A 115343-nucleotide genomic window follows, 5' to 3' on the forward strand; every position below is an offset into this window, starting at 1 on the left:
TCCTGGTTCGAGCAGGGCTCGCCGTTTAGCGGCCAAGCCTTGCGCGAGCCAAAATTCGTGGCCGACGTGCTGGTGGCGGATTGATGACGGTTACAGGCACGGCCTCTCCCCCCGTCGTCCCTGCGAAAGCAGGGACCCATAACCACAGGGTGCAGTTTGGCGGAGTGTGGTCGTTCGGGAACGCCCTCGCGCACTATCGATACATCACGCGGTATGGGTCCCTGCTCCCGTGCGCAATTGCGCACTAGGCAGGGACGACAAGAGAGATCGCCTATGAAACTCCCTCGCCTCGCCACCTATTCCGTCAAGGGTGATGTCAGCTACGGTGCCGTCCTCGAGGGCGGCATCGTCGACCTCTCCGCGCGCTACGCAAAACACTATCCGACGCTGCGCGAGGTGATCGCGGCCGGCAAGCTCGTGAGCCTTGCCGAGGAAGCCGCCGGTCGCACGCCCGATCAACCGATCGCCGATATCACCTGGCTGCCGCCAGTGCCCGCGCCGGAGAAGATCATCTGCATCGGCGTCAACTATCCCGACCGTAACGCCGAATACAAGGACGGCCAGGACGCGCCGAAATATCCGAGCATGTTCATGCGCTCGCCCCGCTCCTTCGTCGGCCACGACACGCCGCTGGTGCGCCCGCGTGCGTCCGCACAGCTCGACTATGAGGGCGAGATCGTGCTGGTGATCGGCAAGCAAGGCCGCCACATCCCGGAAAGCAGCGCGCTCGATCACATCGCGGCGCTCACGCTGTGCAACGAAGGCTCGGTGCGCGACTGGCTGCGCCACGCCAAGTTCAACGTCACCCAGGGCAAGAACTTTGATTCCAGCGGCAGCCTCGGCCCATGGCTCGTGCCCTACGTCCAGGAATCTCAGATCGCCGATGTCAGGCTCACCACGCATGTCAACGGCGAGCTCAGGCAGGACGATCGCACCAGCCGGCTGATGTTCTCCTTCCGCTATCTCATCAACTATATCTCCACCTTCGCAACGCTCGTCCCCGGCGATATCATCGTCACGGGCACGCCGACCGGCGCCGGTGCCCGGTTCGATCCCCCGCGGTACCTGAAGCCCGGCGACGTCATCGAAGTCGCGGCCGAAGGCATCGGCAGCTTGCGCAACGGTGTCGTCGACGAAGCCTGAACAAGATTGGAATGATGCAATGACCACCCTCACCGGCGGCGAAGCGATCGTAAGCGGCCTGGTCGCCCATGGCGTCGACACCGTGTTCGGCCTGCCGGGCGCGCAGGTCTACGGCCTGTTCGACGCCTTCCATCAGGCCCAGCTCAAGGTGATCGGCGCGCGGCACGAGCAGGCCTGCGGCTACATGGCGTTCGGCTATGCGCGCTCCAGCGGCAAGCCCGGCGTGTTCAGCGTGGTGCCCGGCCCCGGCGTGCTCAATGCGAGTGCGGCGCTGCTCACCGCGTTCGGCTGCAACGAGCCGGTGCTGTGCGTCACCGGCCAGGTGCCGACGCAGTTTTTGGGCAAGGGCCGCGGCCATCTGCACGAGATGCCGGACCAGCTCGCGACCTTGCGCACCTATGTGAAATGGGCCGACCGGATCGAATATCCCGGCAATGCGCCGACGGTCGTCGCGCGCGCCTTCCAGGAGATGATGTCGGGACGGCGTGGCCCGGCCTCGGTCGAGATGCCCTGGGACGTCTTCACCCAGCGCGCGGACACCGCCGCTTCCCGGGTGCTGGAGCCGCTGCCCGCACCGCAGCCCGATCCGGATCTCGCCAAGCAGGCCGCCGCGTTGATCAAGGCCAGCAAGGCACCGATGATTTTTGTCGGCAGCGGCGCGATCGAGGCAGGCGAGGAGATCCTCGAGCTCGCCGAGATGATCGATGCGCCTGTGGTCGCCTTCCGCAGCGGCCGCGGCATCGTCTCCAATGCGCATGAGCTGGGCCTCACAATGGCCGCGGCCTACAAGCTGTGGCCGACAACCGATGTGATGATCGCAATCGGCACCCGCGCAGAGCTGCCGGCATCCGGCTTCCGCTGGCCCTATCAGCCGAAGGGGCTGAAATCGGTTCGGATCGACATCGACCCGACCGAGATGCGCCGGGTCGTCGTCGATGCCGCCATCGTCGCCGATGCCAAGGCCGGAACGGCCGATCTCGTCGCGGCCGTGAAGAAAGCCGGCTTTACGCGGACCCGTGGCCGGCGGGAGGACATCCGCGAGGCGACCGCGGCCGCGCAAGCCGAGATCCAGCGCATCCAGCCGCAGATGGCGTATCTCAACATCCTGCGCGAGGTGCTGCCGGCGAACGCGATCGTCACCGATGAACTGTCGCAGGTCGGCTTTGCCTCCTGGTACGGCTTTCCGATCTACCAGCCGCGCACCTTCATCACGTCAGGCTATCAGGGCACGCTCGGCTCGGGCTTCCCGACCGCGCTAGGTGCCAAGGTCGCCAACCCCGACAAGCCGGTGGTGGCGATCACCGGCGACGGCGGCTTCATGTTCGGCGTGCAGGAGCTTTCCACCGCCGTGCAGTTCAACATCGGCGTGGTGACGCTGGTGTTCAACAACAACGCCTATGGCAACGTCCGCCGCGACCAGCGCGAACGTTTCGAAGGCCGCGTAGTGGCGTCCGACCTCGTCAATCCGGATTTCGTCAAGCTCGCGGAGTCGTTCGGCGTTGCCGCTTCGCGCGTCACCGCGCCCGATCAGTTCAAGGCCGTGCTGGAAAAGGCGCTGGCGCACAGCGGGCCGTATCTGATCTCGGTCGAGGTGACGCGCGATTCGGAGGTCAGCCCCTGGGCGTTCATTCACCCGCCGAAGCCTTAGTCGGAGCATCGTCGTTCCAGGGTTCTTCCCTTCTCCCCTTGTGGGAGAAGGTGGATCGCTGACGCGAAGCGGCAGCGAGACGGATGAGGGGTCTGTCTTGGCGGATAAAGACCCCTCATCCGCCTTCCCTTCGGGAAGGCACCTTCTCCCACAAGGGGAGAAGGAAGGTCACCGCGTCCTGCGGAACGTCAGATTGATCCGCTTCCGCCCCAGCAGCGCATGCTCACCTTCCGCGAGCGGCGCGACGCCGTGATAGGCAAGCCGGCTAGGTCCGCCCCAGACCACGACATCGCCATGCACCAGGCGGAAGCGGCGCGGCTTGTCGGCGCGCGCCAGGCCGCCGAACAGGAAGGTCGCGGGCAATCCGAGCGAGACCGAGACGATCGGCGCCGAATAGTCCAGCTCGTCCTTGTCCTGATGCAGCGACAGCCGCGTGCCGGGCTCGTAGCGGTTAACGAGGCAGGCATCGGGCGCGAAGTTTTGGAAGCCGCCCTGCTCCGCGGCGTGGCGGGCGAGATCGCGGAGCACCGGCGGCATTTCGGGCCATGGCGCACCGGTGCGCGGATCGATGGGGTCGTAGCGATAGCCGGTGTGATCGGTGATCCAGCCACGCTCGCCGCAATTGGTCATCGCCACCGACATCAGATGACCACCGGGCGTGGTCATGCGACGGAACGGCGACTGCGCCACGATCGCGCGCACGGCGGCGATCAGCTCGGTCTCGATCGGCTTGACGAAGCCGCGCAGCAGCACGGCACCATCGGCGATCTCCTCGCGCGACGGCTGCGCCTCGGCAACGCTGTCGAACAGATCAGCCGTCAATCGCAGCACTCATTTGGCATCGTGGAAAATTACACCCAACGTGTGGCGCTGGCCGGACCTGATGCGGCTGACGCCATGGCGCAGATTAACGCGGTAAGTGCCGCGTGTCCCCTGCACCGGGCGGTGATGCACAGCGAAGGCGACGGCGTCGCCCCGCGCGAGTGGAACCACCTCGGCGCGGGACTGCATGCGCGGCCGTTGCTCGGTCAGCACGAATTCGCCGCCGGTGAAGTCGCGGCCCGGCTCGGAGAGCAGGATCGCGACCTGGAGCGGGAACACGTGCTCGCCATAGAGGTCCTGGTGCAGGCAATTGTAGTCGCCCGCCTCATATTGCAGCAGCAGCGGCGTCGGCCGCGCCTGCCCCGCCTCGTGGCAGCGTTTCAGGAACGCCGCATGCGCGGCGGGATAGCGAATGTCGATCCCCATCGCCTCGTTCCAGCGATTGGCGACGCCTTGCAGATGCGCGTAGAGCGCCGGGCGCAGCTGCGCGATCAGATCGGGCAGCGGATAGGAGAAATATTTGTACTCGCCGCGGCCGAAGCCGTGGCGGCCCATGACGATGCGACTGCGAAACTGCGTGTCGTCCGGGTAGAGCGCGGCAACGGCGCGGCACTGGTCCGGCGTCAACAGGCCCTTCAGGACGGCGCAGCCCTCGGAATCGAGTTCGGCCGTGATCTGCGGCCAGTCGAGGGCGTCGACGTGGGCGGTGAGGTCGGGAACGGAGGATTGGGCCGATTTTCGTGCGGTCATTGTCATAACAATCACCTTCGCAGTCCGACGTTCACCCCGCCACCCGATTTCCGACGACTGTCTCCCCGTCATTGCAAGGGAAGAGCGACAGCGGAAATCAAGCAGACCAGTTTCGTAGGGTGGGCAAAGGCGCCCTTGCGCCGTGCCCACGTCTTCGCAAGACGTGGGCACGCTTCCGCCGTCGCTCTTCGAGCTATGGCGGACAAGTCGCTTTGCCCACCCTACGGGACCATCGCTTGTGGAGCTAGCCTCTCACCGGCAACGTCGCCACGTCATAGCCATGCCTGATCGTCCGCTTCAGCACGGGGTCTTCCAGCTCGAAATCGAAGCGCTCCGCCGGGCGGATGCCGCCCTTGGCTGCAAACGTGCCGCCGAACATGGCGCAACCGTCGGGGAATTTTCCTCCTTCGAAGCCGCGCGCGATGAGATCCTTCACCGGCAGCATCGCGTCCAGCGTGCCCTCCTGGTAGAGCACTCGCTCGCCCTTGATCGTGGCGTAGGAGCGCAGGATCATCCTGTCCCAGTGGCCGATGACGTCTTCCAGCTCCCACAGCGTGGCGGCGATCGGTTTGTCGCACATCTGCTTGGACACGGTGACGTTGTAGGCCTCGACCTTGCGGTCGGTGTGGTCGGAGCCGCAGCCGACGAAGATGCGGCCCTGCCAGCCGATCAGCACGAACTCGACCTCGCCGGAGGAATCCCCGCCGGTGCATTCGATGCTGTCTTCCTGGGTCAGCCGCCGCGCCGAGGCACGGTAGTAGATCGGCGTCGAGGCCGGCGGGGCGATGCCCACCTCCTGCAGCTCGGCGATGTGCTTGTCGCGCGCAACGGGGTCGCGGCCGGTCCAGCCGGCGATGACCATCTGATCGATCGCGAGCGTCAGCGGCGTGGTGGTGTCCTGGGCATCGACGGTGAAAGTCAGGTCAAACACGAATGACGGCCTCCATGCCGGCAGCAAGTTCGAAAATACGATGGTCCGTTCCGCCCGCGCCCGCCAGCATCAGGCCGACCGGGACGTCGCCCTGGCGATGTGCCGGCAGCGAGATGGCGCAGCCGTCGATCATGTTGATCAGGCTGCAGTTGCGCAGTGCGCGGATGTTCTCGCGCGTGAATGCCTTGTCATCGGCAAGGTCGGCGATCTTCGGCGGCGTGTTGGGCGTGGTCGGCAGCACCAGCGCATCATAGGGCGCAATGCGCGCGTTGACGCGGGCGATCAGCGAGCGACGCTCGTTGAGGAGATCGATGTAATCGGCCGCGCTCTGCGCCTCGCCGCGCATGATGCGGACAGAGACACGGGGATCATAAACATCGCCCTTGGAGGTGATGAGATAGCGGTGCCAGGCGTAGCTCTCGGACGCGGCAAAGCCGCCCTTGGCGTTCATCGGGCCAATGTCATGAAACTCCGCCATCTCGATGCGCTCGATGATGGCGCCGTGATCGGAAAGCGTTTTCAGGGCGCGTTCGAACGTCTCGGCCACCTCAGCGTCGAGGTCGTCGAGCGCGATCGTGGTCGGCACCGCCAGTCGCATGCCCTGGATCGGACGCGGCTTCAGCGGGGCGATCGGCTCGTTCGCGAGCACGGCGTCGAGTATGGCACAGCAACTGACCGATCGTGCCAGAGGCCCGATGCTGTCGAGCGAGAACGACAGCGGCACGGAGCCATCGAGCGGCACGCGCCGCTGCGTCGGCTTGTAGCCGACGATGCCGTTGAAGGCGGCCGGAATCCGGCAGGAGCCGCCGGTGTCGGTGCCGAGCGCGCCGTGTGCCATGCCGTCGAGCACGGACACCGCCGCGCCCGCGGAGGAGCCGCCCGGCACGTGGCCTTCGGCCCTGTTCCAGGCCCCCTTCGGCGTGCCGTAATGCGGATTGATGCCGATGCCGGAATAGGCGAACTCGGTCATGTTGGTGCGCCCGATCACGACGAAGCCGGCCCTGCGCAGCCGCGCCACCGTCGCCGCATCCTGCTCGGCCGGCGGCGAATCGTCGAGCGCGCGCGACCCGGCGCGCGTCACCTGGCCCTTGATGTCGAACAGATCCTTGATCGAGATCGGGATGCCGGCATACCGCGATGGCGCCGCCTTGGCCTTGCGCAAGCCGTCCATCGCGTCGGCCGCGGCGAGCGCGGCGTCCTTGTCGACATGGAGGAAGGTGCGCTGGCCCTCCCCGGCGGGATCGGCGATCCTGGCGATGCAGGCTTCGACCAGCTTGCGGGCGGTGGTGCGGCCGCTTTCGAGGTCTTCGGCGAGCTTCGCCAGCGTCGGAAATTCGGGCATGTCTGTCTCACGGAATATTGTCGCGCGCAATCTATAGCGCTGCCTCAGTTCGACACAAGCATTGTGCGCATGATGGCATGCATGCGTATTGCTGGACCGTTGACGCCCCATGGTCGATTGTCGCATCAAGATCGAAATGGGCGGGCGTGAAGCCCACCCTATCAAGATTTGCTTTCTGGGAGGGCGTTCCGACATGGCCGAACCGCAACGGGCGCGACCGAAACCGACGCCGGAGACCCAGCATTTCTGGGACGGCACGAAGGCGGGCGAATTGCGCCTGCAGCGCTGCGACGCCTGCGCGCATGTCTACTTCCCGCCGCGCCCGTTCTGCCCATCCTGCGCCTCGCGCAAGGTCAGCATCTTCAAGGCGAGCGGCAAAGGCTTCCTCTACAGCTACGTGATCAACCACCGCCCAGCCGCGCCCGGCTTCACGCCGCCTTATGCGATCGCAGTGGTGGAGCTTGCCGAGGGACCGCGGATGATGAGCAACATCATCGACTGTCCGCAGACGCCCGAGGCGCTCGAGCTCGACATGAAGCTCGAGGTCGCCTTCCAGGCACTCGACGACAAGATCACCCTCCCCGTGTTTCGTCCGGCGAAGGGGTAGACCATGCGCAGAAACCAGGTTGCCATCGCCGGCGCGGCCGAGACCACCGAGCTCGGTGTCATCCCGAACGCCTCGCAGCTCCAGCTGCACGCGGATGCGGCGCTCAACGCCATCGCCGATGCCGGACTGAAGCTCTCCGACATCGACGGTTTTGCCACCGCGGTCGAGACGCCCCAGCAGGTCTGCCACTATCTCGGCATCAAGCCGACCTGGGTGGACGGCACCTCGGTCGGCGGCTGCTCCTTCATGCTGCACGTTCGGCATGCCGCGGCGGCGATTGAGGCGGGCCTGTGCAAGACCGTGCTGATCACGCACGCCGAGAGCGGCAAGTCGATGATCGGCAAGGCGCCGCGCTCAATCCCCGCCGACAGCCTGCAAGGCCAGTTCGAGGCGCCGTTCGGGGTCTACGGGCCGCCGAGCATGTTCCCGATCCCCGTGCTGCGTTTCATGAAGACCTACGGCATCACGCACGAGCAGCTCGCCGCCGTCGCGGTCGTGCAGCGGGAATGGGCGGCGAAGAATCCGCGCGCGATGATGAAGGATCCGATCACGGTCGCCGACGTGCTCAATTCGCGCATGATCGCCTATCCGTTCCGCCTGCTGCAATGCTGCCTCGTCACCGACGGCGGCGGCGGGCTGATCCTGACCTCGGCCGATCGCGCCAGGGATTTTCCGCGCAAGCCCGTCTACATCATGGGCACCGGCGAGAGCGTGGAGACGCCGATGGTCAGCCAGATGGAGACCTTCAACTCCTCGCGCGCGTTCAAGACCGCGGGGCCGCTGGCCTTCAGGGAAGCCGGCATTGCCCACAAGGACGTCGATCATCTCATGATCTACGATGCGTTCGCGCATCTGCCGCTGTTCGGCCTCGGCGATCTCGGCTTCATGCCGCACGAGGAGACCGGCAAGTTCATTGCCGACGGCAACACGCGTCCGGGCGGCAAGTTGCCGCTCAACACCAATGGCGGCGGATTGAGCTACATGCATTCGGGCATGTACGGCATGTACGCGCTGCAGGAGAGCGTGCGGCAGATGCGCGGCATCGCGCCGGCGCAGGTGCCGAATGCGAAGATTTCGGTGTGCCACGGCGTCGGCGGCATGTTCGCGGCAAGTGGCACGATCGTGTTTACGAACGAGAGGTAAGGCACCGTCATTCCGGGCGCGCGCAGCGCGACCCGGAATCTCGAGATTCCGGGTCTGGTGCTTCGCACCATCCCGGAATGACGGGCACAACAGGAGGCATCCCATGACTAAATCACTGCAGGACAAGGTCATCATCGTCACCGGCGCTGGCCGCGGCATCGGTCGCGAGATCGCGCTGCTTTGTGCGGCGGAAGGCGCCAAGGTCGTGGTCAACGATCCCGGTGGAGCCTCGGACGGCGCGGGTTCGAACGCGGCGCCCGCCGAGGAGGTGGTCGAGGAAATCAAGAAGCGCGGCGGCACCGCGGTTGCCAATTTCGAGTCGGTGGCTGAAGCGATCCCCGCCAGCAAGATCGTGAAGACCGCGACCGATCATTTCGGCCGGCTCGACGGCGTCGTCAACAATGCCGGCATCCTGCGTGACATGATCTTCCACAAGATGAGCGTGGAGGCGTTCGAGGCCGTCATCAAGGTGCATCTGATGGGCTCGTTCTACGTCAGCCACGCCGCCGCGCGAATCTTCCGCGAGCAGGAGTCGGGCTCCTTCGTGCACTTCACCTCGACCTCCGGCCTGATCGGTAATTTCGGCCAGGCCAACTACGCCGCCGCCAAGCTCGGCATCGTCGGCCTCTCCAAATCCATCGCACTCGACATGGGCCGTTTCAATGTCCGCTCCAACTGCGTCTCGCCGTTCGCCTGGACGCGCATGATCGGCACCATTCCGACCGAGACTGAAGCCGAGAAGGCGCGGGTCGAGAAGATCAAGCAGATGGGACCGGAAAAGATCGCCCCGCTCTGCGGCTATCTGATCTCCGATGCCGCCAAGGACGTCACCGGGCAGATCTTTGGCGTGCGCATGAACGAGATCTTCCTGTTCAGCCAGAACCGTCCGATCCGCTCGGTGCAGCGGAGCGAAGGCTGGACGCCGCAGTCGATCGCGGAACATGGCATGCCGGCGCTGAAGGGCTCGTTCTACGAGCTCGACCGCTCCGCCGACATTTTCACCTGGGATCCCGTCTAGCCGCATTTCCGGCATCCCTGCCCTGCGATCTCCGGTTGTCTCGGCCGGAGATCGCCCCGGTTTACGCCCGATTGCGGGCGAATGGTGGCCTCCCAACGCAACTTTGGGAGGAAACCATGACAAGAACACTGACCAACTCCGACGACACCTCTGTAACGGGCGGCCTCGGCCGCCGCACCCTGCTCAAAGGCACGGCGGCTCTCGCCGCATCCACTGTCCTCGCCTCGCGAGCCGACGCCCGCGACTTCGGCGCCAATGCCGAGCCGCAGCGCTATCCCGACCCCGACATCATCGCCATCGACCCCAAGCGCTTCAAGGCCAAGGTCGGCAACACCGCGATCAAGCGGCTCTACACCGGCTGCCTGTGGGCGGAAGGGCCGGCCTGGAATGCGCAGGGACAATATCTGGTCTGGAGCGACATCCCCGCCAACCGGCAGCTGCGCTACCTCGACGACGACGGCCATATCTCCGAGCAGTTCCACAAGCCGTCGAACGAGGCCAATGGCAATTCGTTCGACACCGAGGGACGCCAACTCAGCGCCGAGCGCACGCGCCTCGTCCGCTACGAGCACGACGGCTCCGTGACGGCGCTGGCCGAGCAGGCCGGCGGCAAGCCGCTCAACGGCCCGAACGACATGGTGGTGCATCCCAACGACAAGTCGATCTGGTTCACCGATCCCGGCTACGGCGCGATCAGCATCTACGAGGGCAAGCTGGCCAATACCGGCTCGCTGCAGCCGCACCAGAAGGAAGCCGTCTATCGCATAGACGCCCAGACTGGACAGGTGGCGAAGGTCGCGGACGAGCCGTTCAAGCCGAACGGCATCGCCTTCAGCCACGACTACAAGAAGCTCTATGTCTGCGACACCGGCATCACGCATTACCCTGAGGCCAAGAACGTGGTGTGGTCCTACGACATCGACGGCGCCAAACTGTCGAACCCGAAGAAGCTGATCGACATGACGCTCGACGGCAAGTCGGGCTTCCCCGACGGATTGCGGGTCGACACCGAGGGCAACATCTGGGTCGGCGCCGGCTGGGTCGGTCCCGGCTATGACGGCGTGCAGGTGTTCGCGCCGAACGACGGCGCGCGCATCGGACAGATCCTGCTGCCCGAGACCTGCGCCAATGTCTGCTTCGGCGGCAAGAAGCGCAACCGCCTGTTCATGACCGCGAGCCAGTCGCTGTACGCGGTCTATGTGGAGACGCAGGGCGCGCATTTCTGTTGAGATAGGCGAATGGTGGGTGGCGAATGGCGAATAGAATCCATTCGCTACTCCCTATTCGTCATTCGCATTTACCCCGTATTCCGCAGCCCCGCCGAAATCCCATTGATGGTCAGCTGAATCCCGCGCAGGACCTGCTCGTCCGGGTTCTGCGCGCGGTGCTCCTTCAACAGCTCGACCTGCACGTGGTTGAGCGGATCGAGATAGGGGAAGCGGTGGCGCACGGAGCGCTCCAGCAGCGGATTGCCCTGCAGCAAGCGGTCCTGCCCCATGATGTCGAGCAGCGTCTCGATGCAGGAATGCCATTCGCGGCGGATGCGGCCGAATATCTTCTCGCGCAGGGCTTCGTCCGGCACCAGCTCGGCATAGCGCGAGGCGATCGCGATCGAGCTTTTGGCGAGCACCATGTCCATGTTCGAGAGCAGCATGCGGAAGAACGGCCATTCCCTGTAGAGCTCCTTCAGGAACGGCATGCCCTGTTGCGGATGCTCCGCGATCCACTGCTCGACCGCGCTGCCAAAGCCGTACCAGCCCGGCAACATCAGGCGGCATTGCGCCCAGGAGAACACCCAGGGAATCGCGCGCAGGTCCTCGATCGCGCGCGTCTTCTTGCGCGAGGCCGGACGGCTGCCGATGTTGAGCGTCGCGATCTCGTTGATGACGGTCGAGGACCAGAAATAATCGACGAAGCCGTCGGTCTCGTAGACGAGGCCGCGATAGGCTTTGAAGGCGAGGTTCGACAATTCGTCCATCGCTGTCAGATATTCGCGGCGCGGCGCGCTCTGGCGCGGATTGAGCAGGCTCGCCTCAAGCGTTGCGGCGGCGAGAATCTCCAGATTGTTGCGGCCGACTTCGGCGTTGGAATATTTCGACGAGATGATCTCGCCCTGCTCGGTGATGCGGATCTGGCCGTTCACCGCGCCGCCGGGCTGCGCGATGATGGCGTCATAGCTGGGACCGCCGCCGCGGCCGACCGAGCCGCCGCGGCCGTGGAACAGGCGCAGCCGAACGTGATGCCGCTCGAACACGTCGACGAGACCGATCTCGGCCTTGTAGAGCTCCCAGCCCGAAGTGACGAAGCCGCCGTCCTTGTTGCTGTCGGAATAGCCGAGCATGACCTCCTGCACGCTGCCGCGGCTGTCGACGAGGCGGCGGTAATCGTGCAGCGACAGCATGCGATCCATGATGCCGCTGGAGGCCTGCAGATCCTCGATGGTCTCGAACAGCGGCACGATGTTGATGGCGCTGCGCCCGGAGGGATGGACGAGGCCGACCTCTTTTAGCAGCACCGCGACCTCGAGCATGTCGGACATGCCCTTGCACATCGAGATGATGCATTGGGGAATGGCGTCCGAACCGAACATCGCATGCGCTTCAGCGGCGGCATGGAAGACGTTGAGCTCGCCCATGGTCTCGTCGCTGTACTTGACGAAGGGCGAGACCAGCGCGCGCGTCGAGCGCAGCTCGTTGGTGAGCAGCGAGATGCGCGCCTCTTCGCCGAGCGCGAGATAGGACATGCCGGGATTGGCGGCGTCCATCAGCTCGGCGATGGTGCGTTCGTGTACCGCCGAGTTCTGGCGGATGTCGAGCCGCGCCAGGTGGAAGCCGAAGCAGTCCACCGCGCGCCGCAGCAGCCGCAGCCGGCCGCGGGCGATGACGCGGGCATTGTTGGAGATCAGCGAGCGGTGCAGCACGTCGAGATCGGCCTGCAGCTCCTTCACGCTCGCATATGGCGCACCCTTGCCGACCGGCCGGCGCGTGATCTCGACTGCGAGCTTTTCGGCCGTCGCGGTCAGGCGCGCGTAGATGCCGGAGACCGCCAGACGATAAGGCTCGCCACTCCGGTGCGGCGAGGTATCCGGCGAGCGCTCCGCCAGGTTGCGCAGCTCTTCCGAGACGTCGGCAAGATGCGCCGCGATCGACAATTCCGAGCCGAGCACGTGCAGCTCGTTCAGATAAAACTGCATCACCCGGCTCGACTGCAGACGCAGCGTGCCGCGCATCACGTCGGCAGTGACGAAGGGATTGCCGTCGCGGTCGCCGCCGATCCAGCTGCCCATCCGCAGGAACGAGGCGAGCTCGGAGGCGGCCTGCTCGCCGCCCTCCTCCAGCCGGTCCTCCAGCGCGTTGACCAGCCGCGGCACCTCGCGCAGGAAGGTGTAATCGTAGAATGACAGGCCGTTGGCGACCTCGTCGAGCACGTTGAGCTTGGTCCGGCGGAGCAGATTGGTCTGCCACAGCGTCAGCACCTCGCGGCGAAGCTGCTCGTCGCTGGCATCGGCCTCCTCCGCGGTCAGCGCGACGCGCTCGCGGCGGTCGAGCAGGCCTGCGACCTCCATCTCGCGGTCCATCGTGCTCTTGCGGCGCACCTCGGTCGGATGCGCGGTCAGGACCGGGCTCACCAGCGCGGACTTGAAGAAGCTGCGGAGTTGATCGGGCTTGATGCCGGCGTCCCGGGCATGGGCGAGCGTTTCCGCCAGCACGCCGGAGCCGCCGTTCTTCGCAGCGCTGCGGGCGCGCATCTGGCGGATGTTGTTCTGATCCTCGGCGATGTTGGCGAGGTGGGAGAAATAGCTGAAGGCGCGGACGATCCGCACCGTCTCGGAGGTCGACATGCTGTCGAGGATCTGCTCGAGCTCGCGGCGGGCGAGCCGGTCCTCGTCGCGGTGGAACCGGATCGAGGTCTGCCGGATGCGCTCGACCAGATCGAACACATCGGCGCCCTCCTGATCGCGCACGGTGTCGCCGAGGATGCGCCCGAGCAGGCGGATGTCGTCCCGCAGCCGCGCATCGGCCTCCAGCGCCTGGGCGTCCTCAGGGCGATTGGCGCGATGTTCAGCGCCGTCGGATGATATGGTCTGGAGGGACATGGCTCGCTCCTCTTCAAGAGCTCCCTTGAAGAGCTTCCTGGGCTCCTCGGCCCAGCGGAGTGTGCGATATTTTTCTACCGCAGTGCAAGACGAAGTTGGAGGCGGTGCAAACTGGCGGCCACGCTCGTGTCCCGGACGCGCCTGCAACGCTCAAGCGTTGCTGCGCAGAGCCGGGACCCCAAAAGCCACACCGTCCCTGCCGCCTTCTGGGCCCCGGCTCAGCAGCGCACCACGCCGCGAAGACGCGTCGCGCTCGCTGCGTCCGGGGCACGAGGCTTTCTCTTTGTACCGATAAGCACGCCTTCGCCTCCTCGCGGCGTATTCCGCCCGAGCTTTGCTGTCCGTTTCGCCCTCGTCGAGAACAAAGGGCGCAGGGAAGGCCGGGCGCCGGCTGGCACCCGAAGGTCCGCACGCGACAAGACGCACGCGGGGTGACCACAGGTGACGCCGGGACATCCCGGCCTTCCCTGCGCAATGGTTTTACGGCTTATGGCGCGCTCTCCCCGGGGAGCGTTGCACTATTGCCCCCGTCGTCTTGCAGATGATCGGTGCGCGCACCCGGTCGGGGCGCCTCACCACCGCAAGCCTTGACGCCAGACTGCGGGCGTCAGGACCACACGCTTTTGCCGTCCGCGGACGTCCCTCCCCGGACAGCCGGAAGCTCGCGCGTGCTCGCCCCCGACGCCGAAAAGAAACGCTGTGACCGCGCCGTGTCGTGCCGCGGATCGCAACGGCTCACGGGATTTGCCCGCCCTGCCATCACCTCACGCGCCGGCGCTGCCGCGTCCATCGCATCCCGGCCTACGTATCGTGACGATCGCGAAACGCCCCTTTGACGGGCCGGGATGGAATGCGGTTTAGCCGAAACAACGAATTCGGTCAATCAGAATATTTTGCAGCGCCAGCGCTTGACCTGCATGTGGCGTGTTTTGCCCGACGGGCACCCCGAGGAATATGATAAGGATAGTCAATTGAACGGCCGTCATGAACGTAAAGACGCAGATAACAACGACATGGCACGCCATTCACATTCACAATGTGCAGTTCGGCTAATGGCGGACTTCTTCTTGATTATCTTCGGTTGGAGCTGGCTAGCCCCCATTTTCGTGACAATTGTGGGTGGAGTATTTGCCCTGCGGGCGCAAGGCAGGCGATGGATCATCCACCTCTGCGTTTTCGGATGTTTGTTAGCGGCCTTGCCCACGTTCGTTAGTCTATGGGGCAGAATAGACCCGGACGCAGCGAGCGAGCCGACAAACACCTTCACGGCGCTGCTTTATTTCATTGTAATGGCGGGGTTTGGTCTTGCGTACTCAATCTTCGCCTTGGTACTTTTCTACACGCGAAGGCGTATTGCCTAAGCTTTGATGATCGGCTTCGCGTCTGCTAGCGCGTAGGACGGGTTGAGCCTTGCGAAACCCATCATGTTGCGTCGTCGGCGGAGCTCGATGGGTTTCGCTTACGCTCTGAACCAGGCCATGCCGAAGTATTCTCCCATCGATGCAGGCGTAACGTTTGACTGCGACGAGAGCGACCTTCTCTCCATCAGGTGGGAGGTAGAATGCCTGGTGGCGGACTTTCTGCTGCCTGCGACTGAAAAGCGAAGCCTTCGCGTTCGCTTCGATGGCGCGACCATCGTGCGTCTTTTGGACGAGATGCCGCTCAGTACTGAAGAACAGCCCACGAGAAACGAAGGTCTCGTTCCCCGACATTTCGCCTACCGCGTCGACGGTGCCGTGTTCGCCGATGCGCAGTCGGCGACATGGAAGAAGGTTCATCGTCCTGTGCAACATTACCAGTTTATCACCGGGTGGGGCTGCATGGACGTACTTTCCGGCGTTGAGCCGTCCTTCGAAATCGTCGAACTCGAAAAGTGACGTCGGCACCTAGGATGGGTTGAGCACTTGCGAAGGCCATCCTGCTTCGTCACAGGCGGAGTGATTGATGGGTTTCGCTGGCGCTCTCCCTATCCTACGGGCTGGGTCCGTCTGCATTGCGCAATGTGGCGACGATCCCCTCTTGATCACAAGAAACATTGTGCGGCCGAAAGGCCGCCCGTTGCCATCGACCGCCAGGAATTCCGGTCAGCAACTGCCTGGACGTCGAGCTGGGCCTGGATAGGGTTGTCAGCTCTGGCACCGTTATCGGAAAATGAAGACAACGGCCGCGCCATCCTGCGAACTCAATCTGTTCGCCGTCTCAATGGCCCTTGGTACAGCCGAATTTTGCAATCTTGGTACTGGTCTCATCACCAGGCGTGACGCATCTAACTGCTAGTACCACGAACGAAGCGATCCCGATCGGCAGTCTCAGTGGGAGCCCGTGTCAATGCAGACCGCGGACACTTCCACACTGTCTGGCAGTTTGTGGATAGCCGTCGCGGCTCACACTGACTGCAACCATTGGGTCAAGAGACAATGACTGAGGAGACAATCCAATGAAGGCGATCGTTGTAACGGAACAGGCCGCGGGAACGGCGGGGATGAAGCTGGTGGACCGGCCCGAGCCGCAGGCTGCGATAAACGACGTCGTGGTTCAGGTTCATGCGTCGGGATTTGTCCCGACTGAGCTGACGTGGCCTTCGACCTGGACTGATCGCCTCGATCGCGACCGAACACCATCGATCCCTGGACACGAGCTGGCCGGAGTGGTCACTGCTCTTGGCTATGGAACGACAGGGCTGGTGTTAGGACAGCGGGTGTTCGGCCTGGCGGACTGGTATCGCGACGGCACGCTGGCCGAGTATGTGGCGATCGAGGCGCGCAATCTTGCGCCGCTGCCGGGCGACGTCGAGTTCACAGTGGGGGCGAGCCTGCCGATCTCGGGGCTGACCGCATGGCAAGGGCTGTTCCAGCATGGCCGTCTCAAATCGGGGCAGAGCATCCTGGCACACGGCGCGGCCGGCGCAGTCGGGTCGATGGTGACGCAACTCGCACGAGAGGCCGGCGCCTACGTCATCGGCACCGGACGCGCCGCTGACCGTCAGACGGTGCTCGATTTGGGCGCAAACGAGTTCGTCGACCTCGACAAAGACTCGCTGCAAGACGTCGGCAAGGTCGATCTGGTGTTCGATGTCATCGGCGGTGACATACAGAAGCGGTCGGTAGAACGCATTCGAGCCGGAGGAACATTGGTGACCATCGTCGGGCCGGCCGAGGCGCGGCCCTCCGATGGATTGGCGGTCGACTTCGTCGTCGAGGCGGATCGCGCCCAACTCAGTGAGATCGTCCAGCGGGCGCGGGACGGACGACTGCGGACGAACATCGGCAAGGTCTCGACCTTCGACGATGCGGTCGCCGCCTTAAATCCGACCGGGCGACGCAAGGGAAATACGATCATTCGCGTTCGTCCCTGAGCGAGCATGCTCATTGATGTCCGCAGCGCGCAGGATGGGGTGCACTTGCGAAACCCATCCTACGCCTCAAGCCGGCACGATTACCTTGCCGATCGGCCACAGCGCGATGCCTGCGAGCTTGAGATGGGCCCAGGCGAAGGGGATGCCGATGATGGTGATCGCGAGCGCCAGTGCGGTCAATAAGTGGCCGAGCGCCAGCCACCAGCCGGCGAGCACGAACCAGATGATGTTGCCGATCACGCCGAGCGGGCCGGTGCCGATATCCTCGACACCGGTCACGTCGTAGCGGCTGACCGCCCGCGAGCCGAACGGCAACAGCGTGTAGACGGCGATGTTGAACGCTGCCCGCGCCCAGGGCAGGCCGATGATGGTGATCGCCATGATGACCGCGGCGATCACCCAGCCGAACGCCATCCAGGCGCCGCCGAAGAGGATCCAGAGGATGTTGAGCAGCATGGAAACGGGGGTCATGGGATGATCCGGAGGTGGATGATCCCGTGCATATAGGCATGAAATCTGTCTCTGCTAAGACGGCCCCGATGTCCCTCCCCTCCAAGCTCATAATCCGTGACGCCGGCTGCGTTCGGCGCGCAGCGATGTGCCGACAAACCCAACATCCTCGATCCCGCGCGAGATCTCCTTTGAGCAGAGCCAAAGCGTCAGCGCGGCGGCGCCGATCGCGGCCAGCCCCGAGATGACAACAGGACTAGGGCAGAATGTGGCGAGTAAGTTGTCGAGCGGGACAGACCCGGTGGGCCAGCGCGGGCTGCAAGACGATGCCAGGGCCCAACCGGACAGCATCACGGCGGCCGCGTTCACACCGGCCAAAATCGCCACGACGATCGCAAGGCCCTTCCTGACGGAGAGTGCGAGATCAATCGTCTTCACGACGGCGCAATACGCGACCACGGCGACGAGAGCCGGGACCCATCCAGAACCCCCGGCTGCGATCGCCTGGGCCTGACCGCTCCAGGCCCACAGCGCAACGACGCACCCGAGCAGTGTCAGATTGACCTTCACGGCTTCGGGAAATTTGCAGCGAAGCACCCACACATTCGCTTTCTCGATCAGGTCCAGCACTGCGCAGGCGATCAGCCCGGCCGCAAAACCACCGAGATGCACGCCCCAGTCGATCCGCGAATTGCCGAGCGCAAACGCGATGTTCAATCCGATATTGATCGCGAAGAAGTCGAACCTGAGGTCGAGCTTGCCGAGGATCCACAGGCAGAGCAGCGCTCCGAGGATGCCCGAGGTGGCGCCGGACGCGCCGACCGTCAAATACGGCGTCGAATGGATGCCATTGCCGATGACGGCGCCGAACACCATCGCGCACAGGTAGATGACAAGGAAATAGGCCGGCCCGACCCGCCGCTCGAGATGTGCGCCCCACAGCACCAGGCACAGCATGTTCATGGTGAGGTGGACGAAATTGACGTGCAGGAAGCCATAGGCGACGAGGCGCCAGTATTCGTGCCGCGCGATCGCGGTCGCATACATGCCGCCGTAGCGATACAGCAGCTCCGCCGGCGCCGCCGGACCGCCCGCCTGGATGAAACAGAACCCCGATGCGAGGACCGTCACCGTCATCAGCACGTAGACGGCGGCATGGGGGACTTCGAAGAAACCGGCACGGTATGAGGGCATGGATGATCGCAGGGGATTGGCGTGGGAACGCCAACCTAGCCGAGCCGCTCGATGATTGCTACTCCAACGCGTACCAGACGCCCCCGGCTACCGCCCCTCGAATTTCGGCTCGCGCTTCTCCATGAACGCCTTCATGCCCTCGGCCATGTCCTGGGTTTTGAACAGCGGCAGGAGCTGGAGATAGACGTGGTGGACGTGGCCGTGGAAATTCTCGTTCAGACCCATCCGCATCATGCGCTTGGAGGCCTGCACCGCCAGCGGCGCGTTGGCGGCGATCTCACGGGCGATGGCCGTGGCGCGGGTCATCAGCTCGGCATCCGGCACGACCTCATTCGCAAGGCCCCATTCCAGGCACTCGCGCGCGCTCAGCGTGCGACCGGTGAAGATCAGCTCGGCCGCCTTGGCCCAGCCGAGCATGCGCGGCAGCAGCCATGTGCCGCCGGATTCCGGCACCACGCCGCGCTTGACGAAGGCGGCCGCGAGCTTCGAGGACTCAGCCATGATGCGGATGTCGCACCCAAGCGCGGTATCCATGCCATAGCCGGCCGCGCCGCCGTTGACGGCGCAGATGGTCGGCTTGTCCATCGCCTGCAATACCGTCGGCGGCGTGTTGCGCAGGTTGATCGTGGTCGGCGAGGACGCCGCGCTGAGGCCGTTGCCGTCGCGCTCCTTGCGCAGATCAAGGCCGGCGCAGAACGCCTTGCCCTTGCCGGTGAGGATGACGACGCGGACATTCTTGTCCTCGTTGGCCTCGGTCAAAAGGCGCGCGAGGTCGTTCAGCATCGGACCGGAGATGGTGTTCATGCGCTCCGGCGCGTTCAGGGTGATGGTCGCGATGTGGTCGGCGACGGTGTAGAGGACTTCGTTGGCGGCGTCGGTCATGACAGATGTTTCCTTGTCCCTGATCTCGTAGGGTGGGCAAAGGCGCGTTTGCGCCGTGCCCACCAATCTTTCCGGATCACATTCAGAACGTGGGCACGCTTCCGCCTTCGCTCTTCGAGCTACGGCGGACCAGTCGCTTTGCCCACCCTACGGCACCGCCTCAGATCTTCCGCCCCGCCTGCTCCCAATAGGGATCGCGGAGGCGGCGCTTGAAGATCTTGCCGGAATCTTCGCGCGGCAGGCCGCTGCGGATCTCGATGTGTTTTGGAACTTTGTAATCGGCCAGATGCGCCTTCAGCGCGGCGCGGACGTCGGCGGCTGCGAGCGCGACGCCGGCTTGCGGCTCCACCACGGCCATCAGCGCCTCGCCGAATTCGGCGTCAGGGATGCCGAACACCGCGCAATCATGCACGCCGGGGACAGCGTGCAGCACCGATTCGATCTCGGCCGGGTAGATGTTGACGCCGCCCGAGATCACCATGTCGCGCTTGCGGTCGCAGATGAAGACGTAGCCGTCCTCGTCGATGTAACCGACGTCGCCTGAGGTGATGAAGCCGTCGCGGTCGATCTCCGAGCGCTTCTCCGGCTTGTTGTGGTAGGTGAAATCGGCAAGCGCGGCCATGCGGGAATAGATCTCGCCGATCTCGCCCACCCCGAGCACGCGGCCGTCCTCACCGAGGAAGCGCAGCTCCGCACCGGGCGAGATTTTGCCGACAGTGCCGGGCTTCTTCAGCGCGTCCTCGGAGGTCGCGAACGTCACCGCGCTGGACTCGGTCGAGCCGTAGAATTCGTAGATCACCGGCCCCCACCATTCGATCATGGCGCGCTTGACGTCGGCCGGGCACGGCGCGGCGGCGTGGATGACGTGGCGCAGCGAGGAGACGTCGTACTTCTTGCGCACCGCCTCCGGCAGCTTCATCAGGCGGATGAACATGGTCGGTACCATGAAGATGGTGTCGATTTTGTAGTGGTCAATCAGTTCAAGGAATTCTTCGGCCTCGAAGTGCGGCATCAGCACCAGCGCGCCGCCGAGCTTGCCGGCGCGGATGCCGAACGAGTTCGGCGCGGAATGATACAGCGGGCCCGGCAGGATCGCGCGGGCGCCGGGCTTGAGCCCATAAATCATCGCGCGCATGCGCTCGCCCGCCGCCTGCTGCTCCGGCGTCGGAGCGTTGCGGCGTACGCCCTTGGGGTGGCCTGTAGTTCCCGAGGTGTAGATCATGTTCATCGGCTGCGGCACAACGGGGCCGTCATAGGGCTGGAATTGCGCGAGCCAGGGTTCGAAATCGATCGCGAAGTCCGGCGTCTTCAGATGATCGGGATTGATCCTGTAGTTGGACAGGATCTCCGGCGGCGTCGGCACGCTGAGCACGGTGACGCCCTCAGGGATCGCATCGCGCAGGGCATGCAGCATGTCGGCGTGCCCGATCAGCACGGACGTGCCGGTGTCGTTCAGGATGTAGGTGATCTCTTCCGGCTTGAAGTGCCAGTTGATCGGAACGCCATAGGCCCCGAGGCGCATCGCGGCGTATGCGGCCTCCAGAAAGGCGATGTCGTTGCGCATCAGCATGCAGACGCAATCGCCTTGGCGGACGCCGATTCTGGCGAGGCCGGAGGCGATGCGGTCTGCGCGGGCTCCGACCTCAGTGTGGCTGCGGCGCCGGTCGCCGGAGACGATGCCGAGGAAGTCAGACGTTTCGCTCATTGTTGTTTTTCTTTTTGCTGGAGTTGCCCCTCATGGTGAGGAGGCGCGAAGCGCCGTCTCGAACCATGAGAGCCCGTGGCCCATCCCTCGAGACGCCGCTGCGCGGCTCCTCGGGATGAGGACCGAGCTAATCCGCATACTTCGCCGCGCGCTTCTCCAGATTGGAGCGCACCGCTTCGGTCTGGTTCGCGCTGCCGATCAGCTTCTGCTGCTCGACCGACTCCGCCAGCAGTGCCGGACCTGGATCGACCGAGAGATTGTTCAGCAGCCGCTTGGCCGCGCGGATCGCATCGGGGCTTTTTCCCGCGATCTCGCGCGCGACTTCGAGCGCCGCCGCGCGCGGGTCGTCGCAGATGCGCGTGGCGAGGCCGTATGTCATCGCCTCCTGCGCGGAGAAGATGCGGCCGGTATAAGTGAGGTCGCGCAGGATGTCGTCGCGCACGAGGCTCGCAAGGATCGGCGTGCCCGCCATGTCAGGCACAAGACCCCATTTGATCTCCATGATAGACATCCGCGCGTCCGCGGAGAGGAAGCGCATGTCGGCGCCGAGTGACAGCTGGAAGCCGCCGCCGAAGGCGACGCCGTGCACGGCCGCGATCACGGGAACCGGAAGCTGGCGCCAGCCCCACACCGCCTGCTGCGGAAAATTCGCCTGGCCGTGGGTCCGCTTGGTGAGATCGCGATTTTCGCCACCCGGAATTCCATTGCCGCCCTTCTCCTTCATGGCGGCAAAACGCCCCATGTCGAGACCGGCACAGAAGGCGCGGCCCTCGCCGGAAAGGACCACAGCGCGCACGCTCTTGTCCTTCGAAAGCCGGTCGGTTGCGGCGACAAGGGCCTCGAACATCGCCTGATCCAGCGCATTCATCTTGTCGGCGCGCACCAAGCGCACGTCGGCGACGCCTTCCGAGATCGAGATCGAGACGCGCTCTTCCATGGATCAATTCTCCCCTGGTTCTTGCCTGTTCTTGTTCAGTGCCGCTTTACAGGACGCCGGCGGCCGGATTTAGTCAATCGACCAATTAACTGACATTCCGTACGGGAGAAACAGCCATGTTCAAGGAAAATCTTCTGGCCGGACGGCGCATTCTCGTGACCGGCGGCGGTACTGGGCTCGGCAAATCGATGGCGGCCCGCTTCCTCCAGCTCGGCGCCGAGGTGCACATCTGCGGCCGGCGCAAGATCGTATGCGACGAGACCGCGACCGAGCTGATGGATCTGTATGGCGGCCGCGTCACCAGTCACGGCGTCGACATCCGCAACGCACTCGCGGTCGAGGAGATGGTGGAGACCATCTTCCGCGACGCGCCGCTGACCGACCTCATCAACAACGCCGCCGGCAATTTCATCTCGCGCAGCGAGGAGCTGTCGCCGCGCGGCTTCGACGCCGTCGCCAACATCGTCATGCACGGTACGTTCTACGTGACGCAGGCGATCGGCAAGCGCTGGATCGCGGCCAAGCAGCCCGGCAACGTGGTGTCGATTACCACGACCTGGGTGCGCAACGGCTCGCCCTACGTGGTGCCGTCGGCGATGAGCAAGTCGGCGATCCATGCCATGACGATGTCGCTCGCGGCCGAATGGGGCCGCTACGGCATCCGCCTCAACACCATCGCGCCCGGCGAGATCCCGACCGAGGGCATGAGCAAGCGCATCAAGCCGGGTGACGAGGCCGGCGCACGCACCAAGGCGATGAACCCGATGGGCCGCGTCGGCACCATGGAGGAACTGCAGAACGTCGCGGTGTTCCTGATCTCCGGCGGCTGCGACTGGATCAACGGCGAGACCATCGCCATGGATGGCGCGCAGGCGCTCGCCATGGGTGGCAATTTCTACCAGCTCCGCGACTGGAGCGACGACGACTGGAAAACCGCGCGGGAGAGCATCATGGCGCAGAACGAGAAGGACCGGGCGAAGCGGGGGTAGTTGTCTGGCGCGAATGCGGAGGCATGTAAGGGGCTGACGTCTTCGCCCCACCCTCACCTGTCGTCCCCGCGACCGCGGGGACCCATAACCACAGGGAGGAGTTGTGGCGCGAGACGGTAACTCCGAGTCTTCGCAAAACTTCTCCCTGTGGCTATGGATCCCGGATCTACGCGCGCTTGAGGCGCGCTTGTCCGGGACGACAGCCGGGCCCCATCTTGTCTTCACCCGCGGATGACGCCAAACTCCGCGGCATAAGAACAAGACTCCACGGGAGAAACATGTCCACACAACCATTGACAACTCTCGCCGACATGGTGCGCGAGCGCGCTAAAAGCCGCGGCAACGCCATCGCCTACGAGTTCGAGGGCCGCACCACCAGCTTTGCCGAATTCGACGCGAGGACCAACAAGGTCGCCAACGCGCTGATTGCGATGGGCGTCAACAAGGGCGACCGCATCGCCTATCTCGGCAAGAACAGCGACCTCTATTTCGAGCTGCTGATGGGCGCGATGAAGGCGGGCGTGGTGATGGCGCCGGTGAACTGGCGTCTCGCGGGGCCCGAGGTCGCCTTCATCGTGGACGATTGCAAGGCCGCGGTGCTGTTCGTCGGGCCGGAGTTCATCACGCAGGTCCGCCAGATCAGGGACCGGCTGCCGGGCGTGCGCACTGTCATCACCACCGAAGGCGGCGCGCCGGAATGGCAGGATTTTCCGGCCTGGCGCGATGCGCAGAGCGGCGACGATCCCGGGGTGCCGATCGCGACGCGCGACATCGCGATCCAGCTCTACACCTCGGGCACCACGGGCAAGCCGAAGGGCGCGATGCTGAGCCACGCCAACTTCCTCAACCTGGTGCAATCGGGCAATGCCGAGGACAAGCCGGAGTGGAACCGGTGGTCGACCGACGACGTCTCGCTGGTGGCGATGCCGGTCTTCCACATCGGCGGTTCCGGCTGGGGTGTGATGGGCCTATATCACGGCGCCCGCGGCGTGATCGCGCGCGAATTCGATCCGACCAAGATTCTGGATTTCTTCGAGCAGTCGGGCATCACAAAGCTGTTCATGGTGCCGGCGGCGATGCAATTCGTGGTGCGGCAGCCACGCGCCAGGACGGTCGATTTCTCGCGGCTGAAATACATGCTCTATGGCGCCTCGCCCATACCGGCGGCGCTGCTGAAGGAGTGCATCGGGGTTTTCAAATGCGGCTTCGTGCAGCTGTATGGGATGACCGAGACCACCGGCACCATCGTCGCGCTGCCGCCGGAGGATCACGTCGAAGGGCTGGAGCGGATGCGCTCGGCGGGCAAGACGCTGCCGGGTATCGAAATCGCAATCCTCGACCTCGACGGCAAGCCGTTGCCGCCACGAGAGGTCGGCGAGATCGCGACGCGCTCGGGCTCCAACATGGCGGGCTACTGGAATTTACCGGAGGCGACCGCCGCGACGCTTCGTTCCGACGGCTGGCTGCGCACCGGCGATGCCGGCTATATGGACGAGGACGGCTATCTCTACATCCACGACCGCATCAAGGACATGATCATCTCGGGCGGCGAGAACATCTACCCCGCCGAGGTCGAGAGCGCGCTGTGCGATCACCCGGATGTGGCCGAAGCCGCGGTGATCGGCGTGCCCGACGACAAATGGGGCGAGGCGGTGAAGGCCGTCGTGGTGATGAAGCCGGGCAAAGAGGCGAGCGTCACCGACATCATCAACTTCACCCGGACGCGCATCGCCGGCTACAAGACGCCGAAGAGCGTTGAGTTCCTGCCGGCCCTGCCGCGGAATCCGAGCGGCAAGATCCTGCGGCGGCAGTTGCGCGAGCCGTATTGGGCGGGGAAGGATCGACGGGTGAATTGATCCGCGGTGCCGTAGGGTGGGCAAAGGCGCAAAGCGCCGTGCCCACGATCTCGTTCCGTATTCAAGGTGTGGTGGGCACGCTTCCGCTTTGCCCACCCTACGATTGCAGTGCAAGCCTCAATGCTTCCCCGGCCCCATATAACCGAACAGGAATCCCGCCACCTTGCGCATCTGGATCTCTTCGCTGCCCTCCGTGATACGATACCTGCGGTGGTGGCGGTAGATGTGCTCGAACGGCTTGTGGCGTGAGTAGCCCATGCCGCCGTGGACCTGCATGGCGCGGTCGGCGGATTCGCAAGCGAGGCGGTTTGCCCAGTAGTTGCACATCGAGACGCGATCCGAGAGCGTGCGCTCGATCTGCTCCTCGGTGAGCTGGTCCATCTCCCAGGCGGTCTTGCGGATCAGAAGGCGCAGCATCTCGGCCTGCGTCGCAAGCTCGACCAGCGGGAACTGGATCGCCTGGTTCTCGGCGAGCGCCCGTCCGAACGGCTTGCGCTCGCGCGCGTATTTCACACTCTCGTTGATGCAATAGACCGCCGCGCCCAGCGAGCTCGCAGCTTGGCGGATACGGTTCTGATGCACGAAACACTGCGCCAGCGACAGGCCGCGGCCGACCTCGCCGAACAGCGCATCCTCAGGCACGAACACGTCGGTAAAGCTGACGCGGGGGTGGTCGGTCGGCATGTTGAAGGTCCACATATATTCCTCGACCTTGACGCCAGGGCTCTTGGCCGGCACCAGGAAGCAGGTGATGCCGCGGGCGTCGCCGTCATTGCCGCCAGTGCGCGCAAACAGCGCACAATGCGTCGCGACGTGCATGCCTGTGGTCCACATCTTCTCGCCGTTGATGATCCAGCCCTTGACGTTGTCGCGGGTGGCGGGCACCGCGCGCGTCTCCATGTGGGTGGCGTCGGAGCCGTGATGCGGCTCGGTCAGGCCGAACGTGATGCGGTACTTGCCCCTGATCGAGCCGTCGATCATCGCCTTCTGATCGTCGCGGCCATAGCGATCGAGCATGGTGACGACGGGGAAGTTGCCGACGATGGAATGCTCGTTCTGCAGATCGTTGTGCAGGCCGAGACCCTTTGCGGCAAAATGCTCGCGGATCACGGCCATCCAGAGATTGGAGCCATCCTTGCCGCCATATTGCCTCGGCACCGGAAAGCGCAGATGACCGGCCGCGTCGGCGAGATCTTTCGCCTTGCGCAGCAAAGCCTCCCATTCATGCCGCGGCAGGCCGCCATTCTCGAAATCGGTGCGCGCCCATTCGCGGCGATGATCGAAGAAGCGGATGTTGTCGTCGGCCTCTTCCAGCGGCTTGATCTCGTGTTCGATGAAACGATCGAGCTCTCCGAGATAGGCGACGAGATCGGCTGGCAATGAGAAATCCACAGGTTCTCTCCCGGATTGATTTTATCGTTTTGCGTTAAGGCGCTAGGCGCATTTCCGCTTCGTGCGATTAAGCTGAGAAGAGCGCGTGCAAGTCAAGCAAAGCGAGGCGTGTGACGCGCGCAAGGCGCACCAGCGCAATTCGATGGTGCCCCAGCGCCCACGCGCGGTAATATGCCGGCAATATTCCTTCGGAAGAAAATGCGGGAGCGCGCGATGGAGCTGAAATTCTCAAAGGTGGAACGCAAGGGGCCGATCACGATCGTCACGCTGTCGCGTCCCGAGGTCTACAACGCGCTGCACACCGATGCGCATTTCGAGCTGCAGAAGGTGTTCGACGATTTCTCCGCGGATGCCGAGCAGTGGGTCGCGATCGTCACCGGCGCCGGCGACAAGGCGTTCTGCGCCGGCAACGATCTGAAATGGCAGGCAGCGGGAGGAAAACGCGGCTGGGACAAGGGCGGCTTTGCCGGCCTCACCGCGCGCTTCGACTGCGACAAGCCGATCATCGCCGCGGTGAATGGCGTCGCGATGGGCGGCGGCTTCGAGATCGCGCTGGCGTGCGACCTCATCATCGCCTCGGAGAATGCGACCTTCGCCCTGCCCGAGCCGCGCGTCGGCCTTGCCGCGCTCGCCGGCGGCCTGCACCGGCTGCCGCGGCAGATCGGGCTGAAGCGCGCCATGGGCATGATCCTCACCGCACGCCATGTCAGCGCCAAGGAAGGTTTTGAGCTCGGCTTCGTCAACGAGGTGGTGCCGCAGGGCGAGGCGCTGTCGGGCGCGCTGCGCTGGGCGGACATGATCACCAAGAACTCGCCCATGTCGATCCGCGCCTCCAAGCAGGCGATCCAGAAGGGACTCGGCGTCTCGCTGGAGCAGGCGATCGAGGAGCAGCGGGAGTATCCGGCGGTGAAGGCGATGGTGGCCTCGCAGGATTACATCGAGGGCCCGAAGGCGTTTTCCGAGAAGCGGCCGCCGAAATGGGTGGGGAAGTAGGCGGTCTTTCCGCCGTCATTGCGAGCGCAGCAAAGCAATCCAGAAATGCATCCGCGGAAAGACTCTGGATTGCTTCGTCGCAAGAGCTCCTCGCAATGACGGGGAGAGTGGACGTAGCCCGGATGGAGCGAAGCGCAATCCGGGACCTCTGCATCGGTTCGCGCGATTTTCCCGGATTACGCTTCGCTCCATCCGGGCTACGAAGCTACGGACTCCGCCCCAGCTCCCGCTTGTACGACGCGTAGTTCGGCTGATCGACGGCGAGCTTGTCCATGGTGGTCGCCCACAGATGCTCGGCGAGGCCCGGCGTTGCGAGGCCAACCTCGCCGTTGGCGATGCGCTCGGCGAGCGTGTGGTTGAGTTCCGCCACCGATCCATCCGTGCCGAGCAGCGCGCGCAGGCGCTCGACCTCCGCAGCATCACTCCCCTCCTCCCGCGTCAATTGCCGCGTGACGAGATCGAGAATGTTGATGGCGACGCGCAGCTTGAAGGCCTGGTGGCCGGAGATCAGCGGGGTGATGTCGTTGCGCAAGAAATCGGCGACTGACTTGGTCAGCTCGATCGGGGTCGGTTCGTCCTGCATCGCTCAGCTCCCGCGCGGCGCCAGCAGCCGCAACAGATCGATCTCGGTCTCGCTCGCGCGGCGGCCGATCATGGCGCGTTCCATGGAATGGTCAGGCCCCTCGCGAAAGCGCTGCATCATGCCACCGCACATGATGCCCCAGCGCAGCGTGCCCATCACTTCCCAGAATTTGACGCGCACCGGATCGACCCGCCGGCCCGCAGCCTCATAGCCCGCGAACAGCTCCTCGCGCGAGCCAAAGCCGCCGACGGGCTTGTCGATCTCGCCGAAACGCCAGGAGTTGACGCAGACCCAGCCGAGATCCTCCATGGGATCGCCGAGATGGGCGAGCTCCCAGTCGAGCACCGCGCGCACGCCATCGCGGCCGATGATGAGATTGCCGTTGCGGAAATCGCCGTGCACCAGCGTCTCCTCGGCCGACGGCCCCGGATCGTTGTCGCGCAGCCAGCGCAGCGCCAGCTCGAACACCGGCTTGGGCCAGTTCAGGCTGCGATAATCGCGCTGGAACTCGGAAATCTCCTGGCTCGCCGACCTGCTGCGAAGCTCGGGCAGCTTGTCCTTTGGCAGCCTATGAAGGCCAGCAAGAATGCCGCCGATCTGCCGCGCGAGATGCGGCCGCGCGGCCGCATATTCGTCATCGCGAAGAATCTTGCGCGCGATGGTCTCGCCCTCGACCCTTTGCATGATGAAGCCGGTGCCAAGATCATCCTCCGGCACGAGCACATGCATCACGCGCGGCGACGGCACGCCGGCCTCATAAGCGAGCTGCATCAGCTGCGCTTCAGCCGCAAGACCCGCCGCGCGCGTCGGCGCTGCGCCATAACCCTTCGGCGAGCGGCGCAGGATCGCGCCGATCCCGCCATCGGGATGCGTGATGTCGAAGCGCCAGGTTTCCTGACTGGCGCCGCCCGACAATCTGGCCGCGCCGGTGATGCCGGTCGCGCCCTTGCACCAGCGCCGGACGCTGCGTGAAAGCTCGGCTTCGATCATTTGCCTTTGAACTGCGCGGGACGCTTCTCCAGGAACGCGCCGACGCCCTCGCGGAAATCCTGGGTGTCGCCGGCCCGAAGCTGGCACTGGAATTCGAGATTGAGCTGATCCTCGAAGGAGTTTTCGGGGCTGTCCCAATAGAGCTTGCGGATCAGCGACAGCGCTACCGTCGGGCCGCTGGCAAGATCGCGCGCGAGCTTCGTGGCCTCCTCCATCAGCACGCCGTCGTCATAGACGCGGTTGACGAGGCCCCATTCCAGCGCCTTCTCCGCCGGCAGCCGCTCGCCCATCAGAGACAATTCGATCGAGCGCGCCCGGCCGACGAGGCGCGGCAACAGCCAGGTCGAGCCGCAATCCGGTACGAGGCCGATGCGGCGGAAGGCCTGAAGGAAGTAGGAGGACCGCGCGCATAAAATCATGTCGCCGAGCAGCGCGAAGCTCATGCCGGCGCCTGCCGCCGGGCCGTTGACCGCGGTCACGATCGGGCAGTGCAGATTGCGGATGCGGCGCAGGAACGGATGAAAGCCGGTCTCCAGCGTCAGGCCGGCCTTGGTCTTCTTCGACTGGTTGTTGCGGCCTTGCAGATTGGCGCCGGTGCAGAACGCGCGGCCCGCGCCGGTCAGCACCACGCAGCGCACCTCGTCCTTCTTCTCCTCAATTGCATCGAGCGCCTCGGCGAGACCACCCAGCATGTCCACGGAGACCGCGTTCATCACCTCCTGATGGTCGAGCCTGAGGATCGCAACCGAGCCATCGAAATCGAGCGTGACGTGTTTGAACTGCATGGTTTCCTCGTCAGTTGCAGCCTGCGTCAGTTTCGCAGACCGGAATTACTTTTGCCGGGGCGCATATTTGATTTTTGGCGCGGTCTTGTCCATGGTGATCAGAGCATAGCAAGCAATCTTGCGCGCAGCGGCTGATGCGCCGCATACCCAAAAACAGGAAACGCGCCATGAACCTTTTCGACCTCTCCGGCCGCGTCGCCGTGATCACCGGCGGCAATGGCGGCATCGGCCTCGGCATCGCGCAGGCGCTCGCCAGCCAGGGCTGCAACGTCTCGATCTGGGGCCGCAATGCCGACAAGAACAAGGCTGCTGCCGCGAGCATGGCGGGGCTATCAGGCAAGGTCGATGCCCGCGTCTGCGACGTCACCGATCCGGATTCGGTCAATGCCGCGATGAAGGCGACGCTCGACATTTTCGGCCGGGTCGACGGCTGCTTCGCCAATGCCGGCATCGGCGGCGGTGGCCGGCGTTCCTTCATCGAGCGCACCGAGGAAGAATGGCGCACGATGTTTGCGACCAATCTCGACGGCGTGTTCCACGCGTTCCAGGCCGCGGCGAGACACATGACCGACCGCGCCAATGCCGGCGATCCCTTCGGCCGGCTGGTCGCGACCTCGAGCCTCGCCTCGATCTTCGGCACCGCGCGCAACGAGCATTATGCCGCAACCAAGGCCGCGATCAACGCGCTGGTGCGCGCGCTCGGCGTCGAGCTCGCCCGCCACGGCGTCACCGCCAACGCGATCCTGCCGGGCTGGATCAAGAGCGACATGACGTCCGGTCTCATGGCCAACGAAAAATTCGTCGCCAACGTCATGCCCCGCATTCCGGTGCGCCGCTTCGGCGAGGCATCCGATTTCGGCGGCATTGCGGTGTATCTGATGAGCAAGGCGTCGTCGTATCATACGGCCGACACGTTCGTGATCGACGGCGGCTATACCGCGTTTTGATTTTCGTAGCCCGGATGGAGCGCAGCGCAATCCGGGACAGCCAAAAGCAAGCAAGACCCGGATTTCGCTGCGCTCCATCCGGGCTACAACATTGAGGGAATGGGCAAATGTTCTCACACATCATGATCGGCACCAACGACCTCGACAAGGCCAAGTCGTTCTACGACGACCTGCTGAGCACGCTCGAAGTGCGGCCGGCCAGGGTCGACGGCCACCGCATCTTCTACATCACCAAGACCGGCGTGTTCTCGGTGTCGAAGCCGATCAACGGCGAGCCGGCGACTTGCGCGAATGGCGGCACGATCGGCTTTGCCTGCAATTCGCCTGAGCAGGTCGATGCGTGGCACGCGGCTGGCGTCGCAGCCGGCGCAAAATCGATTGAGGATCCGCCGGGCATCCGCCAGGGCCCGGGCGGCAAACTGTATCTCGCCTATTTGCGCGACCTCGACGGCAACAAGATCTGCGCGATGCATCGGATGCCGAGCTGACGTAACCGGCGCTGTCATTCCCCGCGAAAGCGGGGAATCCGGTACGCCGCGGCTTCTCGATTCAATCACTGCCGCCTCTGGGATACTGGATCGCCCGATCAAGTCGGGCGATGACGGCGGAGAGTGAGGCTCGCGCCTGCCGCCTCACTCCACCCCATTCAAACAACATTTTAAACGCCCTCGCGATATTCCATCGCGTGGCATGGCTGCGCGTGAAAAATGCGCGCTCGCACTTTGGCCGCGCTGCGACTATTCTTGCGCCCAGAACGATCTCAGCGTCCCCGGGAGGAACAATGACAAAACACACCTATATTCCCCGCACCACCAACTACACCCTCAATCCCGGCGACGAGCTCAACGACCTCCGGATGTCGGACCAGGTCCGGCCGCTCTACGATCACGTCAAGAAGTTCATCCGCGACACCGTCGAGCCGATGTCGATCGAGTTCGCCAAGGCCGGCGAAGGCAAGGCGGACCGCTGGAGCTTCACGCCGAAGCAGCTCGAGGTGCTGGAGAAGGCCAAGAACAAGGCCAAGCAGGAGGGCCTCTGGAACTTCTTCCTGCCCGACGACGAGACCGGCCAGGGCCTGAAGAATCTCGACTACGCCTATATCGCCTCCGAGCTCGGCAAGAGCCCGCTGGCGTCCGAGAGCATGAACTGCTCGGCGCCGGACACCGGCAACATGGAGGTGCTGGAGCGCGTCGGCACCAAGGAGCAGAAGGAGAAGTGGCTGAAGCCGCTGCTCAACGGCGAGATCCGCTCGGCCTATGTCATGACCGAGCCGAACGTCGCCTCCTCCGATGCCAAGAACATCTCGACGACGGCAAAGCTCGTCGGCGACGAATGGGTGATCAACGGCGAGAAGTACTACATCTCCGGCGTCGGCGATCCCCGCTGCAAGATCCTGATCGTGATGGTGAAGACCAATCCGGACGCGGCGCCGAGCAAGCAGCAGTCGCAGATCCTGGTGCCGCGCGACACGCCCGGCGTCGAGGTGCTCGGGCCCATGTATGTGTTCGGCCAGGACCACGCCCCGCGCGGCCACATGCACATGCGCTTCAACAATGTGCGGGTGCCGAAGGAGAACATGCTGCTCGGCGAAGGCCGCGGCTTCGAGATCTCGCAGCTCCGCCTCGGACCGGGCCGCATCCATCACTGCATGCGCACCATCGGCAAGGCCGAGAAGGCGCTCGATCTCATGGTGCAGCGTGGCCTCACCCGCGAAGCCTTCGGCAAGAAGATCGCCCATCTCGGCGGCAACATGCAGATCATCGCCCAGGCGCGCTGCGAGATCGAGGCGATGCGGCTGATGGTGCTGAAGGCTGCCAAGGCGATGGACGTGCTCGGCAACAAGGAGGCCCGCGTCTGGGTCTCCATGGTCAAGGCCATGGTGCCCGAGCGCGCCTGCAAGATCATCGACCAGGCGATCCAGATGCACGGCGCTACCGGCATCTCGCACTGGACCCCGCTCGCCGAGATGTATCAGGACGTGCGCCATCTGCGCTTTGCGGATGGCCCGGACGAGGTGCACTGGATGGTGGTCGGTCGGCATGAGCTGAGCATGGCTTAAAGGTCTCTCCTCTTCCCGCTCGGGAAGAGCCGTAGGGTGGGCAAAGGCGCGCACTTCGCGCGCCGTGCCCACCATTGTGGCCTACGCGTGAGGTGGTGGGCACGCTTTCGCTTTGCCCACCCTGCGAAGATCGTAGGGCGGATTAGCGAAGCGTAATCCGCCGTCTTTCTTGCGAGATGGCGGATTACGCCTTCGGCTAATCCGCCCTACGCGCCTGGATCAGCCTTCGTAGGGTGGCCAAAGGAGCGTCAGCGACGTGCCCACCATCCCTCCATGTTGCGCTGGAAACCGTGGGCGCGCTTCGCTTTGCCCACCCTACGAAGATCGTAGGGCGGATTAGCGAAGCGTAATCCGCCGTCTTTCTTGCGAGATGGCGGATTACGCCTTCGGCTAATCCGCCCTACGAGACCTACGTCGCCGCTTCGACCTTGTCCTGCGTCTTCGTCTCGAAATCGCTCGCATCGTGCCGCTCGTGCAGCTGGCTGGCGGGATCGCCGGAGACGCGGTTGACCATGCGCCCGCGTTTCACGGCGGGGCGCTGCGCGATCTGGTCGGTCCAGCGCTGCACGTTCTTGTAGTCCTGCACCGAGAGGAATTCGCCGGCGCCATAGACCAGCCCCTTGGCGAGCGCGCCGTACCAGGGCCACACCGCCATGTCGGCGATGGTATACTCCTTGCCGGCGAGATATTCGTTGTCGGCAAGGCGCCGGTCGAGCACGTCGAGCTGGCGCTTGGTCTCCATCGCGAAACGGTCGATGGCGTATTCGATCTTAAACGGCGCATAGGCGTAGAAATGGCCAAAGCCGCCGCCGAGATAGGGCGCGCTGCCCATCTGCCAGAACAGCCAGGACATCGCCTCGGTGCGGCTCTTGATGTCCTTCGGCAGGAAGGCGCCGAACTTCTCGGCGAGATAAAGCAGGATCGAGCCGGACTCGAACACCCGGATCGGCTCCGGTCCGGAGCGGTCCATCAGCGCGGGGATCTTGGAGTTCGGGTTGATGTCGACGAAGCCGCTGCCGAACTGGTCGCCGTTGCCTATTCTGATCAGCCAGGCGTCGTATTCGGCCCCCTTATGCCCGAGCGCCAGAAGCTCCTCCAGCATCACCGTGACCTTCACCCCGTTCGGCGTCGCCAGCGAATAGAGCTGGAAGGGATGCTTGCCAACCGGCAGCTCCTTGTCGTGGGTGGGACCGGCGATCGGGCGGTTGATGCTGGCGAACTGCCCGCCATTTTCCTTGTTCCAGGTCCAGACTTTGGGCGGCACGTAGGCGGGGGTATCGGTCATGCGAGGAGCTCCGGCGGAAAGATGCGCCTGCATTAATTAGCCCGCGAATGGCCGATGACAAGCCCTCCGAGTTGCATTGCCGGGCGGGGCATCTCACCGTTTCGTCATGGCAGGCTCCTCCCGTCATCCGGCCGCCCGCAGGGCGAGCTCGGAATGGCGGCGTCAACTGGGACGCAGCGGCCTTCGGGTAGAGCGCGACGCCTACACACAAGATGCCTCGCCGAATCCGGCCTGTCATCGCCAGTGACGATCGGCTAGCGTCACCTTGCTTCGCGCGCGAAAGCAACGAGAACGCGAAGACCGCCGGGAGAGAGAGCCATGAAATCGCCGATCTGCGACATGCTGGGCATCGAGTTCCCGCTGCTGGCCTTCAGCCATTGCCGCGACGTCGTCGCCGCCGTCAGCCGCGCCGGCGGCTTCGGTGTGCTTGGTGCCACCGTGCACACGCCCGATACGCTCGAACGCGAGCTGAAATGGATCGACGATCACGTCGACGGCAAGCCCTACGGCATCGACGTGCTGATCCCCGAAAACATCTCGACCTCGGGCGAAAAGGACGTCACCTGGAAGAGCCTGGAGGCGCGGGTGCCGCAGGAGCACCGCACCTACACGCGCGAGCTCCTGAAGAAATACGACATCGAGCTGACGACCACGGAGGTCGCAGCCGATCAGCCGCAGCCGTTCGACGGAAAGACGGCGCTGCAATTGCTCGAGGTGTCCTTCAATCATCCGATCCGCCTGATTGCCAATGCGCTGGGCGTGCCGCCGAAGGCGATGATCGAGATGGGCAAGAAACACGGCGTGCCGGTCGCAGCGCTGGTCGGCGCCAAGGAGCACGCGCTGCGACAGGTCGCGGCCGGCGTCGACATCCTCGTCGTGCAGGGCACCGAGGCTGGCGGGCATTGCGGCGAGGTCTCGACCATGGTGCTGGTGCCCGAGGTGATCAAGGCGATCAAGCCCATCCGCGACGTGCCGGTGCTGGCGGCCGGCGGCATCATGACGGGACGGCAGATGGCGGCGTGCATGGCGATGGGCGCGGCCGGCGCCTGGACCGGCTCGGTGTGGCTTGCGACGGTGGAAGCCGAGACCACGGAGATCTTTCGCGAGAAGATGATCGCGGCCTCTTCCCGTGATGCAGTCCGCTCGAAAGGCCGCACCGGCAAGCCGGCGCGGCAGCTCCGCTCGGTCTGGACCGATGCCTGGGACCGCGCGCCGGACAGCCCCGGCGCACTGCCGATGCCGCTGCAGAGCATCGTCAGCCGCGATGCCTTCAATTCGATCGACCGCGCGGCGGCGAGCGGCAACGCCAAGGCGCGCGATCTCGTCAGCTATTTCGTCGGCCAGGGTGTCGGGCTGGTCGACAGCGTGAAGTCGGCGGGCGCGGTGGTGCAGGAGTTCAAGGAGGATTTCGCCGAAGCCGTCGAGCACATGAATGCGCTGGTGGCGGAGTGATTGCCGGTGGCCGGCATCGCCGCCCGTGGCCCATCCTTCGAGGCTCGCCAAGCGCCGCAAGCGTCGCTCGGCTCGCACCTCCAGCGACAATGGCTTCGCCATTGCGCGGGGATGACGCCTCCTCCGTAGCCGTCACCCTGAGGTGGCCACTTCTTCAGCGGCCCTCGAAGGGCGACGGCGTGCCAAGAATCTGAAACGTGAAGCAAGAAGAAATGACCAATTCCCCTACCTCCGAAGACCGCATCCCCGTCATCGTCGGCATCGGCGAGATTGTCGATCGCCCGAAAGACATCACTGACGGCCTCGAGCCGCTCGACCTGCTGGAGCAGGCACTGCGGCGCGCGGAAACAGATGCCGGCGCAAAGTTGCTCGGCGAGGTGCAGTCGCTCGACGTCGTCAACTTCCTGAGCTGGCGCTACCGCGATCCGGAGCAGCTGTTGGCGCAGCGCCTCGGCATCACGCCTGCGCATTGCTATTACGGCCCGGTCGGCGGCGAGAGCCCGATCCGCTATATCCACGAAGCCGCCAAGCGCATCGCACGCGGCGAATGCAGCGTGGCGGCGGTGTGCGGCGCCGAAGCGCAATCGATCGCGACCAAGGCCGAGCGTGCCGGCGTCAAGCTGCCGTGGACACCATTTGCCCATGACGTCGAGGAACCCAAGCGCGGCGCGGCATTCCAGAAGCCGCTGGCGGTGAAGCTCGGCGTGTTTCGTCCCGTCACGGTCTATCCGTTCTACGAGGCCGCCTCCTCCGCGCGTTGGGGCCAGACGCCGCGCGAGGCGATGGCGGAATCAGGCACGCTGTGGTCGCGCTATTCGGAAGCCGCCGCGCAAAATCCCAATGCCTGGCTGAAGCGGCGTTATGCGCCCGAGGAGATCACGACGCCGACCGCGGACAACCGGCTGATCGCGTGGCCCTACAACAAGCTGATGGTCGCCAACCCCAGCGTCAACATGGGCGGTGCGCTGCTGCTCACCAGCCTCGCCAAGGCGCGTGCGCTCGGCATCGCGGAAGACAGGCTGGTCTATCCGCTCGGCGGCGCCTCGGCGGAGGAGCCACGCGACTATCTGTTGCGCGACCAGTTCTACGAGAGCCATCCGCAGAACGCGGTGCTGAAAGCGGTGATGGACCTTGCCGGCGGCAACGGCAAAAACTTCGATGCCATCGAGCTCTATAGCTGCTTCCCCTGCGTGCCCAAGATGGCGCGGCGAACGCTCGGCCTTGGCGCCGACGTGCAACCGACCGTGACCGGCGGCCTCACCTTCTTCGGCGCCCCGCTCAACACCTACATGACGCATGCGGCCTGCGCGATGGTGCGGCGTGTGCGCGAGGGCGCAAAACTTGGCCTGCTCTACGGCCAGGGCGGCTTCGTTACCAAGCATCACGCGCTGGTGGTGGCGAAGGCGGGGCCGCGCGAGGCGCTGGCGCAGGAGACGAGTGTGCAAGGCGAGGCTGACCGCAACAAACGCGCGGTGCCGGAGTTCGTGACGGAGGCCTCGGGCAAGGGCAAGGTCGAGAGCTTCACGGTGCTCTACGGCCGCGGCGGCGAGGTCGAGCATGGCGTGGTGATGCTGCGGACGGAAGATGACAGGCGCACGCTGGCGCGGATTCCGGCGGGCGATAGCGCGACATTGGGACACTTGCTCGACATGGATCGCACGCCGATTGGCTCGCTCGGCGAGATCGCAATGGCGGCGGATGGCGTGCCGGAGTGGAAGGTTTCGTAGGGTGGGCAAAGCGGAGCGTGCCCACCGTCTTCATGTGATCAGGAAAGATTGGTGGGCACGGCGTAAGAGCGCCTTTGCCCACCCTACGAGAGCTGCGTCCGGGACACGAGGTCGCCCTACCCCTTCGGCGCCTGCTTCTCCGACGCGGTCGTCGGCTTGCCCTTCGCACCCGCACCGACGACGCGGACCTGATCGCCGTCCGACAACCCGTCCGGCGGCGCGGTGATGACGCGGTCGTCCGCGGTGATTCCCGAGGCCAGCTCGATCTCGCGGCCGAGATCGCGGGCGATGGTCACGGGCTTGAACAGCACCTTGTCGTCCGCACCGACGGTGGCAACGCGCAGGCCACTGCTGTTGAAGATCAGCGCGCTGGCGGGGATGCTGAGCGGCGCGGTATCGCGCTGGAGGTTGAGCTTGACGCTGGCATAGCCGCCGGGCATCAGCTCGCCTGAGGAATTGTCGAGGCCGAGCTGCATGCGCGTGGTGCCGGAGGCGACGTCGACGGCCTGCGAGGACGCCTCCACCGTCGCCTGGAAAGTCCGGTTCGGATACTCGGGCAGCGTGATCGTCGCCTTGGCGCCGATCTTGATCGCCGGCACGTAATTCTGGGGCACGTTGACATAGACGCGCAGCTTGGTGATGTCGGAGATCACGAACATCGCCGGGCCCGAGCCGCCGCCGGCATTGATCAACGCGCCGACATCGGTGTCGCGCGCGGTGACGACGCCGTCGAACGGCGCGGTGATCTTCTTGTAGCCGGCCAGCGCTTCCAGCCGCTCGACATTGGCCTTGCCCGAATTGACGGCGGCATTCTTGTTGGAGAGATCGGCGGTGCGCTCGTCGATCTCCTGCGCCGAGACAAAGTTGGAGGCGACCAGCGTCTTGCGCCGATTCAGCGTGGCTTCCGACAGCCTGGCGCTGGCCTGCTGGCTGGCGAGGTCGGCTCTAGCCTGAAGCAGTTGCTGATCGAGGTCCGGCGCCTCGATCTCGGCGATCACCTGCCCGGCCTTGACGCGCGCGCCGATATCGGCGCTCCAGCTCTTCAGATAGCCCGACACGCGCGCGAAGATCGGCGCGCGATAATAGGCTTCCAGCCGGCCCGGCAGATCGATGGTGGCGTTGAGCGCCTTGGCGCTGGGCTGCGCCACCGCGACGCTGGGAACGGCCTGATCGTCGGTCCATTCCTTTAGCCTGGAGCCCTGCTCCTCGCGCGCGCGGATGCCGGTGCCGACGACGAGGCCGGCCGCGATCAGCGCCACCACGCCGAAGATGCCCAGTTTCCGGTGCGAAACCGGGGAGCGGGGTTCAGTGGGCGACATGCGGGGTCTCCAATGGGGCGGCGGCTTTGGCGCCTTGCTTTTTGTGGACCATACTGAACACCACGGGAACAAACATCAGCGTGGCGAAGGTTGCAAAGATCAGGCCGCCGATCACGGCGCGGCCGAGCGGCGCATTCTGCTCGCCGCCCTCGCCCAGACCCAGCGCCATCGGCGCCATGCCGATGATCATGGCAAGCGCGGTCATCAGCACGGGGCGGAACCGGACGAAGCCGGCTTCGAGCGCGGCGGCGACGGGATCGCCAAGCTCCTCGTAGCGCTCGCGTGCGAAGGAGATCACCAGCACGCTGTTGGCGGTGGCAACGCCCATGCACATGATGGCGCCGGTGAGCGCGGGGACCGACAGCGTGGTCCCGGTCGCGAACAGCATCCAGACGATGCCGGCGAGCGCGGCCGGCAGCGCCGTGATGATCACGAACGGATCGGACCAGGACTGGAAGTTCACCACGATCAGGAAATAGATCAGCACGACGGCGCCGAGCAGGCCGAACAACAAGCCGGTGAAGGCGCTGTTCATGGTCTGCACCTGTCCGAGCAGCACCACGGAGGAACCCTTCGGCACCTCCTTGGCGGTCTCGGCAATCACCTTGCGGATATCGGCGGAGACCGCGCCGAGATCGCGGCCCGAGGTCGTCGCAAAGATCTGCACCATCGACTGGATGTCGTATTGCGAGACAACCGCGCTCGAGCTCGAACGCTTGATGTCGGCGATGCCGCCGAGGATTGGTGACTGCGCATTGCCGGCCGCGGTGATCGGCAGCGTCTGCAGCGCGCTCAGCGAATCGATCTGGTACTGCGGCGTCTGCATCACGATCGAGTAGGACACGCCGTTCTCGGGGTTGAGATAGTAGGTCGGCGCCACCTGCGAGGAGCCCGCGAGATTGACCACGAGGCTGTTGGTGACGTCGCGCTCGGTCAGGCCGACATATTGCGCGCGGGTGCGGTCGACATCGATGTTGAAGGTCGGAGCGTTCGGCGATTGCTGGATGCGCGCATCTGCAACGCCCCGGATCCTGCGGACTTTTGCCAGCAGATTGTTGGCGTAAGCGAAATTGGCACTGAGATTGGCGCCGCGGATCTGGAGATCGATCGGCGCCGGCGCGCCGAAGTTCAGGATCTGGCTGACGATGTCTGCGGGGAGGAACGCGAAGCTGACGCCGGGGAATAGCCGCGGCAATTGCTCACGCAGCACGCGTACGTGTTCCTCGGTCGGCTTGTGGCCTTCCCTCAGCTTGATCTGGATGTCGCCGTCCTGCGGGCCGATCACGCCGGTGTTGTTGTAGGTCATGTTGATGCCGGAGATCGGCATGCCGATGTTGTCGGTCATGGTCTCGATCTCGCCGGGGATCAGCTTGCGGACCGCCTTCTGCACGTCGGCGAGCTGGTTGGCGGTCTCCTCGACGCGGGTGCCGACCTGGGTGCGGACATGCATCAGGATGTTGCCGGCGTCGACCGCGGGAAAGAAATTGCGGCCGAGGAACGGCACCAGCGCGAAGGAGGCGCCGACCACACAGAGGAAGCCGATCACGAACACCGCGCGGTGCGCCAGCGCCAGCCCGAGGAAGCCATGGTAGCCGCCGCGGATGCGCTCGAACCGTGCCTCGAAGCCACGCTGGAACCAGACGAGCGGATTGCGCGATTTCGGCGGCCCGCCTTCATGATGGACATGCGCCTGCAACAAATAGTTCGCCATGGTCGGCACCAGCGTGCGCGACAGGATGAACGACCAGATCATCGCGAACATCACGGCTTCCGCCATCGGCACGAACAGGAAGCGCGCGACGCCCGAGAGGAAGAACATCGGCACGAACACGATGCAGATGCAGAGCAGCGACACGAAGGCCGGCGTCACGATCTGGTTGGCGCCGTCGAGGATCGACTGCTCGACCGGCTTGCCCTGCTCCAGATGGTAATTGATGTTCTCGATCGTGACGGTGGCGTCGTCGACGAGGATGCCGACTGCGAGCGCAAGGCCGCCGAGTGTCATGATGTTGAGCGTCTCGCCGATCGCCGACAGCATGATGATGGCGCCCAGCACCGACAGCGGAATCGACACCGCGATGATGATGGTCGAGCGCCAGCTGCCGAGGAACAACAGGATCATGACGCTGGTGAGCAGCGCCGCGATCACGCCCTCGACCGCGACGCCTTGAATCGCGCCGCGCACGAACACCGACTGGTCGCCGATGAAGCCGATCTTGAGCGCGTCCGGGAGCTGGTCCTTGACCTCGATCACCTTCTGCTTGATGCCGGCGATGATATCGAGCGTCGAGGTCGCGCCCGCCTTCAGCACCATCATCAGCACCGAGCGGTTGCCGTCGACATGGACGATGTTGGTCTGGGGCGGATTGCCGTCGCGCACGGTGGCGACGTCGCGCACATAGACCATGGCGCCGTTCACCGTCTTGATCGGAAGGTTGCCGAGCTCGTCGATCCTGAGCGGCGAGTTGTTGAGCTGGATGTTGTACTCGAACTGGCCGATCTTCTGGGTGCCGACCGGCGTGATCAGGTTCTGCGCGGCGAGCGCATTGGCGACGTCCTGGCCGGACAGGCCGCGGGCCTGCAGCGCGGTGGGATCGAGGTCGATCTGGATCTGGCGCTGCTTGCCGCCGAACGGGTACGGGATCGCCGCGCCGGGCACGGTGACCAGCGGCGTGCGGAGCTGATTGATGCCGATGTCGGCGAGGTTCTGCTCGGTGAGCCCGTCGCCCGACAGCGCCACCTGGATGATCGGGACGGTGGAGGCCGAGTAGTTCAGGATCAAGGGCGGCGTCGCGCCCGGCGGCATCTGCTTGATCAGCGTCTGCGAGATCGCGGTGACCTGCGCGTTGGCGGTACGGATGTCGACGTTCGGCTGGAAGAAGATCTTGATGATACCAAAGCCGTTATAGGAATTGGCGGTGATGTGCTCGATGTCGTTGACCGTGGTCGTCAGCGCACGCTGGAACGGCGTCGTGATGCGGCCGGACATCTGGTCGGGCGGCAGGCCGGTGTACTGCCAGACCACGCCGATCACGGGAATGCGGATGTCCGGAAAGATGTCGGTCGGGGTCCGCAGCGCCGCGAGCGGTCCGATGATCAGCAGCAGGAGTGCCAGCACGACGAACGTATAGGGCCGGCTCAGGGCAATACGGACCAGAGCAATCATGCGCCAGGCAAATCCGGGTCAAGCGAGGATACGGAATCTGCCCCCACGGCGATCCCCATTCCCCTTTACCCGAGCACCGCCGGAAACGCTAATAACCAGAACTATCCTGCATTCACTTCCCTGCTACCGCACTGCGAAATCGACATCGCAGCTATGCGGCGGCCTGTCTCAGGCGGCGCGGACGGAGTTCAGGAACTTGCCGACCTCAAGCTTGAGACGGTTGGAATCGCGGGACAGCATCTGCGCCGCCGACAGCACTTGCGAGGATGCCGAGCCGGTTTCGGAGGCGCCGCGCTGGACGTCGCCGACATTGGACGAGACCTGCTGGGTGCCCTGGGCGGCCTGCTGAACGTTGCGGGCAATCTCCTGTGTGGCCGCGCCCTGTTGCTCCACGGCCGCGGCGATCGCTGCAGCAATCTCCGACAGGCGCGCGATGGTGCCGCTGATCTCGCCGATGGCACTAACCGAATCCTGCGTCGCCGCCTGAATGCCGCCGACCTGCTGGCCGATCTCGCCGGTGGCCTTGGCCGTCTGCTCGGCGAGCGCCTTGACCTCGGAGGCCACAACGGCGAAGCCGCGACCCGCCTCGCCGGCCCGCGCCGCCTCGATCGTGGCATTGAGCGCCAGCAGATTGGTCTGGCCGGCGATCGCATTGATGAGCTCGACGACGTCCCCGATCCGCGATGCGGCCCGCGACAATTCGCTGACACGTTCGGTGGTGGCATGCGCCTGACTGACCGCCTCGCTCGCGATCCGGGAGGAGTCCTGCACCTGGCGGCCGATCTCGCGCACCGAGGACGACATCTCCTCGGCGGCCGAGGCGACCGAATGAACGTTGCTGGAGGCGGCTTCCGAGCCGGATGCGACCACTGTCGCCAACTCCTGCGCGCGGCCCGCGGTCGAGGACAGCGTCGAGGCGGACGCCTCGAGCTCGGTTGCGGCCGACGACACGGTCTCGACGATCTCGCCGATCGCGGCCTCGAAGCCGTCGGCGAGCTTGGTCATGTCGGCCTTGCGCTGGGTCTCGGCACGGCGCTGCACCGCCTGCACCTCGTCGCGGCTGAAGCGGATGATAGTCTGCACGGTCTGGAGGTTGCGCAGCGCCTCGCCGATCTCGTCGTCGCGCTCGATCACGATGCGGTTGTCGAGCTTGTCCTGCACGAGGTTGACCAGAGTGCCGTTGAGCTGCTGCATCGGCCCCTGGATCGCGCGCATGGTTGCAAGTCCCGCGAAACCGACGACGAGGGCGCCAACGACGGCCAGCGCGGACAGCATCAGGCTGGCCGAACCGCCGGAGGCGAGCGCGCCGCCGATGCCGAGCGCGAGCATGAACAACGTCTGGAGCGCCATCGTCGTGACGAGGCGCGCCCTCAGCGTGCCGGTGAAGACGCTGAAGCGGTCGAGCCACGAGCGGCGACGGATGATGCCGGCGTCGACGCGATAACCGTGCGGCTTCTTCTCGCGAATCGCGCCGTAGACCTCCTCGGCGAGCTTGCGCTGATCGGCCGGCAGTTTTGTGCGGATCGAGGTGTAACCCTTGACCTGGCCATTCTCCCGGATCGGCGAGGCAGTCGCCAGCACCCAATAGAAGTCGCCGTTCTTGCGGCGGTTCTTCACCGCGCCGAGCCACGGCTTGCCGGCCTTCAGCGTGTCCCAGAGATTGTCGAACGCCTCCGGCGGCATGTCGGGGTGGCGAACGATATTGTGCGGCTGGCCCATTAGCTCGGCCGATGTGAAGCCGGCGGCCGCGATGAAGTCCTCGTTGAAGTAAGCTGAGCTTGCCTTTGAGATCGGTGCGCGAAACGATCAGCGTCTCGTCGCTGACCGGATATTCGACATCGGTGACGGGAAAATTCTTGCGCATCGGAGCCCCAAATGAATTGATTATTTGTTCATTCCAATTCGGACGGCCGCTGTTCGAGTCGTCTTTGCGTTATTCTCATAAAGCGAATTTAACCAACCATGAAAGGGGAACCCCGTGCGCCTACGGGTGCTTCCCCATGATGCTACCTCTAGGCGAGATCATGCTACCGGCAGAAAAAGAAAACGAGCGGCGCTTTTGGCGCCGCTCGTTCCCGGAGGGTAGCTGTGCGCGAGAACTTACGCCGCGCGGACGTTGGTCAGGAACTTGCTGACCTCATTCTTCAGCCGCCCCGAATCGTTCGACAGCATTTGCGCCGCCGACAGCACCTGCGAGGAGGCCGTGCCGGTCTCGGTCGCGCCGCGCTGCACGTCGGTGATGTTGGAGGAGACCTGCTGGGTGCCCTGCGCGGCCTGCTGCACATTGCGGGCGATCTCCTGCGTCGCTGCGCCCTGCTCTTCCACCGCCGCTGCAATCGCCGACGAGATCTCCGAGAGGCGCTCGATGGTCGAGGAGATTTCCTTGATAGCGCCGACGGAGTCGTTGGTCGCCGCCTGGATGCCGGAGATCTGCTGACCGATCTCGCCGGTCGCCTTGGCGGTCTGCTCGGCGAGCGCCTTCACCTCGGAGGCCACCACGGCGAAACCGCGGCCGGCCTCGCCGGCACGTGCGGCTTCGATGGTGGCGTTCAGCGCCAGCAGGTTGGTCTGGCCGGCGATGGTGTTGATCAGCTCGACCACATCGCCGATGCGGGACGCCGCCTTGGACAACTCGCTGACGCGCTCGGTGGTGGCGCGCGCCTGACCGACGGCGTCGCCCGCCATCCGCGCCGATTCCTGCACCTGACGGCTGATCTCGCCGACCGACGAAGCCATCTCCTCGGTCGCCGAGGCCACCGACTGCACGTTGGTCGAGGCTTCCTCCGAAGCGCCGGCGACGGTGGTCGCCAGCCGCTGCGAACGGTCGGCGGTCGAAGTCAGCGTCGAGGCGGAGGCCTCTAACTGGGTCGAGGCCGACGACACGGTCTGGACGATCTCGCCGATCATGGTTTCGAATTCGCGGGTGATGTTGTCGACGCGGCGGCCACGCTCGATCTTGGCTTCGGCATCCGCGGCCGCTGCCTCGTCGGCGGCCTTCTTGGCAATCAGCGCCTCCTTGAAGATCTGGAGCACGTCAGCCATGGCGCCGATCTCGGTCTTATCGCCCCGGTGCGGGACCTCGGCGGACAGGTCGCCCCTGCCCAGCGCCTGCATCGGCTCGATGATCGAGTTGATGCCCTTCGAGACGTCCTGGACGAGATAGAAGCCGACGCCGATGCCGATGATGACGGCGGCGCCGAGAATGATCGAGACCAGCATGAAAGCATAAGAATAACTGTCCGCAGCATCCTGTGCCGCCTGATCGCCGCCCTTGGTGTTGAGCTCGATGTCCTTCATCAGGACCTCATCCGACGCAAGACCGATCTTGTTGACGGTCTTGGTATTCAGCTCCTGCGCTTCGTGCGGGACCTTGCCGGCCTCCTTGCGCGAGAGCGCCATCACCTCCTCGGTGCCCTTCTTGTAGTCGTCCCAGAGTTTTGACCACTGGTTGTAGAGCGCCCGCTCCTCCGGCGAGGTGATCATTGCCTCATACCGGCCGCGGATCTTGGCCAGCGCTTCGATCACCGTCACACCCGTCTTCTCGTTGGCGAGCTTCTCGTCCAGCGTTTCAGACAGCATGTGCTGGCGGACCACGTTGCGATAGGTAATGACGCTCGCCCGAAGTTCGCCGAGCACCCGCACACTGGGCATCCAGTTCGTGGTGATGTCGGTGGTGTTGGCGTTCATCGACCGCATTTTCATGACGGCCAGGAGACCCATGCCGGCCATTGCGACAAGCAGGAACGCCACGACACTGATGATCTTGGCGCGGATGGAAATGGTGGCGAGCATAATCGGGTCTCTTTGTGCTGGCGCGGTGCGCGTCCGGAAGTTTTACGAATCAACCAAAGGGAGCGGCACCAACATCCAACACCAGAGCACCTGCGCAGATGTTAACTACGACTCCGTACGAGTACGGAGCCTCAAAGAGATGAACACGTCGCTAAAAATGCTCTGCGCTCAGCGCATGAGCCTAAGCGCATCGGAGAAAAATTCAGCGCCGCCGAAGTTTCCGGACTTCAGAGCGAGCAGCATGTCGGCTTGCGCGCCCACCGCATGCAGCACCGGGACACCTGCCGCGATTTCTACTCCCACGAGAAATCCGGGCATCTTCAACCGATCGACCACGGCACCGGAGGTCTCGCCGCCGGCAACGATCAGTCGCCGCACCCCTGATTTTACAAGGCTCTCCGCGATGTCGGCCATGGTCTGCTCGATCGCATGGCCGGCTGCGTCGCGGCCGTGCCGCGCCTGCAGCGCGGCGACCTGATCGGGCGTCGCGCTCGAGACGATCAGCACCGGGCCCTCCGCCAGCCGCGGCCTCGCCCAGTCCAACGCGCGCTGCGCTTCGCCGGCCCCCGTAATGATACGGTCAGGATCGAGATGAAGCACCGGCATGACCCGTTCGGCGTTGGCGATCTGCTGAAGCGTCGCCTGAGAGCAGCTCCCGGCGAGGCAGGCCGCCGGTCCACCGACGGCAGCGCCGGTCTCGCCGTTCGCCCTGGCCGATTTGACTTTACCCGTCGACACCAGCGCACGCGCGAGCCCGAGGCCGATGCCGGAGGCGCCGACCGACAGCCGATGTTCGGCGGCGACGAGGCCGATGGTTTCGAGATCGCGATCGAAGACCGCGTCGATGATGGCCGCGCCGATGCCCTTGCCCGCCAGCTCGGCCAGCCGTGCCCGCACGGCATCTGCGCCGCGCGTGACGTTGGCGAGGTCGACGAGACCGATCTGCGTCCTACTCTGGCGCGCCAGCACGCGCACCAGGTTGGAATCGTGCATCGGGTTGAGCGGATGGTCCTTCAGCGGGCTCTCGCTGAGCGGCACGGCGCCGACGAAAAGGTTGCCCTGATAGACGGTGCGGCCGGTCTCCGGGAACGCCGGCGTCACCAGCACGGCACCTTCGCCGCTATCGGCGCGCAGCGCGTCCATCACCGGACCGATATTGCCGGCGTCGGTGGAATCGAAGGTCGAGCAGATCTTGAACAGCACGTGGCCGGCGCCGCGGCCGCGCAGCCACTGATCCGCCGCGCGCGAACGCGACACGGCAAGGCCGGCCTCGATCGAGCGGCTCTTCAGCGACACCACGACGGCGTCGACCTCAGGCAGTGCGAGATCGTCCGCGGGCACGCCGATGGTCTGCACGGTGCGCAGGCCCGCGCGCGTCAGCGTGTTGGCGAGGTCGGAAGCGCCGGTGTAGTCGTCGGCGATGCAGCCCAACGCAAGTGTCACGGCTTCACTCCTGCATAAGGCTTGAACCAGGCAAGGCCATCGGTGGTCTTGCCGCGCGGATTGTACTCGCAGCCGACGAAGCCGGCATAGCCGAGCCGGTCGAGCTCTTCGAACAGGAACGGATAGTTCAGCTCCTCGCCGTCGGGCTCGTTGCGCGAGGGGATGCTGGCGATCTGGATGTGGCCGATGATCGGCATCATCTCGCGCAGCCGCATCGTGACGTCGCCATGGATGATCTGGCAGTGATAGATGTCGAACTGGAGCTTGAGGTTCGGAAGCCTCAGCTCCTGGATCAGATCGCGCGCGAAGCCGAAATCGTTGAGAAAGTAGCCGGGCACGTTGCGCGCATTGATCGGCTCGAGCACGATATCGATGCCGTGCGGGGCGAAGAACTCCGCAGCCCATGCCACCGATTTGTAGAACGCCTCGATCGCGACGCGCTCGCCGCGGTTGGCGATGCCGGCCATCAGGTGCAGGCGCTTGACGCCGGTCGCCTTGGCGTAAGGCAGCGCCGTCTCCAGGCCCGTCTTGAGATCGGAGAAGCGCGAGGGGAGCGCCGCAAAACCCTTCTCGCCGGCGTTCCAGTCGCCCGGCGGCAGATTGAACAGCGCCTGAGTCAGGCCGTTGCGCTTGAGGCGCTCGCCGACCGCCTCGGCGGGATGCTCATAGGGAAAGAGAAACTCGACCGCAGTGAAGCCGGCTGAAGCGGCGGCATCGAAGCGATCGAGGAACGGCACCTCGGTGAACATCATCGAGAGATTGGCGGCGAAACGGGGCATTGGAGTCCTCTTCGTTACTTGTCGCCGGGCAGCTTGACGCCGGTGACCTGCGCATACATCCGCGCCACCGAGGCGTCGTCGTCGCGGCCCATGCCGGCGGCTGATGTCATCAGGAACATCTGGAGGGCGGCCGCGGAGACCGGCACGGGGAATCGAGCGCTGCGCGCCATGTCCTGGATGATGCCGAGGTCCTTGACGAAGATCTCGACCGCGCTGCGCGGTGTGTAGTCGCCGTCGAGCACGTGCGGCATGCGGTTCTCGAACATCCAGGAATTGCCGGCGGAGGCCGTGATCACCTCATAGACCTTGCGGATGTCGAGACCCTGCTTGGCGGCGAATGCCATCGCCTCCGAGGCGGCGGCGATGTGCACGCCGGCGAGCAGCTGGTTGATCATCTTGAAGGCGGCACCTTGGCCTGCGGCATCGCCGAGCTCGTAGAGCTTCGCGGCCATGGCATCGAGCGCGGGCCGTGCCTTCGCGAACGCTGTGGGGCTGCCGGAGGCGAGGATCGTTAGCTCGCCTTGCGCGGCGCGCTGCGCTCCGCCGGAAATCGGAGCATCCAGATAATGCCGGCCGGTTGCCTCCAGCTGCTTGGCAAGACGTCGCGCCACGTCCGGGTCCATCGTGGCGGAGGATACGAAGACGCTGCCTTCGGGCATGGTCTCGGCGGCCCCATCCTTGCCGAACAGGACGGCTTCCGTCTGCGCGGCATTGACGACGACGCTGACGACGATGTCCGCGCCCTTGGCCGCCTCGGCCGGCGTTTTGGCACCCGCACCGCCATCCTTCACGAAACGCGCCACCGCCTCGGCCGAAACGTCGTAGCCGGTGACGGCGTGACCGGCGCGCTTCAGCGAGGTCGCCATGCCAAACCCCATCGAGCCGAGCCCGATGACCGCGATGCGCTGATTTTGTGACGTGGAGGCGGACATGCAACTAACCCTTGCGAACGTTTCCCGGACGGCCGGCTTTTGCGGCGGCTCGGCGAACCGATATCACGGCTTGGCCGCGCTGCCAAAGCGTGAGACAAGCGGACATGACGGCCATGAGAACCGACACGAGCAACGAGACGAGGCTGCGCGAGGATATCTGCCGGTTCGGCCGGTCCCTGTTCGAGCGTGGTCTGACGCCGGGCTCCTCCGGCAATATCAGCGTCAGGCTCGATGGCGGCGGCTGGCTGGTGACGCCGACCAACGCCTCGCTCGGCTTTCTCGATCCCGCAAAACTGTCACGGCTGGACGACCAGGGACGGTTGGTATCGGGCGATGCGCCGACCAAGGAGGTTCCGCTCCATACCGCGCTCTACGACACGCGCGGCAGTGCGCGCGCGATCGTGCATCTGCACTCCACCCATTCGGTCGCGCTCTCGATGCTGCCCGAGATCGACCCGCGCGCCGCGCTGCCGCCGATGACGGCCTATTATCTGATGAAATGCGGCGCCACCGCGCTCGTGCCGTACTACCGCCCCGGCGATCCCGCGGTCGCCGACGCGATCAAGGGACTGGCGGGGAAATATTCATCGGTGCTGCTCGCCAATCACGGCCCGGTGGTTGCCGGCGACACGCTGGAAGCGGCGGTGTTCGCCACGGAGGAGCTGGAGGAGACGGCGAAGCTGTACCTGCTGCTGCGCGGGATGAACCCGCGCTATCTGTCGCCGGAACAGGTGGCCGATCTGGTGAAGGTGTTCGGGGTGACGCTGCCGGAGCATGGGCACGGGCATTAGCCCGGCTCTCACCTCGCCATTGCGGAGAATATGGCGACGGCCGCCCGCCACACCCACCGACGTCATCCTGAGGTGCGAGCCTTGCGATGCATTCGCATCGCAAGGTGAAGCCTCGAAGGATGGGCTACAGGCGCTCGCGGCCCATCCTTCGAGGCGCGCAAGAGCGCGCACCTCAGGATGACGGCAGAGATCGTGGAACGAGACGATCGTAGCCCGCATGAGCAAAGCGATATGCAGGACCAGGGCCTTGGATATCGCTCTGCTCATCCGGGCTACGACACCGTCTGACACTGCCGGAATTGATTTGCATTGCCGGGATCGCGAGCACATGATCCCCCTGTAATTGACTGAAGGAGTTGTTTCATCGATCGCTGGGAGAATTGTCATGGATTTCAAAGTATCCTGCGCCTTCCTCTCTGCCGCCTGCTTTATTGTCTTGTCACTTTCCGCAAACGCCCAGACGTCCGGGCGCGGCGGCGTCCCCGATCTCAAGGTCGAGGCCAACTGCAAGGCAACTCAGGAGATCGACAAGTCGCTGACCGAGCCGCAGTCCTATGAGGCCTGCATGAGCGACGAGCAGACCGCACAGCAACAGCTCGGGTCCATCTGGACGACAACGCCGGAGACAATTCGCATCCAATGCTACACCGAGGCCTCCGCCGGTGGCATCGAAAGCTACGTCGACCTGCTCTCTTGCATTCAGATGAATGGCTTCGGGCAACCCTCGGCACCAGCGCCGACGCTGCGTGGCGCAAGCAAGAACCGGAACAAGAAACAATCAGAATAGGGATCGTAGCGAGCGGCTACAATCCGAGATACGCCTTCCTCACGTCGGGATTGCCCCTGATCTCAGCCGCGGGGCCCTGCATCAGCACGCGGCCGGTTTGCAGGATGTAGGCGCGGTCGGCGATCTCCAGGCATTCGGCCATGCGCTGCTCGACGATCAGAACGGTCATGCCGGCATCGCGGATGCGCTTTACGGCCTGAAAAATCTCGTCGACCAGTTTCGGCATGATGCCCTGCGAGGGCTCGTCCAGCATCAACAGGCGCGGGCGCGTCATCAGCGCGCGGCCGATCGCCAGCATCTGCTGCTCGCCGCCGCTGAGCGTTTCGGCGCGCTGCTCCAGGCGTTCAGCCAGGCGTGGAAACAGCTGGAAGACGAGATCGAGCGGTCCTTCGCGGCTCGCCTCGCCACGGTAGAGATAGCTGCCGAGACGCAGATTATCGCGCACCGACAGACGCGGGAACAGGCGGCGATTCTCCGGCACATAGGCAATGCCGGTCGCCGTGATGTGGTGCTGCGCCATGCCGTCGAGGCGCTTGCCGTCGAACGTCACGGTGCCTGAGCGCGGACGCTCGGCGCCGGCGATGGATTTGAGCAGCGTCGACTTGCCCGCGCCATTGGCGCCGGCGACGCAGACGATCTCGCCCTTCTGAACCTCGATCGAGATCGAGGAGATCGCGACCAGGCCCTGATAGGCGGTCGTGACTTCACGCACCGACAGCATGACGATCTCCCAGATATGCGCTGATCACCTTGGGATCGCGAACGACATCGGCGGGCTTGCCCTCGACCAGCACCTTGCCGAGATCGAGCACGATGGCGCGGTCGACCAGCGGCATCACGATTTCCATGACATGCTCGACCATCAACACGGTGATGCCGGCATCGCGCACCTTGCGCACCAGCGCGACACCGGTCTGCGCCTCGGTCGGCGTCAGGCCGGTGAGGACTTCGTCGAGCAGCAGCAGTTTCGGCTCGGTCGCGAGCGCACGGGCGACTTCGAGACGGCGCTTCTCGGCCGGCACGAGGTCGCTGGCGAGCACGTCGGCACGCGCGGCAAGGCCAGTGAATTCCAACACCTCATGCGCCTTGCGACGGGCCTCGCGCATTACCGTGTTGCGCACGAGCGCACCGACGATGACGTTGTCGATGACGGTCATGGTCTCGAAGCTCTTGACCACCTGGAAGGTGCGCCCCACCCCGCGCTGGCAGCGTTCGGCCGCCGGCATGTGGGTGACGTCCTCGCCGTCGAATAGAATCGAGCCTTGCGTCGGCGGCAGAACGCCGGCGATGAGGTTGAAGAGCGTCGACTTGCCGGCGCCGTTCGGGCCGATCAGGCCGACGATCTCACCGCGGCCGACCGAGATCGAGACGTCGCTGTTGGCGACGAGGCCGCCGAACCGCTGCCAGACGCCGCGGGTTTCAAGAAGCGCGGTCATCGTGCGGCCCCCGTCTTCTTCGGGCGTGAGAACAGGCTGAGCAGTCCCCGCGGCAAGGCCAGCGAGATCAGGACGATCAGCGTGCCATAGACGATGAGGTCGACGCCGCGCCCGGAGCCGCCGAACTTGAAGCGGGTCAGCTCCGTCAGCGGGATCAGAATGGCGGCGCCGAGCACCGGGCCCCACAGGGTGCCGATGCCGCCGAGCACGGCGGGCAGCGCCATCAAGAGCGAAAACTGGAAGCCCATGACGCTTTCAGGATCGATGTAGGAGACGAACTGGGCATAGAAGCTGCCACCCACCGCGACCAGGAAGGCGGAGACGGCGGCCGCGCCCATCTTGGAATTGAAGACGTCGACACCGAGGCTTTCGGCCGCCTCCGGATTGTCCTTCACCGCCCGCCACCAAAATCCCCATTTGGAGTTCTCCAGCCACCAGGTGACGAACCAGGCGAGGCAGCACAGCGCCAGCGCGAAATAGAAGTACGGCAGCTTGGTGCGCAGGAACTGGAATTTCAGCCAGCTGTCGCCGCGGATCGGGATGGTGATGCCCATCGCGGCGCCGGCCCATTCCCAGTTGTGGAACAGAAGCAAGCCGATCTCGGCGATGACGATGGTGGCGATCACGAAGTAATGGCCGCGCAGGCGGAAGAAGGGATAACCGAGCCCCATCGCGATCAGCGCCGACACCACGCCGCCCGCCAACATGCCGAACCAGGGCAGCACGCCGAACTTCGTGAACAGCAGCTCGGTGGTGTAGGCACCCAGGCCGAAATACAGCGCGTGCCCGAGCGAGATCTGCCCGCAATAGCCGGACAGGATGTTCCAGCTCTGCGACAGTCCCGCATACATCAGGGTCAGGATCAGGATGTTCTGGACGACGACGTCCTTCACGAACAATGGCGTCAGCGCGGCAATCACGGCGAGCACCGCGGCGATGATGAGGTCGCGGCGGCGCCGCGCTGCAAAATCCTTGTCCATCAGATCGATCCGAACAGGCCGCGCGGCCGGATGAAGACGACCAGCAGGTAAACCGCGTAGATGCCGACCGATTTCAGCGACGGCGGCAGCACCAGCGCGGTGACCGCCTCGACGAGGCCGACGATGATGCCACCGGCAAAGGCGCCGAACACGCTGCCGAAGCCGCCGAGCGCCACCGTGACATAGGCGATCAGCGCAAAGGACGCGCCGACATCGGGATAGATATAGAAGAAGCTTGCCATGATCGCTCCGGCGAGACCGACCAGCGCGGCACCGAGGCCCCAGCCGAACGCGAACACGCGGTTCTTGTCGATGCCGACCAGCGCGACCGCACCGGGATCTTCACGGGTGGCTTCCAGCGCGCGGCCGAAATCGGTGCGATGGATGAAGAAGTAGAGGCCGGCAAAGGCGAGAATCGAGACCAGCGCGCCGACCAGCTGCGGCTCCGGCAGGAAGATGCCGGCGACCGAGATGGTTTTGCCGCCGAGCCAGGATTGCGGAATGCTGCGATAATCCGGCGTGAAGAAGAACTGCGCCAGGCCCCGCATCACGATGGCAAGGCCGAAGGTGGTGAAGATCTGCACCATGCCGGCGTTGGCCTTGGCCCGCATGGCAAAGCGAACAATGAGCAGGTAGATCACCGCTCCGAAGATAAAGAGCGCCGCGGCGACCAACGGCGCCGACAGCAAGGGGTCGATCGCGAAGAAGGCGAACAGGAAGAAGGACAGATACATCGCGATCATCAGGAACTCGCCATGGGCGAAGTTCGTGACGTCCATCAGGCCGAAGATCAGCGCGAGGCCGACCGCGATCAGTCCGTACAGCAGGCCCATCAGGAGGCCGCTGGCAAGACTCTGGATAATGGCTTGGGCTGTCAAAAGTCTGTCCCCCGAAATAGATCCTCATCCCGAGGAGCGCGCACCGGCGCGCGTCTCGAAGGATGGCCCAGCCCTCGTCCTTCGAGACGCGGGCTACGCCCGCTTCTCAGGATGAGGGCGGGAGCTGCATCTGAGCTCCCGCGTCCCAGTCTTACTTCATCGGCCAGACCGCTTCCGCGATCGCGGCCTGCGGCGGGAAGATGGTGACGAACTTGCCGCCGATATACTGCAGCAGAACCGGGTCGGCGTCGTTGTTCTGGCCCATCTCGTCGAACTTGACGCGCTTCCAGGGCATGATGGTCTGCTCGCCCGGGATGTCGGTCGCGGCCAGCGCATCACGGATCTTCTCGCCGTCGGTCGACTTGGCGCGGCTGATGGCGTCGGCAAGGATGATCAGGCCCATGAACTGGCGCGAGGTGAGGTCGTTGAAGTCCTTGCCCGACCGCGTCTTGAACATCTCGTTGATCTTGCCGACCATCGGGCGCTTCTGCGCGAGGTCGAGCGAGAAGGTGCCGCGCGAAATCACGCCTTCGAGCTTGTCGCCGACGGCATCGTACAGCGCCTTCTCGGAGAAGCCGGCGTCCTGCGCCACGATCGCGTTCGGTTTGTAGCCGAGTTCGGCCATGGTCTTGACCAGGAGGATGCCGTCGGTGGTGTAGCTCGAGGGCATCAGCACGTCGGCATTCGCAGACTTGAGCTGCTGCACTTCGGCCGAGAGCGAGGGCGAGTTGGCGCGATACTTGATGTCGGTGACGATCTTGTAGGCGCGCTCGCCGGCGATCTTGGCCTGGGCGTTGCCGGAATCGGTGCCGAAGATGGTGTCCTCGTGGAACAGCGACAGCGTCTCGATCTTGGTGCCCTTCTTCTTCATGGCATCGAAGAAGTCGAACATCGCGGCCGAATACATCTCATCATGCGGCGCGGCGCGGAAATAATACTTCAGGCCGCGGCGATGCAGGCTCGGCGAGGAGTTGTCGGCGGACACGAACGGGACCTGGTAGCGCTCGCAGATCTGGCTGACGGTGACGGCGACGGCGCTCTGATAGGTGCCGATGATGGCGGAGACCTTCTCCTGCGTGATCAGGCGCTCGGCTTCGGCGCGGCCCTTCTGCGGATCGGCCTGGTGATCGGCGAACACGAGGCGGACTTTTGCGCCGCCGAGGCCCGGCAGGCCCTCGCCCTTCGCCAGCGGCAGGTCGAAATCGGTGTCCTTGTTGATGACCTCGAGCGCGGTCTCATAGGCCTTCTGCGCGTCGACGCCCTGCTGCGCGCTGCCGCCGGAGAACGGATAGATGACGCCGATCACGACTTCGGAAGTCTGGGCGCGTGCGGCGAGCGGCACCAGTGCAGCGGTCGCGGTGGCTCCCAACAACACGTCGCGGCGAGTGATCGTCATGGCAAAGTCCCCTGTTACTGAATTTCGTCTGATCGGATGAAGCGATTGATGGATGCGGTAAAGCCCGAAGAAGCAGCAAACGCTGCTCACTAAATCACGGCCATGGTCCTGTTCTTGAGATCCGTCACCAGCATCAGGCCCGGCGAATGCGTGATTGCGAACGGAAGCTTGGCGGCGTTGATCACCGATTGCGGCGTCACGCCGCAGGCCCAGAACACCGGAATCTCGTCGTCGGCGACCGGCACCGGATCGCCGTAGTCCGGCTTGGCGATGTCCTTGATGCCGATCAGATGCGGATGGCCGAGATGGACGGGCGCGCCGTGCACGGCGGGATAGCGCGAGGTGATCTGCACCGCGCGGATCGCATCCGCCGGCTTGAACGGACGCATCGAGACCACCATGGGACCGGCGAACGGACCGGCCTCGCCGCAGGCGATGTTGGTACGATACATCGGCACGCGCACATTGCGCTCGATGTGCCGGATCGGCATGCCCTCGTCGAGCAAGGCTTCCTCGAACGAGAAGGAGCAGCCGAGCACGAAGGTCACGAGATCATCGCGCCAATGCTTCGTCACATCGGTCGGCTCGTCGACGACCTCGCCGTCGCGCCAGACCCGGTAGCGCGGCACGTCGGTACGGATGTCCAGATCGACGCCGAGCGAAGGGACGAAAGGACTGCCGACATCGGACATGCCGATGATCGGGCACGGCTTCGGATTGAGCTGGCAAAAGCGATGAAAGGCGCTGGCATATTCCGCCGGCAGGATCGCCAGATTGCCCTGGACGAAGCCGGGGGCGACGCCGGCGGTGGAGGCGACCAGCCCTTGCCGATAGGCAAGCCGCGCCTTGCGGCTCGGAAGGGCGTCGGGCGTTTCAGTTTGCTGCACTGCCACCAAAACAGTCATGTAATCGACCTGCCTATAAACTCGACAAAGACAGCCAACACCAAGCGTGCTATAAAGTCTAATCGTCCTTTCTAATCGATATCGATAAATTCATTTTATCGACGAGGAAAATCCTTCCAATGCTGGACTTCAGGTCGATCGAGACTTTTCTCTGGGTCGTAAAGCTCGGCAGCTTCCGCGGCGCTGCAGCACGGCTCAACACGACCCAGCCGGCGATCTCCCAGCGCATTGCCCAGCTCGAGCGCGAGATGGGCGTGAAGCTCCTCAACCGCGACCACCGCGTCGCCTCGCCGACGCCGAGCGGCCGGCAAATGATGGTCTATGCCGAGAAGCTGATCGGCCTGCGCGCCCAGATGATGGCGGAGATCGGCGACCGCTCGGCGATGCGGGGCGTGATGCGGCTCGGCGTCGCCGAGACCATCGTGCACACCTGGCTGCCGCGCCTCGTGAAGAGCGTGAACCAAATCTATCCGAACCTGTCGCTGGAGATCGAGGTCGACATCACGCCCAACCTCACCGCGCGCCTGCTCGCGCAGGAGATCGAGCTTGCCTTCGTGGTCGGACCGCTGTCGGCGTCCGGCGTGCATAATCGCGTGCTCGCCGATTACCCGATCGGCTTCCTCGCAAGCCCTTCGCTCGGCCTCGGCAAAGGCCGGGTGACACCGGCGGAGCTTGCGCGATTTCCGATCATCACCTTCCCGCGCAAGACCAAGCCTTACGAGGTCGTGCGCGAGGTATTCGACCGGCCGGAGCTGCCGCCGATCCGGCTGCACGCGTCCGCATCGCTCGCGACCGTCATCCACATGGCGGTCGAAGGCCTCGGCGTCGCCGTGATCCCCGACGCGATCGTCGAGAACGAGCTCGCCGACGGCCGGCTGCAGCTGCTCGACACCGATCTGGCGATCGCACCGCTGACGTTCACCGCGAGCTGGCTCGCCTCGCCCGACGTCGTCGCCGTGGAGCGCGTCGCCGAGCTTGCACGGCAGATTGCGCAGAGCAGCCTCGCAGTTGACGCGCCCGCGCTGGCGCGTCATTGAAAAAGGCGCCGGACAATCGAGAGACCCCACCGCATGAGCCGAGCCGCCACCAATCTGCAAATCGATTCCGCCCGCCTCTGGGGCTCCATCCACGAGACCGCGCAATTCGGCGCGACGGCCAAAGGCGGCGTGCGGCGGCTGACACTGAGCAGCGAAGACAAGCTGGTGCGCGACTGGTTCCGCAAGGCATGCGAGGACGCCGGGCTCGAAGTGCACACCGACGCGCTCGGCTCACAGTTCGGCCTGCGCAAGGGCCGCGACATGTCGAAGCCGCCCGTCGGCATCGGCTCGCATCTCGACACCCAGCCGACCGGCGGCAAGTATGACGGCATTCTGGGCACACTCGGCGCACTTGAAGTGATCCGCACGCTGAACGATGCCGGCATCGAGACCGAAGCGCCGATCTGCGTCGTCAACTGGACCAACGAGGAAGGCTCGCGCTTCGCACCCGCGATGATGGCCTCCGCCGCCTATGTCGGCGACTTCACCACCGACGACATTTTGTCGCGCAAGGACGCCGAGGGCACGACCGTCGGCCAGGCGCTGGACAGCATCGGCTATCGCGGCGACAAGCCGGTAGGCTTCCAGAAGCTCGGCTGTTTCGTCGAGTTGCACATCGAGCAGGGCCCGATTTTGGAGGCCGAAGGCAAGACCATCGGCGTGGTCGATTCCGGCCAGGGTGTGCTGTGGTATGACGGCAAGATCTCCGGTTTCGAGAGCCATGCCGGATCGACGCCGATGCCGCTGCGGCGCGACGCGCTGGCGACGTTGTCGGAGATCGTGCTGGCGATGGAATCCATCGCGAAGAAGCACGGCCCGAACGCGGTCGGCACCATCGGCGAAGCCGTGATCGCAAATCCCTCGCGCAACGTCATTCCCGGCGAGATCGCCTTCACCATGGATTGCCGCAGCGCGGACGGCGCCATCATGGACGCGCTCGATCGCGATCTGCGCGCCGCGATTGCCGAAATCGCCGCGCGCCGCAAGGTCGAGGTCAAGATCGACCTGGTCTGGCGCAAGCCGCCGACGCATTTCGATCCCAAGCTGATCTCGGCAGTCGAGAACGCGGCAAAGACGCTCGGTTATTCCTCGCGCCGCATCACCTCCGGCGCCGGCCACGACGCCTGCAACCTCAACACGATCATGCCGGCGGCGATGGTGTTCGTGCCCTGCAAGGACGGCATCAGCCACAACGAGCTGGAGGATGCCACGCAGGGCGACTGCACTGCCGGCACCAACGTTCTCATGCATACCGTGCTGGCGATCGCCGGCGTCGCGTCCTGACCGGAGAGAGCCATGCGCGGAGTTTTCGTCGACGCCAATGAAGCGCTTGCCGTGATCATGGAACGGCTGGAGAAGCCCGGGGATCCCAAGGTACGGATCCACAGGGATCCCGATATCAAGCCCGAGCAATATCCTGACATCCTCGACGGCGCCGAGATCGCCATCGTCGATCACACTGCGCTGCCGACCGAGGTGGCGAAGAAATGTGCGGGGCTGAAGCACGTCGTGTTCCTCGGCACCGGCGCGCGCAGCTACATGAACCCGGAGGAGCTGGCAGAACTCGGCATCTCCGTGCACCTGATCAAGGGCTATGGCGACACCGCGGTCGCTGAATCCGCAATCGCGCTGATGTGGGCCTCGGCCCGCGTCATCGCGATGATGGATCGCGAGATGCGCGGCGGCAACTGGCTGCGCGAAGACGGTATGCAGCTCACCGGCAAAACGCTCGGCCTGATCGGCTTCGGCGGCATCGCCGCCGAGGTCGCGCGCATTGCGTCCGGCAGCGGCATGAAGGTGATCGCCTGGAATCGCTCGCCGAAGAGCCATCCGGGCGTGGAATTCACCGATCTCGACAGCGTGCTGGCAAGGAGCGACGTCGTGTCGCTGCATCTGCTGCTCAATGACGAGACGCGCGGCATGATCACGCGCGAGAAGATCGCAAAGATGAAGCCGGGCGTCATCTTCGTGAACACCGCCCGCGCCGCGATCGTCGACGAGCAGGCGATGATCGACGCGCTGAAATCGGGCCACATGCGCCATGCCGGCCTCGACGTCTTCAACACCGAGCCTCTGCCCGGCGATCATCCGCTGACAAAAATTCCGAACGTGACGCTGTCGGCGCATTCCGCCTTCCGCACGCCGGAGGCGAGCGAGAACCTGATTGAAGCCGCATTGGTTCATTGCCGCCGCATCGTGAATTCGTAGGGTGGGTTAGCCTTGCAGGTGCGCAAAGCGCATCTGCGAGGCGTAACCCACCTCTTTAGTTTCCGCGGAGACAGAAGTGGTGGGTTACGCCTTCGGCTAACCCACCCTACGCTCCCCGCCAAATTGTGAAAGGATAAGAGCAATAACAATGGCCGACTATCGCACCATCAAGGCAGAGCCGCTCACCAACGCCATTCGTGCCATCGTCAAGGCAGGCGGGTCTTCGGACCGCGAAGCCGAGCTCGTGGCCACCAATCTGGTCGAGGCCAACCTCAAGGGCCATGACTCCCACGGCGTCGGTATGATCCCGCGCTATGTCCAGAGCGTCACCAATGGTGGCCTCGCCGTCAACGCGCACGTCAAGATTGTGCTCGACACGGGGCCGCTCCTCACCCTCGACGGACTCACTGGCTACGGCCAGGTGATCGGTCATGAAGCCATGGAGCTGGCAGCCGAACGCGCTAAGCGAAACGGCGTGTGCCTCGTCGGGCTCTCCAATTCGCATCACATCGGTCGCATCGGCCACTGGGCTGAGCAGTGCATCGACCACGGATTGGTCTCGATCCACTTCGTCAACGTCATTTCCCGCCCGATCGTGGCGCCCTGGGGCGGCAGCGATGCGCGCCACGGCACCAACCCGTTCTGCGTCGGCATCCCGCGCGCCGGCAAACACCCGATCGTGCTCGACTTCGCCACCAGCCGGATCGCGCAGGGCAAGACCCGCGTCGCCCACAACAAGGGCGTCGCGCTGGAGCCAGGCACCATCATCGACAACGAAGGCAAGCCCACCACCAACCCGCGCTACACCGTGATCCCGCCGCATGGCGCGATCCTGCCGTTCGGCGAGCACAAGGGCTCGGGGCTCGCGCTCGTGTGCGAGATCCTCGGCGGCGCGCTCTCCGGCGGGCAGGTGGTCAAGGGCCCCTCCGACGGCAAGTACAACGTCCTCAACGGCATGCTCTCGATCGTCATCGATCCCGGCAAGCTCGGCACCGGCGAAAACCTCGCGCGCGAAGTCGAGAGTTTTGTTGCCTGGCAAACCGGCTCGCCGCCTGCCCCCGGCGTCGACAAGGTCAGAATCGCCGGCGAGCCCGAGCGCGAGACCAAGGAGAAGCGCCTTGCCGAAGGCATTCCGGTCGATCCGACCACCTGGCAGGAGATCATCGAGGCCGGGAAGAAGTTCGGGCTGGATCAGGCCGCGATCGAGAACATCGCTGGCTGAAAGGCGCGGGGCACGCCTCTCTTCCCTTCTCCCCTTGTGGGAGAAGGTGGCGCGAAGCGCCGGATGAGGGGTTCGTGCCGCGAAAAATTTTTGAGAGGTTTAACTCCGCGGAGAGATACCCCTCACCCGTCTCGCCGCTAGGCGGCGAGCCACCCTCTCCCACAAGGGAGAGGGTAAAGAGCCTCAATCCACCATATCCGCGACTGCCTTGCCACAGGCCGTGGTGTCGGCGTTGCCGCCGAGGTCCTTGGTGCGGAGCGTGCGTTCGGCCAGCGTGCGCTCGATCGCCTCGACGATCGATTTGCCGGCTTCCTTCTCGCCGAGATGCTCGAGCATCATGGCGCCCGACCAGATCGCGCCGATCGGGTTGGCGACGCCTTGGCCGGCGATATCAGGCGCCGAGCCGTGCACCGGCTCGAACACCGAGGGGAAATCGCCCTCGGGGTTGATATTGCCTGACGGCGCGATGCCGATCGTCCCGGTGCAGGCCGGGCCGAGGTCGGAGAGGATGTCGCCGAACAAATTGGAGCCGACCACGACGTCGAACCAATCCGGATGCAGCACGAAGTTCGCGGTGAGAATGTCGATGTGGTACTTGTCCCACTTCACGCCCGGAAACTTCTTCGCCATCGCTTCAACGCGCTCGTCCCAATAGGGCATGGTGATGGAGATGCCGTTGGACTTGGTCGCCGAGGTCAAATGCTTCTTCGGCCGCGACTGCGCGAGCTCGAAGGCGAACTTCAGGATGCGGTCGACGCCGGTGCGGGTCATCACCGTCTGCTGGGTGACGAACTCGCGGTCGGTGTCGGGGAACATGCGGCCACCGACGGAGGAATATTCACCTTCGGTGTTCTCGCGCACCACCCAGAAATCGATATCGCCAGGCTTGCGGCCCGCCAGCGGCGACGGCACGCCGGGCATCAGCCGCACCGGGCGCAAATTCACGTACTGGTCGAACTCCCTGCGGAATTTGATCAGCGAGCCCCATAGCGAGACGTGGTCCGGAATCTTGGCCGGCCAGCCGACCGCGCCGAAATAAATGGCATCGTGCTTGCCGATCTTCTCCTTCCAGTCGTCAGGCATCATCTGGCCGTGCTTCTCGTAATAGTCCCAGGACGAGAAGTCGAAATGGTCGAAATGCAGGGAGACCCCATGCTTCTTCGCCGCGGCCTCCAGGACGCGCAGGCCCTCGGGCATCACTTCCTTGCCGATGCCGTCGCCGGGAATGACCGCGATCCGGTATTGTTTCTTGCTCATCGAGAACGTCCTTGGTTGGTCCGGCAGTCGCCGCCTTTTGACCGCATTGCAATGGACCAAACGCAGCGGCAGTGCAACGCTGCACTGCAATGTTGACCATGGCGCGGCCAAGCGCCTACTGATTTCATCCTGTTCCTATCCTGCGAGTACCCTCATGGATCTGCATCTGCGCGGCAAGCGCGTCCTGATCACCGGCGCGTCCAAGGGCATTGGCGCCGCCGCCGCCGAAGCGTTTGCCGAGGAAGGCGCGCACCTCCTGCTCGCCGCCCGCAACGGCGACCAGCTCAAGGCGCTGGCCGAGCGCCTGCGTTCCGCCCACCAGATCGATGCCGCAACGAGCATCGTCGATCTTCGCAAGGCCGAGGATCTGGCGCGGCTTGCGAAGGAAGCCGCCGACATCGACGTGCTCGTCAACAATGCGGGCGACATCCCCGGCGGCTCGATCGACAAGATCGACGAGGCGACCTGGCGTCACGCCTGGGAATTGAAGGTGTTCGGCTATATCAACCTGACGCGGCAGATCTACGCGCAGATGAAGGCGAAGGGCGGCGGCGTGATCGTCAACGATATCGGCGCAGCCGGCGAAAAGTTTGACGCCAATTACATCTGCGGCAGCGCCGGCAATGCCGCGTTGATGGCCTTCACCCGCGCGCTCGGCGGAAAAAGTCTCGCCGACAACATCCGCGTGGTCGGCATCAATCCCGGCCCCGTCGGCACCGATCGCCACGTCACCCTGCTCAAGACGCGGGCCAAGCACCAGTTCGGCGACGAGAGCCGCTACAAGGAATTCCAGAAGAGCCTGCCGCTCGGCCGTCCCGCGCATGCGCGCGAGATCGGCGATCTCATGGCGTTCCTGGCATCGGACCGCGCCGGCTATACGTCGGGCGTGATCTACACGGTGGACGGCGGCATCAGCGCTGGCTGGGGCTAACTCTATCCGCATCATTGCGAGCGAAGCGAAACAATCCAGATTGTTGCCCGCGGAGGGACTCTGGACTGCTTCGTCGCTTCGCTCCTCGCAATGACGAACACAATAAGCACAGGAGTAAAGTAATTGTCTCAAGACCTGATCCGTGAAACCGCCTGCGCCGTCGTCGACAAGCTGCGGTCCGGCGATGTATCGCCGCTCGAGCTGCTGGATGTTGCGGAGAAGCGCATCAGTGAGGTCGACGGCAAGGTCAATGCACTGCCGACCCTGTGTTTCGATCGGGCGCGGGACAACGCCAAGGCCTTGATGCGGAAACCCGCCGGCGCGCGGGGGCTGCTCGCGGGCCTGCCGGTGCCGATCAAGGATCTGACCGACGTTGCGGGCGTGTTGAACACGCAGGGCTCGCCGATCTTCAAGGACAATATCCCCGCCAAGTCCGACCTCATGGTCGAGAATCTCGAGGCCAACGGCGCGGTGGTCTACGCCAAATCCAACACGCCGGAATTCGGCGCCGGCGCCAACACTTTCAATGAAGTGTTCGGCGCAACCCTCAATCCCTGGGATACTTCAAAATCCGCGGCGGGCTCTTCCGGCGGCGCGGCCGTGGCGCTGGCCACCGGCATGGCCTGGCTGGCGCAAGGCTCCGACATGGGCGGCAGCTTGCGCAGCCCCGCGGCTTTCTGCGGCGTCGTCGGCATGCGCCCGAGCATCGGCCGCGTCGCACATACCCCCAAATCCGGCATCGATCGCAATCTCGGCGTGGTCGGCCCGATGGCGCGCAGCGTCGAGGATCTCGCGCTGCTGCTGGATGCGATGAGCGGCGATTATGCGGACGATCCGCTGTCGCTGCCGGCGCCCACGACCTCGTTCCTGTCGGCGGCTCAGTCCGGCAAGAAGCCGAAGCGCATCGCCTATTCGCCCGATCTCGGCATCACGCCTGTCGATCCCGAGGTGAAGGCGATCACGCGCAAGGCGGCGGAACGCTTTGCCGAGGCTGGCGCCATCGTCGAGGAGGCGCATCCGGACTGGCGCGATGCGCATGAATGCTTCCACGTTCTGCGCGCCTTCGATTTCGCGATCACCAAGGCCAATCTGCTGCGCACCAAGCGCGACCTGCTCAAGCCCGAGGTGATCTGGAACATCGAGGAAGGCCTCAAGCTGACGGTCGAGCAACTCGAACGCGCCGAGGCCCAGCGCGTCGGCATGACGGCGCGCGCGGTCGAGTTCTTCAAGACCTACGATTTGCTGCTGACGCCGACCACGATCGTGCCGCCCTTCCCGATCGAACACCGCTATGTCGCCGAATGCGCCGGCAAAAGATTCGACAATTACGTCGAGTGGCTCGGCATCGTCTACGCCATCACGCTCGCCTGCTGCCCCTCGCTGTCGCTGCCATGCGGCTTCACGGCGTCGGGCCTGCCGGTCGGGGTGCAGGTGGTCGGTGCACCAAGGGGCGATGCGCAGGTGCTCGCGGGCGCGAAGGTGCTGGAGGATATTCTGGGTCTGCGCGGCACCACGCCAATCGATCCGAAGGTGAGGAAGTAATTCCACTCTACACCGCGCGCTCCGTAACACCCTCTCCCCTTGTTGTGGGAGAGGGTGGCTCGCCGCATAGCGGCGAGACGGGTGAGGGGTATCTCTCCACAAGGGACTCCCTCGCCGTCTGAATTCGACGATAGAACCCCTCATCCGGCGCTTCGCGCCACCTTCTCCCACAAGGGGAGAAGGAAGATCACCTCCCGCCCGTCGCTTCCAGGCTACGGCTGTACCGCGACATCGCGAAGCAGAACACAAAGTAGATTGCAGCGACGAAGATATAGACCTCGACCGAAAACTGTTGCCACGCAGGATCGATGATCGCCGTCTTCGCCGTCGTGAGCAGATCGAAAATGCCGATGATCAGGACGAGGCTGGTGTCCTTGAAGAATGCGATGAAGGTGTTGACCAGCGGCGGGATGACATGGCGGATCGCCTGCGGCAGGATGATCAGCCGGTTCTTGCGCCAGTAGGACAGCCCGAGCGCGTCCGCCGCTTCATACTGCCCGCGTGGCACGGCCTGAAGGCCGCCGCGGATGACTTCGGCGAGGTAGGCGCCCGCAAACAGGATGATCGCGATCTGTGCGCGGAGCAGCTTGTCGATGTTGAATCCGCTGGGCATGAACAGCGGAAACATCACGCTTGCCATGAACAATAGGCTCACCAGCGGCACGCCGCGGATCAGCTCGACATAGAGCACGCTGAGCGAGCGGATCGCCGGCAGCTTCGAACGCCGGCCGAGCGCGACGAGGATGCCGAGCGGAAACCCGAAAGCCAACCCGAACGTCGCCAGTATCAGCGTGACCGGCAGGCCGCCCCAGCGATCCTGCGAGACGAAGGAAAGGCCGAGCACGCCGCCCCACATCAGCACGCTGATAAGCGCGAGCGCGCCGATCCAGAGATAGATGAGTTCGCGCCGCCACAAAACGCGACGGGTCGAGAGAAAGTACAGTGCGATGAACAGTACGACCGACAGCGCCGGCCGCCACTGCTCGTCGAACGGATAGGTGCCGAACAGGATGAAGCGGTACTTTTCGGGAATGATCGCCCAACAGGCGCCGAGGCCGCGCACCGCGCGGCAGGCGCTGGAATCGTTCGCCGGGGTCAGCCAGACGGCATTCGCGATGCCCCACTGGACGAAGCTGAAGATGCCCTTGGCGAGGATCGCCAGCAGCACGACGGTGAGGATGCCGTTCGGGATCGACGAGAACAGATTGGTACGCAGCCAGCGCAACACCGGATTTCCCATCTGCGGGCGGCGGGCGGCGCGCGGCACTTCCGGCATGTCGGTGATCGCGGTCATGCTCAGCGCTCCACCAGCGCGATGCGCGCATTGTACCAGTTCATGAAGAAGCTGATGGAAAGGCTGATGGTCAGGAACACCGCCATGATCAGCGCGATCGCCTCGATCGCCTGCCCGGTCTGGTTCAGCGTGGTGTTGGCGATCGAGACCACGTCCTGGTAGCCGATCGCGACCGCGAGCGAGGAATTCTTGGTCAAATTGAGATACTGGCTCGTCATCGGCGGCACGATGACGCGTAGCGCCTGCGGCAGGATGATCTGCCGCAGCATGAAGCTGCGGCGCAGGCCAAGCGCGTTGGCGGCGTCCCACTGTCCGCGCGGCACCGACTGGATGCCGCTGCGCACGATCTCGGCAATGAAGGCCGAGGTGTAGGTGACGAGCGCGATCAGCAGCGCGAAATATTCTGGGGCGAGCGTCAGCCCACCGACGAAATTGAAGCCGCGCAGCTCCGGCCACTCGATCTTCCAGGACACGCGAAGCAGTACGGACACCAGAACGGGCAACGCGAGGATGAAGCTCACCGCAAAGGGCCATACCGGCCGGGGTCTGCCGTCGCGCATCTGCTGCACGATCAGCCATCGCCGGATGAGATAGACCACGGCAAGGCCGAACACCGCCGTGCCGAGCACCCAAAGCTGGGGCGGGCCAAGCGGAATGGCCGGCAGGATCAGGCCGCGATTGGACAGGAACACGCCCTCGACCGGCCGCCATGCCGCGCGCGCGGCGGGCAGCGCCTGCATCAGCACGTACCAGAACAGGAGTTGAAGCAGCAGCGGGATGTCGCGGAGCGTTTCGACATAGACGGCGGCAAGTCGTGACAGCAGCCAGTTGGCCGACAGTCGCGAGATGCCGATCAGGGTGCCCAGGATAGTCGCGAGCACGATGCCGATCACGGCGACGCGCAAGGTGTTGCCGATGCCGACGACGAAGGCCCAGAGATACGTGTCTCTCGGATTATAGGCGAGCAAGCTGTCGGCGATGGGCATGCCGGCCTCGCGTCCGAGGAAGGCAAAACCGGTCGTGATGCGGCGCGCCGAAAGGTTGGTGACAGTGTTGGACCAGAGAAAGCCGATGACCGCGAGCGCGATCCCGACCACCAGCACCTGCCAGAACAGGCCCTGCAGCTCGCGGCGTCCCCATGCGCCAAACAGGCGGCGGCGCGGTGGCGGTCTCGGCGTGTCCGATGTCACGGCACAAAAACCCTTCTCGAGAGGCAGCGATTTCCGGGCGGCACACGTCAACTGTTGCACCAATCTATATTTCGTGCAACAAATGTTTCATGGTCGAGTCCGCGAAATCCTCGCCGCTGAGCGAACTGCGCATTGCATTGCCATCGCTGCCGATGCGGCTGCAGGAAGTCGGGCGCTTCGTCGCCGCCAACGATTATGACGCCACCACCCGTTCGATGCGCGACCTCGCTGCGGAAGCCGGCGCCGATCCCGCCGCGTTCACGCGGCTCGCCAAGGCGATCGGCTATTCGGGCTGGGACGAATTGCGCGCGGCGCTGACCGAGGCGCGGCGACCATCGCAGACCTCGCCCTTCTCCGGCCGCGCCAGAAGCCGCCGGCCCGGCCCGAATGCCGATGTCGCGCTCGTCACCGACAAGCTCGAAGCCGAGGCCGACGGCCTTCCGCGCATTCCGGCGCAACCGATCGCGGAGGCCGCGCGCTCCCTGCATGAGGCCGAGCGGATCTGGATTGCCGGCTATCGCAGCTGCCGCAGCGTTGCCGAGCTCCTGAACTACGAGCTTCGGCTGTTCCGCCCCGAGCAGGTGCAACTCGTCGGCGTGTCCGGCCCCGACGATCTCGACCTCGGCGCCTTCCGGCCGGGCGAAGCCGTCATCGTCATCGGCTTCCTGCCGTACACCCATGCGAGCGTCCGCGTCGCGCAAGCCGCTCATCACAGCGGCGCGACGCTGATTGCCATCGCGGACACCCTCTCTGCGCCGATGGCCGAGGGCGCCGACCATTTGCTGCTGTTCGAGGCGGCCTCCTCTCCCGGCTTCTTCCCGAGTCTCACCGGCGCGATCGCGATCGCGCAGTCGCTGGCTGCCGTAACGTTCTCGCTCGGCGGCGCCGCCGCGAAGAAGCGCCTGGAGAATACCGAGGCGCGGCTCACTGCTGCCTCCATCTACGTCTCAGAGAAAGGTTGACCCATGGCCGCTCGCACCAGCCGTGTGCTGCACCGCTCGCTCCGCGAGACGCCGCCCAAGGCGATCGGCGGCGAAGGCGTCTATCTCTTTGCCGAGGACGGGCGGCGCATCATCGACGCCTCCGGCGGTGCGGCAGTCTCCTGCCTCGGCCATCAGCATCCACGCGTGATCGCGGCGATGGCAAAGCAGGCCTCAACGCTGGCCTACGCGCATACTGCTTTCTTCTCCTCCGAGCCCGCCGAGGCTCTCGCCGAGACGCTGGTCGGCCATGAGCCGGGCGGTCTTGCCTACGCCTATTTCGTCAGCGGCGGGTCCGAGGCGATCGAAGCGAGCATCAAGCTCGCGCGGCAATATTTCATCGAGCGCGACGAGCCGCAGCGGCAACATTTCATCGCGCGGCGACAGAGCTACCATGGCAACACGCTGGGCGCCCTCGCCGCCGGCGGCAATGCCTGGCGGCGCGCGCCCTATGCGCCGCTGCTCTCGGCCGCCTTCAGCCATGTGACGCCGGCGTTTGCCTATCACGAGAAGCGCGACGGCGAATCCGATGCGCAGTTCGTGGCGCGTCTGGCGGCGGAGCTCGAAGCGGAATTTCAGCGGCTCGGTCCCAACACGGTCGCGGCGTTCCTCGCCGAGCCGGTCGTCGGCGCCACCGCCGGCGCGGTGACGGCGCCGGACGGCTACTTCAGGGCGGTGCGTGAGATCTGCGACCGGCACGGCGCGCTGCTCATCCTCGACGAGGTCATGTGCGGCATGGGCCGCACCGGCACCACGCATGCCTGGGAGCAGGAAGGCATCGCGCCCGACATCCAGGCGATCGCAAAGGGGCTCGGCGGCGGCTACCAGCCGATTGGGGCGATGCTCGCGAGCGGCAAGATCATCGACACCATCCGCGCCGGCTCGGGCGCCTTTCAGCACGGCCACACTTATCTGGCACATCCCCTCGCCTGCGCCGCCGCACTGGCGGTGCAGGAGGTGATCCGCGAGGACGGCCTGCTCGAGCGCGTCAAGGAGCGCGGCAAGCAGCTCGAACAGCGCCTGACCGAGCGCTTCGGCAATCACCGCCATGTCGGCGATATCAGGGGCCGAGGGCTGTTCTGGGCGATCGAGCTGGTCTCTGATCGCGCCAGCCGCACCTCGTTCGATCCTGCGCTCAAGCTCAATCAGAAGATCAAGGCGGAGGCCTTCGCCAATGGGCTCGGCTGCTATCCCGGCGGCGGCACCGTGGATGGCGTTCGCGGCGACCACGTGTTGCTGGCGCCGCCCTATATCGCCTCCGCAGAGGAGATCGACCTGATCGTCGACAAGCTCGGCACGGCCGTCGACAACGTGTTGCGTAGTGTCAATCACTGAGGGGAGTAGCATGACGAGGAAAGTGGTTATCGCAGCGAGCGTGCTCGCTGCATCGACAATTGTCGCATCCGCCGCGACGCTCGACACGGTGAAGAGCCGCGGCACGCTGGTGTGCGGCGTCAGCGCCGGCTTTGCCGGTTTCTCCGCGCCCGACTCGCAGGGCAATTACAAAGGTCTCGACGTCGATTATTGCCGCGCGCTCGCGGCCGGCGTGCTGGGCGATGCCAGCAAGGTGCGCTACGTCTCTCTGACCGCGCAGAACCGCTTCACCGCCCTGCAGTCAGGCGAGATCGACGTGCTCTACCGCAACTCGACGCAGACCTATCTGCGCGGCGTGACGCTGGGCTTGCGGCAAGGTCCGATCAACTTCTACGACGGCCAGGGCTTTGTCGTGAAGAAGGATCTGGGCGTCAAGGACATCAAGGACCTCAAGGGCGCCACCGTCTGCGTCGCGCAGGGCACCACGCATGAGGTGACGCTCGGCGATTACGGCCGCGCCAACGGCATCGACTGGAAGCCGCTGGTGTTCGACCGCGTCGACACCATGTACCAGACATTCTTCGGCGGCCGCTGCGATGCCATGACCCAGGACGCCTCCGCACTCGCCGGCGCCGTGACCACCGCCGCGCCGAACCCGGCCGATTACGTCGTGCTGCCGCAGACCATCAGCAAGGAGCCGCTCGGGCCCTTCACCCGCAACGGCGACGAGGTCTGGAGCGACATCATCACCTGGCTGCATTACGGCCTGATCGAGGCCGAGGAGCTCGGCGTGACGCAGGCCAATGTCGAGGAGATGGCGAAGTCGCAGACGCCCGCGATCCAGCGCCTGCTGGGCGCCTCCGGCGACCTCGGCTCGCGGCTCGGGCTCGACAACAAATGGCTGGTCACCGCGATCAAGGTCACCGGCAATTACGGCGAGATCTACGAACGCAATGTCGGCAAGGCGAGCCCGCTCAAGCTCGATCGCGGCCTCAACGGCCTCTGGAGCAAGGGCGGCTTGATGTACGCGGTGCCGTTCAAGTAAACCGTGATCGTGTCCCGGACGCGCTGCGGCGTGCAACACCGCTGCGCAGAGCCGGGACCCATCAGCCACAATGGGCCCCGGCTCTGCAGCGCAATACTGCACATTGCGCTGCGTCCGGGGCACGAGACCCATGGATAGCCACCTTAGATGACGACGTCCCCTCGCATCGCCCTGATCCACGCCCTCAAGCACTCCATCGCCCCGATCGAAGCGGCGTTCGCCAAGGCCTGGCCAGAGGCGCGGCTGATGAACCTGCTCGACGACAGCCTGTCGGCGGATCTGGCCCGCGACGGCGCACTCAACGATGCCATGACAGAGCGCTTCCTCGCGCTCGGCGACTATGCGGCGGCGACCGGAGCGAACGGGATCCTGTTTACCTGCTCAGCTTTCGGCACCTGTATCGAGGCGGTCGCGCGCGCGCATGCGCCGATGCCGGTGCTCAAACCCAACGAAGCCATGATCGAGCGCGCAGTGACGATGGGCAGGCGGATCGGCCTGCTGTCCACCTTTCCGCCGACCCTGGCCTCGATGCCGCCGGAGTTTCCGGCCTCCGTCCAAATCGTGCCGAAGCTTGCCGAGGGCGCGCTGGCGGCGCTCGACCGCGGCGACCGCGCTACGCACGACCGGCTGATTGTTGAAGCTTCGCGCGATTTGCGCGATTGCGACGTCATCGCGCTGGCACAGTTCAGCATCGCCTCGACGGCGCCTCTGGTGACGGAAGCAACCGGCCGTCCCGTCGTAACCACGCCTGAGAGCGCGGTCGACAAGCTGATGAAGCTGCTGAAAGCGAAGGCTTAGGCACCTGTCGCTTTTCGACGCCGCGCGCCCTTGATGGCAGCGGCGAGCGCGGCCTTCGTTTCGCTGACGAAATCCTCGACCAGTTCCTCGCGCGTGGCGTGCGCGGCCTCGCCGGTGAACAGGCCCTGCTCGGCCAACATCACCACGCCGTGCAACGCCGCCCAGATCTTGAGCGCCTGACGTTCGCGCAAATAGCCGACGGCGGGCGCTTCCAGGGCTTCGATCACGAGCGAGAAGGTCTCGCGCGTGGCCTCGTGCAGCTCGCTGCCCTTGTCGGCGCATGCCACGGTGCGGGACGCGAACATCAAGCGGTAGATGCCGTTGCGGCGCAGGCCAAACTCGAGCGTCGCCTGCGCCAGCCGCGACAGCTTTGATTGCTTCGACGTCCCAGCCATGGCCTCTCGCAAGATCGCGCTGAGCTGCCTGAACGCCTCCGCCGTCACCGCTGCAAGCAGCGCCTCGCGGTCGGCGAAATGCCGGTACGGCGCCGGCTGCGACACACCGAGCTGCTTTGCCAGCGCCTTGATGCTGATGGCCTCGGCGCCGCCCTGCTCCGCCTCGCGCAAAGCGGCCTTGACCAAGGCATCGCGAAGATCGCCATGATGGTAGGTGTTCGCGGGCTTGCGGGCGAGTTGTGAGCGCATGGTGGGGCGAACCTATAAGTTTGCGCTTGACAGGGAAAGCCTGTCGCGAATGTAATAGCATATAACTTAAAGCCGGCGGCGAATGCCGCGGATAAAATTGACATGAGGAACGCGCCGCCATCGGGCCACGCGCGGATACGACCGAGGATGCCGCCATGACAGAGCGACTGAGGGTTCACGTCGATCCCGACAAATGCCAGGGCCACGCGCGCTGCAAGGCCCTCGCGCCGGAACTTTTCGAGCTGGACGAATACGGCAACGCCCACGAAGCCGGCGACGGCACGGTCCCGCCGGGGCTCGAGGACAAGGCGTGGCTTGCCAAATCCAACTGCCCGGAAATCGCGATCGATGTGATCGAGGAGTAGCGCGCGGCCGCCCCCGCGTCCTTCCAGCGAACACGAGCCAAGGGATTCCCTGCCATGTCCGACGCCAGTCCGCCTGCCGCCCATCCGCCCGTCACCGACTGGGTCCATGATTTCGACCATACCGATCCGCAATAGACGGAGGATCCCTTCCCGATCTGGGACGAGCTGCGCGCAGCGAGCCCGGTCGTGCACACCGAGCGTTTCCTCGGCTGCTACATGCCGACGACCTATGAGGCGGTGCGCGAGATCGCCAACGACACCGAGCATTTCTCCTCGCGCCGCATCATCGTGCGCGACGTCCGTCCCGAGATCGCGAGGAACGCCGCCCCGCCGATCACCTCAGATCCGCCCGTGCACAAGCCGGCCAAGCAACTGTTGCTGCCGCCCTTCACGCCGGACGCGATGAAGAAGCTGGAACCGCGGATGCGCGCGATCTGCAACGAGCTGATCGACGGCTTCATCGCCGATGGCAAGGTCGACGCCGCCGCACGCTACGCCAAATATATCCCGGTTCGGGCCATCGCCCACATGCTCGGCATCCCCGAGAGCGACAGCGATCTCTTCATCAACTGGATCCACATGATCCTCGAGCTGGGCATCAAGGACGAGAGCAAGCTGCTGCAGGCCGTGCAGGAGATGAGCGCCTATTTCAGCGCGCATATCGAGGCGCGCAAGGACAAGCCGACCGACGATCTCATCTCCTACCTGATGAACGCCAAGGACAAGGAGGGCAACCCGCTCGAAGACTCGCACGTTCTTGGCTCGCTGCGCCTGCTCCTGATCGCCGGCATCGACACCACCTGGAGCGCGATCGGCTCCTCGCTCTGGCACCTCGCGAAGACGCCGGGGGACCGCGAGCGACTGATCGCCGAGCCGGGACTGATCCCGACCGCAGTTGAGGAACTGCTGCGCGCCTATTCTCCGGTGACGATGGCCCGCGAGGTGGTCAAGGAGACCACGATCTCGGGCTGCCCGGTCAAGGCGGGCAACATGGTGCTGCTGTCGTTCCCGGCCGCCAACCGCGATCCAAAGATGTTTCCGGACGCTGACAAAGTCGTGATCGACCGTCGCGAAAACCGGCACGCCGCCTTCGGCCTCGGCATTCACCGCTGCGTCGGTTCCAACCTGGCACGCATGGAGATGCAGGTTGCGCTGGAGGAATGGCTGAAACGCATTCCAGATTTCCGGCTCGATCCGGCAGGCGCGGTGACCTGGTCACAGGGCACGGTGCGGGGCCCCCGCCAGTTGCCATTCTTGCTCGGAAAGGCGATGTAGGCCTTTCCAGACAACGGAGAGGCCGGACGTGACTGAACAAGCAATTCAACCGGCCTCCGACCACATCGACATCGCCGACGCCAAGCGGCGGATCAAGGCGATCTTCATCGGCTCCATCGGCAATCTGGTCGAGTGGTACGATTTCTACGCCTATACGGCGTTCGCGCTCTATTTCGCTCCCGCCTTCTTCCCAGGCAACGACCCCGTCGTGCAGCAATTGAACGTCGCCGTCGTCTTCGCGGCGACGTTCCTGATGCGGCCCCTCGGCGGCTGGTTCTTCGGCTATCTCGCCGACCATTTCGGACGGCGCATCTCGCTCACGCTCTCTGTCGTCTTCATGTGCTTTGGTTCGCTGATCATCGCGCTGACGCCGACCTATGCCACGATCGGATTCGCCGCGCCGGTGATCCTGGCGCTCGCCCGCGTCATCGAAGGCCTCAGCCTCGGCGGCGAATATGGCGCAAGTGCCACCTATCTCAGCGAGGTCGCCGACCCCAAGCACCGCGGCTTCTATTCGAGCTTTCAATACGTCACCCTGATCGGTGGCCAGCTCACCGCGATCATCGTGCTGCTGCTCCTGCAAAAGGTCTTCCTCACTCCACAGGAGCTGAAGGACTGGGGGTGGCGTATCCCCTTCGCGATCGGCGCAGCGCTCGCGATCTTCGCCGCGGTGATGCGGCGCGGCCTGCACGAGACGGAGGCGTTCGAGGAAGCCAAGAAGGTAGTCAAGCCGACCGGCTCGATCATCAATTTGCTGCGTTATCCGCGCGAGCTGTTGCTGGTGGTCGGCCTCACCGCCGGCGGCACCGCGGCGTTCTATACCTTCACCACCTACATGCAGACCTTCGTCAAGCTTTCGGTCGGGCTGACCGAGGACCAGACCACTTTCGTGATCTTCGGCACCCTGGTCTTCGCGACCATCCTCCAGCCGATCTACGGCGCAATCTCCGACAAGATCGGACGCAAGCCGCTCTTGATCTTCTTCGGTGTCGCCGGCACGCTTGCGACCGTGCCGCTGTTGATGACGCTGAAGGAGACCAAGTCGCCCTTCGTCGCGTTCGTCCTGATCTGCTGTGCCTGGCTGTTCGTCGCCGGCTATACTTCGATCAACGCGGTGGTGAAGGCCGAGTTGTTCCCGACCAATGTCCGCGCGCTCGGCGTCGGCCTGCCCTATGCCATCACGGTATCGGTCTTCGGCGGCACCGCGCCAGCGATCGCGCTCTATTTCAAGAGCATCGGGCACGAGGAATGGTTCTACTTTTACCTCAGCGGCATCATCTGCCTGTCCCTGGTGATCTATGCTACCATGCGCGACACCAAGCACACTTCGGCAATGCATCGGCACGAGTAGACCATGGCTGACGAGACGCCATCCGACAGCAAGCTGACGCGCACCAAGGAGAAATGGGCGCGCGAGGGCCGCTTTCTCACGGGGAAGATCACGCGGCCGGAGGACCAACGGCTGCCGCCCGGCCAGCACCTCACCAAGGACTGGCCTGTGCTCGATCTCGGAGTCGTGCCGCCGGTGTCACGCGAGCGCTGGCGGCTCGACGTCTATGGCGCGATCGAGAGCCCCGTGTTCTGGACATTCGCCGAATTCATCGCGCAGAAGCAGGCCCGGTTCACCTCCGACATCCATTGCGTCACCACCTGGTCGCGCTACGACAATGAGTGGGAAGGGCTTGCCACGCGCGAGCTGCTCGCGGCCTGCCAGCCGCGCGAGGACGCACGCTTTGTGACGCTGCATTCCCATGACGGCTACACCACCAACCTCGCGCTGGAAGACTTTGCCGCCGAGGATGCGCTGCTCGCCCATAGCTGGTCCGGCCAGCCGCTGACGGAGGAGCATGGCGGCCCGGTACGGTTGGTCGTGCCGCATCTCTATTTCTGGAAGAGCGCGAAATGGCTCCAGGCCATCGAATTCCTGACCGAGGACGCACCGGGCTTCTGGGAAGTCCGCGGCTATCATAACCGCGGCGACCCCTGGGCCGAGCAACGCTATTCCGACGATTAGAATTCAAGCAGGAACGAGGGGAAGCCCATGCCGACGGAACGCTTTCAATTCACCGGCGAAGGCGGACATCAGCTTGCCGCCGCACTGGAGTTGCCGGACGGCGAGCCCGCGGCCTACGCGCTGTTTGCGCACTGCTTCACTTGCGGCAAGGATACGCTCGCCGCCAAGCGCATCTCGGTCGCGCTGGCAGCCAAGGGCATCGCGGTCCTGCGCTTCGACTTCACCGGGCTCGGCTCGAGCGAAGGCGATTTCGCCAATTCGACGTTTTCGTCCAACGTCGCCGATCTGATCCGCGCGGCCGACCATCTGCGCAGTGCCCGCAAGGCGCCGTCGATCCTGATCGGCCACAGCCTCGGCGGCGCCGCGATCCTCGCGGCAGCCGGACGTATCCCGGAAGCCAGGGCAGTTGTGACCGTCGCGGCGCCATCCGATCCGGCGCACGTGACCGGCCTCTTCAGGCAGCATCTCGACAACATCCGCGCGCAGGGCGAGGTCGAGGTCTCGCTCGCAGGACGGCCGTTCCGGATCAAGCGCGAGTTCCTCGAGGACATCGCCGAGCACGAGCTGATGAAGGACATCACGGGACTGCACAAGGCGCTGCTGGTGATGCACTCGCCGGTCGACGACACCGTCGGCATCGACAACGCGACCAAGATCTTCGTTGCGGCCAGGCACCCCAAGAGTTTCGTCTCGCTCGACCATGCCGATCATCTGCTTGCCAAGCCCGCCGACGCCCTCTACGCAGCCGACGTGATTACGGCCTGGGCCAGCCGCTACATCGACACCGCAAAGCCCGCGAAGGCGATGGATCTGCCCGAGGCGCCGCGCCAGGTCGTGGTGCAGGAGACCCGCAAGAGCAAGTTCAACCAGCTCCTCACGGTCGGACCACATCGTCTGGTGGCGGACGAACCGGTCGCCGCCGGCGGCGAGGATGCCGGTCCTGGGCCCTATGACTTCCTGCTCGCTGGCTTAGGGGCCTGCACCTCCATGACCATGCGTCTTTATGCCGACCGCAAATCGCTGCCGCTCGACCGCGTCACCGTCAGATTGAAGCATTCCAAGATCTACGCCAAAGACTGCGCGGAGTGCGAGACACGCGAAGGCATGCTCGACCAGATCGAACGCGACATTGCGATGGATGGCGCGCTTGATGCCGAGCAGCGCAAGAAATTGATGGAGATCGCCGACAAGTGCCCCGTGCACCGGACATTGACGTCGGAGATCCGCATCGTGACGAAGGCCGTGGACTAGCGCGACTGCGCTAGAAGCACGATGCCATCGTCCGCAATGCCGCGCTGATCTCGTTCTCGCGCCAGGCCGCAAAGCCAAGCAGCAGGCCATGATCGCGGGGTCGATCCAGCGCCAGGCTGGACAGCGCCCGCGTTTCAACGCCCGCGGCAGCCAGTCGCTTGACTGCCGACCGATCGGCGCTCCCGCGTTTGAAACGGGCGACGAGCTGGATGCCGCCCGCGGGCACTTCGACCGAGAGCATCTCGCCCAGATGGCGCTCCAGTCCTGCAACGATGTGGTCGCGGCGCGCGTGATAGAGCCGGCGCATCCGGCGCAGATGCGCGAGGAAATGCCCGTCGGCGATGAACTCGGCCAGCGCTTCCTGGATGTGGCTGGACGCGATCAGCCCGATGTGCCGCTGTGCGATCTCGAAGGTGCTGACCAGCGCCGGCGGCACGACGAGATAGCCGAGCCGGATATCCGACGTCATCACCTTCGAGAAGGTACCGACATAGAACACGCGACCATGGGCATCGAGCCCTTGCAAGGCCGGCACCGGCCGGCTGTCATAGTGGAATTCGCCGTCGTAATCGTCCTCCACGATCCAGCTCTTGCCGGGCCTGCACACACCAAGAAATTCGGTGCGACGCGCCAGCGACATCAGCCGTCCGGTGGGATGCTGGTGCGATGGCGTCATGAAGATCAATTTCGGGGCCGCGAGACCCGGCATCCGCTGCATGCCCTGCGTGTCCAGCCTCATGCCGGTCACGCGCGCGCCGGAGGCACAGAAAGCGGCGGCCGCGCCGGGATAACCGGGATCCTCGACCCAGACCTCGTCGCCGGGGGAGATGAGAACAGCCGCGATCAAGGTCAGTGCGGCCTGCGCGCTCGGCAGGATCATGATCTGCTCTGGCGTGGCACGAACGCCTCTGCTCGCGGCCAGGTAATGCGCGAGCGCCTCGCGCAGGCGCGTTCGGTTGACCGGTCCGAGTTCGCGTTTGGCCGCACGCACGGCGCTGCGGCGCAGGCAGCGAGCCCAGATCTCGTTCGGAAACTCCCGCGCATCTCCAAGCCCTGGCCGCAACGGTCTGAGCGGCACCTGATAGGACATCGGCCAGTCGGTCTGCTTGAGCTGCGAGGCCCAGGGTGAAAGCCGCAGCTTGCCGGAGCGCACGCGCGCCGCAACGGTATCCGCTCCTTCGCCTCGTTCGCCGCCGTCGACGGTGACCACCGGACGGCGGCCATGCGAGGCCTCGAGGTATCCCTCCGCGGCGAGCTGCTCGAACGCATAGGTGATGGTGTTGCGGGAAACGCCGAGATCGCTCGCGAGCCGGCGGCTCGACGGCAGCGCGCGACCTTTGCCGAGGCGGCCGGCCGCGATCAAGCCTCGGAGCTGGCTCGTCAGTTGAGCCACCAGCCCGTCGTCGCCGGTCCGCTTCAGGTCGATCAGGGCCGAGATCATATCATCCGAAACTGGCACCTTGTTCCTTTCTCATCTGGCGCTTTTGTGGGTACCAGCGCGGATGCTATCTGCCGGACCGGACTGGTTCAAGGATCTTGCGATGAACTCCCTGTCACCCCGCGCGGCCGTCGGCCTGTTCCTCATTGTCGTGCTGGCCTGGGGCGTGAACTGGTCGGTGACGAAGCAATTGGTGCAGCTCGTCCCGCCGCTGTGGAGCTCGGCGATCCGGAGCTGGATCGCGCTGGCAGGATTGTTTGTGATCCTCGGGCTGAGCAACAATCTTGTGATTCCGGAGCGACGCGACGTTCCAGTAGTCCTCAGCGTCGCGCTGCTGCACATGACGCTCTTCTCGATTCTGGTCGCGACCGGCCTGCGCTTCCTGCCCGCAAGCAAGGGCATCGTGCTCGGCTACACCACGCCACTCTGGGTCGCGATTGCGGCACCCCTGCTCGGAAAGGACACCCTGACCGCGCCCAAGCTCGCCGGCGCCCTGCTCGGACTGATCGGCCTTGCCGTGATCCTGAATCCGTCTTCAATCGACTGGAGCAATGCCAACGTCGTGCTCGGTGCCGGCATGGTCATCCTGGCCGCGATCTCGTGGGCTGCGAACATCATCTATATCCGCGCGCATCGCTGGATCGCCTCTCCGCTCCAGCTCCTGTTCTGGCAGCTGCTCGTGGCCACGGGCGTGCTCTCGACCCTTGCGATGGTCATCGACGGGCTGCCGCACGTGGAATGGTCGTGGCGGCTGGCTATGCTGTTCCTGTACTCTGGCCTGATCGGAAGCGCGCTGGCCTATTGGGCGATGTCGATGGTCAACAAGAGCATCTCGGCGCTGACGACGTCGCTTGGTACCACCGGGACGCCGCTCGTCGGTATCGCCAGTGCTGCGATCCTGTTGGACGAGCCCCTCGACTTGAGCCTCGCTGTCGCCGCCGGATTGATCGTCACCGGCATCGGACTTGCGACGCTCGGCGACCGGCTGTTGCGCGGTCAGGCCACCGCGAGCGGTTGAACCCGCAGCACGCCACGCAAACCTGCAGTCGTGCCGAGCAGGATGCCGGCGAGCGCGACGAACGAGCCCAGCGCCAGCGTCGATACGCCCGTGAGCCCCTGCCCGATCGAGCAGCCGAACGCCATCACGCCGCCGATGCCCATCAGCGCGGCGCCGCTGCCCGAGCGCAGCATGTGGCGCGGCGAGGAATAGCCTTCAAGCTTGAAGCGGCCTGTGGCGAGTGCGGTGATCAGGCTGCCGGCGAAGACGCCGGCGACCGTCGCAATGCCGAAATTGAGCGTCAGGCCGGTCGAGAGCATGGCGTATTGCAGCGCGTCCGCGATCGGCGCGATGAAGGTGAGCGAGGTCACCGGCACCGGATTGAAGTCGTCGGCACCGAGATAGCCGGTGACAAGCCAGCCGGCGGCGACGAGCAGGCCGACGACGACGCCCGCCGCGATCTGGCCCGGTGAGCGCCGGAACATCGGATGCGCGAAGGCAAACAGGATCAGCGCGACGACGATCACGGCCGCCGCCAGCGCACGCGAGAGCACTTCACCGGGGCCAAGCGATGCCAGCAACGAAGGCAGCGAATTGACATTGACGATGGTTTGCGAGGCCTGAACCAGCGCGATGCGCGCCGGTGCGATCAGCCCCTTGAGCGTCATCTGCGCAGCGATGGCGAGCACGATCACGACGACGAAGGAGCGGAGATTGCCGCGGCCGAGCAGCACCAGGGCGCGCGAGCCGCAGCCGTTCGACAGCACCATGCCGTAACCAAACAGCACTCCGCCGAGGAACAGCACCGGCACCGAGAACGTCTGCTGCAGGTAGATCGACTTGCTCAAATCAGCAATGCCGTTGCCGGCAAGGAACTGGCTGGCGGCGATCGCGACGGCGATCGCCAGCGCATAGGTCCGCACCAGCCGTCCGTCTCCCTCCGCAAGCCAGCCGCGCATGCTGCTCATCAGGCAGAAGCCGCTGAGCAGACCGACGGCGCCGTAGACAAGGCCGATGGCAAGGCCGGCGAAGATGACGAGTGCTGCGGACGAGTCCATGATTACGGCTTCAGGACCACGCGATCCCGCGAGGAGCCGGCAACCGCGACATACGCCTCCTTGGCGCGCTCCAGCGGATAGACGGCATTCGCCTTGATCGGGAACGGCTTCAGCTGGCCGCTCGCAAAGCCCGGGCCGAGATCGCGCAGCACTGCGCCTGTCGCGGCCGACGACAGGCCGAGGGTATCGATGCCGACATAGGTGTGCTGGCCCCGGTAGAATTCGAGGATGTTGAACTGCACGATGCGGTCGATCGCGGCGATCAGGATCTGACGGCCACGCAATGCGAGCGACTTGTGCGCGGCCTGGAAATAGGGATCGCCGACCGTGTTGAAGACGACATCGACCCCCTTGCCGCCGGTCAATTCGCGCACGCGCGTGGCGACGTCGGTCGCGGAGGCGTCAACCACCTCGATGGGGGCGTTGGTGTGGCCTTCGTAAGCTTCCGCTTTGCGCACCACGCCGATGACGCGCGCGCCCTGCCATGTCGCGATCTGCACCGCGGCCTGGCCGACCTTGCCATTGACGCCGAACACCAAAACGGTCTCCCCGCTCTTCGGCACGCCGGCGCGGCGAAAGCCTTCCATCGCGGTGACGAAGGGCACGCCGATGCCCGCTGCCTCCTCCCACGACACCGTGCTCGGCTTCTCCACCACCGCATCAGCCTCGACGACGAGATGGGTTGCGTGGGTACCGTCGCGGCGGATGCCGAGATCGCCGGAGGAGCCGAACACCTCGCGGCCGACCGCGCCGGCCGGCCCGTCGGTCACCACGCCGGAATAGTCGCGGCCGGGCGTGCGCGGGAACACAGCATAGGGCATCAAGCCGGTCGCGGCCTTGACGTCGGAGGGATTGACGGCGGCGGCCTTGACCTCGATCAGGACATCGTTCGGACCGCGCGTCAGCGTGTGACGCTCGACCACCGGCGCAACCGCGGCAGCATTCTCGGCCTTGGCATTGAGGCGCACGCAGCGCGCTTCGACGGTTTTGGTATCGGCTGGCAACATGAAAGACCCGCGATTTCTCGCGGGCCTTGTCGCCTCTGGGGCCGGTCAAGTCAATCCGTCAAGTCAAGCCGTAAAGTCAAGCCTTGGGCCGCTTGTCGTAGAGACGCTTGGCCTTGCCGAGCGAGCGCTCCAGCGTGGCGGGCGCGACCACCTGCACCCTGGAGCTAATGCCGATGGTGTTCTTGATGTGGGTCGCAATCCGGTCGGCATGGTCGAGGAGACCGCGGCCGTCCCAGCTTTCGGACCGCGCCTCCGCGATGATGGTCAGCTCGTCCATACGGCCTTCGCGGGTCAGTTCCAGGATGAAGTGGCCGCCGCACCAGTCGGTCGCGAGCAGCACCTCCTCGATCTGCGTCGGGAACAGGTTGACACCGCGCAGGATGATCATGTCGTCCGAGCGGCCCGTCACCTTCTCCATCCGCCGCATGCCCGGCCGCGCCGTGCCTGGCAACAGCCGCGTCAGGTCGCGGGTGCGATAGCGGATCACGGGAAAAGCTTCCTTGGTGAGTGAGGTGAAGACCAGTTCGCCCTTCTCACCGTCCGGCAGCACCGCACCCGTTTCAGGATCGATCACTTCGGGATAAAAATGATCCTCCCAGATGTGCAGGCCATCCTTGGTCTCGATGCATTCCTGGGCGACGCCGGGGCCGATCACCTCGGAGAGACCGTAGATGTCGGTCGCATCCATATCGAAGGCGTCCTCGATCTCGCCGCGCATCGCATTGGTCCAGGGTTCGGCGCCGAAGATGCCGACCTTGAGCGAGCACTGGCGCGGGTCGAGCTTCTGACGCTTGAACTCGTCGAGGATTGCCAGCATGTAGCTCGGCGTCACCGTGATGATGTCGGGCCGGAAGTCGTTGATCAGCTGCACCTGCCGCTCGGTCATGCCGCCCGAGATCGGCACCACGGTGCAGCCGAGTTTTTCGGCACCGTAGTGCACGCCAAGGCCGCCGGTGAAGAGGCCGTAGCCATAGGCATTGTGGATGATCATGCCCGTACGCCCGCCGGCGGCGCGGATCGAGCGCGCCATCACGTCCGACCACGTGTCGATGTCTCCTTGCGTATACCCCACCACGATCGGCTTGCCGGTCGTGCCGGAGGACGCATGCACGCGCACCAGCTTTTCGCGCGGCACGGCGAACATGTTGAAGGGATAATTGTCGCGCAGATCCGTTTTCACCGTGAACGGGAATTTCGCGAGATCGGAGAGCTCGCGAAAATCGGACGGATGCACGCCGGCCTCGTCGAAGGCCTTGCGATAATGCGCGACGTTGTCATAGGCGTGCTTCAGCGACCAGGCCAGCCGCTGCTTCTGCAGCGCCATGATCTCGTCGCGCGAGGCGCGCTCATGCGCGTCCATCTCGGCGCTATAGGCGCTGCCGCCTTCCTTGAGTCTCGTCAGAGCCATCCTCGTTTCCCATCATTGATTAGTTTTTTCTTGCTTGATTATTGGTCCTGCGTCGGCAGCCACGTGCCGGGAATGACACGCGAGTGCCCGCGGAATTCGGCGACGACGACGTCACCGGCGGTGACGCGCACGTCGTAGATGCCGGAGCGGCCGCCGCGGGTGATCTCGCGCGCCTTTGCGACGAGGCGGTCGCCGAGCCTGCCCGGCTTGATGAAGGTGATCTGCCCTTGCGCTGCGACCACGCGTTCGTTGTGCGAGTTGCAGGCAAACGCGAAGGCGGAATCGGCGAGCGTGAAGATGAAGCCGCCATGGGCAATGCGTTGGCCGTTGACCATGTCTGGCCGCACCGTCATTGCGAGCGTCGCGAAGCCGGGGCCAATCTCGACGATCTCCATGCCGAGCCCCTTGGAGGCATCGTCCTCCGTCCACATCGCCTCAGCGCAGGCGCGGGCAATATCCTCAGGCGACAGGGCGGCTTTGACGTTCACGCGCTTCTCCCGGCCAGATGTTGGCCCATGATGTTCTGCTGGTTGGCGAAAACTGTCAAATAATGCGACGCATTTGCATTGTCGGGTTCTGATGCGCCCGGTCAGACATGGTCATAATCGACCACGACCCGCTCCGACGACGGCTTGGCCTGGCAGGTCAGGACGAACCCGGCCTTCAGCTCCCAGGGCTCCAGCGAATAGTTGATGTCCATCGGCGCTTCACCCTCGACCAGCTTGGCGCGGCAGGTCGAGCACATGCCGCCCTTGCAGGCGAAGGGCAGATCGACGCCGGCGCGCAGCGCGGCATCGAGGATCGCCTCGTCCTCCGCGACCGGCACGTCGCGGCGTTTGCCGTCGATGATCAGCGAGGCGATCGCCTTCGGCGGCGCGTCGGGCGCGACCACCTTCTTCGGCCGCGGCTTGCCGCCGAACTCGGAGACGAAGCGCTCGACGTGGATACGCTCTTCGGCGATGCCGCGCTCGCGGCAGGTCGCCTCGATATCCTCGCTCATGCCGAGGGGCCCGCAAATGTAGACGTGATCGACGCTGGCCGCAGGCACCAGCGAGCGCAGCAGCACCCTCACCTTGTCGCCGTCGAGCCGGCCGTGCAAGATCGGGATGTCCTGCTCCTCGCCGGAGATGACGTGGAAGATCGAGAGGCGGTCGATGAAGCGGTCCTTCAGTTCCTCGAGCGCTTCAAGGAACATGATGTTGTCGGTGGTGCGGTTGCCGTAGAACAGGAAGAAGCGGCTGTCCGGCTCACGCGCGAGCGTGCCCTTGACGATCGACAGGATCGGCGTGATGCCGGAGCCTGCGGCGAACCCGACATGGATGCGTCCGGCATCCGCGTGAGGAATCGCACCGAAGCGGCCCGTCGGCGTCATCACATCGAGTTCGTCGCCGCATTTGAGATCTTCGGCTGCCCAGTTCGAAAACGCACCGCCGTCGACCTTCTTCACGGCGATGCGGATCTCGCCGTCATCAGGGCCGGAACAGATCGAATAGGAGCGGCGCACCTCCTCACCGTCCAGCGTGGTGCGGAGCGTGAGGTATTGGCCAGGCGTGAAAGCGTAATCGCCGGCGAGTTCGCCGGGGATGGTGAAGGTCATCGAGATGGCGTCGGACGCCTCGCGGCGGAGATCGTTGACGGCCAGGCGATGGAAGCGCGGTGCGGTGGCTGACATGGTCAATGACACTTGAAGTAATCGAACGGTTCGCGGCAGGACTTGCAGCGCCACAGCGCCTTGCAGGAGGTCGAGCCGAATTCAGACAGCAGCTCGGTGTTTTCCGAGCCGCATTGCGGGCAGGCCACTGCCTGTTCACCGAACAGTGCCCGGCGCGAGCTTGAAGCCTGCGGCGGCGCGATGCCGTAGGCGCGCAGCTTGTGGCGACCCTCCTCGCTCATCCAGTCGGTGGTCCAGGCCGGCGACAGTACGGTGCGGACTTTCGACCGGCGAAAACCGGCGCGCTCCAGCGCGACCTCGATTTCCAGCGCGATCATGTTCATCGCCGGACAGCCGGAATAGGTCGGGGTGATCGCGACCTCGACGTGATCGCCGTCGAGCGCAACCTCGCGCAGCACGCCGAGGTCGGCGATGGTCAGCACTGGAATTTCGGGATCGACCACGCTCGCCGCGGCGTCCCAGGCGCGCCGGCGCAGTTCGCTGTCACGGTCGAGCACGCTCACCATGTCAGCCCCGGAAAGGTGCGCTGCATCGATTGCAGCTCGGACAGGAGATGGCCGAGATGTTCGCTGTGCCGGCCCACGCGGCCGCCCTGCTGCATCCAGTCGTTCTGCGGCAGGACCAGCGTGGCTTCACTGGCGACATCGGAAAGCGTTTGCAACCAGCGACCACGCAAGGTGCCGGGATCAATCGCGATACCGGCGTGGATCAGCGCGCGCTCGCCATCATCGACGGCAAACATCTCGCCGGTGAAGGCCCAGAGCTGATCGATCGCGGCTTGCGCGCGGGCATGACTCTCATCGGTGCCGTCGCCGAGCCGGATAAGCCACTCCGAGGCGTGGCGCAAATGATAGGCGCTCTCCTTCTCAGATTTGGCGGCAATCGCGGCCAGCGTCGTGTCGCGCGAATTCATCATCGCGCGCCAGTAGAGGTCGGCGAACGCGGAATAGAAGAACTGTCGCACCAGCGTCTGGGCAAAATCGCCGTTCGGCTGCTCGACCAGCAGCAGGTTGCGATACTGCCTGACGTCGCGCAGATAAGCGAGCTTGTCCTCGTCGTTGTCCTTGCGTTCGGCCTTGGCTGCGTAGCTGTAGAGCTCGCGCGCTTGGCCGATGAGGTCGAGCGCGATGTTGGAGAGGGCCATATCCTCTTCCAGCATCGGCGCGTGACCGCACCATTCCGACAGCCTGTGGCCGAGGATCAGCGCATCGTCGGCGCGGCGCAGCGCGTAGAGCACCAGCGGCGTTTCGGAGACCTCGATGTTGGCGATCGCCATCACATGTGCCCCACTTCTTCCGGCACTTCATAGAACGTCGGATGCCGGTAGATCTTCGATTCCGCCGGCTCGAACATCATGCCTTTTTCGGCGGGATCGCTAGCGGTGATCGCGGTGGACGGCACGACCCAGATCGAGAGACCCTCGCCGCGGCGGGTGTAGACGTCGCGGGCAGCCTGCAGAGCCATCGTCGCGTCGCTCGCATGCAGCGATCCCACATGCTTGTGCGCGAGCCCGTTGCGGCTGCGAATGAAGACTTCCCACAGCGGTGTGTTCGGCGTGGCCATATTGGTCTCCCTATTCCGCGGCTTGCGCGGTCTGGCGATGCGAACGTTTGGCCGCATAGGCGGCGACGGCTTCGCGCACCCAGGCGCCGTCTTCGTGCGCCTTGCGGCGCGCAGCCATGCGATCGCGATTGCACGGGCCGTTGCCGGCGAGGACCTGCTTGAACTCGGTCCAGTCGATCTCGCTGTAACGCCAGTGCCCGTCGGCATCCTGAATCATGTCGGGATCGGGGATGGTGAGGCCGAGATATTGCGCCTGCGGCACCGTGGCATCGACGAATTTCTGGCGCAGCTCGTCGTTGGAGAAGCGCTTGATCTTCCACTTCGTCGAAGTGTCGCTATGCTGGCTCGTGCTATCTGGCGGGCCGAACATCATCAGCACCGGCCACCACCATCTGTTCAGCGCATCCTGCGCCATCGCCTTCTGCTCGTCCGAGCCGCGGCACAGCGTCAGCATGATCTCGTAGCCCTGGCGCTGATGGAAGGATTCTTCCTTGCAGACGCGGATCATCGCGCGCGCATAGGGTCCATAGGAGCAGCGGCACAGCGGGATCTGGTTCATGATCGCGGCGCCGTCGACCAGCCAACCAATGGTGCCGATGTCGGCCCAGGTCAGCGTCGGATAGTTGAAGATCGAGGAATACTTGGCTTTGCCCGCGAGCATGGCGTCGACCAGCTCTTCGCGCGAGGTGCCGAGCGTCTCGGCCGCGGCGTAGAGATAGAGGCCGTGGCCGCACTCGTCCTGCACCTTGGCGAGGAGCGCGGCCTTGCGGCGCAGGGTCGGCGCGCGGGTAATCCAGTTGCCTTCGGGCAGCATGCCGACGATTTCGGAATGGGCGTGCTGGGAAATCTGGCGTGTGAGCGTCTTGCGATAGGCCGCCGGCATCCAGTCGTTCGGCTCGATGCGCTCCTCGGCATCGATGCGGGCCTGGAACTGCGCAGCTTGGCCTGCGTCCTCAAGACTGCGGTCGTTGGTCTCGGCCGTATTCAGCGCCTGGGTATACATGCGCATCCTCCCGATTTATTGGGAGGGAATATATAACAATAATTACGTCATGCAAGATATTTCTGTAACATAAAACTCAGGCCTCGAACCTCCTTTCCAGCAGCTTCCGCGCTGGCGGCAATGGCCCCTTTTCGTTGGTTCCATGTCCATCAAGCCATTGTTCGGAGGGGGCAAGCAGCGCACGATAAATTTCGCCGCACAGGTCCCGTGCGGCCCTGCCCGGCCAGTTCGTCGGCAGCAGGCTTTCGGGCAGCAGCGGATCGCGCAGCACGACGCGGCGGTAGTGGTGGATCAAGAGGATGCGCGCGGTGAAGGCGTCGGCCTCGGACAGATCCGTGCCGCGGCCGATCGCGGCGCGCAGCGGCTCGAACGTCTTCATGAATTTCAGATAGGCATCCGCGGTGCGATCCAGCGGCCAACTTGCGCTGAGCAGTCGACGCCCGCTGTCATCCTCCGCCGAGACCTCGAGACGGATCGCGCCCGAAGCTTCATCCGGGACTGGCACCCCCGACGGCGCGACCCAGACGCCCGGCAGCGGACTGCCGAAGCCGGCATTGCGCAGCGCGTCGCGCGAGGCGTCGCGGTCCTCACCGTTGCCGATCAGGAGCAGCTCGAAGCGTCCGGTCCAGTCGGATGGCGGCGGATCGTAGATGTGGCGCGTCGCGGCCTCGAACGTCTGGCGCCCCTTGTCGGCCAGCCGATAGAAGCTGTTGCGGCCGACCTTTTCCCGCGTGAGCCAGCCGTCGGCGGCGAGCCGCGACATCGCCGTGCGCACCACGCCGCTGTCGATGTCGAGCCCTTGAAAGAATTCCAGCAGCGTGCCGAGCCACACTGAGCTGCCGCGCGGCACGATGGCGTCGCCGAACACGGTGATGACGATGGAGCCGGTGCGCGAGGGTTCGCGCTTGAGCTGGTCGATGATGCGGGACAACGGATGCGCCATGCCCGAGGCATAGCGCGTTTGATACAGGCGCGACAATGGACCGGAGCGACGCCACTTCTCCTTCTCCCCGCTTGCGGGGAGAAGGTCGGGATGAGGGGGAGCCTCCGCGCATTCGGTGAGAGCGGGAGTCGCGGAGACTCCCCCTCACCCGGATCGCATCTCCGATGCGATCCGACCTCTCCCCGCAAGTGGGGCGAGGTGAAGAGGCGCACTACCGATGCGGATCGGGATAGGCCAGGCTGCGCCAGCCGCTACGATCGAACGGCCGCCACTGGCCTTCCTTCTGCGCGAGCCGGTCGGCCACCGCATAGACCACGGCGGGATGATGGCCCATGCCGCAATGGCTGCTCTCGACCTCGATGCTCTCGGTCTGGGCGCCCGTCTTCTCCATGCAGCCCTGCCAGGCGCAGACGCCGTCGGTGCGGCTGAAGATGGCGGTGGTCGGCACCGGCGGTGGCACCGCGAGCTCGCCGCCGAACCGCGGGTCGACCTCGTCCGACTTCCGACCGCTCGCCCATTCATAGACGCGCCAGGCATTGGTGGAGCGGGGATTGCCGGCGAAGGGGCTGCCGAGCGTGATCACCTGGCGCACGCGCTCGGGCATCATCTTGGCGAGCTGGCGTGCATAGAGGCCGCCGAGGCTCCAGCCGACCAGGCTGATCTTGCGGCCATGGGTGTCGCTGAGCTCCTCGACCAGATCTACCATGGCATGCTGCACGCCCTCGCGCAGACCATAGTTGCGGCCCTGGCGCCAACCGCTCACCGCATAACCCTTGCTGGTCAGAAACGTCCGCAACGCACGCGTGGATGCATCCGAGGCCACGAGGCCCGGCAGCACCAGCACCGGATGCCCATCGCCGCGCGGCGCAAGGCTCAGCAGCGGCAGCGCGCCGAGGAACGCGCCGAACTCGTGGATCGCGCGCCCTTCCAGAAACATCAGTGTTCTCGACGGCGGACGCAGCGTCTGGGCAGTAGCGGTCATCAATGTTTCCCCTGAGAAGACGCCGGGCGCGATGCCGGCAAATGGGCATGAATTCCAATACGCCGGCTTCTTGATCGTTCCGCAGCGCAGCATGAATCAGCTAGGCGGCCGGTTCCCGACATTCAAGCGGGAGAGTCGCGGGGCGACAATAGGCCCGCGCGTTAATGCTAACGTCCGTGACGCAAAAGTCACAGCAATCGGAGCAGGAATTCTACGGAGTAGAGCACCAGCCCGGCGAGCCCACCGATCAGCGAACCGTTGAAACGGATGTATTGCAGGTCGCGCCCGATGTTGATTTCGATCAGCGAAATCAACTGCGCCATGTCCCACGCCTTGACCTGGTCGGAGATGAAGATGGAGACGCCGCTTTTCTGGTCGGCGACGAAGCTGCGCAGCACCGTTACCAGCCCCTTGTTGATCTCGCCGCGCAGCTCGGCATCGCCCGCGAGCGCTTCTCCTGCGGCGACGAACATGCCGGCGAGATGATGCTGCAGCACCTGCGTTTCGCCGCTCGCGCTGCGCTCGATGAAAGAGCGCGTGTTGGCCCACACGGTGCGGGCGAGATCGGCAAGCTCGGGCCGCGCAAGCAGATCGCGCTTCAGCCCGTCGATCCGGTCGATATAGGCCTGATCGGTGCCGAGCCGGTCGACGAAGCTCAGCACCATGCGATCGAACTCGCCACGGAACGGATGTTTGGGATCGCTGCGCACTTCATTGAAGAAGGCGGTGGCGGACGCCACGATCTTGTTCACCAGAAACTTGTCCGCGCGATAGAGCCGCAGCAGGGTTGGCAATTCCGCGCGCACTTTCTCCCGGATCATCCCCATCGTCTCTTTCTGGTTCAGCGTCTCGTGCATCACGCGCAGGAGATCGTCGAACAGGATCTGGTGGCGCCCCTCCGCCACGAAGCCGCGCAACGTGCCGGCCGCGAGCGGGGCGAGGTCGATGGCCTGGAGTTGCGATGACATGCGGCGGATGATGAAGGTCATCAGGCCCGAGCTCTCCGTCGCCGAGACGGCTTCCGGCAACAGGCGGAGCGCGAAGCGCGCGAGATCGTCGCTGCGCTTGCGGTCGCGCAGCCAGTCGGCGACGAAGGAGCCGAAATCGATCTCCTTCAGCTTGGCCTCGACCGGACCGGCCTCGAGGAAATGCACCTGGATGAATTCGCCGAGCTTGTCGGCGATCCGGGCCTGGTTGCTCTGGATGATCGCGGTATGCGGGATCGGCAGGCCGAGCGGACGCTTGAACAGCGCGACCACGGCATACCAGTCGGCAAGCCCGCCGATGGTCGCGGCTTCCGCGAAGGCGGCGATGAAGCCGAACACGGGATGCACCGGCAGCAGCCATTTCGCGACGATGAAGAGCAGAAGCGTCGCGGCCAAGACCAGCGTCGCCAGCGCCTTCACGCGGCGCAGCTCGGCCGCGCGTTCGGCATCGCCGGGAGTGTCGAAGGAGAAGGTCGCGGGTGCATTCATGACGGATGGGAGATTACGTCATTCCGGGGCGATGCGAAGCATCGAACTATGGTGCGCTCTTGCGCACCTAAGAAGCTCGAGATTCTCTGGTGCGCAATTGCGCACCAGAGTTCGCCCTTCGGGCGCCCCGGAATGACGGTCAGTCACAATGACGGCAGCGCAGAAACAAAAGGCCCGCCGAAGCGGGCCTCAAATTTCAGTTTTCACTCAGGGCGCCGGATCAGGCGGTCTTGTTGTAGGCCTTGGCAAAATTGTCCTGAGCGGACTTCGCACCGTTGGCGGCGAGCTGGCCGAAATAGTCGGCGGTCGCCTTGGCACGCGAGACGAACACTTCGCCGCGGGCGCGGAGCAGGCTCGACTGGATCTCGACGGCTTCGCTGACCGACTTGGCGGAAGCAAGCTTGTCGATGCCGGCGAAGAACGCCTGGGCGTCGTCATAGATCGCCTGCTGGATGTTGCGGCTGATCTTGCCGGCCTCAGCGACGGATTCGGTCACCGCGTTCTCGACGGCGGCGGTCACGCGCTCGGAGCCTGCGAAGGCCTCGGCAGCACGATCCTTGGCGGTGTTGGCGGTCTTCTTGACGAACTCGCGGGCGGCCTCGGGAACTTCCAGATTCTGGATGTTCTTGAAAGCGTCCTTGAAGCCCTCGAAAGCGGTGTTGGTTTCAGTGGTCATGGGGTTCTCTCCATCCTCATTGGTTTGAGCTATGGGCTCACCCCGTCCGCATTGGCCCGGGGCACGGCTTATATGGCATAGTTAATTGTGCGATGCAATATTCATATTGCACTGCGATATCACGAAACTGTGAACAGCCTTAACGGGCGGCAATCTGATGCCTCCCTGGCCAAGCGGGCTCCCCAGAGTGGTCGGACCGCGGTGGCTTGGACGGCGGTCCTAGTGCTGCACCGCGCCCGGCAGCCCGTAGGCCTCCATCTGGGCCTGGACCTGCGCGATGTTGTGGCCGAGCACGACGATGTCGTGGGTCTTGCCGTCGACGTCCCGGACATGGTCGCGCAGCAGCGCCTCGGCCTTGAAACCGAGGCTCTCGAACACGGCGATCGCGGCCTGCTGGTCGACCGTCATCTGGACCGAAAGTTTCTCCAGGCCCGCGCCGAGCGCGAGCGCAAAGGTCTCCTGCGACAGCGCCCGCCCTACCCCCTTCCCGCGCACATCGAGCGAGACGACCATGCGGATCTCGCCGACATGGGGTGACCAGGAGTGCGGATCGCGCACCAGCGTGCCGCAGCCGACGACCTTGCCGTCCCTGACTGCAAGCAGGCTCGTAATCGCGCCACGCTCGATCTCCTTGACCCAGGCCGACAGCACCTTCGGCTCGCTGATATTGCGCGGCAAAAACAGCAAATCGTGGGTCGGCAGGCCTTTGCCGAAGGCGAGCACCGCGGCTTCATCCGCGGGCGACATCAGGCGAATCTCGATATCGCCGGCGTCGGTCTTGACGTGGCGCGGATACGAACGCTGCTCGCTCATGTCGATCTCTTCCCTAGCCAGGAATCCAGTTTCGGCCATAGCCGCTTGACGGCGTTGGCTCCCGCGACGAGCGAGACGTGACCGCCCTTCAGCATCACCTCTTCCTTGTCCGCAGAACCAATCTTCGCGATCAGGTGCTTGGCGGCCTCATACGGCACAATGTGATCGTGCTCGGCCACCGCATGCAGGATCGGCACCTTGATATTGTCGAGCTTCGCAGGCCGGCCGCCGACCGACATGGTGTCGTTGAACAGCTTGTTGTCCCACATCAGGTCCTTGGTGATGGCGCGGAAATACTCGCCAGCCAGCGGCAGCGTGTCGGTCGCCCAGCGGTCGAACATGCGGTACGACTTGACGAATTCGTCGTTCCAGATGTTTTCCCAGAGCTGGATCTGGCTGACCGTGCGCGAGGCCGGACGCAACATCTCGAACGAGGACAGGATCATCTCCGGCGGCACGTTGCCGACACTGTCGACGAGATGGTCGACGTCGAAATAGCGACGGTCGGAGAAGTTCGAGAACAGCTTCATCTCTCGGAAGTCGATCGGCGTGGTGAAGCAGATCAAATTCTTCATCGGCCCGTCCTTGTGGATCGCGCCGTAGAGCAGCGACAGCACGCCGCCGAAGCAATAGCCGATGACCGAGACGTCCTGCTCGCCGGAATCCGCCTGTACCCGGCGGACGCAGTCCGGGATGAAGTCGAGGACGTAGTCCTCCATCCGCAGGCTCTTCTCCTCCGGCCGTGGCGCACTCCAGTCGAGCATATAGACGTCGTAACCGCGCTTGAGCAGGAATTCGATAAAGCTCTGACCGGGCACGAGGTCGAGGATGTAGCCGCGGTTGGTGGTCGCCATCACGATCAGCACCGGCACACGGTAGATCTCGTCCGACATCGGCCGATAGTGATAGAGGCTCATCGTGCCGCGCGAATGCAGCACATCCTTAGGCGTCGATCCAAGTGACGGACCCGAGGTCGAGAAATATTCGACGCCCTTGATGCTGCGCTGGATGGCGCGCTGCACCTCGGATTGGATGCGTTCCGGGATAGATGCGAAATCAAGTCCGGGAGCTGCATTCATGCCTGCTCTCCGCCCTCAGACGGCGGACGCTTGGTGCGTGGCGGCCGCAATGCGGAATCGGCCCCCTGAGACACGCCGGCACTTGCAGCCATCTGGCTCAGCAGCGACTTGATCTCACCGATCTGGCCTTCGATAGCTTGCAGCCTTTCGGCAAGGCCTGTGACCTGCTCCCGGCTCGGCAGGTTCATGGAGACCAGATACTTCTCCATGAGTTCGCCGAGCTGCTTCTGAGCACCTGCAGCAACTCCCCCCGCACGGTTCATCGCCTGCGAAAACTCGGGTGACGACATGGCCTGGTTGGCGAAGGAGTTGAACCCCTTCTCCATCTCACCGACCATCTTTTGCCACATGGCGACCGGGTCATTGGTCTTGTCGGTCATCGGCGTCCTCCAGATGTCGAGAGCTTCGATGCCCTTCTTTTTCCGCCATACCACACCGTTGCGCCGTGCCGGTCAACCGGCAAGCAGCGGCTCGGTGCCGCGTGCGGCTTTCATTGCAACGGGAAACCGTGCGATACAGCATCAGTCAAACGCTTGAGGGAACGCCTGTGACGACCCATCAGCCGCCCCAGACCGTCCGCGCCAACGGCATCGACATCTGCTACGAGATTTTTGGCAACGACAATGCCGAGCCGCTGCTGCTGATCATGGGATTAGGCGCCCAGATGATCCATTGGGACGATGCGTTCTGCGAGCAGCTTGCCGCACGCGGCTTCCGCGTGATCCGCTTCGACAATCGCGACATCGGCAAGTCGAGCCATCTGACGGGCGGCAAGCGGTTGACGCCACTCGAGCTACTGAAGCTGCGCTTCTTCAAGATTCCCGTCGCGGCAACCTACAGGCTGATCGACATGGCGAAAGACACGGTCGGGCTGATGGACGCGCTCGGCATCAAGTCGGCGCATCTTGTCGGTGCGTCCATGGGCGGAATGATCGCGCAGGAGGTGACGCTGTCGTTCCCGCAGCGCGTGCGCTCGCTGACCTCAATCATGTCGACGACAGGCAATCCGCGCGTGCCGCCGCCGACGCGCGAGGCCGCCGCAATGCTGATGGCGCCGCCGCCGCGCAGCAAGGAAGAGTTCATCGTCCGCTACGGCCAAACCTGGAAGGTGCTGCGCGCCGGACATTTTCCGGAGGAGGAAGCGCTCGATCCTGAACGCGCCGAGCGCGTGTTCGCGCGCGGGCTCAATCCAGCCGGCGTCGGCCGCCAGCTCCGCGCCGTGCTGGCGTCCGGCAGTCGCAAGGAAAGGCTGCACGCCGTGCAGGCGCCGACGCTGGTCATTCACGGCACCGTCGACCCGCTGGTGCGGCCCGAGGGCGGCAAGGACACGGCGGCGTCAATCCCGAACGCAAAACTGTTGATGATCGAGGGCATGGGCCATGCGCTGCCGATGCGGTTCTGGCCCGAGATCATCGGCGCCATCGACAAGCACGCGCATGGCGCGGCCGCGCAGGCGGCTTAACTCTTCTTCGCCATCCAGATTACGTGGCGCGCGCCGCCGCCTCTGCCGGTGGCGCGGACGGCGACTTCATTGACGTCGAAGCCCGCCCGCTTAAGGCGCTTGGTGAAGGCGTGATTGGGTCCCGACGACCAGACGGCGAGCACGCCGCCCGGCCGCAGTGCTGTCTTCGCCGCCGCCAGCCCGCTTGCGCTGTAGAGCGCATCATTGCCTTTGCGGGTCAGCCCCTCGGGGCCGTTGTCGACGTCAAGCAGGATAGCGTCGAAGGCCGCGCTCTTGGCACGGATGACTTCGCCGACATCGGTTTCCCGGATGCTGACCCTGGCATCATCGAGACTATCGCCGAAGACCTCCGCCATCGGTCCACGTGCCCAGGTGACCACCGCGGGCACCAGCTCGGAGACCACGATTTTCGCCTTGGCGCCAAGCACCGCCAGCGCTGCACGCAGCGTAAAGCCCATGCCGAGGCCGCCGATCAGGACGACGGGTTTTGCGACCGTCTCGATCTGCTTCGCCGCGAGCGTTGCGAGCGCGGCCTCCGAGCCCGACAGGCGGTTGTTCATCAACTCGTTGGTGCCGAGCTTGATGGAAAACTCCTTGCCCCGCCGCATCAGGCGGAGCTCCTCGTCGGAGCCGGGGATCTTGGCGGTATCGATTTTTTCCCAGGGAATCATGAGGGACGTTTAGCACGATCGGGCGAACAATCACCCACCCGCCCAGACGTCCAGCACATACCGGTTCTTCGTCCCCATCTCCTCGATCCAGCGCGCAGCTGCGGCCGCGTCGCTGCCGCTGTTCTCGCGATGGATCGCGACCAGTGCCGCCTTCACGTCCGGCTCCATCTTGCCGCCGTCGCCGCAGACATAGATGATCGCGCCCTGCCCGATCAGCGGCCAGACCTTGTCCTTCTGCGCGGCGAGCAGGTGCTGCACATAGGTCTTCGGTCCGTCCGCGCGCGAGAACGCCGTGAAGAGTTCCGTGATGCCGCTCGCCGCCAGCGCCTTCAGCTCGTCCGCGTAGAGAAAATCCTGATCGGGATGGCGGCAGCCGAAAAACAGCATCGCGGGTCCGAGGGTGGCGCCCTTCGCCTTGCGCGCCGCCCGCTCCTGAAGGAAGCCGCGGAACGGCGCGAGGCCCGTGCCGGGGCCGATCATGATGATGGGCACCGAGGGATCGTCGGGAAGCCGGAAGCCGGCCTTGGTCTCGCGTACGGTGGCGTAGATCGCATCGCCCGGGCGACGGTTGGCGAGGTAGTTCGAGCAGATGCCCTTGTAGGTGCCGCGGCCGGAGGCGGCCGGCCCTTCGACCACGCCGACCGTGACGCTGCAGCGCGCCGGGTCGACCGACGGCGAGGACGAGATCGAGTAATAACGCGGCGCCAGCAGCGAAAGCATTTCCAGATAGACATGGAACGGCAATTCGCAGGCGGGATATTCGAGCAGCAGATCGAACACCGATTTGCGACTGGTTATAATCTCGCTGCGGTAACGTTCGAGCGGCTCAGGCTCCTCGCCGACGAAGGCGAGCAGCTTCGGCTTGGTGACCGGGCACCGGGTGTGCTCGGCCATGATCTGGATCTGCTTGCGCGTCGCGACCTGCTGCAGCTCGACGAACTCGCTGAGCAGGCGGCCGACCGACACGGCATCCCCTACCGGCAATTGCGCACGGCGGCCCTCGGCGACCTGAAGCCTGATCTGGTCGGCGGGCAGGAAGCCGAAGCGGCGGGCGACCGAATCCACCAGCGTGGGATCGTTGCGTGGCACGACACTCAAATGATCGCCGACGCGGTAGGCGACGTTGGACGGCAGCTGCACCTCGATGTGGCGCGTCGAACGCTCGGATGGATTGGATCCGCCCTTGTTTTGAAGCTCGTCGTTGGCGAGCACCTTCATCGCGACAGCACCGCCCTGGGCGACGATGGTGTTGACGGCTGTGACCGCCACCGGCTCGATCGCATAGAGCGGATCATCCTCGGCAGTGCGGGTGAAATTCCAGTCGATGCCGAACTCCTTCGTCGCGACCTGGGCCGCCGCCGGGAACCATTTCTGGAACTGGCCGTCGAGATCGCTGCGCGCATCGCCCTCGCCGCGCGGATAAACCGCGCGCGCACCATGCGACGACAATTGCTCGTCAATCAGGCGCGGCACCGATTGATAGGTCGCAGCCCAGTCGCTGTTGCCGCAGCCGAACACGGCGTAGCGCACGCCGGCGAAGGCATCTTTCGGCAGATCGTCGCCGAGCCATTTGACGAACTGCGTCGCGTTGTCAGGCGGCGCGCCGTTGTAGGACGCGCAGATGATCAGAACGCCGCCCTCCTGCGGCAGCTTTCCGACGTAATCGTCGAGCGGGCCGAGATGCACGGCAAAGCCGTTGATCTCGGCGAGATCAGCCATGCGCGTCGCGAGTTCCTCGGCGGTGCCGAGATTGGAGCCGTAAAGCACCAGCATCGGCGTGTTATGGCCGGGCCGGGCCGTCGGCTGGCGCGGCGCCTTCGGCGCCGAGGACGTAGCCGCGATGGGCCCGCCATAGGCGCCACGCTCGCGATCGGCGCGCGGGCGCACCTTGATCTTGAAGCCTTCCGGCTTCATCGTCAGGGTTTCCTTCAGATGCATCTGGTAGCGCTGGTGATCGATCAGCTTGAAGCGCTGCAGGATCATGCCGAGCGCGAGCGCGGCCTCGTGCATGGCAAAGCCGCGGCCGATGCAGGCGCGCTGGCCGTTGCCGAACGGCTTCCAGGCATTGACCGGCCGCTTGGCCTCCGCCTCACGGCTGAAATTCTCGGGATCGAACGCATCCGGATTTGGCCCCCAGACGCTGGGATCGCGATGCAGCGCCGTCACAAGGATGGTGGTGAAGGTGCCCTTCCGGAGCTTGTACTTGCCGCCACCGAGTGTCTCGTCCTTGAGCGGCGAGATGCCATAGGCCGGCGCCGGCGGCCACAGCCGCAGCGCCTCTTTCAGGATCTGCGTGATGTAGGTGAGCTGCGTCACCTGCTGGTAGGTGGGCTTCGCGTTGACGTCGGGGCCGAAGACACGATCGACCTCCTCATAGGCCTTCTTGAGGATGTCCGGGTGCTTGAGCAGCGCATAGAGCGTATAGGACAACAGGCCGCTGGTGGTCTCGTGGCCCGCGATCAGGAAGGTGTTGATCTGGTAGCGGATGTTGACGTCGTCGAGCTGCTCGCCGGTCGAACGGTCGACGCCGGTCATCATCGCGGCGAGCATGTCCTTCTTGTCGTCGATCCCTTCCGCGCTCTTGCGCCGCTCGGCGATGATCTCGTCGACCATCTTGTTCATGAAGGCGACGTCTTCGGCGAGCGTCTTGCGCCGCTTCTGCATCCAGAGCTGCTCGAACGGCAGGCCGCGTGTCATCATGATGGTTTCGAGCGAGCGCACCAGCGACTCGACGAAAGGATGGTAGTCACGCCGGTAGAACGAATTGAAGCGATACTCGAAACCGCACAGGCCGATGGTGTCCAGCGTCAGCGCCGTCATGTCGTGGACGACGTCGATCTCGTCGTCGGCGTTGAGCCGCTCCCACTTCTGGACGAGCTGCTCGGCGATATCGACCATGCTCGGGTGGTAGGACTGCATGGCGCGGTTGCCGAACGGCTGGAGCAGGATGTTGTGGGCCTTGCTCCAGTTCGGCTCGCGGGTGTCGGCCGTGAACAGGCCGTCGCCGCCAACCGCGCGCACGCGCCGCAGCGCGCCGCGCACCGTCTTGTCGAAACGCTTCTCGTCGGAGAGCTCATCGACGAGATCGTGGCCCGAGACGACCACAATCGGCGAGCCCATCATGTCGAGCCAAAAGATCGGACCGAGCTCCTTGGCGAGCCGCGTCAAATGCTGCACGGGGGCGGCCGAGTCCAGCGACAGCATGTTGCCGACCACAGGCTTGGTCGGCGGATGCGGGATCGGGTCCAGACGGTTCTTGGATGACATTGACGTGCGTTTCCCTCTGCCTTGCGTCATTCCGGGATGGTCCGAAGGACCAGACCCGGAATCTCGAGATCCCGGGTTCGATGCCATGCATCGCCCCGGGATGACGTCTGCGTCCTCACCCAAACCGCCTTCTACGCCATTCGATCAGCTTGGCGCTGACCTCTTCCGGCTTCTCCTGCTGCGTCCAATGGCCGCTGTCCTTCACCAGATACTTCTCGAGGTCGGGGATCAGCTTGTCCATGCCATCGGCGGAAGACGGCGGCAACACCGCGTCGTTCTCGGCCATGATCATCAGCGACGGCACCCGCACCGTATGATCGAGCCCTTCGGCGCGCGTCCAGTTGCGCGACATGTTGCGGTACCAGTTGATACCGCCGGTAAAGCCGGTTCTGGTGAAATTGTCGACGAACACCTTCTTCTCTTCCGGTGACAGGATGGGCGTGCGCGGATCGTGCTTCGCATCATAGGCAGCAATCATTTGCGGAAACGCCAGATTGACCCGCGGCGAAGCGCCGACGCCGGCAACCACCTCCTCTGCCGGCGCGTCGGGCGGGCGCGGCACCGGCTTGCGCATGAAAGCATCGAAGGTTTGCTCGACGCGACTGCCAAAGATCTTGTCGGGCTCACGCGCCGGATCCTGAAACTGCACGATGTACATCTTGTCGCCGAAGCGCGCGCGCAGGAGCTCGATCGGATCGGCCCAGGCGCGGTTGGTATGAGGCGTGTTGATGCCGACCACTCCCGCAACCCGCTCAATGTGGCGCAACGGCATCTGCCAGACAATGAAGCCCCCCCAGTCGTGACCGACGAAGATTGCCTTGTCGATATTCAAATGATCGAGGAGCCCGACGAGGTCGCCGGTCAGGTGCTCAATGTCGTAAGCCTCGACCGGCTCGGGCCGGTCGGTCGCGCCATAACCGCGTTGGTCGGGCGCGATCACGCGGATGCCGGCCTCGCTCAGCGCCTTGATCTGGTGGCGCCAGGAGAAGGCGAGCTCGGGCCAGCCGTGACACAGCACCATCGGCGGCATGTCGGTGTTCGGGCCAGCTTCGTAATAGCCCATGCGGATTCCGTTCGTCTGCACGAACTTGAGCGGTGGCATTTCAATCATCGAACCATTCCTACTCAGCGGCACCCTTGATGTCGGTCGCCGGCGGCGCGTAGGCCGCCTCCAGCGCGGCGAACTCCTCCGGCAGCATGTCGCACATCACCTGCACATGCGGAATGATGTTGGCGCCGACGATGAAGCCGAAATCGAGCTGGTCGCGATAGCTCTGCACGGTGATGTTGAGCGCCTGCCCGTGCGTCGAGATCGACACCGGGAAGATGTGCAATAGCTCCGCGCCGGCAGCGTAGAGCGTCTGCCGCGGCCCCGGCACGTTGGACACCGTGATGTTCGCGGCCGGCGGCAGCACGTCCGACAGGTTCGAGCGGCTGTAGAGCAGCGCCAGGATCTGCACCATGATCGGCGCGCCGAGCATCGAGATGTTGGAGACCTGGGGCATCAGCGCGCGCAAGGGGTGCGACATCTCCTTGGACTTGGTCGATTGCGCGATGATGGCTTCGAGCCGCGCCTTGGGATCGTCGATGTTGGTCGCGATCGCGCAGATCATGCCGAACACCTGGTTATTGGCTTCGGTGTTACCCTCCTCGCGCAGCGAGATCGGCACCGCCGCGGTCAGCGATTTCGCCGGCAGCGTGCTGTACTCCTTCAGGTAACGCCGGACCACGCCGGAGGCGAGCGCCAGCACGACGTCGTTGAGCTTGCCGCCGGCCTGCTTGGCCAGCGCCTTCGCCCGCGACAGCGGGATCGACACGCCGGCGAAGCTTCGCTCCGAGGAGATGGTCTTGTTGAGCATGGTCGGCGGCGACACCATGCTGGCGAGACTCTCGCGCGACTTCGGATCGGCGACCTTGCCAAGCACCTCGGAGACGCTCTTGACCATGGTCGGGATATTGCCGGCAAAGCGCACCGCGCTCTCGATCTGGTACATCGCATTGTCGAACAGGATCGAGCCGATGTCGCTCTTGCCGGTGCGCGGCAATTGCAGATTCTGGGCGGCCTTGCCCGCGTCGAGTGGCTGGTTGAACAGCTGCTGATAGGAATCGAGCAGGTTGGCGGCGATGTCACGCGGCTCCTGTCCAGGCTTGGATCCCGCGGCCGGCGGATCGACCTTCCGCGGGATCGGCGAGATGTCGTAGATCATGTTGGTCAGGGCGGCACCAGCGCCGCCGTCGATCGCGGCATGGTGCATCTTCGAATAGAGCCCGACCTCGTTGTCCTTCATGCCCTCGAACACGTAGAACTCCCAGAGCGGGCGAGCCCGGTTCAGGAGCTTGGCGTGCATCCAGCCGACGATGCGCTCCAGCGTGGCGCGGTCACGCGGCTGCGGCAGGCTGGCACGGAAGATGTGGCGGTCGATGTCGAACTGATCGTCCTCGACCCAGGAGGGATGATCGATATCGAGCGGCGCCTTTTCCAGCCGCGCTTTGAGGATCGGCGCGATGTGCAGGCGCGATACGATCATCGCCTTGAAGTCTTCGAAGAAGTCGCCCTTGTAGTCGTCGGGCAGGCGAAAGATCGCCATGCTCCCGACATGCATCGGCATCTCCGGCGTTTCCAGATAGAGAAACGACGCGTCCAGCGACGACAGCTTCTTACCGTCAGCCATAGTTCCCTCCCGCAAGATTTGACGGGCGCCTTGGCCGGCGCTTCTCGTCAGGCCGATACTGCCTGTTCCGGCGGGGCATATGCAATGGCAAACGGCCCTGCCCGGTCAAATGGCGAGAATTCCCCTTCCGGTTGCGCCAGGCGGTCGGCCACGGCCCACAGCGCCGCAGGGTTCACCCCGAGCCCGATATGGCTCGCCAGATGCACCTCGATGTTCTCGGCACGGTCGGAGGGACGCAGCAAGCAGGTTCGCCAGTTCACGACACCGTCGGCCCGCGAATAGATCGACGTCGCCGGCACCGGAAGATCGCCGGCGATCGCCTCGCGCAATTCGGCGAAATCCTCGACCCGCTCGCCTGATAGCGCCTCGTAGAGCCGCGTGGCGTTGGTCGCCCGCACGTCATTGGCAAAAGGGCTGCCGAGCGTGACGACATAACGGACCATGTCGGGCGCCTGGAGTGCGAGATCGCGAGCATAGACGCCGCCGAGGCTCCATCCGACCAGGCTGACCTTGCGTCCGCTCGCGGCATGAATCTCGGCAAGACGGGCGCGTAAGGATTCCCGCATCCGGCCGAGCCCGCCGAGATTGCGGCCCATCCGCCAGGCCTGCGCCTCGTAGCCGAGCTCGCTGAGATAGCGCCGCATCGGCACCATCGAGAGGTCGCTGGCGAGAAAGCCCGGCAGCGCCAGCACCGGATGACCGTCACCCCTGGGCGCCCGCATCAGGACTGGCGACAGCAGCAGGCTCGCATTGAATTCGAACAGGCCGCGCGCTTCTGCAAGCAGCAAGGCGAGGCCCGGCGGACGAAGCCCGCCCGGTGCCTGTCGCCCGTCCGGCCCGGACGGCATTATTTCTTCTTGTCGCTGCTGCGCGTGCCGCCGAGGCCCGCCATCGTGACGAACATGTCCTGAAACCGCTCGGCGATCTTGGGATCGAAGGTGAACCAGCTCTGGATCAGCGATTCCGGCGAGACCTTCTCGATGTTGCTGAGCACCTGCTGCTGCAGCTTGTCCATCACCGCCGTCTGCATCGGCCCCACGTCAGGCAAACCGAAGAACTGGCGGGCCTCGAGGGGGGTGCAGTCGATTTCGATATTAACTTTCATGTCCCCTCCGGATGAGATTCGAGCGGCCTGTCGGCAGTATCGCCGCGAGTTGTGGTGCGACGCAAGCGACCTGATGCAGGCGCGACATGCCCCGTCCCGCAATCGGCCGATATAGTCAACCAAAGTCGAAAGACGCGGTCCTCCATGCCAGGCGGCACGGTCAGCATTGCTGCACAGCGGTGCAACTTGGCGCGTTCCTTGCTGGAATGGCGCTTGCACCGGTGGAGAACTCTGGGCAACATGGATCAATCAGCCCTGCCGAACAATCAAAAATCATCGGCACGGTAGAGTGGAGAGGGTCAAGAATGTCAGTCGGTCGAAGTCTGTTTGCGGCGACGCTCGCCGGTACGCTTGCGTTGACGGTCGCGCCGGCGTCGAGCCAGACGCTGCGTTATGCCAACCAGGGTGACCTGAAATCCCTTGATCCCTATACGCTGAACGAAAGCACCACCCACGCCCATCTCGGCCACGTCTATCAAGGCCTCACCGCGCGCGACAAAGACCTCAAGATCATTCCGGCGCTCGCCGAAAGCTGGGAAACCCCGGAGCCGACCCGCTGGCGCTTCCATTTGCGCAAGGGCGTGAAATTCCATAACGGCGATCCCTTCACCGCCGACGACGTCGTGTTCTCCGCCGATCGCGTCCGCAAGAAAGGGTCCAATATGCAGACCCGCCTTGCGCCCGACGTCAAGGTCGTCAAGGTCGACGACTACACCGTCGATTTCGTGCTGCCCTCGCCCAATCCCATCCTGCATAACTCGTGGGATGTCTGGTACATCATGGACAAGAAATGGGCCGAGGAGAACAACGTCGTCGACCCGACGCCGGTGGCGGCGACCACGCCGAGCTATGCCTCTCTCCACGAGAACGGCACCGGTCCGTTCACCATCGAAAGCCATCAGCCCGGCGTGAAGACGGTTTTCAAGGCCAACCCCAATTACTGGGGCAAGGTCGAAGGTAACCTGAAGGAGATCGTCTTCACCCCGATCGCTTCGGACGCAACCCGCGTCGCTGCGCTGCTCTCAGGCGAAGTCGACGTCATCGAGCCGGTGCCGATCCAGGACATCTCCCGCGTCGATTCCAGCCCGAACGCCCAGGTGCTGAAGGGGCCGGAGCTGCGCACCATCTTCATCGGCTTCGATCAGATGCGCGATGAGCTGCTCTACTCCAACATCAAGGGCAAGAACCCGTTCAAGGACGTCCGCGTCCGCGAGGCCTTCTACAAGGCGATCGACATCGAGCTGATCAAGAAGCGCGTGATGCGCGAGCTGTCGACGCCATCGGCGCTGATGATCGCTCCGGAGTTGTTCGCACTGTCCAAGGAGTTCACGCGGCCGAAATTCGACCCTGATGGAGCCAAGAAGCTCCTGACCGAAGCCGGCTATCCCGATGGCTTCGAGGTCACGATGGATTGTCCGAACGACCGTTACGTCAACGACGCCGCGATCTGCCAGGCCGTTGTCGGCATGCTGGCCCGCATCGGCGTCAAGATCAACCTGCTGGCGCAGCCGAAGGCGCAGTACTTCGCCAAGGTGTTGAAGCAGGGCGGCTACCAGACCTCATTCTACCTCCTGGGCTGGACGCCGAGCACGATGGACTCCCACAACGTGCTCTACGACATCATGGGCTGCCGCGACGATGCGAAATCCTCACGCGGCGAGGCCAATCTCGGCGGCTACTGCAACAAGGAGTTCGACGCCATCACCGACAAGGTGCTGGTCGAAACCGATACTGCCAAGCGCAACCAGCTGATCAAGCAGGCCTACGAAATCGGCAACAAGGACTGGTCCTACATCCCGCTGCACCAGCAGGCGCTGGCCTGGGGCGTGTCGAAGAAGGTCAACCTGCCGCAGCGCGCCGACAATCTGGTCATGTTCCATTGGGCGACCAAGAAGGAATAGTGCCAGTTGAACACGAGGTCCCGGCGGCGTCATGCATCCGGGACCTTTCCTTTTCCGGCTGACAAAGACGTCGACCGCACGCACACCCAAGGATAGTGGAAGGCATGCTCGCTTTCACTCTTCGCCGCGCCGTTCAGGCCATCGGCGTCATGTTCGCCGTCGGCATCATCGCCTTCTCGATGTTCCGTTTCGCAGGCGACCCCGTCAACCAGATCGTCTCGATCGACACGTCGGCGGCCGAACGCGAAGCCGTGCGCAAGTCGCTCGGCCTGGACGATCCCGTGCCGGTGCAGTTCGTGCGTTATTTCGCCGACGCCGCGCAATTCAAGTTCGGCGTCTCCTACCAGTTCCGCCAGCCGGTCTCGACCCTGTTGATGGAACGTATGCCGGCCACGCTGGAACTTGCGATCTGCGCCACCGTGTTTGCAATGGTGTTCGGCATTCTGATGGGCGTCTATTCGGCGCTGAGGCGCGACACCGTGCTCGCCAAATTATTCCAGGCGGTTTCACTGATCGGCATCTCATTGCCGACTTTCCTGATCGGCATTCTCCTGATCTATCTGTTCGCGGTGACATTGGGCTGGTTGCCCTCGTTCGGCCGCGGCGAGGTGGTCAAGCTCGGCTGGTGGAGCACGGGCCTGCTCACGTTGTCGGGATTGAAGGCATTGATCATGCCCTCGATCACGCTCGGCCTGTTCCAGATGACCCTGATCATGCGGCTGGTGCGCGCGGAGATGCTGGAAGTGCTGCGAACCGACTATATCCGTTTCGCCCGCGCCCGCGGGCTGACTACCCGCGCCATCCATTTCGGCCACGCGCTGAAGAACACGCTCATCCCCGTCATCACCGTGGCCGGCCTTCAGTTTGGCTCGGTTATTGCATTTTCGATCATCACCGAAACCGTGTTCCAATGGCCGGGCATGGGACTCCTGTTCGTGCAGGCCGTGCAAAACGTCGATATCCCGATCATGGCCGCCTACCTGCTGATGGTCTCGCTGATCTTCGTCACCATCAATCTGGTGGTCGACATTCTCTACACCGTGGTCGATCCGCGCCTGCGCGCGACCGTCGGCCGCGCTACATAAGGCCCCTGCATGTCCGACGCCGTCGCCTCCAATTCCGACAAGCAGAGCGCGCCGCCCGCGCATGCCGGTCGCAGCTGGCTCAGCCGCGCCCTCGACAGCGACATCTTCTATTCGTTCCGCCGCTCCAAGCTGACCATGGTGGCAGCGGCCATTACCGTGCTGCTTTTCCTGCTCGCGATCTTTGCATCCGCGCTCGCGGTGCAGAACCCGTTCGATCCTGCGCAGCTCCAGTTGATGAACTCGCGCATCTCGCCGCTCTGGACCGCCGACGGCCAAAGCCCGTTCCTGCTCGGCACCGACGAGCAGGGTCGCGACGTATTCTCCGCCATCCTCTACGGGATGCGCATCTCGCTCGCCGTCGGCGTGGCCGGTGTGATCTTCGCCGGCGCGCTCGGCATCGCACTCGGCCTGATCGCCGGCTATTTCGGCGGCGCGGTCGATGGCGTGATCATGCGGATCGCCGACGTGCAACTGACCTTTCCCGCCATTCTGATCGCGCTGCTGGTCAATGGCATCGCGAAATCCATCCTCGGCAACCGCCTGGATGCCACCAGCATGCTGGTGGTGCTGGTGATCTCGATCGGCCTGAGTTTCTGGGTCGGGTATGCAAGGACGGTGCGCGGCTCCGTGATGGTCGAGAAGAGCAAGGATTACGTGGCCGCCGCGCAACTGATCGGCCTGCCCGCGCCAAAGATCATGCTGCGGCACGTGCTGCCGAACACGATGGGCCCGATCCTTGTGATCGCCACCATCAACCTCGCGCTGGCCATCATCACCGAGGCGACGCTGTCCTTCCTCGGCGTCGGCCTGCCCGACACCATGCCCTCGCTGGGCACGCTGATCCGCATCGGCAACAATTATCTGTTCGCGGGCGAATGGTGGATCGTCGCATTCCCCGGCCTCGCGCTGGCCGGGCTGATCCTGTCGATCAACCTGCTCGGCGACTGGCTGCGCGATGCGCTCAACCCGAAGCTCCGATGAGCAACCTCGACAAGAGCGCCTCACTCATGACCGAGCCCATCCTCTCCGTCCGCAACCTTCAGGTGGAGTTCGCCTCCCGCCGCGGCACGCTGCGCGCCATCGACGGCGTCTCCTTCGACATCGCCAAGGGCGAAGTGCTGGGCGTGGTCGGTGAATCCGGCGCCGGTAAATCCGTCACCGGCCTCGCCGTGATCGGCCTGATCGACCCGCCGGGCCGCATCGCCGGCGGCGAGATTCATCTCGCCGGCCTGCGCATCGACAATCTGCCGCCGGAGGAGATGCGCCGCATCCGCGGCAAACGGATCGGCATGATTTTCCAGGACCCCCTCACCTCGCTCAATCCGCTCTACCGGGTCGGCGACCAGATCATCGAGACGATCCGAACCCACCTGAACCTGTCCGAGACGGCCGCCCGCCGCCGCGCCATCGACCTGCTTGCCGAGGTCGGCATTCCCGCGCCGGAAAAGCGCATCGACGGCTACCCGCACGAATTCTCCGGCGGCATGCGCCAGCGCGTCGTGATCGCGCTCGCGATCTGCGCCGAGCCCGAGCTGATCATCGCGGACGAGCCGACCACCGCGCTCGACGTCTCCGTGCAGGCGCAGATCATCTCGCTGATCAAGCGGCTTGGCCGCGACCACGGCACCGCCGTGATGCTGGTGACGCACGATATGGGCGTGATCGCGGAGACCTCCGACCGCGTCGCCGTGATGTATGCCGGCCGTGTCGCCGAGATCGGTCCGGTGCAGGACGTCGTCAGAAATCCGCTGCATCCCTATGCCAAGGGCTTGATGGGCGCGATCCCGACGCTGGCCGGCGACGACAAGCGTCTCATGCAGATTCCCGGCTCGATGCCGCGGCTGTCGGCGATCCCGCGCGGCTGCTCGTTCAACCCGCGCTGCGCGTTCGCGTTCGATCGCTGTCGTGTCGATCGACCCGAGCCGCTGCCGCGCGGTGCGCAATCGGTCGCCTGCCATCTCTATGACAGCGTGCCGGCGGAGAGCGCGGCATGAGCGCTTCCTTCGTCCAGGCCACAAATCTGCGCCGGGTGTTCGACGTCTCGAAACCCTGGCTCAACCGCGTGCTCGAAGGCGGCCATCTCGAATATCTCAAGGCCGTCGATCACGTCACCTTCGATATCAGGAAGGGCGAGACCTTTGCGCTGGTCGGCGAGTCCGGCTCGGGCAAGACCACGGTGGCGCGGATGGTCGTCGGCCTGCTGCCGCCGAGCTCCGGCGATGTCTTGATCGACGGCGTCTCGATGACCGATCCGCGGCAGGCGCCGGCGCGCCGAAAGCTGCGCCGCCGCATCCAGATGATCTTCCAGGATCCCTATGCGAGCCTGAACCCGCGCTTCCGCGTCGATGCCATCATCTCTGAGCCGATCCGCGCCTTCGACCTGATCCAGGGTGAGCGCGACATCCAGGCGCGCGTCGGCGAGCTGCTCAGCCTCGTCGGCCTGCATCCCGACGATCGGTTGAAGTTTCCGCACGAATTCTCCGGCGGCCAGCGCCAGCGCATCGCGATCGCCCGGGCGCTCGCATCGGATGCCGAGTTCATCGTCTGCGACGAGCCGACTTCGGCGCTCGACGTCTCCGTACAGGCGCAGATCCTGAACCTGATGCGCGACCTGCAGGACAAGTTCGGTCTGACCTACATGTTCATCAGCCACAACCTTGCCGTGGTCCGCCACATGGCAAGCCGCGTCGGCGTGATGTATCTCGGCCGCATCGTCGAGATCGCGGAAGGACGCGAGCTGTTCGCCCGTCCGCGTATGCCCTACACCAAGATGCTGCTGGGTGCCGTGCCCGACCTCGCCATGAGCGGCCGCCAACGCATTCCGGTGAAGGGCGAGATCCCGAACCCGATCAATCCGCCGCCCGGCTGCGCCTTCAATCCGCGCTGCCCGCTGGCGTTCGATCTCTGCCGCAAGGAGACGCCGGAACTGATTGACGGCGTCGCCTGCCACGCCGTCAACACCGCGCCGGTCCCGGCGTGACGCGCGCGTGCCATGCTGGCAGCGCATTGGCGGCGCGGCATCGCCTGTGATCAATTGCGCGCGCCGCAAATGAGGTAATCCATGGCCAGCAATGTCAATCCCGATCCCTTCACGACCCGCCCCGAGATCGAGGGCACGTTCGGGGTCGTCGCCACAACCCACTGGATCGCGACCGCCGTCGGCATGGCCATCCTGGAAAAGGGCGGCAATGCCTTCGACGCCGGCGTTGCCACCGCCTTCACGCTGCAGGTGGTCGAGCCGCATCTCAACGGCCCCGGCGGCGACGTGCCTGTCATCGTCCACGACGTGAAGCGCGGCCGCACCGAGGTGATCTGCGGCCAGGGCCCCGCCCCGGCGCGCGCCACCATCGCGCATTACAAGAGCGAAGGCCTCGACATGGTGCCCGGCACCGGCCTGCTCGCGGCCTGCGTCCCCGGCACCTTCGAATCCTGGATGATGCTGCTGCGCGACTACGGTACGATGCGCGTGCGCGACGTGCTGGAGCCCGCAATCTCCTATGCGCGCGACGGCTACCCGCTGGTGGAGCGCGCCTGCGCCACGATCCAGACCGTCGAACAATTATTCCGCAAGCATTGGCCAACGTCGGCCGCCGTCTACCTGCCGAACGGCGAGGTGCCGAAGCCCGGCACGCTCTTTACCAACAAGACGCTGGCCGCGACCTACGCACGAATTCTCAGCGAAGCCGAGAGCGGCGGCGGTGGCCGTGATGCCGAAATCGAGCGCGCGCGCAAAGCCTGGTCGCAAGGCTTCGTCGCGGAAGCCATCGACAAATTCTGCCGGACGCAAGAGGTGATGGACGTCAGCGGTTCGCCGCATCGCGGCGTGCTCTCTGCCGACGACATGGCGCGCTGGCAACCGACGATCGAAGCGCCGCTCACCTACGACTATGGCCGCTATACCGTCTGCAAGGCCGGAGTCTGGAGCCAGGGTCCGGTGACGCTGCAACAGCTCGCGCTTCTGAAGGGCTTTGCCCTCGACGGGCTCGATCCCACCGGGCCGGAGTTCATCCATCTCCAGATCGAATGCGCAAAACTTGCCTTTGCCGATCGCGAAAAATTCTACGGCGACCCCAAGTTCAGCGAGATCCCGACCGCGACGCTGCTATCGGACGCCTATAACGACGAACGCCGCAAGCTGGTTACCGAGAAGGCTTCGCTCGATCTCCGGCCCGGCGCAATCGAGGGCTTTGGCGGCGTCGTCAAGCTGCGCCGCGCTGAAGGCCAGCGCGAGGCCGTTGGCGCGCTCGGCGCCGGTGAACCAACCGTGGGGCGCTTCGGCGAGGTGCGCGGCGACACCGTGCATTTCGACATTGTCGACAAAGCCGGCAACATGGTGTCTTCGACGCCTTCAGGGGGCTGGCTGCAATCTTCGCCCATCATTCCCGAGCTGGGTTTCTGCCTCGGCAGCCGCGCGCAGATGTTCGATTTGGAGGAGAACCAACCTGGTTCGCTCGCGCCGGGCAAGCGGCCGCGCACGACGCTGTCGCCGACCATGGCACTGCGCGACGGCGAGCCGTACCTCGCCTGGGGTTCGCCCGGCGGCGACCAGCAGGACCAGTGGATCACGCAGTTCTTCCTGCGCCATGTCCATTGCAATCTCAATCTCCAGGAGGCGATCGACGCGCCGGCTTGGCACTCCGAGCATTTCCCGATCTCGTTCTGGCCGCGTACAGCCCGCCCCGGCGTGCTCGTGGTCGAGAACCGCGTGTCCAAGGCGACGATCGAGAACCTTCGTGAGCGCGGACACATCGTGGAAGTTGGCCCCGACTGGTCCGAAGGCCGCCTCACCGCGGCCTCGCGCGTGGGCGTGCGGCGGCGCGCCGCCGCGAATCCGCGCGGCATGCAAGGTTACGCCGCGGGACGCTGAAGGCAGCACATGACCTGGTCGATCATCGCGCGAGACCCTGCTACCGGCCAGCTCGGCATCGCGGTTGCCACCCGGTTCTTCGCCGTCGGCGCGCGCGTGCCCTATATCGCGGCTGGCCTCGGCGCGATCGCGACACAGGCCTTCGTCAACCCCTATTACGGCATCGACGGCCTCAAGCTGCTGCGGCAGGGCCTCAATGCGCACGACGTGCTGGCCGCGCTGCTCGCGACCGACGATGGCCGCGAGAGCCGTCAGATCCACATCATGGATGCGAGCGGCGAGATCGCCGCCCATACCGGGCGCGACTGCGTCGACTGGTGCGGGCACATCGCAGGCAGCGGGTTCTCCATCGCCGGCAACATGCTGGCTGGCGCCGACGTGCTCGACGAGACCGCGAAGACCTATATCGCCAACGACAGTCTGTCCTTCCCGCGCCGCCTGCTCGCCGCGATGCGAGCGGGCGAAGCCGCCGGCGGCGACAAGCGCGGCAAGCAGTCCGCCGCGCTCTTGATCCATGGCGAGGAGGAATGGCCGGCACTGGACATTCGCGCCGACGACCATCCTGATCCGATCAGTGAGCTCGAACGCCTCGAGCAGGTCAGCCACGAGCTCTGGGTGCATTTTCGCACATCCATGCCGACGCGGCAGAACCCGGCCGGCAATACCGATCGCAGCGTCATCGACGCCAGCATCCAAGCAGCGCGTGCAAGGCAATCATGAGCGCGAGCCCCCTCATCGAGATCAGGGACCTCCGCATCCGTTTCCACGGCGACGACGGCCGCATCACCCACGCGGTCGACAGTGTCGACCTCAGTGTCGCCAACGGCGCGACGCTCGGCCTCGTCGGCGAATCCGGTTGCGGCAAGAGCGTGACGTCGCTGGCGATCATGGGCCTGTTGCCGAAGCAAAGTGCGGAGATATCGGGCGCGATCCGCTTCGACGGCCTCGATCTCCTGCGGACGCCGGACCAGACCCTGCGCAATCTGCGCGGCAACCGGCTCGCGATGATCTTCCAGGAGCCGATGACCTCGCTCAATCCGAGCTTCACCATCGGCGACCAGATCATCGAGACCATTTTGCGCCACCGCAGCGGCTCGCGGAAAAGCGCGCGCGAGCGGGCGATCGAGCTGCTGCGCCGCGTCCACATCCCCTCGCCCGAGCGGCGGATCGACGAATATCCGCACAAGCTCTCCGGCGGCATGCGCCAGCGCGTGATGATCGCGATGGCGCTGGCCTGCGATCCGCGCCTGCTGATCGCGGACGAGCCGACGACCGCGCTCGACGTCACCTTGCAGGCGCAAATCCTGGAGCTGATGCGGGAGTTGAAAGCGGCAAGCGGCGCCGCGATCATCCTGATCACGCACGATCTCGGCGTGGTCGCCGAGGTCTGCGACGAGGTCGCGGTGATGTATGCCGGCGAGATCGTCGAGCGCGCGCCGGTGGACGACTTGTTCTCGGCGCCGCAGCATCCCTACACCGTCGGCCTGCTCGGCTCGATCCCGCGGCTCGACCATCGCGCTGAACAGCTTGCGACGATCGAAGGCATGGTGCCGAACATGGCGCAGCCGCCCGCAGGCTGCCGCTTCGCCGCGCGCTGCCCGTTCGTGCTGGACGCCTGCACCAAGGCACCGCCGCCATTGATCGAAGTCAGCCCCGGTCACCTCTCGCGCTGCATCCGCGCGCCGCTCGAACGTCTGGTGTCGTGATGGCACTGCTCGAGGTCACGGGCCTGGTCAAGCACTTCGTCGCCGAGCGCTCGCTGTTCGGCCGGGCGCTGGCGCACGTCAAGGCGGTCGATGGCGTCTCCTTCTCGCTCGAAGCCGGCAAGACGCTGGCGCTCGTCGGCGAATCCGGTTGCGGCAAATCCACCGTAAGCCGCCTGGTGCTGCGGCTGATCGAGCCGGACGCGGGTATGGTCCGGTTCGACGGCCGCGATCTCCTCTCGCTTGATCCCAATGCGCTGCGCGCCTTCCGCCGCGAAGCGCAGATCATCTTTCAGGACCCCTACGCCTCGCTCAATCCGCGCATGACCGTCGGGCAGATCCTGACCGAGCCGCTGGCGCTGCACGATCTCGTGCCGCCGGCAGAGCGGCGCGCGCGCGTCGCGGAAATCTTGCGGCTGGTCGGGCTGGAGCCGAGGCTGGCATGGCGCTATCCGCACGAATTCTCCGGCGGCCAGCGCCAGCGCATCGCCATCGCCCGCGCGCTCGCGGTCGAGCCGAAGCTGATCATCTGCGACGAGCCGGTCTCGGCGCTCGACGTCTCGATCCGCTCGCAGATCCTCAATCTGCTGCGCGAGCTACAGGACCGGCTCGGCCTTGCCTATATTTTCGTCTCGCACGACCTCGCCGTGGTCAAGCACATCGCCGACCACGTCGCGGTGATGAATCTCGGCCAGATCGTCGAGACGGCGGAGGCGGATGCGCTGTTCGCCTCACCCCGACATCCCTATAGCCGAGCGCTGCTGTCCGCGATCCCGCTGCCACAGCCGAAGGCGAAGCGCGCGACCGTCCTGCTCGAGGGCGAGATCCCGAGCGCGCTCAATCCGCCCGCCGGCTGCCGCTTCCACACCCGCTGCCCGTTCGTGATCGAGCGCTGCCGCAACGAGGCGCCTGCGCTTCTAGCTGACGGCGCTGGCCACGCCGCCGCCTGTCACCGCACGGCGGAGCTGCCGTCTGCCGACGCCATCCTGCCGGCAGCCGGCGGGTTTTCGCCGGCGCTTGGAAAATTGGTCGCGGCCTTCAGCCGAAAGACGGAAGGCGGGAGCCCTGCCGGGGTTGGTATACAAGGCGCCGCGCCCACAACGACGTAGCCGAAGCAATGGGGATTGTCCGATGAAGATGTTTCGCCTGGCCGCAACGGCCGCCGCTGTCCTGCTGTCGCTTGGAGCCGCGCAGGCCCAGACCACGCTGCGCATCGGCCTCGCCGAGGATCCTGATATCCTCGATCCCACGATGGCGCGCACCTATGTCGGCCGCATCGTGTTCTCCGCCTTCTGCGACAAGCTGTTCGACATCGACGAGAAGCTCAACATCGTGCCGCAGCTCGCCCTGTCGAGCGAGACCGCCGACGACGGCAAGGCGCTGGTCCTCAAGCTCCGCCCCGGCGTGAAATTCCACGACGGCGAGCCATTCGACGCCGAGGCCGCAAAGTTCTCGCTGGAGCGGCATCTGACGTTCCCCGGCTCGTTCCGCAAGCCCGAGCTCGCCTCGGTCGATCATATCGACATCGTCGATCCCCTCACGGTCAAGCTGGTGCTGAAGTCGCCGTTCTCGCCGCTGCTGGCCCAGCTAACCGACCGCGCCGGGATGATGGTGTCGCCGAAGGCGGCGAAAGAGGCCGGCGACAAGTTCGGCCTGCGCCCGGTCTGCGCCGGCCCTTATAAATTCGTCGAGCGCGTGCAGCAGGACCGCATCGTGTTCGAGAAATTCGCGGACTATTGGAACAAGGACAACGTCTTCATCGACAGGATCGTGTTCCAGCCGATCGTCGATGCCACGGTGCGGCTCGCCAACCTGAAATCCGGCGGCCTCGATTTGATCGAGCGCGTGCTCGCCACCGACCTGAAGGAAGTCCGCGCGGATTCACGGCTGAAGGTCGCGACCGCGATCGAGCTTGGCTATCAGGGCGTCACGCTCAACATCGGCAAGGACAAGGCCAAGGGGCCGCTCAGCCAGTCCGCCAAGGTGCGCCAGGCGCTCGACCTTGCGATCGACCGCGACGCCATCAACCAGGTCGTGTTCAACGGCGAGTTTCAGGTCGGCAATCAATGGGTCAACCCTGATCATCCCTACTATCAGAAATCCCTTCCGGTCCGTCACCGCAACGTCGAGAAGGCCAAGGCGCTGCTGAAGGAGGCCGGCGTGACACCGCCGGTCAGCGTCGATTTCCTGGTGCCGAAGGGCGCGGAGACCGAGACGCCGGCGCAGGTCATCCAGTCGATGGCGGCCGAGGCCGGGTTCGACATGAAGATCCGCCTCACCGAATTCGCGACCGGGCTGAAGCAGGCGGAGTCCGGCGATTACCAGGCCTATATGCTGGCGTGGAGCGGGCGCGTCGATCCCGACGGCAACACCTTTGTATTCCTGCACAGCGGTGCGCCGCAGAATTACGGCGCGTGGAACAACCCGCAGGCCGACAAGGCGCTGGAGGACGCGCGATCGGTCACCGATCCCACCAAGCGCAAGGCCAGCTATGAGGCCCTGGCCAAGCTGGTCCAGGACGAGGAGCCGCTGCTGTACCTCTACCACCGCCGCATCATCATCGCGCACACGACCAAGCTCGAAGGCTACAAGCAGATGCCCGACGGCCTCGTGCGCGTGATCGGGCTCAAGCTGAAGTGACGCCGCCAGAATGCTGAACTTCCTCGCCCGCCGCCTCGCGCAGATCGTGCCGACGCTGTTCTTCGTCTCGGTACTGATCTTCTCGCTGCAGCAATTGCTGCCGGGCGATCCCGCGCTGGTGATGGCGGGCGAAGAGCGCGACCCGGCCGTGATCGAACAGATCCGCCACCAGTACCGGCTCGATCAGCCGGTCCCGGTGCAGTACGCCTACTGGATCAAGGGCGTACTCTCTGGCGATTTCGGCGAGTCGCTGCGCAACAAGATGCCGGTGCGCGAGCTGATCGCTCAGAAGCTGCCGGTGACGCTGCAGCTCGGCGCGATGGCGATCGTGATCGCGTTCCTGATCGGCATTCCCGCCGGCATCGTCGCAGCCGTGAAGAAAGGCTCGGCCTGGGATTACGGTGCGAACCTGTTTGCGCTGTGGGGCATCTCGACGCCGAATTTCTGGCTCGGGATCATGCTGATCTTCCTGTTCTCGATCGAGCTTGGCTGGCTGCCGGCTTCCGGCTACGTGCCGCTCACCGAGAACTGGCGCGCGAGCTTGGCGGTCACCATCATGCCGGCTTTCGTGCTCGGCAACGCGATTGCCGCGGTCCTGATGCGGCATACCCGCAGCGCCATGCTGCAGGTGCTGGAAAGTGACTACGTCCGCACCGCCCGGGCCAAGGGACTGTTGGAGCGCTCGGTGATCCTGAAGCACGCGATGCGCAATGCGCTGACGCCCGTCATCACGCTCGGCGCGCTCGAGCTCGGCACGCTGTTATCAGGCGCCGTCCTGACCGAGCAGATCTTCTCCATTCCCGGCTTCGGCAAGCTGATCGTGGATGCCGTCTTCAACCGCGACTACGCCGTGGTGCAGGGCGTCGTGCTGGTGACGGCCACGGTCTATATCACGCTGAATCTCGTTGCCGACATCGCCTATATCCTCGTCAATCCGCGGCTGCGGGGCTAGAGCATGACCGACGCCGCGCTGCCGGGCCCTCTCACGCAAGCCGACGAGCTGGATAGCCCGGCCCGCCGCGCGCGTCGGCGGCTGTTCAAGCGCAAGGCGGCGGTGTTCGGGCTCGCCGTGCTCACGATGTTCATCGTGCTCGCCGTGCTGGCCCCGCTCATCGTGCCCTATGATCCCATCGCGACGAGCTGGAGCCTGGTGCGCAAGCCGCCCACCGCGGCGCATTGGTTCGGCACCGACGAGCTCGGCCGCGACATCTTCAGCCGGATCGTCTACGGCGCGCGCGCCTCGCTGCTTGCGGGCCTCATCTCGGTAGCGATCGCGCTCGGCATCGGCGTGCCGCTCGGCCTGCTCGCCGGCTATCGCGGCGGCTTTGTCGATGCGCTGATCAGCCGGATCACGGATGCGATGCTGGCCTGCCCGTTCCTGATCCTGGCGATCGCGCTGGCGGCGTTCCTCGGGCCGAGCCTCGGCAATGCCATGATCGCGATCGGCATCTCCGCAACGCCGATCTTCATCCGCCTGACCCGCGGCCAGGTGCTCGTCGTCAAGGCCGAGGACTATGTCGAGGCCGCGCGCGCGCTCGGCAACCCGCCATGGCGGATCGCGCTGTCGCATATCCTGCCGAACATCCTGCCCGCGCTGCTGGTGCAGGCGACGCTCTCGATCGCCGCCGCCATCATCGCCGAAGCCGCGCTGTCGTTCCTCGGCCTCGGCCAGCAGCCGCCGGCGCCGTCCTGGGGCAGCATGCTCAACGCCGCGCAACGCTTCCTGACACAGGCGCCGTGGATGGCGATCTGGCCGGGGCTTGCGATCTTCCTCGTAGTGCTGTCGCTGAACCTGCTCGGCGAC

102 protein-coding genes and 2 pseudogenes (2 of these 104 only partly in view) are annotated in these 115343 nt (G+C 64.8%); 49 read left to right on the forward strand and 55 right to left on the reverse strand.

The window, feature by feature from the left end; genetic code table 11:
• The 3 genes from hpaD to GGD62_RS19305 all read left to right on the forward strand — a co-directional run.
• A protein-coding gene (hpaD, locus tag GGD62_RS19295) for a 3,4-dihydroxyphenylacetate 2,3-dioxygenase (protein ID WP_183237331.1) crosses the window boundary here: on the forward strand, positions 1 to 84 show its end. The gene continues 900 nt to the left of window position 1, outside the view; 84 of the gene's 984 nt are visible here — the last part of the coding sequence; its start codon lies off the left edge, out of view; the stop codon is at positions 82 to 84.
• 189 nt (positions 85 to 273) lie between these two features.
• Positions 274 to 1143 carry a fumarylacetoacetate hydrolase family protein gene (locus tag GGD62_RS19300; RefSeq protein ID WP_183709577.1) on the forward strand — a complete coding sequence of 290 codons (870 nt, stop codon included), beginning with the start codon at positions 274 to 276 and terminating at the stop codon, positions 1141 to 1143.
• Positions 1144 to 1162: 19 nt separating this feature from the next.
• Positions 1163 to 2791, forward strand: coding sequence for a thiamine pyrophosphate-dependent enzyme (locus GGD62_RS19305; protein ID WP_183709579.1), 1629 nt, complete (start codon positions 1163 to 1165; stop codon positions 2789 to 2791).
• A gap of 168 nt (positions 2792 to 2959) precedes the next feature.
• Here the strand turns inward: GGD62_RS19305 and alkB are convergent, their stop codons facing one another.
• The 4 genes from alkB to GGD62_RS19325 all read right to left on the reverse strand — a co-directional run bounded on the left by alkB (position 2960) and on the right by GGD62_RS19325 (position 6636).
• On the reverse strand, positions 2960 to 3613 hold the full coding sequence (alkB, locus tag GGD62_RS19310) for a DNA oxidative demethylase AlkB (RefSeq protein ID WP_183709581.1): 654 nt from the start codon (positions 3611 to 3613) through the stop codon (positions 2960 to 2962).
• Between the two features lie 9 nt (positions 3614 to 3622).
• Positions 3623 to 4369, reverse strand: coding sequence for a 2OG-Fe(II) oxygenase (locus GGD62_RS19315; RefSeq protein ID WP_409333953.1), 747 nt, complete (start codon positions 4367 to 4369; stop codon positions 3623 to 3625).
• A gap of 238 nt (positions 4370 to 4607) precedes the next feature.
• Positions 4608 to 5294, reverse strand: coding sequence for a DUF2848 domain-containing protein (locus tag GGD62_RS19320; protein WP_183709585.1), 687 nt, complete (start codon positions 5292 to 5294; stop codon positions 4608 to 4610).
• Positions 5287 to 6636 carry an amidase gene (locus GGD62_RS19325; protein WP_183709587.1) on the reverse strand — a complete coding sequence of 450 codons (1350 nt, stop codon included), beginning with the start codon at positions 6634 to 6636 and terminating at the stop codon, positions 5287 to 5289. The genes GGD62_RS19320 and GGD62_RS19325 overlap by 8 nt, the downstream gene beginning before the upstream one ends.
• A 193-nt stretch (positions 6637 to 6829) precedes the next feature.
• On the opposite strand from GGD62_RS19325, the gene GGD62_RS19330 reads away from it, so the two are divergent.
• From GGD62_RS19330 to GGD62_RS19345, 4 genes are all read left to right on the forward strand, one after another.
• Positions 6830 to 7243, forward strand: coding sequence for a Zn-ribbon domain-containing OB-fold protein (locus GGD62_RS19330; protein ID WP_038957112.1), 414 nt, complete (start codon positions 6830 to 6832; stop codon positions 7241 to 7243).
• Between the two features lie 3 nt (positions 7244 to 7246).
• Complete coding sequence (locus GGD62_RS19335; RefSeq protein ID WP_183709589.1) at positions 7247 to 8386, forward strand: thiolase C-terminal domain-containing protein; 1140 nt, start codon at positions 7247 to 7249, stop codon at positions 8384 to 8386.
• Between the two features lie 103 nt (positions 8387 to 8489).
• Positions 8490 to 9404, forward strand: coding sequence for an SDR family oxidoreductase (locus GGD62_RS19340; protein ID WP_018315654.1), 915 nt, complete (start codon positions 8490 to 8492; stop codon positions 9402 to 9404).
• Positions 9405 to 9520: 116 nt separating this feature from the next.
• The gene (locus tag GGD62_RS19345; RefSeq protein WP_092259407.1) at positions 9521 to 10633 is read left to right on the forward strand and encodes an SMP-30/gluconolactonase/LRE family protein; all 1113 of its coding nucleotides are present in this window, start codon (positions 9521 to 9523) and stop codon (positions 10631 to 10633) included.
• Positions 10634 to 10701: 68 nt separating this feature from the next.
• Here the strand turns inward: GGD62_RS19345 and ppc are convergent, their stop codons facing one another.
• On the reverse strand, positions 10702 to 13500 hold the full coding sequence (ppc, locus tag GGD62_RS19350; protein ID WP_183709591.1) for a phosphoenolpyruvate carboxylase: 2799 nt from the start codon (positions 13498 to 13500) through the stop codon (positions 10702 to 10704).
• An 845-nt stretch (positions 13501 to 14345) separates the two neighbouring features.
• On the opposite strand from ppc, the gene GGD62_RS19355 reads away from it, so the two are divergent.
• The 3 genes from GGD62_RS19355 (at position 14346) to GGD62_RS19365 (ending at position 16855) form a co-directional block, all read left to right on the forward strand.
• On the forward strand, positions 14346 to 14861 hold the full coding sequence (locus tag GGD62_RS19355) for a hypothetical protein (protein WP_183709593.1): 516 nt from the start codon (positions 14346 to 14348) through the stop codon (positions 14859 to 14861).
• Positions 14862 to 14948: 87 nt separating this feature from the next.
• Entirely contained in the window at positions 14949 to 15377 is a 429-nt protein-coding gene (locus GGD62_RS19360) for a hypothetical protein (RefSeq protein WP_183709595.1), read from the forward strand.
• 560 nt (positions 15378 to 15937) lie between these two features.
• The gene (locus GGD62_RS19365; RefSeq protein WP_179740078.1) at positions 15938 to 16855 is read left to right on the forward strand and encodes an NADP-dependent oxidoreductase; all 918 of its coding nucleotides are present in this window, start codon (positions 15938 to 15940) and stop codon (positions 16853 to 16855) included.
• Positions 16856 to 16921: 66 nt separating this feature from the next.
• Here GGD62_RS19365 and GGD62_RS19370 read toward each other — a convergent pair whose 3' ends face one another.
• The 5 genes from GGD62_RS19370 to GGD62_RS19390 form a co-directional block, all read right to left on the reverse strand.
• Positions 16922 to 17326 (reverse strand): YccF domain-containing protein, encoded by a 405-nt coding sequence (locus GGD62_RS19370; protein ID WP_018315647.1) that lies wholly within the window; start codon positions 17324 to 17326, stop codon positions 16922 to 16924.
• An 87-nt stretch (positions 17327 to 17413) separates the two neighbouring features.
• On the reverse strand, positions 17414 to 18499 hold the full coding sequence (locus GGD62_RS19375) for a rhomboid family intramembrane serine protease (RefSeq protein ID WP_183709598.1): 1086 nt from the start codon (positions 18497 to 18499) through the stop codon (positions 17414 to 17416).
• An 87-nt stretch (positions 18500 to 18586) separates the two neighbouring features.
• Positions 18587 to 19381 (reverse strand): enoyl-CoA hydratase/isomerase family protein, encoded by a 795-nt coding sequence (locus GGD62_RS19380; RefSeq protein ID WP_183709600.1) that lies wholly within the window; start codon positions 19379 to 19381, stop codon positions 18587 to 18589.
• Positions 19382 to 19541: 160 nt separating this feature from the next.
• Positions 19542 to 21086, reverse strand: coding sequence for an acyl-CoA synthetase (locus tag GGD62_RS19385; RefSeq protein WP_183709602.1), 1545 nt, complete (start codon positions 21084 to 21086; stop codon positions 19542 to 19544).
• Positions 21087 to 21213: 127 nt separating this feature from the next.
• Entirely contained in the window at positions 21214 to 22023 is an 810-nt protein-coding gene (locus GGD62_RS19390; protein ID WP_092259438.1) for a crotonase/enoyl-CoA hydratase family protein, read from the reverse strand.
• Positions 22024 to 22139: 116 nt separating this feature from the next.
• Between GGD62_RS19390 and GGD62_RS19395 the strand changes: the two genes are divergently transcribed.
• Together GGD62_RS19395 and GGD62_RS19400 are read left to right on the forward strand one after the other, a co-directional pair.
• Entirely contained in the window at positions 22140 to 23012 is an 873-nt protein-coding gene (locus GGD62_RS19395) for an SDR family oxidoreductase (protein WP_018315642.1), read from the forward strand.
• A gap of 278 nt (positions 23013 to 23290) precedes the next feature.
• On the forward strand, positions 23291 to 24868 hold the full coding sequence (locus GGD62_RS19400) for a fatty acid--CoA ligase (RefSeq protein WP_183709604.1): 1578 nt from the start codon (positions 23291 to 23293) through the stop codon (positions 24866 to 24868).
• Positions 24869 to 24985: 117 nt separating this feature from the next.
• Here GGD62_RS19400 and GGD62_RS19405 read toward each other — a convergent pair whose 3' ends face one another.
• A complete protein-coding gene (locus GGD62_RS19405; RefSeq protein WP_183237319.1) occupies positions 24986 to 26260 on the reverse strand; it encodes an acyl-CoA dehydrogenase family protein in 1275 nt (424 codons plus the stop codon).
• A gap of 213 nt (positions 26261 to 26473) precedes the next feature.
• Between GGD62_RS19405 and GGD62_RS19410 the strand changes: the two genes are divergently transcribed.
• Positions 26474 to 27253 (forward strand): enoyl-CoA hydratase-related protein, encoded by a 780-nt coding sequence (locus GGD62_RS19410; RefSeq protein WP_179740068.1) that lies wholly within the window; start codon positions 26474 to 26476, stop codon positions 27251 to 27253.
• Between the two features lie 205 nt (positions 27254 to 27458).
• On the opposite strand, the gene GGD62_RS19415 is transcribed toward GGD62_RS19410, so the two are convergent.
• The 3 genes from GGD62_RS19415 to GGD62_RS19425 are packed head-to-tail and all read right to left on the reverse strand — an operon-like array spanning position 27459 to position 29611.
• Positions 27459 to 27836 (reverse strand): DUF6285 domain-containing protein, encoded by a 378-nt coding sequence (locus GGD62_RS19415; protein ID WP_183709606.1) that lies wholly within the window; start codon positions 27834 to 27836, stop codon positions 27459 to 27461.
• A gap of 3 nt (positions 27837 to 27839) precedes the next feature.
• A complete protein-coding gene (locus tag GGD62_RS19420; protein ID WP_183709608.1) occupies positions 27840 to 28826 on the reverse strand; it encodes a phosphotransferase family protein in 987 nt (328 codons plus the stop codon).
• Positions 28823 to 29611 carry an enoyl-CoA hydratase/isomerase gene (locus GGD62_RS19425; protein WP_183709609.1) on the reverse strand — a complete coding sequence of 263 codons (789 nt, stop codon included), beginning with the start codon at positions 29609 to 29611 and terminating at the stop codon, positions 28823 to 28825. The genes GGD62_RS19420 and GGD62_RS19425 overlap by 4 nt, the downstream gene beginning before the upstream one ends.
• Positions 29612 to 29778: 167 nt before the next feature.
• On the opposite strand from GGD62_RS19425, the gene GGD62_RS19430 reads away from it, so the two are divergent.
• The 3 genes from GGD62_RS19430 (at position 29779) to GGD62_RS19440 (ending at position 32617) form a co-directional block, all read left to right on the forward strand.
• The gene (locus GGD62_RS19430) at positions 29779 to 30558 is read left to right on the forward strand and encodes an SDR family NAD(P)-dependent oxidoreductase (protein ID WP_183709611.1); all 780 of its coding nucleotides are present in this window, start codon (positions 29779 to 29781) and stop codon (positions 30556 to 30558) included.
• 107 nt (positions 30559 to 30665) lie between these two features.
• A complete protein-coding gene (locus GGD62_RS19435) occupies positions 30666 to 31046 on the forward strand; it encodes a VOC family protein (RefSeq protein WP_018315635.1) in 381 nt (126 codons plus the stop codon).
• 293 nt (positions 31047 to 31339) lie between these two features.
• Entirely contained in the window at positions 31340 to 32617 is a 1278-nt protein-coding gene (locus tag GGD62_RS19440) for an acyl-CoA dehydrogenase family protein (protein WP_183709613.1), read from the forward strand.
• A gap of 409 nt (positions 32618 to 33026) precedes the next feature.
• Here GGD62_RS19440 and yghU read toward each other — a convergent pair whose 3' ends face one another.
• Positions 33027 to 33902 carry a glutathione-dependent disulfide-bond oxidoreductase gene (gene yghU / locus GGD62_RS19445; RefSeq protein WP_018315633.1) on the reverse strand — a complete coding sequence of 292 codons (876 nt, stop codon included), beginning with the start codon at positions 33900 to 33902 and terminating at the stop codon, positions 33027 to 33029.
• 318 nt (positions 33903 to 34220) lie between these two features.
• On the opposite strand from yghU, the gene GGD62_RS19450 reads away from it, so the two are divergent.
• Entirely contained in the window at positions 34221 to 35354 is a 1134-nt protein-coding gene (locus tag GGD62_RS19450; RefSeq protein ID WP_183709615.1) for a nitronate monooxygenase, read from the forward strand.
• A 212-nt stretch (positions 35355 to 35566) separates the two neighbouring features.
• The gene (locus tag GGD62_RS19455; RefSeq protein WP_183709617.1) at positions 35567 to 37081 is read left to right on the forward strand and encodes an acetyl-CoA acetyltransferase; all 1515 of its coding nucleotides are present in this window, start codon (positions 35567 to 35569) and stop codon (positions 37079 to 37081) included.
• Positions 37082 to 37197: 116 nt separating this feature from the next.
• Here the strand turns inward: GGD62_RS19455 and GGD62_RS19460 are convergent, their stop codons facing one another.
• From GGD62_RS19460 to ltnD, 7 genes and pseudogenes are all read right to left on the reverse strand, one after another.
• Positions 37198 to 38400, reverse strand: a complete 1203-nt coding sequence (locus tag GGD62_RS19460) for an efflux RND transporter periplasmic adaptor subunit (RefSeq protein WP_183709619.1) — start codon at positions 38398 to 38400, stop codon at positions 37198 to 37200.
• On the reverse strand, positions 38387 to 41566 hold the full coding sequence (locus GGD62_RS19465) for an efflux RND transporter permease subunit (protein WP_183709621.1): 3180 nt from the start codon (positions 41564 to 41566) through the stop codon (positions 38387 to 38389). The genes GGD62_RS19460 and GGD62_RS19465 overlap by 14 nt, the downstream gene beginning before the upstream one ends.
• A gap of 168 nt (positions 41567 to 41734) precedes the next feature.
• Positions 41735 to 43430, reverse strand: a pseudogene (locus GGD62_RS19470) (methyl-accepting chemotaxis protein).
• Positions 43431 to 43666: 236 nt separating this feature from the next.
• Positions 43667 to 45358, reverse strand: coding sequence for a methyl-accepting chemotaxis protein (locus GGD62_RS19475; protein WP_183709623.1), 1692 nt, complete (start codon positions 45356 to 45358; stop codon positions 43667 to 43669).
• Positions 45359 to 45526: 168 nt separating this feature from the next.
• On the reverse strand, positions 45527 to 46801 hold the full coding sequence (otnK, locus tag GGD62_RS19480) for a 3-oxo-tetronate kinase (RefSeq protein ID WP_183709625.1): 1275 nt from the start codon (positions 46799 to 46801) through the stop codon (positions 45527 to 45529).
• Positions 46798 to 47580: a 2-oxo-tetronate isomerase gene (otnI, locus tag GGD62_RS19485; protein WP_018315625.1), complete on the reverse strand. Its 783-nt coding sequence runs from the start codon at positions 47578 to 47580 to the stop codon at positions 46798 to 46800. The genes otnK and otnI overlap by 4 nt, the downstream gene beginning before the upstream one ends.
• A 14-nt stretch (positions 47581 to 47594) precedes the next feature.
• A complete protein-coding gene (gene ltnD, locus GGD62_RS19490; protein ID WP_092259490.1) occupies positions 47595 to 48512 on the reverse strand; it encodes an L-threonate dehydrogenase in 918 nt (305 codons plus the stop codon).
• 104 nt (positions 48513 to 48616) lie between these two features.
• On the opposite strand from ltnD, the gene GGD62_RS19495 reads away from it, so the two are divergent.
• Positions 48617 to 49303 carry an aldolase gene (locus GGD62_RS19495; RefSeq protein WP_183709627.1) on the forward strand — a complete coding sequence of 229 codons (687 nt, stop codon included), beginning with the start codon at positions 48617 to 48619 and terminating at the stop codon, positions 49301 to 49303.
• A 385-nt stretch (positions 49304 to 49688) separates the two neighbouring features.
• Positions 49689 to 50090, forward strand: a complete 402-nt coding sequence (locus GGD62_RS19500; RefSeq protein WP_183709629.1) for a hypothetical protein — start codon at positions 49689 to 49691, stop codon at positions 50088 to 50090.
• A 16-nt stretch (positions 50091 to 50106) separates the two neighbouring features.
• Here the strand turns inward: GGD62_RS19500 and GGD62_RS19505 are convergent, their stop codons facing one another.
• From GGD62_RS19505 to GGD62_RS19530, 6 genes are all read right to left on the reverse strand, one after another.
• Positions 50107 to 50811, reverse strand: a complete 705-nt coding sequence (locus GGD62_RS19505) for an ABC transporter ATP-binding protein (RefSeq protein ID WP_183709631.1) — start codon at positions 50809 to 50811, stop codon at positions 50107 to 50109.
• Positions 50795 to 51526 (reverse strand): ABC transporter ATP-binding protein, encoded by a 732-nt coding sequence (locus GGD62_RS19510; RefSeq protein WP_018315620.1) that lies wholly within the window; start codon positions 51524 to 51526, stop codon positions 50795 to 50797. The genes GGD62_RS19505 and GGD62_RS19510 overlap by 17 nt, the downstream gene beginning before the upstream one ends.
• Positions 51523 to 52506: a branched-chain amino acid ABC transporter permease gene (locus tag GGD62_RS19515; protein ID WP_018315619.1), complete on the reverse strand. Its 984-nt coding sequence runs from the start codon at positions 52504 to 52506 to the stop codon at positions 51523 to 51525. Before GGD62_RS19515 ends, GGD62_RS19510 begins: the two co-directional genes overlap by 4 nt.
• Positions 52506 to 53339 carry a branched-chain amino acid ABC transporter permease gene (locus GGD62_RS19520; RefSeq protein ID WP_244550725.1) on the reverse strand — a complete coding sequence of 278 codons (834 nt, stop codon included), beginning with the start codon at positions 53337 to 53339 and terminating at the stop codon, positions 52506 to 52508. The genes GGD62_RS19515 and GGD62_RS19520 overlap by 1 nt, the downstream gene beginning before the upstream one ends.
• A 196-nt stretch (positions 53340 to 53535) precedes the next feature.
• Positions 53536 to 54780: an ABC transporter substrate-binding protein gene (locus GGD62_RS19525; RefSeq protein ID WP_026201530.1), complete on the reverse strand. Its 1245-nt coding sequence runs from the start codon at positions 54778 to 54780 to the stop codon at positions 53536 to 53538.
• An 89-nt stretch (positions 54781 to 54869) separates the two neighbouring features.
• Positions 54870 to 55685, reverse strand: coding sequence for a putative hydro-lyase (locus GGD62_RS19530; protein WP_179740045.1), 816 nt, complete (start codon positions 55683 to 55685; stop codon positions 54870 to 54872).
• A gap of 119 nt (positions 55686 to 55804) precedes the next feature.
• Between GGD62_RS19530 and GGD62_RS19535 the strand changes: the two genes are divergently transcribed.
• The 4 genes from GGD62_RS19535 to GGD62_RS19550 all read left to right on the forward strand — a co-directional run bounded on the left by GGD62_RS19535 (position 55805) and on the right by GGD62_RS19550 (position 60152).
• Positions 55805 to 56722 (forward strand): LysR family transcriptional regulator, encoded by a 918-nt coding sequence (locus GGD62_RS19535; protein WP_183709633.1) that lies wholly within the window; start codon positions 55805 to 55807, stop codon positions 56720 to 56722.
• Positions 56723 to 56755: 33 nt separating this feature from the next.
• Positions 56756 to 58006, forward strand: coding sequence for a Zn-dependent hydrolase (locus GGD62_RS19540; RefSeq protein WP_018315614.1), 1251 nt, complete (start codon positions 56756 to 56758; stop codon positions 58004 to 58006).
• A 12-nt stretch (positions 58007 to 58018) separates the two neighbouring features.
• On the forward strand, positions 58019 to 58930 hold the full coding sequence (locus GGD62_RS19545; protein WP_183258502.1) for an NAD(P)-dependent oxidoreductase: 912 nt from the start codon (positions 58019 to 58021) through the stop codon (positions 58928 to 58930).
• Positions 58931 to 59078: 148 nt separating this feature from the next.
• A complete protein-coding gene (locus GGD62_RS19550; protein WP_183709635.1) occupies positions 59079 to 60152 on the forward strand; it encodes a malate/lactate/ureidoglycolate dehydrogenase in 1074 nt (357 codons plus the stop codon).
• A 183-nt stretch (positions 60153 to 60335) separates the two neighbouring features.
• Here the strand turns inward: GGD62_RS19550 and GGD62_RS19555 are convergent, their stop codons facing one another.
• Positions 60336 to 61409 (reverse strand): tartrate dehydrogenase, encoded by a 1074-nt coding sequence (locus tag GGD62_RS19555; RefSeq protein WP_183709637.1) that lies wholly within the window; start codon positions 61407 to 61409, stop codon positions 60336 to 60338.
• Positions 61410 to 61563: 154 nt separating this feature from the next.
• On the opposite strand from GGD62_RS19555, the gene GGD62_RS19560 reads away from it, so the two are divergent.
• Both GGD62_RS19560 and GGD62_RS19565 read left to right on the forward strand, forming a co-directional pair.
• The gene (locus GGD62_RS19560; RefSeq protein WP_091953556.1) at positions 61564 to 62340 is read left to right on the forward strand and encodes an SDR family oxidoreductase; all 777 of its coding nucleotides are present in this window, start codon (positions 61564 to 61566) and stop codon (positions 62338 to 62340) included.
• A 123-nt stretch (positions 62341 to 62463) separates the two neighbouring features.
• Positions 62464 to 63882, forward strand: coding sequence for an amidase (locus tag GGD62_RS19565; RefSeq protein WP_183709639.1), 1419 nt, complete (start codon positions 62464 to 62466; stop codon positions 63880 to 63882).
• Between the two features lie 187 nt (positions 63883 to 64069).
• On the opposite strand, the gene GGD62_RS19570 is transcribed toward GGD62_RS19565, so the two are convergent.
• Together GGD62_RS19570 and GGD62_RS19575 are read right to left on the reverse strand one after the other, a co-directional pair.
• Positions 64070 to 65176: an amino acid ABC transporter permease gene (locus tag GGD62_RS19570; RefSeq protein ID WP_183709641.1), complete on the reverse strand. Its 1107-nt coding sequence runs from the start codon at positions 65174 to 65176 to the stop codon at positions 64070 to 64072.
• Positions 65177 to 65178: 2 nt separating this feature from the next.
• Positions 65179 to 66366, reverse strand: coding sequence for an amino acid ABC transporter permease (locus tag GGD62_RS19575; RefSeq protein WP_183709643.1), 1188 nt, complete (start codon positions 66364 to 66366; stop codon positions 65179 to 65181).
• 89 nt (positions 66367 to 66455) lie between these two features.
• Between GGD62_RS19575 and GGD62_RS19580 the strand changes: the two genes are divergently transcribed.
• The 4 genes from GGD62_RS19580 to GGD62_RS19595 all read left to right on the forward strand — a co-directional run bounded on the left by GGD62_RS19580 (position 66456) and on the right by GGD62_RS19595 (position 70503).
• Complete coding sequence (locus GGD62_RS19580) at positions 66456 to 67328, forward strand: MurR/RpiR family transcriptional regulator (RefSeq protein ID WP_183709645.1); 873 nt, start codon at positions 66456 to 66458, stop codon at positions 67326 to 67328.
• A 3-nt stretch (positions 67329 to 67331) separates the two neighbouring features.
• Positions 67332 to 68681, forward strand: coding sequence for an aspartate aminotransferase family protein (locus GGD62_RS19585; protein ID WP_183709647.1), 1350 nt, complete (start codon positions 67332 to 67334; stop codon positions 68679 to 68681).
• 10 nt (positions 68682 to 68691) lie between these two features.
• Positions 68692 to 69705 (forward strand): amino acid ABC transporter substrate-binding protein, encoded by a 1014-nt coding sequence (locus GGD62_RS19590; protein ID WP_183709649.1) that lies wholly within the window; start codon positions 68692 to 68694, stop codon positions 69703 to 69705.
• A 147-nt stretch (positions 69706 to 69852) separates the two neighbouring features.
• Positions 69853 to 70503 (forward strand): aspartate/glutamate racemase family protein, encoded by a 651-nt coding sequence (locus tag GGD62_RS19595; RefSeq protein ID WP_183709651.1) that lies wholly within the window; start codon positions 69853 to 69855, stop codon positions 70501 to 70503.
• Here the strand turns inward: GGD62_RS19595 and GGD62_RS19600 are convergent.
• Entirely contained in the window at positions 70500 to 71147 is a 648-nt protein-coding gene (locus GGD62_RS19600) for a TetR/AcrR family transcriptional regulator (RefSeq protein ID WP_179740253.1), read from the reverse strand. The two genes, GGD62_RS19595 and GGD62_RS19600, sit on opposite strands and share 4 nt — an antisense overlap.
• Positions 71148 to 71302: 155 nt before the next feature.
• On the opposite strand from GGD62_RS19600, the gene GGD62_RS19605 reads away from it, so the two are divergent.
• The 5 genes and pseudogenes from GGD62_RS19605 (at position 71303) to GGD62_RS19625 (ending at position 76052) form a co-directional block, all read left to right on the forward strand.
• A complete protein-coding gene (locus GGD62_RS19605; RefSeq protein ID WP_007607931.1) occupies positions 71303 to 71512 on the forward strand; it encodes a ferredoxin in 210 nt (69 codons plus the stop codon).
• Positions 71513 to 71566: 54 nt separating this feature from the next.
• Positions 71567 to 72787 (forward strand): annotated as a pseudogene (locus GGD62_RS19610) (cytochrome P450).
• 28 nt (positions 72788 to 72815) lie between these two features.
• Positions 72816 to 74138, forward strand: a complete 1323-nt coding sequence (locus GGD62_RS19615) for an MFS transporter (RefSeq protein WP_183709653.1) — start codon at positions 72816 to 72818, stop codon at positions 74136 to 74138.
• Positions 74139 to 74141: 3 nt separating this feature from the next.
• Complete coding sequence (locus tag GGD62_RS19620) at positions 74142 to 74801, forward strand: sulfite oxidase-like oxidoreductase (RefSeq protein ID WP_018315599.1); 660 nt, start codon at positions 74142 to 74144, stop codon at positions 74799 to 74801.
• Positions 74802 to 74828: 27 nt separating this feature from the next.
• Positions 74829 to 76052: a bifunctional alpha/beta hydrolase/OsmC family protein gene (locus GGD62_RS19625; protein ID WP_183709655.1), complete on the forward strand. Its 1224-nt coding sequence runs from the start codon at positions 74829 to 74831 to the stop codon at positions 76050 to 76052.
• Positions 76053 to 76062: 10 nt separating this feature from the next.
• Here GGD62_RS19625 and GGD62_RS19630 read toward each other — a convergent pair whose 3' ends face one another.
• Positions 76063 to 77493, reverse strand: coding sequence for a PLP-dependent aminotransferase family protein (locus GGD62_RS19630; RefSeq protein ID WP_183709807.1), 1431 nt, complete (start codon positions 77491 to 77493; stop codon positions 76063 to 76065).
• Between the two features lie 100 nt (positions 77494 to 77593).
• Here GGD62_RS19630 and GGD62_RS19635 point away from each other — a divergent pair, with 100 nt between their 5' ends.
• On the forward strand, positions 77594 to 78508 hold the full coding sequence (locus GGD62_RS19635) for a DMT family transporter (protein WP_183709657.1): 915 nt from the start codon (positions 77594 to 77596) through the stop codon (positions 78506 to 78508).
• Here the strand turns inward: GGD62_RS19635 and GGD62_RS19640 are convergent.
• The 16 genes from GGD62_RS19640 to GGD62_RS19715 all read right to left on the reverse strand — a co-directional run bounded on the left by GGD62_RS19640 (position 78487) and on the right by GGD62_RS19715 (position 92546).
• Positions 78487 to 79545: a YeeE/YedE family protein gene (locus GGD62_RS19640; protein WP_183709659.1), complete on the reverse strand. Its 1059-nt coding sequence runs from the start codon at positions 79543 to 79545 to the stop codon at positions 78487 to 78489. The genes GGD62_RS19635 and GGD62_RS19640 overlap by 22 nt on opposite strands.
• Positions 79546 to 79547: 2 nt before the next feature.
• Positions 79548 to 80552: a zinc-binding alcohol dehydrogenase family protein gene (locus GGD62_RS19645; RefSeq protein WP_183709661.1), complete on the reverse strand. Its 1005-nt coding sequence runs from the start codon at positions 80550 to 80552 to the stop codon at positions 79548 to 79550.
• Between the two features lie 76 nt (positions 80553 to 80628).
• A complete protein-coding gene (gene paaK, locus GGD62_RS19650; protein ID WP_183709663.1) occupies positions 80629 to 81960 on the reverse strand; it encodes a phenylacetate--CoA ligase PaaK in 1332 nt (443 codons plus the stop codon).
• Positions 81961 to 81998: 38 nt separating this feature from the next.
• Positions 81999 to 82448, reverse strand: coding sequence for a hydroxyphenylacetyl-CoA thioesterase PaaI (gene paaI / locus GGD62_RS19655; protein WP_183709665.1), 450 nt, complete (start codon positions 82446 to 82448; stop codon positions 81999 to 82001).
• A gap of 101 nt (positions 82449 to 82549) precedes the next feature.
• Positions 82550 to 83632, reverse strand: coding sequence for a 1,2-phenylacetyl-CoA epoxidase subunit PaaE (paaE, locus tag GGD62_RS19660; protein WP_179740233.1), 1083 nt, complete (start codon positions 83630 to 83632; stop codon positions 82550 to 82552).
• 2 nt (positions 83633 to 83634) lie between these two features.
• Positions 83635 to 84138, reverse strand: a complete 504-nt coding sequence (paaD, locus tag GGD62_RS19665) for a 1,2-phenylacetyl-CoA epoxidase subunit PaaD (RefSeq protein WP_183237973.1) — start codon at positions 84136 to 84138, stop codon at positions 83635 to 83637.
• Positions 84132 to 84908, reverse strand: coding sequence for a 1,2-phenylacetyl-CoA epoxidase subunit PaaC (gene paaC, locus GGD62_RS19670; RefSeq protein WP_183709667.1), 777 nt, complete (start codon positions 84906 to 84908; stop codon positions 84132 to 84134). The genes paaD and paaC overlap by 7 nt, the downstream gene beginning before the upstream one ends.
• Positions 84908 to 85195, reverse strand: coding sequence for a 1,2-phenylacetyl-CoA epoxidase subunit PaaB (gene paaB, locus GGD62_RS19675; RefSeq protein ID WP_018315588.1), 288 nt, complete (start codon positions 85193 to 85195; stop codon positions 84908 to 84910). Before paaB ends, paaC begins: the two co-directional genes overlap by 1 nt.
• A gap of 10 nt (positions 85196 to 85205) precedes the next feature.
• Positions 85206 to 86198 carry a 1,2-phenylacetyl-CoA epoxidase subunit PaaA gene (gene paaA, locus GGD62_RS19680; protein ID WP_183709670.1) on the reverse strand — a complete coding sequence of 331 codons (993 nt, stop codon included), beginning with the start codon at positions 86196 to 86198 and terminating at the stop codon, positions 85206 to 85208.
• A 76-nt stretch (positions 86199 to 86274) separates the two neighbouring features.
• Complete coding sequence (paaX, locus tag GGD62_RS19685) at positions 86275 to 87141, reverse strand: phenylacetic acid degradation operon negative regulatory protein PaaX (protein WP_018315586.1); 867 nt, start codon at positions 87139 to 87141, stop codon at positions 86275 to 86277.
• Between the two features lie 211 nt (positions 87142 to 87352).
• The gene (locus tag GGD62_RS19690; protein ID WP_026201525.1) at positions 87353 to 88123 is read right to left on the reverse strand and encodes a triacylglycerol lipase; all 771 of its coding nucleotides are present in this window, start codon (positions 88121 to 88123) and stop codon (positions 87353 to 87355) included.
• A 188-nt stretch (positions 88124 to 88311) separates the two neighbouring features.
• Positions 88312 to 89598 carry a DUF445 domain-containing protein gene (locus tag GGD62_RS19695; RefSeq protein ID WP_183709672.1) on the reverse strand — a complete coding sequence of 429 codons (1287 nt, stop codon included), beginning with the start codon at positions 89596 to 89598 and terminating at the stop codon, positions 88312 to 88314.
• A 220-nt stretch (positions 89599 to 89818) separates the two neighbouring features.
• On the reverse strand, positions 89819 to 90274 hold the full coding sequence (locus GGD62_RS19700; protein ID WP_183709674.1) for a phasin: 456 nt from the start codon (positions 90272 to 90274) through the stop codon (positions 89819 to 89821).
• A 219-nt stretch (positions 90275 to 90493) separates the two neighbouring features.
• Positions 90494 to 91087: a GNAT family N-acetyltransferase gene (locus tag GGD62_RS19705; RefSeq protein ID WP_161966493.1), complete on the reverse strand. Its 594-nt coding sequence runs from the start codon at positions 91085 to 91087 to the stop codon at positions 90494 to 90496.
• Positions 91084 to 92166: an alpha/beta hydrolase gene (locus GGD62_RS19710; RefSeq protein WP_018315581.1), complete on the reverse strand. Its 1083-nt coding sequence runs from the start codon at positions 92164 to 92166 to the stop codon at positions 91084 to 91086. Before GGD62_RS19710 ends, GGD62_RS19705 begins: the two co-directional genes overlap by 4 nt.
• Positions 92163 to 92546: a hypothetical protein gene (locus tag GGD62_RS19715; protein WP_026201523.1), complete on the reverse strand. Its 384-nt coding sequence runs from the start codon at positions 92544 to 92546 to the stop codon at positions 92163 to 92165. Before GGD62_RS19715 ends, GGD62_RS19710 begins: the two co-directional genes overlap by 4 nt.
• A 167-nt stretch (positions 92547 to 92713) precedes the next feature.
• On the opposite strand from GGD62_RS19715, the gene GGD62_RS19720 reads away from it, so the two are divergent.
• Positions 92714 to 93628: an alpha/beta fold hydrolase gene (locus GGD62_RS19720; protein WP_018315579.1), complete on the forward strand. Its 915-nt coding sequence runs from the start codon at positions 92714 to 92716 to the stop codon at positions 93626 to 93628.
• Here the strand turns inward: GGD62_RS19720 and GGD62_RS19725 are convergent.
• The 6 genes from GGD62_RS19725 to GGD62_RS19750 all read right to left on the reverse strand — a co-directional run bounded on the left by GGD62_RS19725 (position 93625) and on the right by GGD62_RS19750 (position 101343).
• On the reverse strand, positions 93625 to 94299 hold the full coding sequence (locus GGD62_RS19725; RefSeq protein WP_018315578.1) for a spermidine synthase: 675 nt from the start codon (positions 94297 to 94299) through the stop codon (positions 93625 to 93627). The two genes, GGD62_RS19720 and GGD62_RS19725, sit on opposite strands and share 4 nt — an antisense overlap.
• Before the next feature lie 30 nt (positions 94300 to 94329).
• Complete coding sequence (locus GGD62_RS19730) at positions 94330 to 97566, reverse strand: bifunctional cytochrome P450/NADPH--P450 reductase (RefSeq protein WP_183709676.1); 3237 nt, start codon at positions 97564 to 97566, stop codon at positions 94330 to 94332.
• A gap of 115 nt (positions 97567 to 97681) precedes the next feature.
• Positions 97682 to 98677, reverse strand: coding sequence for an alpha/beta fold hydrolase (locus GGD62_RS19735; RefSeq protein WP_018315576.1), 996 nt, complete (start codon positions 98675 to 98677; stop codon positions 97682 to 97684).
• Between the two features lie 10 nt (positions 98678 to 98687).
• Positions 98688 to 100238 (reverse strand): wax ester/triacylglycerol synthase family O-acyltransferase, encoded by a 1551-nt coding sequence (locus tag GGD62_RS19740; protein ID WP_104464597.1) that lies wholly within the window; start codon positions 100236 to 100238, stop codon positions 98688 to 98690.
• A gap of 47 nt (positions 100239 to 100285) precedes the next feature.
• Positions 100286 to 101086, reverse strand: coding sequence for a triacylglycerol lipase (locus tag GGD62_RS19745; RefSeq protein ID WP_183709678.1), 801 nt, complete (start codon positions 101084 to 101086; stop codon positions 100286 to 100288).
• Positions 101086 to 101343: a DUF6489 family protein gene (locus GGD62_RS19750; RefSeq protein WP_028135213.1), complete on the reverse strand. Its 258-nt coding sequence runs from the start codon at positions 101341 to 101343 to the stop codon at positions 101086 to 101088. The genes GGD62_RS19745 and GGD62_RS19750 overlap by 1 nt, the downstream gene beginning before the upstream one ends.
• Positions 101344 to 101648: 305 nt before the next feature.
• Between GGD62_RS19750 and GGD62_RS19755 the strand changes: the two genes are divergently transcribed.
• From GGD62_RS19755 to GGD62_RS19810, 12 genes are all read left to right on the forward strand, one after another.
• Complete coding sequence (locus GGD62_RS19755; protein WP_018315572.1) at positions 101649 to 103244, forward strand: ABC transporter substrate-binding protein; 1596 nt, start codon at positions 101649 to 101651, stop codon at positions 103242 to 103244.
• Between the two features lie 104 nt (positions 103245 to 103348).
• Positions 103349 to 104329, forward strand: coding sequence for an ABC transporter permease (locus GGD62_RS19760; RefSeq protein WP_026201522.1), 981 nt, complete (start codon positions 103349 to 103351; stop codon positions 104327 to 104329).
• Between the two features lie 9 nt (positions 104330 to 104338).
• Complete coding sequence (locus GGD62_RS19765) at positions 104339 to 105310, forward strand: ABC transporter permease (RefSeq protein WP_183709680.1); 972 nt, start codon at positions 104339 to 104341, stop codon at positions 105308 to 105310.
• Positions 105311 to 105336: 26 nt separating this feature from the next.
• On the forward strand, positions 105337 to 106323 hold the full coding sequence (locus GGD62_RS19770) for an ABC transporter ATP-binding protein (RefSeq protein WP_026201521.1): 987 nt from the start codon (positions 105337 to 105339) through the stop codon (positions 106321 to 106323).
• Positions 106320 to 107309 carry an ABC transporter ATP-binding protein gene (locus tag GGD62_RS19775; protein WP_091953652.1) on the forward strand — a complete coding sequence of 330 codons (990 nt, stop codon included), beginning with the start codon at positions 106320 to 106322 and terminating at the stop codon, positions 107307 to 107309. Before GGD62_RS19770 ends, GGD62_RS19775 begins: the two co-directional genes overlap by 4 nt.
• Positions 107310 to 107390: 81 nt before the next feature.
• A complete protein-coding gene (locus GGD62_RS19780) occupies positions 107391 to 109196 on the forward strand; it encodes a gamma-glutamyltransferase family protein (protein WP_183709682.1) in 1806 nt (601 codons plus the stop codon).
• Between the two features lie 9 nt (positions 109197 to 109205).
• Positions 109206 to 109916, forward strand: a complete 711-nt coding sequence (locus tag GGD62_RS19785; RefSeq protein ID WP_092259587.1) for a DUF1028 domain-containing protein — start codon at positions 109206 to 109208, stop codon at positions 109914 to 109916.
• The gene (locus GGD62_RS19790; protein WP_183709684.1) at positions 109913 to 110902 is read left to right on the forward strand and encodes an ABC transporter ATP-binding protein; all 990 of its coding nucleotides are present in this window, start codon (positions 109913 to 109915) and stop codon (positions 110900 to 110902) included. The genes GGD62_RS19785 and GGD62_RS19790 overlap by 4 nt, the downstream gene beginning before the upstream one ends.
• The gene (locus GGD62_RS19795) at positions 110902 to 112008 is read left to right on the forward strand and encodes an ABC transporter ATP-binding protein (protein WP_183709686.1); all 1107 of its coding nucleotides are present in this window, start codon (positions 110902 to 110904) and stop codon (positions 112006 to 112008) included. The genes GGD62_RS19790 and GGD62_RS19795 overlap by 1 nt, the downstream gene beginning before the upstream one ends.
• Before the next feature lie 22 nt (positions 112009 to 112030).
• Positions 112031 to 113539 carry an ABC transporter substrate-binding protein gene (locus GGD62_RS19800; RefSeq protein ID WP_183709688.1) on the forward strand — a complete coding sequence of 503 codons (1509 nt, stop codon included), beginning with the start codon at positions 112031 to 112033 and terminating at the stop codon, positions 113537 to 113539.
• Positions 113540 to 113549: 10 nt separating this feature from the next.
• Positions 113550 to 114491 carry an ABC transporter permease gene (locus tag GGD62_RS19805; protein WP_183709690.1) on the forward strand — a complete coding sequence of 314 codons (942 nt, stop codon included), beginning with the start codon at positions 113550 to 113552 and terminating at the stop codon, positions 114489 to 114491.
• 3 nt (positions 114492 to 114494) lie between these two features.
• Positions 114495 to 115343, forward strand: partial view of an ABC transporter permease gene (locus GGD62_RS19810; RefSeq protein ID WP_183709692.1) — the 5' portion only. 36 nt of this gene lie beyond the right edge of the window; only the first 849 of its 885 coding nucleotides appear in the window; it begins with the start codon at positions 114495 to 114497; the stop codon falls past the right edge of the window.

The organism is Bradyrhizobium sp. ERR14, from assembly GCF_014198235.1.
In the GTDB taxonomy this organism is placed as follows: Bacteria; Pseudomonadota; Alphaproteobacteria; order Rhizobiales; family Xanthobacteraceae; genus Bradyrhizobium.

Coding starts and splice junctions, on each gene's coding strand:
- GGD62_RS19300 (WP_183709577.1), top strand. CDS start 274: ATGAAACTCCCTCGCCTCGCCACCTATTCCGTCAAGGGTGATGTCAGC.
- GGD62_RS19305 (WP_183709579.1), top strand. CDS start 1,163: ATGACCACCCTCACCGGCGGCGAAGCGATCGTAAGCGGCCTGGTCGCC.
- GGD62_RS19315 (WP_409333953.1), bottom strand. CDS start 4,369: ATGACAATGACCGCACGAAAATCGGCCCAATCCTCCGTTCCCGACCTC.
- GGD62_RS19325 (WP_183709587.1), bottom strand. CDS start 6,636: ATGCCCGAATTTCCGACGCTGGCGAAGCTCGCCGAAGACCTCGAAAGC.
- GGD62_RS19330 (WP_038957112.1), top strand. CDS start 6,830: ATGGCCGAACCGCAACGGGCGCGACCGAAACCGACGCCGGAGACCCAG.
- GGD62_RS19335 (WP_183709589.1), top strand. CDS start 7,247: ATGCGCAGAAACCAGGTTGCCATCGCCGGCGCGGCCGAGACCACCGAG.
- GGD62_RS19340 (WP_018315654.1), top strand. CDS start 8,490: ATGACTAAATCACTGCAGGACAAGGTCATCATCGTCACCGGCGCTGGC.
- GGD62_RS19345 (WP_092259407.1), top strand. CDS start 9,521: ATGACAAGAACACTGACCAACTCCGACGACACCTCTGTAACGGGCGGC.
- ppc (WP_183709591.1), bottom strand. CDS start 13,500: ATGTCCCTCCAGACCATATCATCCGACGGCGCTGAACATCGCGCCAAT.
- GGD62_RS19355 (WP_183709593.1), top strand. CDS start 14,346: ATGGAATGCGGTTTAGCCGAAACAACGAATTCGGTCAATCAGAATATT.
- GGD62_RS19360 (WP_183709595.1), top strand. CDS start 14,949: ATGGGTTTCGCTTACGCTCTGAACCAGGCCATGCCGAAGTATTCTCCC.
- GGD62_RS19365 (WP_179740078.1), top strand. CDS start 15,938: ATGAAGGCGATCGTTGTAACGGAACAGGCCGCGGGAACGGCGGGGATG.
- GGD62_RS19370 (WP_018315647.1), bottom strand. CDS start 17,326: ATGACCCCCGTTTCCATGCTGCTCAACATCCTCTGGATCCTCTTCGGC.
- GGD62_RS19375 (WP_183709598.1), bottom strand. CDS start 18,499: ATGCCCTCATACCGTGCCGGTTTCTTCGAAGTCCCCCATGCCGCCGTC.
- GGD62_RS19380 (WP_183709600.1), bottom strand. CDS start 19,381: ATGACCGACGCCGCCAACGAAGTCCTCTACACCGTCGCCGACCACATC.
- GGD62_RS19385 (WP_183709602.1), bottom strand. CDS start 21,086: ATGAGCGAAACGTCTGACTTCCTCGGCATCGTCTCCGGCGACCGGCGC.
- GGD62_RS19390 (WP_092259438.1), bottom strand. CDS start 22,023: ATGGAAGAGCGCGTCTCGATCTCGATCTCGGAAGGCGTCGCCGACGTG.
- GGD62_RS19395 (WP_018315642.1), top strand. CDS start 22,140: ATGTTCAAGGAAAATCTTCTGGCCGGACGGCGCATTCTCGTGACCGGC.
- GGD62_RS19400 (WP_183709604.1), top strand. CDS start 23,291: ATGTCCACACAACCATTGACAACTCTCGCCGACATGGTGCGCGAGCGC.
- GGD62_RS19410 (WP_179740068.1), top strand. CDS start 26,474: ATGGAGCTGAAATTCTCAAAGGTGGAACGCAAGGGGCCGATCACGATC.
- GGD62_RS19415 (WP_183709606.1), bottom strand. CDS start 27,836: ATGCAGGACGAACCGACCCCGATCGAGCTGACCAAGTCAGTCGCCGAT.
- GGD62_RS19420 (WP_183709608.1), bottom strand. CDS start 28,826: ATGATCGAAGCCGAGCTTTCACGCAGCGTCCGGCGCTGGTGCAAGGGC.
- GGD62_RS19425 (WP_183709609.1), bottom strand. CDS start 29,611: ATGCAGTTCAAACACGTCACGCTCGATTTCGATGGCTCGGTTGCGATC.
- GGD62_RS19430 (WP_183709611.1), top strand. CDS start 29,779: ATGAACCTTTTCGACCTCTCCGGCCGCGTCGCCGTGATCACCGGCGGC.
- GGD62_RS19435 (WP_018315635.1), top strand. CDS start 30,666: ATGTTCTCACACATCATGATCGGCACCAACGACCTCGACAAGGCCAAG.
- GGD62_RS19440 (WP_183709613.1), top strand. CDS start 31,340: ATGACAAAACACACCTATATTCCCCGCACCACCAACTACACCCTCAAT.
- yghU (WP_018315633.1), bottom strand. CDS start 33,902: ATGACCGATACCCCCGCCTACGTGCCGCCCAAAGTCTGGACCTGGAAC.
- GGD62_RS19450 (WP_183709615.1), top strand. CDS start 34,221: ATGAAATCGCCGATCTGCGACATGCTGGGCATCGAGTTCCCGCTGCTG.
- GGD62_RS19455 (WP_183709617.1), top strand. CDS start 35,567: ATGACCAATTCCCCTACCTCCGAAGACCGCATCCCCGTCATCGTCGGC.
- GGD62_RS19460 (WP_183709619.1), bottom strand. CDS start 38,400: ATGTCGCCCACTGAACCCCGCTCCCCGGTTTCGCACCGGAAACTGGGC.
- GGD62_RS19465 (WP_183709621.1), bottom strand. CDS start 41,566: ATGATTGCTCTGGTCCGTATTGCCCTGAGCCGGCCCTATACGTTCGTC.
- GGD62_RS19475 (WP_183709623.1), bottom strand. CDS start 45,358: ATGCTCGCCACCATTTCCATCCGCGCCAAGATCATCAGTGTCGTGGCG.
- otnI (WP_018315625.1), bottom strand. CDS start 47,580: ATGCCCCGTTTCGCCGCCAATCTCTCGATGATGTTCACCGAGGTGCCG.
- ltnD (WP_092259490.1), bottom strand. CDS start 48,512: ATGTCCGCCTCCACGTCACAAAATCAGCGCATCGCGGTCATCGGGCTC.
- GGD62_RS19495 (WP_183709627.1), top strand. CDS start 48,617: ATGACGGCCATGAGAACCGACACGAGCAACGAGACGAGGCTGCGCGAG.
- GGD62_RS19500 (WP_183709629.1), top strand. CDS start 49,689: ATGGATTTCAAAGTATCCTGCGCCTTCCTCTCTGCCGCCTGCTTTATT.
- GGD62_RS19505 (WP_183709631.1), bottom strand. CDS start 50,811: ATGCTGTCGGTGCGTGAAGTCACGACCGCCTATCAGGGCCTGGTCGCG.
- GGD62_RS19510 (WP_018315620.1), bottom strand. CDS start 51,526: ATGACCGCGCTTCTTGAAACCCGCGGCGTCTGGCAGCGGTTCGGCGGC.
- GGD62_RS19515 (WP_018315619.1), bottom strand. CDS start 52,506: ATGGACAAGGATTTTGCAGCGCGGCGCCGCCGCGACCTCATCATCGCC.
- GGD62_RS19520 (WP_244550725.1), bottom strand. CDS start 53,339: ATGGGCCTGCTGTACGGACTGATCGCGGTCGGCCTCGCGCTGATCTTC.
- GGD62_RS19525 (WP_026201530.1), bottom strand. CDS start 54,780: ATGACGATCACTCGCCGCGACGTGTTGTTGGGAGCCACCGCGACCGCT.
- GGD62_RS19530 (WP_179740045.1), bottom strand. CDS start 55,685: ATGACTGTTTTGGTGGCAGTGCAGCAAACTGAAACGCCCGACGCCCTT.
- GGD62_RS19535 (WP_183709633.1), top strand. CDS start 55,805: ATGCTGGACTTCAGGTCGATCGAGACTTTTCTCTGGGTCGTAAAGCTC.
- GGD62_RS19540 (WP_018315614.1), top strand. CDS start 56,756: ATGAGCCGAGCCGCCACCAATCTGCAAATCGATTCCGCCCGCCTCTGG.
- GGD62_RS19545 (WP_183258502.1), top strand. CDS start 58,019: ATGCGCGGAGTTTTCGTCGACGCCAATGAAGCGCTTGCCGTGATCATG.
- GGD62_RS19550 (WP_183709635.1), top strand. CDS start 59,079: ATGGCCGACTATCGCACCATCAAGGCAGAGCCGCTCACCAACGCCATT.
- GGD62_RS19555 (WP_183709637.1), bottom strand. CDS start 61,409: ATGAGCAAGAAACAATACCGGATCGCGGTCATTCCCGGCGACGGCATC.
- GGD62_RS19560 (WP_091953556.1), top strand. CDS start 61,564: ATGGATCTGCATCTGCGCGGCAAGCGCGTCCTGATCACCGGCGCGTCC.
- GGD62_RS19570 (WP_183709641.1), bottom strand. CDS start 65,176: ATGACCGCGATCACCGACATGCCGGAAGTGCCGCGCGCCGCCCGCCGC.
- GGD62_RS19580 (WP_183709645.1), top strand. CDS start 66,456: ATGGTCGAGTCCGCGAAATCCTCGCCGCTGAGCGAACTGCGCATTGCA.
- GGD62_RS19585 (WP_183709647.1), top strand. CDS start 67,332: ATGGCCGCTCGCACCAGCCGTGTGCTGCACCGCTCGCTCCGCGAGACG.
- GGD62_RS19590 (WP_183709649.1), top strand. CDS start 68,692: ATGACGAGGAAAGTGGTTATCGCAGCGAGCGTGCTCGCTGCATCGACA.
- GGD62_RS19595 (WP_183709651.1), top strand. CDS start 69,853: ATGACGACGTCCCCTCGCATCGCCCTGATCCACGCCCTCAAGCACTCC.
- GGD62_RS19600 (WP_179740253.1), bottom strand. CDS start 71,147: ATGCGCTCACAACTCGCCCGCAAGCCCGCGAACACCTACCATCATGGC.
- GGD62_RS19605 (WP_007607931.1), top strand. CDS start 71,303: ATGACAGAGCGACTGAGGGTTCACGTCGATCCCGACAAATGCCAGGGC.
- GGD62_RS19620 (WP_018315599.1), top strand. CDS start 74,142: ATGGCTGACGAGACGCCATCCGACAGCAAGCTGACGCGCACCAAGGAG.
- GGD62_RS19625 (WP_183709655.1), top strand. CDS start 74,829: ATGCCGACGGAACGCTTTCAATTCACCGGCGAAGGCGGACATCAGCTT.
- GGD62_RS19630 (WP_183709807.1), bottom strand. CDS start 77,493: ATGATCTCGGCCCTGATCGACCTGAAGCGGACCGGCGACGACGGGCTG.
- GGD62_RS19635 (WP_183709657.1), top strand. CDS start 77,594: ATGAACTCCCTGTCACCCCGCGCGGCCGTCGGCCTGTTCCTCATTGTC.
- GGD62_RS19640 (WP_183709659.1), bottom strand. CDS start 79,545: ATGGACTCGTCCGCAGCACTCGTCATCTTCGCCGGCCTTGCCATCGGC.
- GGD62_RS19645 (WP_183709661.1), bottom strand. CDS start 80,552: ATGTTGCCAGCCGATACCAAAACCGTCGAAGCGCGCTGCGTGCGCCTC.
- paaK (WP_183709663.1), bottom strand. CDS start 81,960: ATGGCTCTGACGAGACTCAAGGAAGGCGGCAGCGCCTATAGCGCCGAG.
- paaE (WP_179740233.1), bottom strand. CDS start 83,632: ATGTCAGCCACCGCACCGCGCTTCCATCGCCTGGCCGTCAACGATCTC.
- paaD (WP_183237973.1), bottom strand. CDS start 84,138: ATGGTGAGCGTGCTCGACCGTGACAGCGAACTGCGCCGGCGCGCCTGG.
- paaC (WP_183709667.1), bottom strand. CDS start 84,908: ATGGCGATCGCCAACATCGAGGTCTCCGAAACGCCGCTGGTGCTCTAC.
- paaB (WP_018315588.1), bottom strand. CDS start 85,195: ATGGCCACGCCGAACACACCGCTGTGGGAAGTCTTCATTCGCAGCCGC.
- paaA (WP_183709670.1), bottom strand. CDS start 86,198: ATGTATACCCAGGCGCTGAATACGGCCGAGACCAACGACCGCAGTCTT.
- paaX (WP_018315586.1), bottom strand. CDS start 87,141: ATGGCGCATCCGTTGTCCCGCATCATCGACCAGCTCAAGCGCGAACCC.
- GGD62_RS19690 (WP_026201525.1), bottom strand. CDS start 88,123: ATGACCGCTACTGCCCAGACGCTGCGTCCGCCGTCGAGAACACTGATG.
- GGD62_RS19695 (WP_183709672.1), bottom strand. CDS start 89,598: ATGAATGCACCCGCGACCTTCTCCTTCGACACTCCCGGCGATGCCGAA.
- GGD62_RS19700 (WP_183709674.1), bottom strand. CDS start 90,274: ATGACCACTGAAACCAACACCGCTTTCGAGGGCTTCAAGGACGCTTTC.
- GGD62_RS19705 (WP_161966493.1), bottom strand. CDS start 91,087: ATGAGCGAGCAGCGTTCGTATCCGCGCCACGTCAAGACCGACGCCGGC.
- GGD62_RS19710 (WP_018315581.1), bottom strand. CDS start 92,166: ATGAATGCAGCTCCCGGACTTGATTTCGCATCTATCCCGGAACGCATC.
- GGD62_RS19715 (WP_026201523.1), bottom strand. CDS start 92,546: ATGACCGACAAGACCAATGACCCGGTCGCCATGTGGCAAAAGATGGTC.
- GGD62_RS19725 (WP_018315578.1), bottom strand. CDS start 94,299: ATGATTCCCTGGGAAAAAATCGATACCGCCAAGATCCCCGGCTCCGAC.
- GGD62_RS19730 (WP_183709676.1), bottom strand. CDS start 97,566: ATGTCATCCAAGAACCGTCTGGACCCGATCCCGCATCCGCCGACCAAG.
- GGD62_RS19735 (WP_018315576.1), bottom strand. CDS start 98,677: ATGATTGAAATGCCACCGCTCAAGTTCGTGCAGACGAACGGAATCCGC.
- GGD62_RS19740 (WP_104464597.1), bottom strand. CDS start 100,238: ATGGCTGACGGTAAGAAGCTGTCGTCGCTGGACGCGTCGTTTCTCTAT.
- GGD62_RS19745 (WP_183709678.1), bottom strand. CDS start 101,086: ATGCCGTCCGGGCCGGACGGGCGACAGGCACCGGGCGGGCTTCGTCCG.
- GGD62_RS19750 (WP_028135213.1), bottom strand. CDS start 101,343: ATGAAAGTTAATATCGAAATCGACTGCACCCCCCTCGAGGCCCGCCAG.
- GGD62_RS19755 (WP_018315572.1), top strand. CDS start 101,649: ATGTCAGTCGGTCGAAGTCTGTTTGCGGCGACGCTCGCCGGTACGCTT.
- GGD62_RS19760 (WP_026201522.1), top strand. CDS start 103,349: ATGCTCGCTTTCACTCTTCGCCGCGCCGTTCAGGCCATCGGCGTCATG.
- GGD62_RS19765 (WP_183709680.1), top strand. CDS start 104,339: ATGTCCGACGCCGTCGCCTCCAATTCCGACAAGCAGAGCGCGCCGCCC.
- GGD62_RS19770 (WP_026201521.1), top strand. CDS start 105,337: ATGACCGAGCCCATCCTCTCCGTCCGCAACCTTCAGGTGGAGTTCGCC.
- GGD62_RS19775 (WP_091953652.1), top strand. CDS start 106,320: ATGAGCGCTTCCTTCGTCCAGGCCACAAATCTGCGCCGGGTGTTCGAC.
- GGD62_RS19780 (WP_183709682.1), top strand. CDS start 107,391: ATGGCCAGCAATGTCAATCCCGATCCCTTCACGACCCGCCCCGAGATC.
- GGD62_RS19785 (WP_092259587.1), top strand. CDS start 109,206: ATGACCTGGTCGATCATCGCGCGAGACCCTGCTACCGGCCAGCTCGGC.
- GGD62_RS19790 (WP_183709684.1), top strand. CDS start 109,913: ATGAGCGCGAGCCCCCTCATCGAGATCAGGGACCTCCGCATCCGTTTC.
- GGD62_RS19795 (WP_183709686.1), top strand. CDS start 110,902: ATGGCACTGCTCGAGGTCACGGGCCTGGTCAAGCACTTCGTCGCCGAG.
- GGD62_RS19800 (WP_183709688.1), top strand. CDS start 112,031: ATGAAGATGTTTCGCCTGGCCGCAACGGCCGCCGCTGTCCTGCTGTCG.
- GGD62_RS19805 (WP_183709690.1), top strand. CDS start 113,550: ATGCTGAACTTCCTCGCCCGCCGCCTCGCGCAGATCGTGCCGACGCTG.